General features: G+C 72.1%; 103 protein-coding genes and 9 pseudogenes (2 of these 112 cut by a window edge). 55 read left to right on the forward strand and 57 right to left on the reverse strand.

Going from position 1 to position 111,852, the window contains the following annotated elements; genetic code table 11:
* Both HDC93_RS17585 and HDC93_RS17590 read right to left on the reverse strand, forming a co-directional pair.
* On the reverse strand, positions 1–590 hold the 5' portion of the coding sequence (locus HDC93_RS17585; RefSeq protein WP_185011854.1) for a PmoA family protein. The gene continues 334 nt to the left of window position 1, outside the view; only the first 590 of its 924 coding nucleotides appear in the window; the start codon lies at positions 588–590; the stop codon falls past the left edge of the window.
* Positions 587–1,711 (reverse strand): Gfo/Idh/MocA family protein, encoded by a 1,125-nt coding sequence (locus tag HDC93_RS17590; protein WP_185011855.1) that lies wholly within the window; start codon positions 1,709–1,711, stop codon positions 587–589. Before HDC93_RS17590 ends, HDC93_RS17585 begins: the two co-directional genes overlap by 4 nt.
* 503 nt (positions 1,712–2,214) lie before the next feature.
* On the opposite strand from HDC93_RS17590, the gene HDC93_RS17595 reads away from it, so the two are divergent.
* Complete coding sequence (locus HDC93_RS17595) at positions 2,215–3,102, forward strand: DUF4436 family protein (protein ID WP_185011856.1); 888 nt, start codon at positions 2,215–2,217, stop codon at positions 3,100–3,102.
* Between the two features lie 91 nt (positions 3,103–3,193).
* On the opposite strand, the gene HDC93_RS17600 is transcribed toward HDC93_RS17595, so the two are convergent.
* The 3 genes from HDC93_RS17600 to HDC93_RS17610 form a co-directional block, all read right to left on the reverse strand.
* A complete protein-coding gene (locus HDC93_RS17600) occupies positions 3,194–3,685 on the reverse strand; it encodes a hemerythrin domain-containing protein (RefSeq protein ID WP_185011857.1) in 492 nt (163 codons plus the stop codon).
* 89 nt (positions 3,686–3,774) lie between these two features.
* Positions 3,775–3,945, reverse strand: coding sequence for a DUF5670 family protein (locus HDC93_RS17605; protein WP_031139394.1), 171 nt, complete (start codon positions 3,943–3,945; stop codon positions 3,775–3,777).
* Between the two features lie 241 nt (positions 3,946–4,186).
* The gene (locus tag HDC93_RS17610) at positions 4,187–6,085 is read right to left on the reverse strand and encodes a CASTOR/POLLUX-related putative ion channel (protein WP_311774569.1); all 1,899 of its coding nucleotides are present in this window, start codon (positions 6,083–6,085) and stop codon (positions 4,187–4,189) included.
* A 289-nt stretch (positions 6,086–6,374) separates the two neighbouring features.
* Between HDC93_RS17610 and HDC93_RS17615 the strand changes: the two genes are divergently transcribed.
* The 4 genes from HDC93_RS17615 (at position 6,375) to HDC93_RS17630 (ending at position 11,619) form a co-directional block, all read left to right on the forward strand.
* Complete coding sequence (locus HDC93_RS17615) at positions 6,375–8,387, forward strand: NAD(P)/FAD-dependent oxidoreductase (protein WP_185011859.1); 2,013 nt, start codon at positions 6,375–6,377, stop codon at positions 8,385–8,387.
* Positions 8,388–8,601: 214 nt separating this feature from the next.
* On the forward strand, positions 8,602–9,585 hold the full coding sequence (locus tag HDC93_RS17620; protein ID WP_185011997.1) for a tripartite tricarboxylate transporter substrate binding protein: 984 nt from the start codon (positions 8,602–8,604) through the stop codon (positions 9,583–9,585).
* Entirely contained in the window at positions 9,582–10,121 is a 540-nt protein-coding gene (locus tag HDC93_RS17625) for a tripartite tricarboxylate transporter TctB family protein (RefSeq protein ID WP_185011860.1), read from the forward strand. Before HDC93_RS17620 ends, HDC93_RS17625 begins: the two co-directional genes overlap by 4 nt.
* Position 10,122: 1 nt before the next feature.
* Positions 10,123–11,619 carry a tripartite tricarboxylate transporter permease gene (locus tag HDC93_RS17630; protein ID WP_185011861.1) on the forward strand — a complete coding sequence of 499 codons (1,497 nt, stop codon included), beginning with the start codon at positions 10,123–10,125 and terminating at the stop codon, positions 11,617–11,619.
* 204 nt (positions 11,620–11,823) lie between these two features.
* On the opposite strand, the gene HDC93_RS17635 is transcribed toward HDC93_RS17630, so the two are convergent.
* Positions 11,824–12,975 carry a CaiB/BaiF CoA-transferase family protein gene (locus HDC93_RS17635; RefSeq protein WP_185011998.1) on the reverse strand — a complete coding sequence of 384 codons (1,152 nt, stop codon included), beginning with the start codon at positions 12,973–12,975 and terminating at the stop codon, positions 11,824–11,826.
* 146 nt (positions 12,976–13,121) lie between these two features.
* Here HDC93_RS17635 and HDC93_RS17640 point away from each other — a divergent pair, with 146 nt between their 5' ends.
* The 4 genes and pseudogenes from HDC93_RS17640 (at position 13,122) to HDC93_RS17655 (ending at position 16,736) form a co-directional block, all read left to right on the forward strand.
* Positions 13,122–14,228, forward strand: a complete 1,107-nt coding sequence (locus HDC93_RS17640) for a GDSL-type esterase/lipase family protein (RefSeq protein WP_185011862.1) — start codon at positions 13,122–13,124, stop codon at positions 14,226–14,228.
* Between the two features lie 128 nt (positions 14,229–14,356).
* The gene (locus HDC93_RS17645) at positions 14,357–15,997 is read left to right on the forward strand and encodes a cellulase family glycosylhydrolase (protein ID WP_185011863.1); all 1,641 of its coding nucleotides are present in this window, start codon (positions 14,357–14,359) and stop codon (positions 15,995–15,997) included.
* Positions 15,949–16,491, forward strand: a pseudogene (locus HDC93_RS17650) (acyltransferase family protein); the annotation flags it as partial. The gene HDC93_RS17645 and the pseudogene HDC93_RS17650, both read left to right, overlap by 49 nt.
* Before the next feature lie 71 nt (positions 16,492–16,562).
* Complete coding sequence (locus tag HDC93_RS17655; protein ID WP_311774570.1) at positions 16,563–16,736, forward strand: hypothetical protein; 174 nt, start codon at positions 16,563–16,565, stop codon at positions 16,734–16,736.
* Between the two features lie 397 nt (positions 16,737–17,133).
* Here the strand turns inward: HDC93_RS17655 and HDC93_RS17660 are convergent, their stop codons facing one another.
* Both HDC93_RS17660 and HDC93_RS17665 read right to left on the reverse strand, forming a co-directional pair.
* A complete protein-coding gene (locus tag HDC93_RS17660; protein ID WP_185011864.1) occupies positions 17,134–18,102 on the reverse strand; it encodes a M56 family metallopeptidase in 969 nt (322 codons plus the stop codon).
* 6 nt (positions 18,103–18,108) lie between these two features.
* Positions 18,109–18,495, reverse strand: coding sequence for a BlaI/MecI/CopY family transcriptional regulator (locus HDC93_RS17665; RefSeq protein ID WP_185011865.1), 387 nt, complete (start codon positions 18,493–18,495; stop codon positions 18,109–18,111).
* A 257-nt stretch (positions 18,496–18,752) separates the two neighbouring features.
* Here HDC93_RS17665 and HDC93_RS17670 point away from each other — a divergent pair, with 257 nt between their 5' ends.
* Positions 18,753–19,004 carry a twin-arginine translocase TatA/TatE family subunit gene (locus HDC93_RS17670; RefSeq protein WP_185011866.1) on the forward strand — a complete coding sequence of 84 codons (252 nt, stop codon included), beginning with the start codon at positions 18,753–18,755 and terminating at the stop codon, positions 19,002–19,004.
* A 12-nt stretch (positions 19,005–19,016) separates the two neighbouring features.
* Here the strand turns inward: HDC93_RS17670 and htpG are convergent, their stop codons facing one another.
* The 4 genes from htpG to HDC93_RS17690 all read right to left on the reverse strand — a co-directional run bounded on the left by htpG (position 19,017) and on the right by HDC93_RS17690 (position 23,485).
* Positions 19,017–20,915 (reverse strand): molecular chaperone HtpG, encoded by a 1,899-nt coding sequence (gene htpG, locus HDC93_RS17675; protein ID WP_185011867.1) that lies wholly within the window; start codon positions 20,913–20,915, stop codon positions 19,017–19,019.
* Positions 20,916–21,001: 86 nt separating this feature from the next.
* Positions 21,002–21,715: a class F sortase gene (locus HDC93_RS17680; protein ID WP_185011868.1), complete on the reverse strand. Its 714-nt coding sequence runs from the start codon at positions 21,713–21,715 to the stop codon at positions 21,002–21,004.
* Positions 21,716–22,174: 459 nt separating this feature from the next.
* On the reverse strand, positions 22,175–23,002 hold the full coding sequence (locus HDC93_RS17685) for a hypothetical protein (RefSeq protein WP_185011869.1): 828 nt from the start codon (positions 23,000–23,002) through the stop codon (positions 22,175–22,177).
* 195 nt (positions 23,003–23,197) lie between these two features.
* Positions 23,198–23,485, reverse strand: coding sequence for a DUF3040 domain-containing protein (locus HDC93_RS17690; RefSeq protein WP_185011870.1), 288 nt, complete (start codon positions 23,483–23,485; stop codon positions 23,198–23,200).
* Between the two features lie 334 nt (positions 23,486–23,819).
* Here HDC93_RS17690 and HDC93_RS17695 point away from each other — a divergent pair.
* Both HDC93_RS17695 and HDC93_RS17700 read left to right on the forward strand, forming a co-directional pair.
* A pseudogene (locus tag HDC93_RS17695) lies at positions 23,820–24,793 on the forward strand (HAMP domain-containing sensor histidine kinase).
* Positions 24,790–25,445, forward strand: a pseudogene (locus HDC93_RS17700) (response regulator). Before HDC93_RS17695 ends, HDC93_RS17700 begins: the two co-directional pseudogenes overlap by 4 nt.
* A gap of 128 nt (positions 25,446–25,573) precedes the next feature.
* On the opposite strand, the gene HDC93_RS17705 reads toward HDC93_RS17700, so the two are convergent.
* Together HDC93_RS17705 and HDC93_RS17710 are read right to left on the reverse strand one after the other, a co-directional pair.
* Positions 25,574–27,037: an L-fucose/L-arabinose isomerase family protein gene (locus HDC93_RS17705; RefSeq protein WP_185011871.1), complete on the reverse strand. Its 1,464-nt coding sequence runs from the start codon at positions 27,035–27,037 to the stop codon at positions 25,574–25,576.
* 2 nt (positions 27,038–27,039) lie between these two features.
* Positions 27,040–28,326, reverse strand: a complete 1,287-nt coding sequence (locus HDC93_RS17710; protein WP_185011872.1) for an MFS transporter — start codon at positions 28,324–28,326, stop codon at positions 27,040–27,042.
* Between the two features lie 206 nt (positions 28,327–28,532).
* On the opposite strand from HDC93_RS17710, the gene HDC93_RS17715 reads away from it, so the two are divergent.
* Positions 28,533–32,492 carry a glycosyl hydrolase gene (locus HDC93_RS17715; protein ID WP_185011873.1) on the forward strand — a complete coding sequence of 1,320 codons (3,960 nt, stop codon included), beginning with the start codon at positions 28,533–28,535 and terminating at the stop codon, positions 32,490–32,492.
* On the opposite strand, the gene HDC93_RS17720 is transcribed toward HDC93_RS17715, so the two are convergent.
* From HDC93_RS17720 to HDC93_RS17730, 4 genes are all read right to left on the reverse strand, one after another.
* Positions 32,480–33,499 carry a LacI family DNA-binding transcriptional regulator gene (locus HDC93_RS17720; protein WP_185011874.1) on the reverse strand — a complete coding sequence of 340 codons (1,020 nt, stop codon included), beginning with the start codon at positions 33,497–33,499 and terminating at the stop codon, positions 32,480–32,482. The genes HDC93_RS17715 and HDC93_RS17720 overlap by 13 nt on opposite strands.
* A gap of 246 nt (positions 33,500–33,745) precedes the next feature.
* The gene (locus HDC93_RS38435) at positions 33,746–33,883 is read right to left on the reverse strand and encodes a hypothetical protein (protein WP_260419621.1); all 138 of its coding nucleotides are present in this window, start codon (positions 33,881–33,883) and stop codon (positions 33,746–33,748) included.
* A gap of 62 nt (positions 33,884–33,945) precedes the next feature.
* A complete protein-coding gene (locus HDC93_RS38440) occupies positions 33,946–34,074 on the reverse strand; it encodes a hypothetical protein (RefSeq protein WP_260419622.1) in 129 nt (42 codons plus the stop codon).
* A gap of 39 nt (positions 34,075–34,113) precedes the next feature.
* Entirely contained in the window at positions 34,114–34,545 is a 432-nt protein-coding gene (locus HDC93_RS17730) for a helix-turn-helix domain-containing protein (protein ID WP_185011875.1), read from the reverse strand.
* A 77-nt stretch (positions 34,546–34,622) separates the two neighbouring features.
* Here HDC93_RS17730 and HDC93_RS17735 point away from each other — a divergent pair, with 77 nt between their 5' ends.
* Genes HDC93_RS17735 through HDC93_RS17745 form a run of 3 tightly spaced genes read left to right on the forward strand, consistent with a single transcriptional unit; the run spans position 34,623 to position 37,315 of the window.
* On the forward strand, positions 34,623–35,474 hold the full coding sequence (locus HDC93_RS17735; protein WP_185011876.1) for a class I SAM-dependent methyltransferase: 852 nt from the start codon (positions 34,623–34,625) through the stop codon (positions 35,472–35,474).
* Between the two features lie 51 nt (positions 35,475–35,525).
* Positions 35,526–36,236 (forward strand): ThuA domain-containing protein, encoded by a 711-nt coding sequence (locus tag HDC93_RS38445; RefSeq protein WP_185011877.1) that lies wholly within the window; start codon positions 35,526–35,528, stop codon positions 36,234–36,236.
* Positions 36,206–37,315 (forward strand): Gfo/Idh/MocA family protein, encoded by a 1,110-nt coding sequence (locus HDC93_RS17745; RefSeq protein WP_185011878.1) that lies wholly within the window; start codon positions 36,206–36,208, stop codon positions 37,313–37,315. Before HDC93_RS38445 ends, HDC93_RS17745 begins: the two co-directional genes overlap by 31 nt.
* A gap of 2 nt (positions 37,316–37,317) precedes the next feature.
* Here the strand turns inward: HDC93_RS17745 and HDC93_RS17750 are convergent, their stop codons facing one another.
* On the reverse strand, positions 37,318–38,796 hold the full coding sequence (locus tag HDC93_RS17750; protein WP_185011879.1) for a glutamate-cysteine ligase family protein: 1,479 nt from the start codon (positions 38,794–38,796) through the stop codon (positions 37,318–37,320).
* Between the two features lie 140 nt (positions 38,797–38,936).
* Here HDC93_RS17750 and HDC93_RS17755 point away from each other — a divergent pair, with 140 nt between their 5' ends.
* From HDC93_RS17755 to HDC93_RS17765, 3 genes are all read left to right on the forward strand, one after another.
* Positions 38,937–40,118: an MFS transporter gene (locus HDC93_RS17755; RefSeq protein ID WP_185011880.1), complete on the forward strand. Its 1,182-nt coding sequence runs from the start codon at positions 38,937–38,939 to the stop codon at positions 40,116–40,118.
* Between the two features lie 99 nt (positions 40,119–40,217).
* Positions 40,218–41,096 (forward strand): SDR family oxidoreductase, encoded by an 879-nt coding sequence (locus HDC93_RS17760; RefSeq protein WP_185011881.1) that lies wholly within the window; start codon positions 40,218–40,220, stop codon positions 41,094–41,096.
* Positions 41,097–41,161: 65 nt separating this feature from the next.
* Positions 41,162–41,890, forward strand: a complete 729-nt coding sequence (locus tag HDC93_RS17765) for a maleylpyruvate isomerase family mycothiol-dependent enzyme (RefSeq protein WP_185011882.1) — start codon at positions 41,162–41,164, stop codon at positions 41,888–41,890.
* Between the two features lie 18 nt (positions 41,891–41,908).
* Here HDC93_RS17765 and HDC93_RS17770 read toward each other — a convergent pair whose 3' ends face one another.
* Positions 41,909–42,301, reverse strand: coding sequence for a MarR family winged helix-turn-helix transcriptional regulator (locus tag HDC93_RS17770; protein WP_185011883.1), 393 nt, complete (start codon positions 42,299–42,301; stop codon positions 41,909–41,911).
* A gap of 86 nt (positions 42,302–42,387) precedes the next feature.
* Between HDC93_RS17770 and HDC93_RS17775 the strand changes: the two genes are divergently transcribed.
* Positions 42,388–43,878 carry an MFS transporter gene (locus tag HDC93_RS17775; RefSeq protein ID WP_185011884.1) on the forward strand — a complete coding sequence of 497 codons (1,491 nt, stop codon included), beginning with the start codon at positions 42,388–42,390 and terminating at the stop codon, positions 43,876–43,878.
* Between the two features lie 79 nt (positions 43,879–43,957).
* A pseudogene (locus HDC93_RS37845) lies at positions 43,958–44,092 on the forward strand (DUF6332 family protein); the annotation flags it as partial.
* Here the strand turns inward: HDC93_RS37845 and HDC93_RS38450 are convergent.
* From HDC93_RS38450 to HDC93_RS17785, 3 genes and pseudogenes are all read right to left on the reverse strand, one after another.
* A pseudogene (locus HDC93_RS38450) lies at positions 44,093–44,448 on the reverse strand (sensor histidine kinase); the annotation flags it as partial.
* 99 nt (positions 44,449–44,547) lie between these two features.
* Positions 44,548–44,931, reverse strand: a pseudogene (locus tag HDC93_RS17780) (TetR-like C-terminal domain-containing protein); the annotation flags it as partial.
* Complete coding sequence (locus tag HDC93_RS17785) at positions 44,907–46,124, reverse strand: geranylgeranyl reductase family protein (RefSeq protein WP_185011886.1); 1,218 nt, start codon at positions 46,122–46,124, stop codon at positions 44,907–44,909. The gene HDC93_RS17785 and the pseudogene HDC93_RS17780, both read right to left, overlap by 25 nt.
* A gap of 190 nt (positions 46,125–46,314) precedes the next feature.
* Between HDC93_RS17785 and HDC93_RS17790 the strand changes: the two genes are divergently transcribed.
* The gene (locus tag HDC93_RS17790; protein ID WP_185011887.1) at positions 46,315–47,670 is read left to right on the forward strand and encodes a dipeptidase; all 1,356 of its coding nucleotides are present in this window, start codon (positions 46,315–46,317) and stop codon (positions 47,668–47,670) included.
* 54 nt (positions 47,671–47,724) lie between these two features.
* A complete protein-coding gene (locus HDC93_RS17795; protein WP_185011999.1) occupies positions 47,725–48,417 on the forward strand; it encodes an MBL fold metallo-hydrolase in 693 nt (230 codons plus the stop codon).
* A 24-nt stretch (positions 48,418–48,441) separates the two neighbouring features.
* On the opposite strand, the gene HDC93_RS17800 is transcribed toward HDC93_RS17795, so the two are convergent.
* The 13 genes from HDC93_RS17800 to HDC93_RS17860 all read right to left on the reverse strand — a co-directional run bounded on the left by HDC93_RS17800 (position 48,442) and on the right by HDC93_RS17860 (position 61,504).
* On the reverse strand, positions 48,442–49,530 hold the full coding sequence (locus tag HDC93_RS17800; protein ID WP_185011888.1) for an ABC transporter ATP-binding protein: 1,089 nt from the start codon (positions 49,528–49,530) through the stop codon (positions 48,442–48,444).
* 26 nt (positions 49,531–49,556) lie between these two features.
* Complete coding sequence (locus HDC93_RS17805; RefSeq protein ID WP_185011889.1) at positions 49,557–50,657, reverse strand: ABC transporter ATP-binding protein; 1,101 nt, start codon at positions 50,655–50,657, stop codon at positions 49,557–49,559.
* 26 nt (positions 50,658–50,683) lie between these two features.
* Entirely contained in the window at positions 50,684–51,676 is a 993-nt protein-coding gene (locus HDC93_RS17810) for an ABC transporter permease (RefSeq protein WP_185011890.1), read from the reverse strand.
* A 78-nt stretch (positions 51,677–51,754) separates the two neighbouring features.
* Positions 51,755–53,431, reverse strand: a complete 1,677-nt coding sequence (locus HDC93_RS17815) for an ABC transporter substrate-binding protein (RefSeq protein WP_185011891.1) — start codon at positions 53,429–53,431, stop codon at positions 51,755–51,757.
* A 77-nt stretch (positions 53,432–53,508) separates the two neighbouring features.
* Positions 53,509–54,540 (reverse strand): ABC transporter permease, encoded by a 1,032-nt coding sequence (locus tag HDC93_RS17820; RefSeq protein WP_185011892.1) that lies wholly within the window; start codon positions 54,538–54,540, stop codon positions 53,509–53,511.
* A gap of 306 nt (positions 54,541–54,846) precedes the next feature.
* Positions 54,847–55,890, reverse strand: coding sequence for an NUDIX hydrolase (locus HDC93_RS17825; RefSeq protein WP_185011893.1), 1,044 nt, complete (start codon positions 55,888–55,890; stop codon positions 54,847–54,849).
* A 145-nt stretch (positions 55,891–56,035) separates the two neighbouring features.
* On the reverse strand, positions 56,036–56,236 hold the full coding sequence (locus HDC93_RS17830; protein WP_185011894.1) for a hypothetical protein: 201 nt from the start codon (positions 56,234–56,236) through the stop codon (positions 56,036–56,038).
* A gap of 64 nt (positions 56,237–56,300) precedes the next feature.
* Positions 56,301–56,537, reverse strand: coding sequence for a hypothetical protein (locus HDC93_RS17835; RefSeq protein ID WP_185011895.1), 237 nt, complete (start codon positions 56,535–56,537; stop codon positions 56,301–56,303).
* A 50-nt stretch (positions 56,538–56,587) separates the two neighbouring features.
* Positions 56,588–56,863: a hypothetical protein gene (locus tag HDC93_RS17840; protein ID WP_185011896.1), complete on the reverse strand. Its 276-nt coding sequence runs from the start codon at positions 56,861–56,863 to the stop codon at positions 56,588–56,590.
* Between the two features lie 162 nt (positions 56,864–57,025).
* Positions 57,026–59,419 (reverse strand): excinuclease ABC subunit UvrA, encoded by a 2,394-nt coding sequence (locus tag HDC93_RS17845; protein WP_185011897.1) that lies wholly within the window; start codon positions 59,417–59,419, stop codon positions 57,026–57,028.
* A 102-nt stretch (positions 59,420–59,521) separates the two neighbouring features.
* Positions 59,522–59,938: a VOC family protein gene (locus tag HDC93_RS17850; RefSeq protein ID WP_185011898.1), complete on the reverse strand. Its 417-nt coding sequence runs from the start codon at positions 59,936–59,938 to the stop codon at positions 59,522–59,524.
* Between the two features lie 10 nt (positions 59,939–59,948).
* Positions 59,949–60,422, reverse strand: a complete 474-nt coding sequence (locus HDC93_RS17855; protein ID WP_185011899.1) for a helix-turn-helix transcriptional regulator — start codon at positions 60,420–60,422, stop codon at positions 59,949–59,951.
* A gap of 128 nt (positions 60,423–60,550) precedes the next feature.
* Positions 60,551–61,504 (reverse strand): ROK family protein, encoded by a 954-nt coding sequence (locus HDC93_RS17860; protein ID WP_185011900.1) that lies wholly within the window; start codon positions 61,502–61,504, stop codon positions 60,551–60,553.
* Positions 61,505–61,702: 198 nt separating this feature from the next.
* On the opposite strand from HDC93_RS17860, the gene HDC93_RS17865 reads away from it, so the two are divergent.
* Positions 61,703–62,767: a LacI family DNA-binding transcriptional regulator gene (locus HDC93_RS17865; RefSeq protein WP_185011901.1), complete on the forward strand. Its 1,065-nt coding sequence runs from the start codon at positions 61,703–61,705 to the stop codon at positions 62,765–62,767.
* Between the two features lie 7 nt (positions 62,768–62,774).
* Positions 62,775–63,590 carry a hypothetical protein gene (locus HDC93_RS17870; RefSeq protein WP_185011902.1) on the forward strand — a complete coding sequence of 272 codons (816 nt, stop codon included), beginning with the start codon at positions 62,775–62,777 and terminating at the stop codon, positions 63,588–63,590.
* 911 nt (positions 63,591–64,501) lie between these two features.
* On the opposite strand, the gene HDC93_RS17875 is transcribed toward HDC93_RS17870, so the two are convergent.
* Entirely contained in the window at positions 64,502–65,803 is a 1,302-nt protein-coding gene (locus HDC93_RS17875) for a DUF6986 family protein (protein ID WP_185011903.1), read from the reverse strand.
* A gap of 193 nt (positions 65,804–65,996) precedes the next feature.
* On the opposite strand from HDC93_RS17875, the gene HDC93_RS17880 reads away from it, so the two are divergent.
* Positions 65,997–66,902: an endonuclease/exonuclease/phosphatase family protein gene (locus tag HDC93_RS17880; RefSeq protein ID WP_185011904.1), complete on the forward strand. Its 906-nt coding sequence runs from the start codon at positions 65,997–65,999 to the stop codon at positions 66,900–66,902.
* Positions 66,903–66,959: 57 nt separating this feature from the next.
* On the opposite strand, the gene HDC93_RS17885 is transcribed toward HDC93_RS17880, so the two are convergent.
* From HDC93_RS17885 to HDC93_RS17900, 4 genes are all read right to left on the reverse strand, one after another.
* A complete protein-coding gene (locus HDC93_RS17885) occupies positions 66,960–67,922 on the reverse strand; it encodes an electron transfer flavoprotein subunit alpha/FixB family protein (RefSeq protein ID WP_185011905.1) in 963 nt (320 codons plus the stop codon).
* A gap of 52 nt (positions 67,923–67,974) precedes the next feature.
* Positions 67,975–68,763, reverse strand: a complete 789-nt coding sequence (locus HDC93_RS17890) for an electron transfer flavoprotein subunit beta/FixA family protein (protein ID WP_185011906.1) — start codon at positions 68,761–68,763, stop codon at positions 67,975–67,977.
* Between the two features lie 220 nt (positions 68,764–68,983).
* Complete coding sequence (locus HDC93_RS17895) at positions 68,984–69,475, reverse strand: flavin reductase family protein (RefSeq protein ID WP_185011907.1); 492 nt, start codon at positions 69,473–69,475, stop codon at positions 68,984–68,986.
* Positions 69,476–69,558: 83 nt separating this feature from the next.
* Entirely contained in the window at positions 69,559–69,972 is a 414-nt protein-coding gene (locus HDC93_RS17900; RefSeq protein WP_185012000.1) for a thioredoxin family protein, read from the reverse strand.
* 78 nt (positions 69,973–70,050) lie between these two features.
* Between HDC93_RS17900 and HDC93_RS17905 the strand changes: the two genes are divergently transcribed.
* Together HDC93_RS17905 and HDC93_RS17910 are read left to right on the forward strand one after the other, a co-directional pair.
* Positions 70,051–70,467 carry a DUF4395 domain-containing protein gene (locus HDC93_RS17905; protein WP_185011908.1) on the forward strand — a complete coding sequence of 139 codons (417 nt, stop codon included), beginning with the start codon at positions 70,051–70,053 and terminating at the stop codon, positions 70,465–70,467.
* Between the two features lie 188 nt (positions 70,468–70,655).
* Positions 70,656–71,384 (forward strand): 1-acyl-sn-glycerol-3-phosphate acyltransferase, encoded by a 729-nt coding sequence (locus HDC93_RS17910; RefSeq protein WP_185011909.1) that lies wholly within the window; start codon positions 70,656–70,658, stop codon positions 71,382–71,384.
* A gap of 55 nt (positions 71,385–71,439) precedes the next feature.
* Here the strand turns inward: HDC93_RS17910 and HDC93_RS17915 are convergent, their stop codons facing one another.
* Positions 71,440–72,141 carry a B3/4 domain-containing protein gene (locus HDC93_RS17915; protein ID WP_185011910.1) on the reverse strand — a complete coding sequence of 234 codons (702 nt, stop codon included), beginning with the start codon at positions 72,139–72,141 and terminating at the stop codon, positions 71,440–71,442.
* 10 nt (positions 72,142–72,151) lie between these two features.
* Entirely contained in the window at positions 72,152–72,724 is a 573-nt protein-coding gene (locus tag HDC93_RS17920; protein WP_185011911.1) for a transglutaminase family protein, read from the reverse strand.
* A gap of 172 nt (positions 72,725–72,896) precedes the next feature.
* Here HDC93_RS17920 and HDC93_RS17925 point away from each other — a divergent pair, with 172 nt between their 5' ends.
* A complete protein-coding gene (locus HDC93_RS17925) occupies positions 72,897–74,270 on the forward strand; it encodes a hypothetical protein (RefSeq protein ID WP_185011912.1) in 1,374 nt (457 codons plus the stop codon).
* Positions 74,271–74,279: 9 nt separating this feature from the next.
* On the opposite strand, the gene HDC93_RS17930 is transcribed toward HDC93_RS17925, so the two are convergent.
* From HDC93_RS17930 to HDC93_RS17940, 3 genes are read right to left on the reverse strand one after another with little or no spacing between them, the layout of a single operon-like run.
* A complete protein-coding gene (locus HDC93_RS17930; RefSeq protein ID WP_185011913.1) occupies positions 74,280–75,350 on the reverse strand; it encodes a low specificity L-threonine aldolase in 1,071 nt (356 codons plus the stop codon).
* Complete coding sequence (locus HDC93_RS17935; RefSeq protein WP_185012001.1) at positions 75,347–76,093, reverse strand: SDR family NAD(P)-dependent oxidoreductase; 747 nt, start codon at positions 76,091–76,093, stop codon at positions 75,347–75,349. Before HDC93_RS17935 ends, HDC93_RS17930 begins: the two co-directional genes overlap by 4 nt.
* Before the next feature lie 41 nt (positions 76,094–76,134).
* Positions 76,135–77,532 carry a DUF6421 family protein gene (locus HDC93_RS17940; RefSeq protein WP_185011914.1) on the reverse strand — a complete coding sequence of 466 codons (1,398 nt, stop codon included), beginning with the start codon at positions 77,530–77,532 and terminating at the stop codon, positions 76,135–76,137.
* A gap of 249 nt (positions 77,533–77,781) precedes the next feature.
* Between HDC93_RS17940 and HDC93_RS17945 the strand changes: the two genes are divergently transcribed.
* A complete protein-coding gene (locus HDC93_RS17945) occupies positions 77,782–78,465 on the forward strand; it encodes a glycerophosphodiester phosphodiesterase family protein (RefSeq protein ID WP_185011915.1) in 684 nt (227 codons plus the stop codon).
* 3 nt (positions 78,466–78,468) lie between these two features.
* Here HDC93_RS17945 and HDC93_RS17950 read toward each other — a convergent pair whose 3' ends face one another.
* A complete protein-coding gene (locus HDC93_RS17950; protein ID WP_185011916.1) occupies positions 78,469–79,008 on the reverse strand; it encodes a GNAT family N-acetyltransferase in 540 nt (179 codons plus the stop codon).
* Positions 79,009–79,079: 71 nt separating this feature from the next.
* Between HDC93_RS17950 and HDC93_RS17955 the strand changes: the two genes are divergently transcribed.
* Together HDC93_RS17955 and HDC93_RS17960 are read left to right on the forward strand one after the other, a co-directional pair.
* Complete coding sequence (locus tag HDC93_RS17955) at positions 79,080–79,472, forward strand: VOC family protein (protein ID WP_185011917.1); 393 nt, start codon at positions 79,080–79,082, stop codon at positions 79,470–79,472.
* 237 nt (positions 79,473–79,709) lie between these two features.
* A pseudogene (locus HDC93_RS17960) lies at positions 79,710–80,162 on the forward strand (aldo/keto reductase); the annotation flags it as partial.
* A 12-nt stretch (positions 80,163–80,174) separates the two neighbouring features.
* On the opposite strand, the gene HDC93_RS39335 reads toward HDC93_RS17960, so the two are convergent.
* Entirely contained in the window at positions 80,175–80,666 is a 492-nt protein-coding gene (locus HDC93_RS39335; RefSeq protein ID WP_185012002.1) for a MarR family winged helix-turn-helix transcriptional regulator, read from the reverse strand.
* A 287-nt stretch (positions 80,667–80,953) separates the two neighbouring features.
* On the reverse strand, positions 80,954–82,618 hold the full coding sequence (locus tag HDC93_RS17970; RefSeq protein ID WP_185011918.1) for an FUSC family protein: 1,665 nt from the start codon (positions 82,616–82,618) through the stop codon (positions 80,954–80,956).
* 149 nt (positions 82,619–82,767) lie between these two features.
* Between HDC93_RS17970 and HDC93_RS17975 the strand changes: the two genes are divergently transcribed.
* From HDC93_RS17975 to HDC93_RS17995, 5 genes are all read left to right on the forward strand, one after another.
* Positions 82,768–83,316, forward strand: a complete 549-nt coding sequence (locus tag HDC93_RS17975) for a DUF5134 domain-containing protein (RefSeq protein WP_185011919.1) — start codon at positions 82,768–82,770, stop codon at positions 83,314–83,316.
* A 95-nt stretch (positions 83,317–83,411) separates the two neighbouring features.
* Entirely contained in the window at positions 83,412–84,347 is a 936-nt protein-coding gene (locus HDC93_RS17980; protein WP_185011920.1) for a M56 family metallopeptidase, read from the forward strand.
* Positions 84,348–84,494: 147 nt separating this feature from the next.
* Positions 84,495–85,163 carry a phosphatase PAP2 family protein gene (locus HDC93_RS17985; protein WP_185011921.1) on the forward strand — a complete coding sequence of 223 codons (669 nt, stop codon included), beginning with the start codon at positions 84,495–84,497 and terminating at the stop codon, positions 85,161–85,163.
* A 60-nt stretch (positions 85,164–85,223) separates the two neighbouring features.
* Positions 85,224–85,913 carry an HAD family hydrolase gene (locus HDC93_RS17990; protein WP_185011922.1) on the forward strand — a complete coding sequence of 230 codons (690 nt, stop codon included), beginning with the start codon at positions 85,224–85,226 and terminating at the stop codon, positions 85,911–85,913.
* 200 nt (positions 85,914–86,113) lie between these two features.
* Positions 86,114–86,800 (forward strand): TetR/AcrR family transcriptional regulator, encoded by a 687-nt coding sequence (locus HDC93_RS17995; RefSeq protein ID WP_185011923.1) that lies wholly within the window; start codon positions 86,114–86,116, stop codon positions 86,798–86,800.
* On the opposite strand, the gene HDC93_RS18000 is transcribed toward HDC93_RS17995, so the two are convergent.
* Positions 86,788–88,290: an LVIVD repeat-containing protein gene (locus HDC93_RS18000; RefSeq protein WP_185011924.1), complete on the reverse strand. Its 1,503-nt coding sequence runs from the start codon at positions 88,288–88,290 to the stop codon at positions 86,788–86,790. The genes HDC93_RS17995 and HDC93_RS18000 overlap by 13 nt on opposite strands.
* A gap of 190 nt (positions 88,291–88,480) precedes the next feature.
* Here HDC93_RS18000 and HDC93_RS18005 point away from each other — a divergent pair, with 190 nt between their 5' ends.
* Positions 88,481–89,134, forward strand: coding sequence for a DUF305 domain-containing protein (locus tag HDC93_RS18005; protein ID WP_185011925.1), 654 nt, complete (start codon positions 88,481–88,483; stop codon positions 89,132–89,134).
* 30 nt (positions 89,135–89,164) lie between these two features.
* Here the strand turns inward: HDC93_RS18005 and HDC93_RS18010 are convergent, their stop codons facing one another.
* Positions 89,165–89,623 (reverse strand): DUF6214 family protein, encoded by a 459-nt coding sequence (locus HDC93_RS18010; protein ID WP_185011926.1) that lies wholly within the window; start codon positions 89,621–89,623, stop codon positions 89,165–89,167.
* Between the two features lie 208 nt (positions 89,624–89,831).
* Between HDC93_RS18010 and HDC93_RS18015 the strand changes: the two genes are divergently transcribed.
* Positions 89,832–91,175, forward strand: a complete 1,344-nt coding sequence (locus tag HDC93_RS18015) for an FAD-dependent oxidoreductase (protein WP_185011927.1) — start codon at positions 89,832–89,834, stop codon at positions 91,173–91,175.
* A gap of 6 nt (positions 91,176–91,181) precedes the next feature.
* Here the strand turns inward: HDC93_RS18015 and HDC93_RS18020 are convergent, their stop codons facing one another.
* On the reverse strand, positions 91,182–91,532 hold the full coding sequence (locus HDC93_RS18020) for a helix-turn-helix transcriptional regulator (RefSeq protein WP_189590190.1): 351 nt from the start codon (positions 91,530–91,532) through the stop codon (positions 91,182–91,184).
* A gap of 119 nt (positions 91,533–91,651) precedes the next feature.
* Here HDC93_RS18020 and HDC93_RS18025 point away from each other — a divergent pair, with 119 nt between their 5' ends.
* Positions 91,652–92,731: an NADH:flavin oxidoreductase/NADH oxidase gene (locus HDC93_RS18025; protein ID WP_185011929.1), complete on the forward strand. Its 1,080-nt coding sequence runs from the start codon at positions 91,652–91,654 to the stop codon at positions 92,729–92,731.
* 34 nt (positions 92,732–92,765) lie between these two features.
* Here HDC93_RS18025 and HDC93_RS18030 read toward each other — a convergent pair whose 3' ends face one another.
* Positions 92,766–94,061 carry a PHB depolymerase family esterase gene (locus HDC93_RS18030; protein WP_185012003.1) on the reverse strand — a complete coding sequence of 432 codons (1,296 nt, stop codon included), beginning with the start codon at positions 94,059–94,061 and terminating at the stop codon, positions 92,766–92,768.
* A 391-nt stretch (positions 94,062–94,452) separates the two neighbouring features.
* On the opposite strand from HDC93_RS18030, the gene HDC93_RS18035 reads away from it, so the two are divergent.
* The 3 genes and pseudogenes from HDC93_RS18035 to HDC93_RS18040 all read left to right on the forward strand — a co-directional run bounded on the left by HDC93_RS18035 (position 94,453) and on the right by HDC93_RS18040 (position 97,780).
* Positions 94,453–95,241 (forward strand): pectate lyase, encoded by a 789-nt coding sequence (locus tag HDC93_RS18035; RefSeq protein ID WP_185011930.1) that lies wholly within the window; start codon positions 94,453–94,455, stop codon positions 95,239–95,241.
* Positions 95,242–95,360: 119 nt separating this feature from the next.
* Positions 95,361–95,555, forward strand: a pseudogene (locus HDC93_RS38465) (DNA alkylation response protein); the annotation flags it as partial.
* Between the two features lie 209 nt (positions 95,556–95,764).
* On the forward strand, positions 95,765–97,780 hold the full coding sequence (locus HDC93_RS18040) for a HEAT repeat domain-containing protein (RefSeq protein WP_185011931.1): 2,016 nt from the start codon (positions 95,765–95,767) through the stop codon (positions 97,778–97,780).
* 3 nt (positions 97,781–97,783) lie between these two features.
* Here the strand turns inward: HDC93_RS18040 and HDC93_RS18045 are convergent, their stop codons facing one another.
* Complete coding sequence (locus HDC93_RS18045; protein ID WP_185011932.1) at positions 97,784–98,368, reverse strand: hypothetical protein; 585 nt, start codon at positions 98,366–98,368, stop codon at positions 97,784–97,786.
* A gap of 201 nt (positions 98,369–98,569) precedes the next feature.
* On the opposite strand from HDC93_RS18045, the gene HDC93_RS18050 reads away from it, so the two are divergent.
* From HDC93_RS18050 to HDC93_RS18065, 4 genes are all read left to right on the forward strand, one after another.
* Positions 98,570–99,727 carry a sialidase family protein gene (locus tag HDC93_RS18050; RefSeq protein WP_185011933.1) on the forward strand — a complete coding sequence of 386 codons (1,158 nt, stop codon included), beginning with the start codon at positions 98,570–98,572 and terminating at the stop codon, positions 99,725–99,727.
* 87 nt (positions 99,728–99,814) lie between these two features.
* A complete protein-coding gene (locus HDC93_RS18055; protein WP_185011934.1) occupies positions 99,815–100,492 on the forward strand; it encodes a uracil-DNA glycosylase in 678 nt (225 codons plus the stop codon).
* Complete coding sequence (locus HDC93_RS18060; protein ID WP_185011935.1) at positions 100,489–101,475, forward strand: BadF/BadG/BcrA/BcrD ATPase family protein; 987 nt, start codon at positions 100,489–100,491, stop codon at positions 101,473–101,475. Before HDC93_RS18055 ends, HDC93_RS18060 begins: the two co-directional genes overlap by 4 nt.
* Positions 101,476–101,585: 110 nt before the next feature.
* Positions 101,586–102,509: a sirohydrochlorin chelatase gene (locus HDC93_RS18065; protein WP_185011936.1), complete on the forward strand. Its 924-nt coding sequence runs from the start codon at positions 101,586–101,588 to the stop codon at positions 102,507–102,509.
* Positions 102,510–102,662: 153 nt separating this feature from the next.
* Here the strand turns inward: HDC93_RS18065 and HDC93_RS18070 are convergent, their stop codons facing one another.
* Entirely contained in the window at positions 102,663–103,697 is a 1,035-nt protein-coding gene (locus HDC93_RS18070) for a lactonase family protein (RefSeq protein ID WP_185011937.1), read from the reverse strand.
* Positions 103,698–104,363: 666 nt separating this feature from the next.
* Entirely contained in the window at positions 104,364–105,854 is a 1,491-nt protein-coding gene (locus HDC93_RS18075) for an FUSC family protein (RefSeq protein WP_185011938.1), read from the reverse strand.
* 198 nt (positions 105,855–106,052) lie between these two features.
* Between HDC93_RS18075 and HDC93_RS18080 the strand changes: the two genes are divergently transcribed.
* From HDC93_RS18080 to HDC93_RS18100, 5 genes and pseudogenes are all read left to right on the forward strand, one after another.
* Positions 106,053–106,529, forward strand: coding sequence for an Lrp/AsnC family transcriptional regulator (locus HDC93_RS18080; RefSeq protein WP_185011939.1), 477 nt, complete (start codon positions 106,053–106,055; stop codon positions 106,527–106,529).
* A gap of 19 nt (positions 106,530–106,548) precedes the next feature.
* Positions 106,549–107,244 (forward strand): HAD family phosphatase, encoded by a 696-nt coding sequence (locus tag HDC93_RS18085; RefSeq protein ID WP_185011940.1) that lies wholly within the window; start codon positions 106,549–106,551, stop codon positions 107,242–107,244.
* A gap of 235 nt (positions 107,245–107,479) precedes the next feature.
* On the forward strand, positions 107,480–107,656 hold the full coding sequence (locus tag HDC93_RS18090) for a hypothetical protein (protein WP_185011941.1): 177 nt from the start codon (positions 107,480–107,482) through the stop codon (positions 107,654–107,656).
* Between the two features lie 35 nt (positions 107,657–107,691).
* Positions 107,692–107,997, forward strand: a pseudogene (locus HDC93_RS18095) (glycosylase); the annotation flags it as partial.
* 141 nt (positions 107,998–108,138) lie between these two features.
* Entirely contained in the window at positions 108,139–108,903 is a 765-nt protein-coding gene (locus tag HDC93_RS18100) for a DUF4142 domain-containing protein (RefSeq protein ID WP_185011942.1), read from the forward strand.
* Positions 108,904–108,951: 48 nt separating this feature from the next.
* On the opposite strand, the gene HDC93_RS18105 is transcribed toward HDC93_RS18100, so the two are convergent.
* Positions 108,952–109,749 carry a LysR family transcriptional regulator substrate-binding protein gene (locus HDC93_RS18105; protein ID WP_185011943.1) on the reverse strand — a complete coding sequence of 266 codons (798 nt, stop codon included), beginning with the start codon at positions 109,747–109,749 and terminating at the stop codon, positions 108,952–108,954.
* A 58-nt stretch (positions 109,750–109,807) separates the two neighbouring features.
* On the opposite strand from HDC93_RS18105, the gene HDC93_RS18110 reads away from it, so the two are divergent.
* The 3 genes from HDC93_RS18110 to HDC93_RS18120 all read left to right on the forward strand — a co-directional run.
* Positions 109,808–110,191, forward strand: coding sequence for a DUF5997 family protein (locus HDC93_RS18110; protein WP_185011944.1), 384 nt, complete (start codon positions 109,808–109,810; stop codon positions 110,189–110,191).
* Between the two features lie 201 nt (positions 110,192–110,392).
* The gene (locus HDC93_RS18115) at positions 110,393–110,917 is read left to right on the forward strand and encodes a hypothetical protein (protein WP_260419624.1); all 525 of its coding nucleotides are present in this window, start codon (positions 110,393–110,395) and stop codon (positions 110,915–110,917) included.
* Positions 110,918–111,725: 808 nt separating this feature from the next.
* A protein-coding gene (locus HDC93_RS18120) for a hypothetical protein (protein ID WP_185012004.1) crosses the window boundary here: on the forward strand, positions 111,726–111,852 show its start. 362 nt of this gene lie beyond the right edge of the window; only the first 127 of its 489 coding nucleotides appear in the window; its start codon is at positions 111,726–111,728; the stop codon falls past the right edge of the window.

Below are 111,852 nucleotides of genomic sequence, written 5' to 3' on the forward strand. Positions count from 1 at the left end.
ACCGTGCCGCCGGTGAAGTCGCGGGGGCCGCGCCACTGGAGTCCGGTGTAGCCGGCCATGTCACGGCCCGCGGTGGTGGGGGAGCCGAAGGCCAGGGGTGCGGGACGGGTGTTGGTGAGGCGGATCGACCAGTCCAGGGCCCAGGAACCTGCCTCCTCGTCCACCGAGTGGACCGTCAGGCCACGCTCCTCGCGCGCCCACTCCTCGCCACCGTTCTCGATCCAGGTGAGGTTCTCGGTGAGGGCGAGGCGGTCGTCCTCGACTATGAAGTCCGCGAAGCCGTCGTGCCGCATCGAGCCGACGCGCTCGGGCAGGGGGAGGTAGCCCCGGCCGTGGACGTAGCAGTTGCCGCCCCAGAAGTTCTGGCCGGACAGATGGCTCGCGGTCATCTGCAGGCCCTTGTGCCAGCGGTGGTCGTTCGGGCGGTAGCCGGTGACCGTGCGGCCCGAGAGGGTGCGCACGGGGTGGGCGTAGGGCTTGCGGGACTCGAAGGGGTCCGGGTCGGGGCGGTAGACGTAGCGGAGGATCTCCGTGCCGCCTGCGGTGACGGCGATGTCCTCGCCGTGCGTGTGGGTGACGCGGATGGTCATGCGCGCTCCTTGGGGGCCCAGTCGGGGTACTCGCCGTGCATGGCCTCGTAGAAGGGGTCGCCGGGGCGGATCTCCCCCGCGCGCACCGAGTGGCCGGTGAACGCCGCCTTGTACAGGGCGGCGGCGAACTCCAGGGTGGCGCGGGCGTCGTGGCCGCTGCCCGGGGGCCGGGTGCCGGTGTCGTGGGCGTCGAGGAGCGCGCCCAGCTGCGCGGTGTGCGAGCTGGGCACGTCGGCCGCGGGGGTGCGCCAGGCGGTGGCGCGCTCGGAGGCGACGTGCGGGGCCGGGGTGTAGGCCCAGCTGTCGTTGCCGTGGCCGTACAGGTGGGTGAGCTCGACGGTGGCGTCCGCGCAGTCGATGCGGATGCGGCTCACCTCGTCCGGGGAGAGCACGCTGTTGACGACCGTGGCGAGGGCGCCGCTCCTGAACCGCACCAGGGCGGTGGAGACGTCCTCGCTCTCGGTGTCATGGACCAGGCGCGCGGCCATCGCCTGGATCTCCTCCCACTCACCGAGCAGGTGCAGCATCAAGTCGTACTGGTGGATGCCGTGGCCCATGGTGGGGCCGCCGCCTTCGCTGGCCCACTTCCCGCGCCAGGGCACCGCGTAGTATGCGGCGTCCCGGTGCCAGGTGGTCTGGCAGTGCGCGACCAGCGGGGCGCCCAGCTCGCCGCTCGTGATCAGTTCGCGGGCGTGCACGGCGCCGGATCCGTAGCGGTGCTGGAAGACGACGGCCGCGTACGCGCCGGAGGCCTCCTCGGCGGCGGCGATCTCGTCGTACTCGGCGAGCGACAGGGTCAGCGGCTTCTCGCACAGCGCCCAGGCGCCCGCCTTCAGCGCGGCCACCGTCTGGTCCCGGTGCAGCCAGGGCGGCGTCCCGATGAGGACGAGGTCGGGGCGTACGGCGTCCAGCATCGCGTCCATCGAGGTGAACCCGGCGACCTGCGCACCGGCCAGCTCACGGAAGGCGTCGAGGCGCTCCCGGTCCACGTCGACGGCGGCCACCAGTTCCACCCGGTCGGAGTGGGCCCGCAGCGCGGGCAGATGGCTGCCGCTGACGATGGCGCCGGTGCCGACGACGGCCACGCGGCGGCGGGCGGGAGACCCTGGGGTCACGGACATGCGGCGCTCCTCGGACAACCGGCGGACCTGCGCTTGGAAAGCGCTTGCACTCGGAAGGACCCTAGGCGCGCGAGAATGTCTGGACAACCCCCCTGCAGCGACCTGCACAAGGTCTGCCCGAGCATCGCCCCAGCTTGGGGCGGAGATTCGGGTCGTTGCTCCCGCCACGGAAACGCACTCCCGGTTTACACAACACACCGAGGCTGTCCGCGCGAGGTGTCCCCCTCCCGCCCGGTCACGCGAGGGGGCCGATCAGCACACGGCGTACGGCGTCCACGGTTCGGCACGCGCCGACGACACGGTCGAGCGGTCCTCGCGAGGGGGCGCGGCGCCGGCCGGCACGGGACATCGTCCGCGCGGCGCGCGGGGAGCGGCTCAGCCCGTGAGCCGCCGCCTCCGTGAAGTCGCCGCACGCAGCACTTACAGTGGCTGCCTGTGATCGGAGGGTGACTTCCCGCCGGGCGGGACGAGCCCGCCGCCCAGCCCACCTCATCGGAGTCACCATGGCCCCGTCCACGCATTCTCCCCGCCCACGCCGCTCCGGGCCGTCGACCCTGCTGATTCTGATCCCCCTCGCGGTTTTGATCCTGGCGGCGGTGTCCGTGGGGTCGTGGCTGCAGTACACCGAGCGGCAGACGAAGGACACGGTGCACACGGTCGGGTCCCGGGCCGTCGACCGGGTGGACGTGGAGGCCACCGTCCAGAGCGTCGACGCCGCGGCCGGTGAGCTCGTCCTGCGCGTCAGAGTCAGCCCGCGCGGGGCCCTGGGCGAGGAGGAGGGGACCGCCCCGGTGGCCGGCCTCAGCCTCCAGACGTCCGGGGCGACCCTCAGCGACCTGGCGTTCGAAGCGCACGAGCGACTCGCGCCGAAGGACGTGCGAGTCGCGATCACGGGTGGATCGATCAGCGACTACCCGTTCGACACCTACGACACCGACGTCGAGTTCTGGGCCGTGCAGGGCGGCGAAACGGTGCCGGTGCGGATGCTCTTCTCCAACGCCGAAACCCTCTTCTCCGTTGCGGTGACACCCCCGCCGTCCGGGCAGGAGGCCGCCGTGGCGCTGAAGCTGTCCCGGTCGGGCAGCCTGCTCACCTTCGCGGTCTTCATGATGGTCGCGATGTGGGCGCTGGCGTCGTCCGTGCTCCTCGGGGCCTGGTACCTGACGACCCGCCGACAGGGCCTGGTCTGGCCCGCCCTCGCCTGGATGGCCGCCACGCTGTTCGCCCTCGCGGCGTTCCGCAACACCGCCCCCGGCACTCCGCCGATCGGCTGCGTGATGGACTGGTTCGCCTTCTTCTGGGCCGAGGCCGTCGTCGCCCTGTGCCTGATCGTCGTGGTCGCCTTCGGCATCCAAACCGCCCTGCGCGCGGCCGACACGCAAGGCGCCTGAGACCCGGCGTCCGGATGGCCGCTCGCAACAGCGAACGGCCCTGGTGGTCACCACGCGTGAGCGGGTGACCACCAGGGCCGGTCCGGTCGGGTCAGGACTTGACGATCTTGCGTACGTTCTCCACGGAGCCGCACCCGGCCTTCAACTGACGCTCACGCTCCCGCACGAACGCCAGGCCGAGCTCCTCGCGTCGCTCCATCGCCACGTTCTCCCGGGCGCCGTTGAGGATGGTGCGCTCCTCCTCGTCGGCGTGGTGGTTGACGGCCTCCACCAGCTCCTCGAGCTTCGAGTCCCACTCGTCGGAGCCGACCTCCTCGATCCCGAGGAGCTCCAGGAGGGCCTCGTTGCCCTCGTCGTGCTCGTGCTCGCCGTGCTCGACCTCTTCGTCATCGATGTTCTTGTACCGCTTGAGCGCCGGATAGACCTCGGCCTCCTCGGCCTGCGCGTGCGCGATCAGCAGGTCGGCGAACTCCCGCAACGCACCCGCCCGGTCGTCCTCGACGCTCCGCATGCGACGGAACAGGTCCTCCATGCGCCGGTGGTCCTGAAGAATGAGTTCTACGACGTCTTTTGTGTCGGCCATGGAAATGGAACGCCTTTCCCAGAAGTGAATCGGGTCACTTTCGTCTACCCCATTCCTGATGTTTTGCTCGCCGCAGGGCGTCCGCCTGTCTACCAGCGATACCAGCGGCCCCTACGGCCACCACTGTCGGCGCTGCGCAACACGAAGCCCAGCAGCCACAGCACCAGCACGATCACCGCGATCCACCACAGGGCCTTCAGCGCGAAACCCGCACCGAACAGGACCAGGGCCAGCAGCAGGACGAGAAGCAGGGGAACCATAGTTATCAACCTCCGATCATCCTGTTTCCCTGCACATCGACGAACACACAGTCGAATTTCCGTGTTTCTTCACATGACTCACGGGAACTTGGATCGTTTTCGGCCGGGCGGGGAGAGCAAGGGCCGAACGGGGTCCCGCTGTCCGTAGGGAGTTTGTGCACCTGATGGAGAACGGGCTCGCGGAGGAGGACTGGCGCGGCTGGGGGTCGACTCCGGCATCGTCGGACCGCCAGGCTCCTTCTCAGTCCGTCCCCACGACGATCACCTCGTCGGCGGACGTCCAGAGGCGGCGCTCGGACTTGGGCGGGTTGACCCGCACGCCGTACCCCGGGCCCGTCGAGGCGTCGTCGTGGCCGCGGTAGCCGATGGCACACTCGCCGCGCTCGCGTGCCGCGGCCACGACGGTGGCGAAGGCCGTCTCGCACCCGGGCAGCACGTAGTCGCCGGCCGGCCGCAGGCGGATGCCGGTGCCGTCGGCGGAGAACAGCTCCCCGAAGACCGCCGCGAGGTGCCGGTTCTGGGAGATCTGTGCCATGAGCAGGCCGATCAGCTTGCCGCTGATGATCACGTCGGCTCCAGGCCCGAGGGGTGCCAGGGCCCGGTTGCGGTCGTCCACCAGCTCGGTGACGACGGGGAGTTCACGCCCGGAGGCTTCCTCGAGCTGTCGTAGCAACAGCAGGGTGACGAGCGTACGGTTGTCGGGGTCGTCCGGGGCCTGCCCGGGCGCGGGGTCCTCCCCCACGACGATCACGCTGTCGTAGGAGTGCACGTCCAGACGCCTCAGGGTCTCGGGGCGGGTGACGTCCCCCCGGTGGAGGGTGAGGGTCAGGCCGGTGCCGTGGGGCGCGCCCGACTCGCGCACCTGGCGGACCGTCGCCTCGCCGCCGTCCGCCACCACGTCGACGACCGACCCGGGCCGGGCACGGCGGCGCAGCTGGTCGACCATGAGCGGCGCCCGGCGGTTCCAGCCGAGCAGCAGGACCCGCTCCGGCCGAGCGGGCGTCGCGGCACCGGAGGCCATCGCCGTCTTCTCGACCCACTGCCCGCACTCCCCCGCCCAGGCCGTGTCGTCGTCACGGGAGATGACGATGAGCAGATCGTCGCCGCCGAGGGTCGTCTGCGGCGGCGGGTTGAGCAGCGGGGTGTCGCCGCGCACCAGCCCGACGACGCTGGATGTCGGATAGGACAGCAGCGCGTCGCCGAACGGGCGGCCCCTCAGGGACTCTTCACCGACCAGGTAGAACTCGTCGCCGGCGAAGTCGAGGAGCTCCTGGTGGACGAGGGAGAGCCCGGGGCGGCGGGCGGCCTGGACGATCAGCCGGGCCGTGACGGTGTCGCTCTCCAGGACGACACCAGCCGGGCCCGCGGCGAGGCCGGCGGCCAGCCGGTAGCGGTCGTCCCGTACGGCGGCGACGACGGGCGGACGGTTCTCCACTTTGGCCAGTGCAGCCCGCAGCGCCAGCAGCGTCTTGACGACCTCGGCATCGGCATCGGGCTCGTCGCGAGGCAGGACCAGTACGACACCGGCCGTCTCCGGACTGGTCAGGGTGAGCACGGCCGGGTCGGTGGTGGGGCCGCTGCGGCAGATCAGCCGCGTCCGGCCGACCTGTCCCAGCTTCGTGCCGAGTGCCTCCTCCATCGCGGTCTTGTCGCGGTCGGCCAGCACCACCACCGCTGCGCGCCGCTGGTTGGCGTTGGCGGCCACCAGCTCGCCGACGACCGTGAACACCTGCTCCGACCAGCCCAGGACCACGGCGTGCCCTTGTTCGAGCACGGTCGACCGGCCGCGCCGCAACGCGGTGAGCCGCTCCGTGAGCGCCGTCGTGATCAGACCGACCAGCGTCGAGACGTACAGCAGCGCGACCAGGGCGAGCAGCACCGACATCGTCACGCGCAGCGGCGTGCCGGTCGCCCCGCCCAGCCGCAGGGTCTCCCCCGTGAGGCGCCACACCTGCGCCAGCCGGTCCGGCAGGGACTCCGGCGCGTGCGGGTCGGTCCACACCACCAGCGCACTGGCCGGGACGACGACGGCCAGACACAGCAGCGCCATCCAGCCGACCAGGGCGGAGGCACCGCGGGCCAGCGTGCTGTCGAACCAGTAACGGACCCGGTCACCCCACGCGGTGTGCCGCTGCGCCACCTTTCCCCCCTCGGTCGCCCCGGGCTCTCGTGCGGCCGGCCGCGACGCGCGGCGCGGCATGCCGGGCGAAACGGCCTCAGAGCGCGGTTGTGGATACGCAGTCGCAGTGTGGAGGCTCGTTCGCGGCGGCGGAGGCGGTTCGCCGCGCGTTCATTCCTTCGGGTCGGGCGGGCACACCGAGGGTGGCGGATCCACCGTGACGTGAGGGTTTTGCCCCTGATTCGCTCCTTAGAGGCAACGTCCTGGCGAACGGCGGCACCCCGTCACGACCACCGTTACAAAGGTCGCCATGACTGATGATCACGCAGCGGTGCGCTCCGACTCTGGTTTCTCCCGGCGGGAGTTCGCCGCCGTGGCCGGCACGGCGACGGTGGCCACGGCCCTGGCCGGCGGTACCGCCACGGCTCTGCCCGCGTCGGCCGCGCCGCTCGCCCCGGTCGCTCCCGGCGGCGGTCGCGGCGCCGATCCCGACCGGTGCCTGGCCGTCGCCCGTGCCCTGCTGGTCCTGGACTCCGACGACCGCCCCCTCGTCCCGCGCTACCTGCGCGTCCTGAAGGACGGACTGCCGACGCGACGAACCAGCCCGAAGGACGTCCTGGTCATCGGCGCCGGCCCGTCCGGGCTGGTGGCCGCCTGGCTGCTGAAGGAGGCGGGGCACCGGGTGACGGTCCTGGAGGCCAACGGCAACCGGGCGGGCGGCCGCATCAAGACCTTCCGCAAGGGCGGCCACGAGGGCGCCGGGCAGCCCTTCGCCGATCCCGGCCAGTACGCCGAGGCGGGCGCGATGCGCATCCCCGGCAGTCACCCGCTGGTGATGGAGCTCATCGACCGGTTCGACCTGAAGAAGCGGCGCTTCCACTACGTCGACGTCGACGAGGAGGGACGTCCCGCGGCCCGCACCTGGATCCACGTCAACGGAATCCGCGAGCGGCGCTCCGACTACGCCCGCTCCCCCCGGCGCGTGAACCGGTCCTTCGGCGTCCCGAAGGCCCACTGGGACACGCCCGCCGCAGCGATCCTGCGTGCCGCGCTGGACCCCGTGCGCGACGAGTTCAGCCACGTCGGCCGGGACGGCAAGCGGGTCGACAAACCGTTGCCGGAGCGGCTGCGGGGCTGGGCGCGGGTGGTGAAGCGGTTCGGCGACTGGTCGATGTTCCGCTTCCTCACCGAGCACGCCGGTCTCGACGAGCGGACCGTCGACCTGATCGGCACGCTGGAGAACCTCACCTCACGCCTCCCGCTGTCCTTCATCCACAGCTTCATCGGCTCCTCCCTCATCAGCCCCGACACTCCCTTCTACGAGCTGGAGGGCGGTACGGCCGTGCTGCCGGACGCCCTGCTCGAACGCGTGCGCAAGGAGGTGCGGTTCGACCGCCGGGTGACGCGCATCCAGTACCACCACCCCGACCGGCCGTCCCCGGACGGATCCCACGTGCGGGGCAAGGGCCCGCACGTGTGGGTGGACACCGTCTCCGAGGGCCGCGACGGCCCGGTCGTCCGCGAGCAGTTCACCGCCGACGTCGCCGTGGTCACGGTACCGTTCTCCGGGCTGCGCCATGTGCAGATCGACCCGCCGCTGTCCTACCGCAAACGCCGGGCGGTCTGCGAGCTGCACTACGACAGCGCGACCAAGGTGCTGCTCGAGTTCAGCCGCCGCTGGTGGGAGTTCGACGAGGACGACTGGAAGCGCGAGCTGAACGCCGTCGACCCTGGCCTGTACGACGCCTACCGCACCGGCAAGACCCCCGCGGACGGCAGCCTCCTCGGCGCGCACCCCTCGGTGCCCGGCGGGCACATCACACAGGCTCAACGCACCCACTACGCCGCGAACCGCGCGATCGGCCGCGACCAGCCGGAGGCGGCCGGTGTCGTGGGCGGCGGCTCGGTGTCGGACAACGCCAACCGCTTCATGTTCAACCCGTCCCACCCGGTCCCGGGCAGCGCGGGGGGCGTGGTCCTGGCGTCCTACAGCTGGGCCGACGACGCGCTGCGCTGGGACTCCCTGGACGACGAGGCGAGGTATCCGCACGCGCTGTGCGGTCTCCAGCAGGTCTACGGCCGGCGCATCGAGGTGTTCTACACCGGCGCGGGTCGTACCCAGAGCTGGCTGCGCGACCCCTACGCCTACGGGGAGGCGTCCGTGCTGCTGCCCGGCCAGCACACCGAGCTGTTGCCCGTCATCCCCGAGCGCGAGGGGCCGTTGCACTTCGCCGGGGACCACACGTCCGTCAAACCGGCATGGATCGAGGGGGCCCTTGAGTCGGCCGTGCGGGCCGCCCTGGAGGTCCACGCGGATCGGTGACCGTTGTTCACGGGGGCCCCGGCGCGCTTGCGCCGGGGCCCCCGTGCGTTCAGCTCACGCCCGTCGTCGCTTCCGGTGACCGCAAAGACCAAAACCTCCATTGGTTCCGCAAGGCAGACAGTGCGGCGATGCCCGGGCACGATGTGGCCCGCGTCACCCTCCCCCACAGGGCCCTTCCCTACCCGCATCGACGTACCGACAGGTGGTGGCACTCGTGCGCCTGCGCACCCCCCTCGCCCTGTTCGGGGCCGCCGTGCTCGTGCTCGTCGGACCACCGCTGCTGACCGCCGGCAGCGGCTCCGAGACCGGCACACAGATCCCGGGCCTGCGCTTCATGGTTCCCAACACCCCCGGCGGCGGCTACGACATCACGGCCCGCACGGCCGCGAAGAACGCCGAGGACGCCGGACTCACCCACAACATCGAGGTGTTCAACCTGCCCGGCGCCGGCGGCACGGTGGGACTGAGCCGGCTGGTGAGCGAGCACGGCAACGGCAAGCTCGCCATGTCCATGGGCCTCGGGGTCGTGGGTGCCGTCCGCTCCAACGACGCGCCGAAGACGCTCGGGGACACCACGCCGATCGCCCGGCTCACCGAGGAGCAGGACGTGGTGGTCGTGGCGAAGGACTCGCCGTACAAGACGATCGACGACCTGATCGGCGCCTGGAAGGAGAACCCGGGCAAGCTTCCCGTGGGCGGCGGCTCGTCGCCCGGCGGGCCCGACCACCTCGCGCCGATGCTGATGGCCAGGGCCGCCGGGATCCCCCCGAAGCAGGTCAACTACATCCCCTTCGACGGCGGCGGCGAACTGCTCGCCTCGATCCTCGGCAACAAGGTCGCCTTCGGTGTCTCCGGGGTCGGCGAGTACCAGGACCAGATCAAGGCGGGCGAGCTGCGCCTCCTCGCGGTCACCGGCCCCGAGCGCGTCGACGGCCTGGACGCGCCCACGCTGAAGGAGGCGGGCTTCGACGTGAACTTCACCAACTGGCGCGGCATCGTCGCCCCGCCCGGTCTGAACGACGGGGAGCGCGACAAGCTCGTGAAGCTGGTCGAGGAGCTCCACGACTCGGACGAATGGCGCACGTCCCTGATGCAGAACGGCTGGGACGACGCCTTCCTCACCGGCGAGAAGTTCGGCGCGTTCCTCGACGCCGAGGACAACCGCGTGGTTTCGGTGCTGAAGGAGCTGGGACTGTGACGACACAGACCGACATACCCCCCGCCGAAACCGGCGGCGAGCGGCGCTCCTGGCTGCGGGAGCACTCGGAACTCGGCGTGTGCGCACTGCTGCTGGCACTCGGCGCCCTCGTCCTGACCGACGCGCTCACCATGGACGTCGACATCGCCCAGCGCGGCCCGGTCGGCCCGAAGACCGTGCCGATCGTGGTCGGCGCCGGGCTGCTGGTCATCGCCGCCCTGCTCGCCCTGGACGTGCTGCGGGGCGGCCGGGGCCAGGCCGAAAGCGGTGAGGACGTCGACCTGTCCGAGCCCGCCGACTGGCGCAGCGTACTGCTGCTCGCCGGGGTGTTCCTCGGCACTGCCGTCCTCATCGAGCCGCTCGGCTTCCCCGTCGCGGGCGGGCTGCTGTTCTGGGGCGCGGCGTTCGCGCTGGGCAGCCGCAGGATCGACCGCGATCCGCTCATCGCGGCAGGGCTGTCCCTGGTCACCTACACCGTCTTCAACAACCTGCTCGGAGTGCCCCTGCCCGGTGGTCCGCTGATGGGAGTGCTGTGACATGGACGCCTTCAACTCCCTGCTGGACGGCTTCGGTACGGCCCTCACGCCGATCAATCTCCTGTGGGCCGTGATCGGTGTGCTGCTCGGCACGGCGATCGGCGTACTGCCGGGCATCGGCCCGGCGATGGCGGTCGCCCTGCTTCTGCCGGTGACGTACGGGCTCGACCCGATCGGCGCGTTCATCATGTTCGCCGGCATCTACTACGGCGCGATGTTCGGCGGCTCGACCACCTCCATCCTGCTCAACACCCCGGGTGAGAGCGCGGCGGTGGTGGCGGCCATGGAGGGCAACCCCATGGCCAAGTCCGGGCGCGGCGCCCAGGCCCTGGCGGCGGCCGCCGTCGGGCACTTCACGGGCGGCCTGATCGGCACGCTGCTGCTGGTGGCGCTCGCGCCGACGGTCGCGAAACTGGCCGTGGACATCGGCGCGCCGGACTACTTCGCCATCATGCTGCTGGCGTTCATCGCGGTGACCTCGGTGCTGGGTTCGTCCCGCATCCGGGGCCTCGCCTCCCTGCTGATCGGCCTCACCCTGGGGCTGGTGGGCCTGGACCAGATGACCGGCCAGCAGCGCCTGACGTTCGGCTCGCTCCAACTCGCCGACGGCATCGACGTGGTGATCGTGGCGGTCGGGCTCTTCGCGATCGGTGAGGCCCTGTGGGTGGCGGCCCATCTGCGGCGCAGGCCGCCGGAGCCGATCCCGGTGGGCCGTCCGTGGCTGGGGCGCGACGACGTGAACCGGACCTGGAAGTCGTGGCTGCGCGGCCCGTTCATCGGTTTCCCGTTCGGCGCGATCCCGGCCGGCGGCGCGGAGATACCCACCTTCCTGACGTACGTGACGGAGAAGCGGCTGTCGAAGCACAAGGACGAGTGGGGCAAGGGCGCCATCGAGGGCGTGGCGGGCCCGGAGTCGGCGGCGTCGGCCTCGGCGGCGGGCACGCTGGTGTCGATGCTGACCCTGGGCCTGCCGACCACGGCGGTCGCGGCCGTGATGCTGGCCGCCTTCCAGCAGTACGGCATCCAGCCCGGCCCGCTGCTCTTCGAGCGTGAGCCGGACCTGGTGTGGGGCCTGATCGCCTCGCTCTTCGTGGGCATGGTGCTGCTGCTCGCGCTGAACCTGCCGCTGGCTCCGGTGTGGGCGAAGCTGCTGCGCATCCCGCGGCCGTACCTCTACGCCGGGATCATGTTCTTCGCGGCGGTCGGCGCGTACGCGGTCGGCGGCGAGGTGATCGACCTGGTGATCCTGCTGATCATCGGTCTGATCGGCCTCGGCATGCGCCGCTACGGGCTGCCCGTGCTGCCCGCCGTCATCGGGGTGATCCTCGGGCCGAACGCCGAGCAGCAGTTGCGGCGCGCCCTGCAGATCAGCGACGGCGGCGTGACGGGGCTGGTCAACACGCCGTTCTCGGTGACCGTGTACGCGGTGATCGTGGCGCTGCTGGTGTGGCCGCTGCTGAGGAAGGCGGTGACGCGGAGCCGCGCCGAGGCGGCCTGACCCGGTCATCGCGGCACCCGTTCCCGGGTGCCGTCCGGGAAGCGGATCTCCACCTCCCCGGACACGGCGACCCGTACGCGCGTTCCTGAACCTCGCGCGTGCGGGTCGCCGTTCGCCGTCGGGTCGCCGGTCACGTCCGGGTCGGCGCTCAGCCCGACGAGGGTCGCCAGGGGGTGGGTGCCGCGCGGGTGCCGTCCCCCGGAGTCAGCCCGCGGAGTCGCCGAAGACCTCCGCGGTGTGCTCGCCGAGCGCCGGTGGCGGCAGCCGGTGGTGCGCCGGCGACGCGCTCAGCGTGATGGGGCACGCCACCTGCCGGGCCTCCGTCCCGCCGTCCGTTCCGGGCACCGTGACGATGCCGGGCAGTCCGAGCCGCTCGGCGAAGGCGAACGCCTCGTCGAGGGTGTTCACGGGGCCGGCGGGGACCCCGGCCGCCGACAGCACGCCGGTCCAGTGGTCGGCACCCGCCGTGCGCAGCCGTTCGGCCAGCGCCCGGCGCAACTCGGCGCGGTGGGCCACCCGTTCGGGGTTCGTGCGGAACCGCGGGTCACCGGCGAGGTCCGGGCCGCCGAGCGCCCCGGCCAGAGCCGCGAACTGTCCGTCGTTGCCCACCGCGAGAGCCAGCGGCCGGTCGGCGGTGGGGAAGGTCTCGTAGGGGGCGATGCTCGGGTGCGCGTTGCCCATCCGCCCGGGCACAACGCCCGCGACGGCGTACGCGGAGGCCTGGTTGACCATCGCCGACAGCAGCGAACTCAGCAGGTTCACCTCCACGCGCTGCCCCTCGCCCGTTGCGTCCCGGTGCCGCAGGGCCGCCATGATCCCGAGCGTCGCGTGCAGTCCGGTGATCACGTCGACCAGGGCCACTCCGGCCTTGGCCGGTTCGCCCTCGGGCTCCCCGGTGACGCTCATCAGTCCGCCGACCGCCTGGACGAGGAGGTCGTAGCCGGGGATCGCGGCCCCCGCGCCCGTCCCGAAGCCGCTGATCGAGCAGTAGATCAGGCCGGGGTGGCGGGCCTTCAGGTCGTCGTGGCCGAGGCCGAACCGCTCCATCGTGCCGGGCCGGAAGTTCTCCACCAGCACGTCCGACTCGGCGACGAGGGCCCGGGCCCGCTCCCGGTCGGCCTCGTCCGACAGGTCCAGGGCGACCGAGCGCTTGTTGCGGTTGACGCCGAGGAAGTAGGTGGAGGTGCCGTGCCCGTCGGCCGGCGGGCGCCACTGCCGGGTCTCGTCCCCCGCTCCCGGGCGCTCGACCTTCACCACGTCGGCGCCGAGATCGGCGAGGAGCATGGTCGCGTACGGCCCGGCCAGGACCCGCGAGAAGTCCGCGATCCGCAGCCCGTTCAGGGCGCCCCGCTCCAGGTCCACGTCTGCCTCCGGGTGATCGTCGCTGATCGTTCTCGGCCGCCTGACCTCACCCTCTCATCACCACACCCCTTGACGCGTCAATGACAACGATGGCTTGATGTGATGGGAGCGCTCCCACCTCACCCAGGGAAGGGACCACCATGCGCAGAACCCCCCACTCGTCCCCGCACTTACGGGTCATGTCCGTTCTCGGCCTCCTGGCCGCCCTGCTCCTCCCCCTCGGCATGACGTTCGCACCCCGCGCGACGGCCGCCCCCGCCGCCGACCCCGTCCGGGTCATGCCGCTCGGCGACTCGATCACCGGCTCGCCGGGCTGCTGGCGGGCGGTGCTGTGGAACCGGCTGGTCGACAGCGGATACACGGACATCGACTTCGTCGGCACCCTTCCCCCGCAGGGCTGCGGACAGGCGCACGACGGGGACAACGAGGGTCACGGCGGCGAGCTGGTCACCACCGTGGCGGACCAGAACCTGCTGCCCGGCAGGCTGGCCTCCACCCGTCCGGACATCGTTGTCATGCACTTCGGCACGAACGACCTCTGGAGCAGCATCTCCCCCGACCGCATCCTCGCCGCCTACACCACACTCGTGGCGCAGATGAGGGCCTCGAATCCGGACATGCGCATCCTCGTGGCACAGCTGATCCCCATGAACCCGAGCAGTTGCGCGGCCTGTGCGCAGCGGGTCGTCGACTTCAACGCGCGGATCCCCGGCTGGGCCCGGGCGACCGGTACCGACCGCTCCCCCGTCACCGTGGTCGACCAGTGGACCGGTTTCAGCACGGCCACCGACACCTACGACGGCGTGCACCCCGACGCCTCCGGCGACGACAAGATCGCCGCCCGCTGGTTCCCGCCCCTGGCGGCGGCCCTCGACGCCGTCCCGCCGGACCCCGGCGGTCCGGGTGACCCGGGCGGGGACCCCGTCGCGTGCACCGCGCGCTTCCGGACCGTCTCCACCTGGCAGGGCGGCTACCAGGGCGAGGTGACGGTGACGAACACGTCGGCCTCCGCGGTCCCGGGCTGGACGGCGACCGTCGTACCGGCGAACGGCGCACGTCTCACCCAGGTCTGGAACGGCGCCCTCACCACGGCCGCCGACGGTACGGCCACCGTCACGAACGCGGCGTGGAACGGCACGCTCGCCGCCGGCGCGAGCGCCACGTTCGGCTTCGTCGCCTCCGCCCCGGCAACGGCCGGCACCCCGGCGGCGACCGTCACCTGCGCGGGCAGCGCACCGGCCGGATGACGAGGGTGCCGGGGCGGCGACGTCCCGGCACCGGGCCCGTCCGCACCGGGCCCCGACCGCAGGACCCCGTTCAGCACGACAGCGCGACCGGCAACGTGCCCCACCCGACCCCCACTTCTGGAGCCGTCATGAGACTCCGCGCCACACCCACCGCCGCGCGCCCGGCCACCGCGGCCGCCGCCCTGCTCGCTCTCCTGCTGTCCTTCCTCGTCCTCACCCCGCCGGCCGAGGCCGCACCCACCGGCTTCCGGGTGCAGAACGGCCGGCTGCTGGAGGCCGACGGGAACGACTTCGTGATGCGGGGCGTCAACCACGCCCACACCTGGTATCCGGACCGGATCAGCTCCTTCGCCCACATCAAGGCCAAGGGCGCCAACACCGTCCGCGTGGTCCTCGCCAACGGTGACCGCTGGACCCGCAACGACACCGCCGACGTGGCGAACGTCGTCGCGCAGTGCAAACAGAACCGGCTCATCTGCGTCCTCGAAGTCCACGACACCACCGGGTACGGCGAGCAGAGCGGGGCGACCACTCTCTCCCGCGCGGCCGACTACTGGATCAGCGTGAAGAGCGCCCTGGCCGGCCAGGAGGACTACGTCATCGTCAACATCGGCAACGAGCCGTACGGCAACACCAACTACACGGCGTGGACGGCCGACACCAAGGCGGCCGTCCAGAAGCTGCGGAACGCCGGGTTCGATCACACGCTCATGGTCGACGCCCCCAACTGGGGTCAGGACTGGGCGTTCACCATGCGCGACAACGCCGCCTCGGTCTTCGCCGCCGACGCGGACGCCAACACCGTCTTCTCGATCCACATGTACGGCGTCTTCGACACCGCGGCCGAGATCACCGGCTACCTGAACCGGTTCGTCACCGCCAAGCTGCCCATCGTCGTCGGAGAGTTCGGCCACGACCACTCGGACGGCAACCCCGACGAGGACACCATCCTGGCCGTGTCCCAGCAGCTCCGCCTCGGCTACCTCGGCTGGTCGTGGAGCGGCAACGGCGGCGGGGTCGAGTATCTGGACATGGTCACGAACTTCGACCCGAACCAGCTCACGTCCTGGGGGCAGCGCCTCTTCCACGGCGCGAACGGCATCGCCGCCACCGCCGAGGAGGCCGCGGTCTACTCCGGCACCGGGGGCGGCGACACGACTCCCCCGACCGCCCCCGGCACGCCGACCGCCTCCGGGGTGACCTCGTCGTCCGCCACCCTGACCTGGGCCGCCGCCTCCGACGCGACCGGCGTCACCGGCTACGACATCGTGCGGGTCAGCGGCGGCACCGAGTCGGTCGTCACCAGCAGCACGCGGACCACCGCCACCCTCACCGGCCTGTCCCCCGCGACCTCCCACACCTTCGCCGTCTACGCCCGTGACGCCGCCGGCAACCGCTCGCCCCGCTCGGGCACGGTGACCGTCACGACCTCGTCCGGCGGCTCGTCGGCGGCCTGCGGCGTCGGCTACCGGGTGACGGGCAGCTGGTCCGGCGGCTTCCAGGGCGAGATCGTGCTGCGCAACACCGGCACGTCGGCGATCAACGGCTGGACGCTGCGCTGGACCTTCCCGGACAGCCAGCGCATCACCAACCTGTGGGGCGGTACGGCGACGCAGAGCGGCTCTCAGGTGAGCGTCGCGGCGGCGTCGTACACGGCGACGATCCCGGCGTCGGGCTCGGTCACCCTCGGCTTCACGGCCTCCCGGTCGACCGCGAACCCCAGCCCGACCGCCTTCACCCTGAACGGCGCGGACTGTTCCGTGAGCTGACCGGGCCCCGTGCGCGGACTGGCGCGGTGTTCGCCGGCGCGCCGGCCGTGGCCGACTGGGCGGTGCCGTGGATGAGCGGCGCCTGGTTCTACCACCGGGACAGCGCCGCGGAGCTCGAGGCGCCCTCCTGGTACGGGCCCGTCATGACGCTGGTGACCTTCGGCTGCTCGATGGTCCTGGTCGCCTGCTTCTCGCCTGGGTGCCCGATCGCCGCACCTGGTTCACCGTGCTGGGCGCGGGCACGCTCTACGGCTACCTGCTGCACGGGCTTCGTCGCGCAGGGCTCCAAGTTCTGGGGCTGGTACGAACCGGCGTGGGTGCACCGGCCCCTGGGCGAGATCGTCGTGACGGTCGCCGCCGCGGTGCTCGTGACTGTCCTGTGCACCCCGCCCGTGCGGCGGGTGTTCCGCTGGGTGATGGAGCCCGACATGGCCTGGGCGTTCCGCCGGGACGTGCGCGATCAGGCACGGGAGCGCAACGCCGTACGCGCGTGAGCGGACCGTCTCACGGCTCCTGACCGAGCCGGATCAGCGGCGACTCCCCCACCTCGTTCGGCTCAGGACACGTGTCCGAGGCCGGACACCACGAAGGCCGCCGCTCGGGCCCAGGCATGGGCACGGCCGTCGCCGCGGGGACGGCGGGACTCGCGGTCGGGGTCGTCGGCGGCATGGTCGCGGGCGAAGTCGTCGACGAGGTCGGGGACTTCTTCGAGGGCGACGAGGAGGAAGAGGAGAGCTGAGGCCGGGCCCCGGCGGCTTCCGGAGTGGGACTTCCCGTCGTCTGCCGGGTGCCGCGTCGCTATGGCTTGTCGCGCAGTTCCCCGCGCCCCTGAAGGCGCGCCCCGCAGGGAAGAGGAGGGCTGAGGCAGGGCTCCGGCGGCTCCCGGGTGGGGGCTCCCGTTGCCTGCCGGGTGCCGCGTCGCTATGGCTTGTCGCGCAGTTCCCCGCGCCCCTGAAGGCGCGCCCCGCAGGGAAGAGGAGGGCTGAGGCAGGGCTCCGGCGGCTCCCGGGTGGGGGCTCCCGTTGCCTGCCGGGTGCCGCGTCGCTATGGCTTGTCGCGCAGTTCCCCGCGCCCCTGAAGGCGCGCCCCGCCTGCAGCACCGCGGGCAGGCCGAGCCCACCGCTCGCACACGCCGGTCAGAGGGGTGTCGCCGCGTGGAGGATGAGGACCATCGTCACGGCCGCGTTCGCGGAGGACATCGCCGAGACGGCGGTTCCCGCCGCCGCGCCCCACGCGGCCAGGCCGACCGCCGTGAACACCGGCGGCCAGTCGTGCACGGCGGGGGCCGGGCCCAGCAGCGCCGCAACCCGGCGTGGCACCGGGCCGGGAGCGGCGAGTCCCGCGAGCGTGGGCAGCGGGGTGCCCCGCGAGACGAGCGCGGCCGTGCCGATCGCCCTCGCCACCGTGCGGCGACTGCCGATCGTCCGGGCCGCCTCCTCGTCCGCCCACCGCTCCGCCGTGTACGCCACGGCGGTGCGCAGCGGCCTGAGGAACGGGTTGGCCCGGGCCGCCAGTTGCACAGCCAGCAGGAACCGGTCGTGGCGTGCGTCGAGGTGCGCCCGCTCGTGGGCGAACAGGGCCCGCCGCTCGGCCGGCCCGAGCCGGTCCAGCAGGGCCGTGGTCACCACGACCCGGCCGCGCCCAGCACCGCGACCGGCCAGGCCCCTGCCCCGGCGCCCCCCGGGCGGCAGCGCGTACGCGTAGGGCACGGCGTCGGGCAGCACCGCCACCTCCGTCCCCCGCAGCCCGGCCAGCGCCAGGTGCGCCCGGCGGCGTACCCGCCGATGCCGGCGCATCGTCCGGGCGCAGGCGGCCACGACCGCGCACAACGCGGGAATCGCGGCCTTTCCCACGATCTCGTCGTAGGGCACCGCCGCCCGCACCTCGGGGTCGGACCAGCCGTCCGGCAGCGGGTTGCCGGGGAGTTGGGCGGTGCCGACCACCATCACCAGCGCCAGGCAGACCGTGCTGCACAGCGCCAGCACGACGGCCAGCACCGTCAGCAGCCGGGTCGCGGTCCGCGGATGCAGATGTTGTTCGGCGAGGCGTGCGACCGGCCAGGCCGTGAGCGGAAGGATCAGTGGCAGAAAGACGAAGACCCCCATGAGGCGTCAGTCTTCCCCTTCGCCCTGGGCCTGATCCAGCAGGTCGCGCAGCAACCGCTCCTCGTCGGGGCCGAGGCCCGTGACGAAGCTGGCCAGCACGGCACCGCGGTCGCTCTCGGCGTCCAGCACCTTGCGCATCTTCCGGGCGGCCAGGCCCGCCTGGTCCGAGTCCGGTGTCCAGGCGAAGGACCGGCCGACCCGCTCCCGGGAGACCGCACCCTTGCCCAGCAGCCGGGTCAGGATCGTGATCACCGTCGTGTACGCGAGGCCACCGCCGAGGCGCTCCTGCACCCAGCCGGCCGTGGCCGGGCCGTCCGCCTCCCGCAGCGCCGACAGCACCAGCGCCTCCAGCTCACCCTGCCCCCGCCGGGGACGCTGCCCGGGATCCGTCACCGCCCTGCCTCGCTTTCGCCGCCCTGCGTTGCCCTTGCGGACATCGTATAGATCCGTCGGCCCGATCCCGCCTACTTCTACATTGCTGTAAATTCAGAGAGGCATCCACACTGTCATCCACATCGCGTGCGCCAAGCGCTCACGAGGAGTACCTGGTGGGAGTTTCTGGGGCCGCATCCCGGGACGGCGATCACACCGTGCTCCCCGCCCGATACGCTCACGCCGTGCCCGGCCCGGGCGAGAGAGGACAGGACACCATGTTCGGACTGAGCGAGCTCGCGATCATTCTCATCGTCGTCATAGCCGTCATCGGGATGAAGAAGCTCCCCGAGCTGACCCGCTCGGCCGGCAAGGCGACCCGCATCCTCAAGGCCGAGGCCCGCGCGGCGAAGGACGAGGAGGCCGGGACGGCCCCCGCGCCGCGGGTGGTCCAGGGCGAGGTCGTCCCGCCGGGTACCGGCACCACCCCGCCCGGCGCCCGGCCGGCGGGCGCCCCGGACCACCCCTGACCGTCCCCGTGACTACAGCGTGCGCTCCAGGCGGTCCGCCACGAGCCTGACGAAGCGTGCCGGGTCCTTGGGCTGGCCGCCCTCGGCGAGCACCGCCAGGGTGTGCAGCAGTTCGGCGGACTCGGCGAGCTCCGTACGGTCCTCGCTCGCCTGGTACGCCTGGTGCAGGCCCTTCACCAGCGCGTGGCCGGGGTTGAGCTCCAGGATCCGCTTGGTGCGCGGCACTTCCTGGCCCATCGCCCGGTACATGTTCTCCAGGGCCGGGGTCAGGTCGTGCGCGTCCGAGACGACGCAGGCCGGGGAGACCGTGAGCCGCGTGGAGAGGCGGACCTCCTTGATGTCCTCCTCGAGCCGCTCCCGCATCCAGCCGAGCAGCCCGGCGTACTCCTCGGCCTGCTTCTCCCGCTCCTCGCCGGCCTTCTCCTCGTCCTCGGTGCCGAGATCGATCTCGCCCTTGGCGACGGACCGCAGCTTCTTGCCCTCGTACGTGCCGACGGCGTCGACCCAGACCTCGTCGACGGCGTCGGTGAGCAGCAGGACCTCGATGCCCTTGGCCCGGAACGCCTCCATGTGCGGGGAGTTCTCGATGCTCTGCCGGGACTCGCCGGTGATGAACCAGATGTCGTCCTGGCCGTCCTTCATCCGCTCCACGTACTGCGCGAGCGTGGTCGGCTCGTCGGCGGAGTGCGTGGTCGCGAACGAGGAGACGGCGAGGATGGCGTCGCGGTTCTCGGAGTCGGTGACCAGGCCCTCCTTCAGGGCCGTGCCGAACTCGCGCCAGAACGTGGAGTAGCGGTCGGCGTCCTTGGTCTTGATCTCCTTGACCGTGGAGAGCACCTTCTTGGTCAGCCGGCGCTGCATCATCCGGATGTGCCGGTCCTGCTGGAGGATCTCGCGGGAGACGTTGAGCGAGAGGTCCTGGGCGTCGACGACGCCCTTGACGAAGCGGAGGTAGGGCGGCAGCAGCGCCTCGCAGTCGTCCATGATGAACACGCGCTTCACGTACAGCTGGACGCCGCGCCTGAAGTCCCGCGTGAACAGGTCGTGCGGGGCGTGCGAGGGGACGAAGAGCAGGGCCTGGTACTCGAAGGTGCCCTCGGCCTGGAGCCGGATCGTCTCCAGGGGCTCGCGCCAGTCGTGGCTGATGTGCTTGTACAGCTCGTGGTACTCGTCGTCGGACACCTCGTCGCGTGAGCGCGCCCACAGGGCCTTCATGGAGTTCAGCGTCTCGGGCCCGGGCGCGTCCTGCCCGTCGCGGGCCTCCGGGACCATCCGGATCGGCCAGGTGATGAAGTCCGAGTAGCGCTTGACGATCTCCCGGAGCGTCCACTCGGAGGTGTAGTCGTGCAGCTGGTTCTCAGGGTCGGCGGGCTTGAGGTGGAGCGTCACGGACGTGCCCTGCGGCGCGTCGTCGACTCTCTCCAGCGTGTACGTCGCCTCGCCGCGCGACGTCCAGCGGGTCCCCTGGCCCTCGCCGGCGCGCCGGGTCACCAGCGTCACCTCGTCCGCCGCCATGAAGCCGGAGTAGAAGCCGACCCCGAACCGGCCGATGAGCCCCTCGGCCCCGGCCGCGTCCTTGGCCTCCTTCAGCTCCTCCAGGAACGCGGCCGTCCCCGAGTTGGCGATGGTGCCGATGAGCTTGCCGACCTCGTCGTACGACATGCCGATGCCGTTGTCCCGCACGGTCAGGGTGCGGGCCTCCTTGTCGACGTCGAGCTCGATGTGCAGGTCCGACACGTCGGCGTCGAGGGAGTCGTCCCGCAGCTTCTCCAGACGCAGCTTGTCGAGCGCGTCGGAGGCGTTGGAGACGAGCTCCCTCAGGAAGACATCCTTGTTCGAGTAGACCGAGTGGATCATCAGCTGGAGCAGCTGACGTGCCTCTACCTGGAACTCAAACGTTTCGGTCGTCATGGTTCGCGAATCCCTCACAGGTCCCACAGTCGCCTGAACTGGTGGCTGTCACTGTAAAACACCAAGTCAGGCCGGGGCCCCGGAAGTCAGACGAGATGGGCGAAGACGACCAGGTTCTCGGTGTAGTCCCGGGCCTGACGGTCGTAGGAGCCGGAGCAGGTGATGAGCCGGACCTGGGCCGTGGGCGTGTCGCCGTACACGCGGTCGTTGGGGAAGGCGTCCTTCTTGAACGACTCCGTCGCGTCGACGGCGAACGTCGCCTTTCTGCCGTCGGCCCGCGCCACCTGGAACCGGTCGCCCTTCTTCAGCGCGTTGAGTCCGGCGAACACGGCCGGGGCGGTCGCGGTGTCCACGTGCCCGGCGATGATCGCGGTGCCGGCCTCCCCGGGCGTGTGGCCCTTGGCGTACCAGCCGACCAGATTGGTGTCGTCCGCCGGCGGCGGCTCCAGCTGCCCGGAATCGTTGATGGCGAGGGCGGTGAAGGGCGCGTCGACCGAGATCTTGGGGATGAGCAGACGCACCGGCCGGGACCGCGGCAGATGGGGGCCGGACGCGACGGGCCGGCGGGGCGCCGCGGAAGAGGGCGGCGTGTCGGGGAGGTCGGGGACGGTCGAGGCGGCGGCCACGGCGGGTGGCGCGTGCGGCGGGCCGGCGGCGTCCGGCGACTCACCGCGGCCGCCGACCAGGCTCACGGTCAGGACGAGGGCGGCCACCACCCAGAGCACCGTCACGACGCGGCGGAACCGTCGCTTCGCCGGGGTGAGGCCGGGGTCGGGAAGTGGGGAGGGACTGGCTGCCATCAGGGACCACCTCATTCAGGCACGGCAACGGGCACGGCACACGGGAGGACCAGGGGGCTGGTGGCGGGCCTCCGCGGTGTCGCGGAGGTCCGCCACCAGCCCCCTAAGGGGTCCTTTCACTATGAGCGTCCGATCAGGGCGCGTGGTCTGGTGCCGTGCGTCGCAAGGCGCCGGGAAGCCCTCGTAGCGGAGCTACCAGGGCTTTTCGGCAACGCGGCGAGGTGCGGTGCCAGGCCGCGCGACCCGGACGGGCATAGTGAAAGGACCCCTAAGTCGCGTCCGCGAAGCCCCGTCGTTCGCCCGAGCGAGTGGGGCTACCCCCTGCTCGAGCGCAGTCGAGAGCTTGGGGCGCGCGCCAGGCGTCGCGGGGCAGGCGGGACGTTGCGGACACGGCCCAGGCCGGGCCGCCGCGACGCGAGGAGCACGTGCGGCGGCCACGGCTGCTATGTCAGGCACCGCTCACGCGGCGCCCTGCGAGGCCCGCTGGCGACGCAGCACGAACAGGCCGGTGCCGGCCACCGCCAGCACCGCCAGACCGCCGGCGGTCACGCCCGGAGAGGAGGCCAGGCCGCCGCCACCGGTGTGCATGCCGCCGCGCGGCTTCTCGTGCTTGCCCTCCCAGGAGCCCTTGTCGTGCTTGCCGCCGGAGCCGCGCTCTTCCTTGCCGCCCCTGTCTTCCTCGCCGTCCTTGTACGTGTCGGGGTCGTACTTGGAGCCCTCCCAGTCGTCCGAGTTCACGGAAGCCAGCGCCCCACCGCCGGTGTGCATCCCGCCGTGCGGCTTGTCGTGCTTGTCGTGCTTGTCGTGCTTGCCCTCCCAGTCGTCCGAGTTCACGAAGGCCAGCGCCCCACCGCCGGTGTGCATCCCGCCGTGCGGCTTGTCGTGCTTGTCGTGCTTGTCGTGCTTGCCCTCCCAGTCGTCCGAGTTCACGAAGGCCAGCGCCCCACCGCCGGTGTGCATCCCGCCGTGCGGCTTGTCGTGCTTGTCGTGCTTGCCCTCCCAGCTCTTTTCCTGCCCGTCGTCCTTGCCGTGCTCCTTGCCCTCTTCGTCGCCCTTGTCCTTCTCGGAGGAGTCCCAGTCGTCGGCGGTCACCGCGGACAGCGCTCCGCCGCCCGTGTGCATGCCGCCGTGGGGCTTGTGGTGCGTGCCGTCCTTGTGGTGCTCCTTGCTGTAGGAAGTGGTGTCGTGGTCCGCGTCACCCATCGCGTCGGCGTAGGCGGCGGGTGCGGCGATCGCGAGGGCGGCCGTGGCCGTCGCCGTCGCGAGCATCATGCGGGCAGAGCGCATCGGTGAGTCCTTTCGTCGCGAGCCGGGCAGCTGACGCCTCGCCAGCTCACGAGACCCGGCCTCGACGTGAACCACCGTCAGTCGAGCCGGGCCGTCCCACCATCCGGGGCGTGCACACGGGTTAAGACGACACCCTGACGGCGGCACACCACCGCTGTCCGACCGTCTCCCGAGGGTCCCGAAAAGCCGCCCGCGTCAGCGCCGTCCGAACCCCCGGTGCGTCATGCGGGCCGGGTCCGGATCGGCCAGCTGCGCCGCCATGCCGACGAGGACGAGCCCGCCCGCGATGAGCAGCCCCTGTGCCATGACGATGCCGGTGCCGAGCACGACGCCGCCGAGTGCCAACCCCCACCATGCGCCGGTCCGCCGGTACTCGCGGGGCCGGGCCGGACGGCCGGTTCTCATGGCCTGGGTGAAACGGGGATCCTCCCGCTCGAGTCGTGCTTCGAGATCGGCCAGACGCCGGTCTTCGGACTGGGGCACGGCTTCTCCTTCCCGGAACCCGAGCGCTTCGAGGCAGGGCACGGCCGGGGCCCTGACACGTCCTGGGGTGTCGGGCCCTGTGCGGTGCGGAGGGAGACAGACCTCCGATGCGGCGGTACGCCCGGCCGCGGCTGTCTCACCAGGGCTTCAGCTTCTCCCCCCTCCAGCGGCTTCCACCATCGGGCCCCACCCTCATCCTTCCCGGTGGCCGCCCCCCATGAACGCCGGTCCGAAAGGCGTGTGTCCGGCCCGAGGATGGGTGCTGTCACGGATGGCGGCCCGGGCCCGGCGACGTCCCCGCCGGGTGGGGACGGTCTCGAGGAGGCGGTACGCGGTGCCCTTGTTCTGGCGGATCTTCCTGCTGAACACCCTCGTGCTCAACGCGGCCACGGCGCTGCTGCTGAGCCCGGTGACCGTGTCCACGCCGGTTCCGCTCACCGAGGCCGCGCGGTGCTGACGGTGGGCCTCGCCGCGATGCTCGTCGCGAACGCGCTGCTGCTGCGGGTCGGTCTCGCCCCGCTCCATCGCCTGACGCGGGCCATGACGACGATCGACCTGCTGCGTCCGGGGCAGCGTCCGGCCGTCGGCGGGCAGGGGGAGGTCGCCGAGCTGATCACGACCTTCAGCACCATGGTCGACCGACTGGAGGAGGAGCGGTCCGCCAGCGGCGCCCGGGTGCTGTCCGCCCAGGAGACCGAGCGGCGCCGTGTTGCGCAGGAGTTGCATGACGAGGTCGGCCAGACCCTCACCGCCGTCCTGCTCGAACTCGAGCGCGTGGCCGGGCAGGCGCCGCCCGGGCTGCGGGAGGAGGTGCGCCATGTGCAGCAGACGACCCGGGCCGGTCTGGACGAGGTCCGGCGGATCGCCCGCCGGCTGCGCCCCGGGGTGCTGGACGGACTCGGCCTGGCCAGTGCGCTCAAGTCGCTCGCCACCGACTTCGGCGGGCCGTGTCTGTCCGTACGCCACCGGCTCGACGCGGATCTGCCGCCGCTCGGCCGGGAGGCCGCACTCGTCCTCTACGGGGTCGCGCAGGAGGGGCTGACCAACGTGGCCCGGCACGCGCGGGCGCGGCACGCCGAGATCGTGCTGCGGCGTACCGGCACGGGGGTGGAGCCGTGTGTCCGCGGCGACGGGCACGGGACCGGCGGCGCGGCGGAGGGGGCCGGCATCCGGGGTGTGTGTGAGCGTGCGCTGCTCGTCGGTGCCGGTCTCTCCCCGGTCCCCGGCCCGGGCGGAGGCACCGAGGCCCGTCTCAGCGTCCCCGTCCCCACGCCCGTACACGATCCCGGCCGGAGCGGCCGATCATGACCGACTCCCCCACCCGCATCCTGCTCGCCGACGACCACGCCCTGGTGCGGCGCGGCGTCCGGCTCGTCCTGGACGCCGAGCCCGGCCTCACCGTGGTCGCCGAGGCGGACGACGGCGCCGAGGCCGTCGCACGGGCCCGGGAGCACCGGCCCGACCTGGCCGTCCTCGGCATCGCCCTGCCGCGTCTGACGGGGCTCCAGGCCGCCCGTGAGACGTCCCGGACCTGCCCGGAGACCCGGATCCTCATCCTGACCATGTACGACACCGAGCAGTACTTCTTCCAGGCGCTCGGCGCCGGGGCCTCGGGCTACGTCCTCAAGTCGGTCGCGGACCGCGACCTGGTCGAGGCGTGCCGGGCCACGATGCGGGGCAAGCCGTTCCTGCATCCCGGTGCCGTCGACGCGCTGATCCGCGACCACCTCGACCGGGTCCGGGAGGGCGGCACGGGGTCCTCCCGGCCCCTCACCGACCGCGAGGAGGAGATTCTCAAGCTGGTCCCCGAGGGCCGCGCCTCGCAGCAGATCGCGGACCTGCTGGTCACCAGCCCCAAGACGGTGGAGCGGCACCGCGCGAACGGGCTCGAGAAGCTCGCCTGAAGGACCGTCTGGAACTGACCCGCTACGCCATCCGCGTCGGGCTGATCGAACCCTGAGCGCGCCGGGGGACGGCCGCCGCCCGCTACCGTTCGGCCGGTGGCGCCACCATCGGTGACGGCACCCACATCCGGGTGGGGACGACACCCCTCCTCGACGACACCCGTCCTCGGCGAGGTGCGGCCCGTCACACCTGCCGGTGGTCGATGCCCAGCAGGCTCGCGGCCGCGGCGAAGTCGGCCGTGTGACGGCCCACCGCGAGGGACCAGTGGTGGCCGACGCCCGTGGCGCTCCAGGCGTCGACCCATTCGCCGGGGTCGCGGCCGAAGTCGACCCGGCTGGTGGTGTTGCCGATCTCCAGTAGCGGTCCCGGTACGACGGTGCCCTCGGAGGTGACGAAGGACAGGCTGCCGTCGGCGTCCTGGCCGAGGCCGAGCAGGGTGACGGGGCCGTGCCGGACGTCGAGCTCGACGCTCACGCCCCAGCCGCGTTTGCCGTGGTAGACGCCGAGGCCGCGCAGCAGCGGGTCGCGGGCGCCGAGCGCGAGGTGGGCGGGGCCGTCGTGACCCATCTCCACCACGCCGTCCTCGAAGTTCAAGGCCTGGATCTCGGTGAAGGAGCCTCCGGCGCCGACGCTCTGGGAGGCCAACTGGGCGACGGAGGTGCGCAGTTCGTACTCGCCGGCCGCGGGCACGCCCCGGGCGGTCAGCAGGGAGGCGCCGAGGATCATGCCGGCGGCGAGCCGCTCGTGCAGTTCGCCGTCGAGCCCGCGGTGGTAGTAGGCGAGGCTGTCGAGACCGAAGTCCGCGACCAGCCGGTCCAGGGCGACGGACACGGTCGCGCCCCAGGCGAAGTCCTCCTCCACCACGCTCTCGTCGAGGGTGAACACCTGCCGGGCGAGCGCCATCCGTTCCCGGGTCTTTGCCTGCGTCACCTGTTCCACGCGGTGCCGCAGGTCGTCGAACTCCAGGACCTCCACGTGCGAGCCGAACGTCGTGGCGAGCAGCGTCGGGTCGGTCTGCACGTCGAGCATGCCCGGGTAGACGTGCCCCATGAGGCCGTGCCGGGCGTGCCGGAGCGCGGCCCGGATGTGCGCGGCCCGGATCCACTGCTCGATGCGCCGCCAGGCGGACTCCTGGTGCAGCCAGCCCGACACCGACCGGAAGGGGATGCCTGCGCGGCGGAAGACGTTGCCCACCTCGGGGACGGAGCACTGGGCGCAGTAGGCCAGCCAGTCCCCCGTGCCGAAGGTCGCGTGGTCCATCCTCTCCGACGGCTGGAGGTCGATGACCAAAACCGGGGTGTGCGAGCGCTGTGCGACCGGCAGCACCATCGAGGAGGTGAGGTACGTGGTGAGGAACAGCACGATCAGGTCGCAGTCGGCCCTGCGCAACTCCTCGGCGGCGCGGGCGCCTTCCCGGGCGTCGGAGACGAACCCGGCGTCGGTCACCTCCGCGTCCATCTCCCGGAACCGGTCGGCGACATGGGCGGCCGACTCCTGCAACCGAGGGAGGAGACCGGGGAACTGGGGCCAGTACGTGCCCAGTCCCCCGGCGACCAGTCCGATGCGGGTGCGGCGCCGGGTGACCGGGGGAAGCAGGTCGTGCAGGGCGGCGGTCCGTACGGCCGTGCGGTCCGCGGTCGTTGCCATGGTCAGTGCTCCTTGTCGGAGAGGCCGGCGGGCCAGGTGCTGGGGACGCGCAGGTCCGCCGCGTCCCGGGAGGGGCTCACGGGCCGCGGGACCAGGACGCGGATGATGAACAGGCCCGCGAGCGCCGCCGCGGTCATGCAGGCGGTGATCGTCCAGAGCAGGACGGACGGGCTGTGGTCGGCCAGGGCCGGGGTGAAGAACGCCGCGACGGCGAAGACACCGCGGGACAGGGCGTAGGTCAGGCCCTGGGTGGTGGCGCGGGTGTCCGCGGGCAGCGTGAGCTGCGACCACACCTTGTAGTTGGTCTCTCCGGCGAAGGGGTGGGAGAGCTGGTAGAGCACGAAGAAGACGAGCATGCCGACGAGTGCGCCGGCGGTCAGGGACGCGATGACGAAGGCGAGGATCTGCACCACCGCGGCCACGTGGAACAGCCGGTCGCGCCAGGCGCTGTCGGCGACGCGTACGAAGGCGAAGGTGAGCAGCACGCCGACGGGGATGAAGGCCAGGTTGATCCCGGTGGCGAGGCTCTGCGAGGCGTCGCTGACGGTGACGAGCAGATAGGTGCCGAACTGGCCGAAGGTGTTGGCCCCGAGGCCCCAGGTCACGTAGAAGACGAAGGTCGCGGCCATCGGCAGCAGGGCGGCGCGGGTCCACACGCTCTTCAGCAAGGCGCTCTCCGGCGCCGTCGCGGTGTCCGGCTCCGACAGCGCGTCGGGCAGTCTGAGCCGGGATCTCAGGGCCCAGGTGACCAGGGCGGCGACGGCGAGTTGTGCGGTGATGAGCCGGGCTCCGGTCATGCCCGTGGTGGACAGGACGAAGCCGAGGAAGATGGCGACGGCGATGCCCAGCATCCACATGACCTGCGTGAACGCCACGAGTCTCCCCCGGGCCCAGGCGGGCGCGGCGTCCGACACCACGGCCAGTGACGTCGGCAGGTCGGCGCCGGCCGCGAGCCCCGCGACGAGGACGCCGGCGAGCAGGGTGATGTCGTCCGGCGCGAGGGTGATGACGAGGGCGCCGATCGCGAAGCAGAAGATGTCCCAGTTGTAGACGCGGCGGCGGCCGAAGAGGTCGGCGAGCCGTCCGCCGACGAGGGATCCGACGGCGATGCAGCCGGTGACGATCGCGCTGATCGCCCCGGCCATCCACACGCCCATGTCGTAACTGTCACGGTAGATGGCCAGGTTGACGGAGATGCTCACGATCAGCCCGGCGTCGAGGTAGGAGGCCATGCCCGACAGGGCGGCGGCCTTCCAGAGCGGTGGGGGGATGGGGCGGGTACCGGCCATGATGCGACTCCGTCGTCTGTGACATCGCGGTTCCAGGGCCTGGTCGCAGCGAATATAGGGCGAGAAAAACGTTGCAACAAGGTGTCGCGCAGGCAGGGGCGACATGACGCCGAAATCCTCGGCCCTGTACGGGGATATGGCGTGGCCGCCCCAGCTCGCCTACGGTGAAGCCGTCCTGAAAACGTTTCAGGGGAAGGACCGTGTCCGTGATCTCCCCCGAGCTCCGGCGACTGTTCGACGATCCGCCCCGCGACTTCGGCCCCACTCCCCTGTGGTGGTGGTCGGGGTCGAAGGTGACCCGTGAGCGACTCGCCTGGCAGATGCGGGCGTTCGCGCAGGGCGGGGTCCACAACCTGGTCGTCATCAATCTGGCCCCGGCCGGTCCGGCCTTCGGGGCCCGGGCCGACGATCCGGCGTGGTTCGGCGAAGAGTGGTGGGCGCGCTTCACCGACACCTGCGAGATCGCCGCCGAGCTGGGCACGCGGCTGTGGTTCTACGACCAGATCGGGTTCTCCGGGGCCAATGTGCAGGGTGGTGTGACGCGGCGTCATCCCGAGGCCGCCGGACGCGCCCTGCGCTGCCGTGACGTGCGCGCCTTGCGCGGTGCGGTCGCCCTGACCGATGCCGAGACGCCGCTGGCCGCGTACTCCCGGCGGGGCCGACGGCTCGATGTCGACGCGGACGGGCGGACGGCTGCCCCGGACGGAACCGAGGTGCGGCTCGTCACCGCCGTCCCCACCGCGTTCGACTACCTGGACCCGCACGCCGTGGGCCTGTTGATGGACACGGTCCACCACGAGTACGACCGCCGCGTGCCGGAGTACCTCGGCAGCGTCATCGCGGGCAGTTTCCAGGACGAACTGCCCGGCACCAACGCCTGGAGCCACCGTTTCGCAGACGAGTTCCGCGCCCGGCGCGGCTACGACCTGCTCGATCACCTGCCGGCCCTGTTCGGCACGGACGTCAGGGTGCCGGAGGGGAAGATCCGCTCCGACTACTACGCGGTCCGCGCTCAGCTGACCGAGGAGGCCCTGTTCCGGCCGCTCGCCGCCTGGCACCGCGAGCGCGGTCTGCTGCTGGGCAGCGACCAGAGCCATCCCGCCCGCGCGGGCTACCCGGCGCAGTCCACACAGATCTACACCGACTACTTCCGCACCCACCGCTGGTACGGCGCCGCGGGCAGCGACCATCACGGCGACGCCAAGGTGCACTCCTCCATGGCCCATCTCCACGGCCACGAGCGCGTGTGGATCGAGGCGTTCCACTCCTCCGGCTGGGGCGGCACGCTGGAGGACACCTATGACTGGCTGCTGCCGTTCCTGCGCAGCGGCGCCAACCTCTACAACCCGCACGCCAGTTACTTCGGCACCGCGGGCGGCTGGTTCGAGTGGGCGCCGCCGTCCACCGACTGGCGCCAGCCCTACTGGAGGCAGTACCCGGCGTTCTCCCGGGCCGTGGCCCGGATCTGTTCGATCATGTCGTGGGGCGGCTACGCGGCCGATGTGGCGGTGCTGTATCCGACCGCCACCATGCAGGCGCTGATCCCGCTGGACGCACCGGTCCGGCACTTCGGCGACGGGCGGCTGGGCGACGGCCATGCCGAAGCCGACGAGACCCAGCGCCACTACCTGGACCTGTGCGGCTCCAACAACTGGCTGGGGCCGCACGCCGGTGCCCTGGACCGGCACGGGATCTCCTTCGACGTCGTCGACGACGACTCGGTTCAGCGCGCCGAGGCCACCGGCGGTGCCCTGCGGGTCGTGGGCCTCGCCTACAGGGCGGTGCTGCTGCCCTCGGCGAGCGTGCTGGAGGAGGGGACGGCACGGCGACTGTCCGAACTGCTCGACGCGGGAGGGCGGGTGGTCGTCGTGGGCCGTCCGCCGGGGACTGCCGCGGGCCGGGCCGGTGACGACGCGGTCGTGGCGGCCCTTCTGGCGCATCCCCGGCTGGAGCGGGTGCCCGACCCCGAGGCCGCCGCCGTGGCGGTGGCGGACGCGACCGGGCACGCGACGGGCGAGGTGCCGCTGCTCGTCCGGCGCACGGGGCACGAGGCGGTGGCCCTGGTCACAGCGGCCTTCCCGGAGATCGGCGCGCACCCCCTGCGCCCGCCCGAAACCGCGCCCGAGCCCGTGCGCGACGCGTCCGTCACCGTCCGGGCGTGCGTCGCGGAGGCCGAGGTCTGGAACCCGGCGACCGGCTCCCGCGCCCCCGCCCGTGTCACGGTCTCCGACAACGGCGCGGTGTCGACCATCGACGTGCCCCTGGACGGCGCCCCGGCGGCCCTGGTCGTCTGGCGGGAGGGCCGTCCGGCTCCGGCACCGGCCCCCAGCGCGAGAAGGACCGCGGTCCGGACGGTCGACGTCTCGTCGGGCTGGCACGGCCGGCTGGTCCCCACGATGGACAACACCTGGGGCGATCTGGCGCTGCCCCCGGGAGCGTCCGTGGCGGAGCCGCAGATCTGGACCATGGAGTGGACCGAGGGCTCGGCGTGGGAGGAAATCCGGGTCACCTACGGCAACCGGGTCCGGGTCCTGCCCCCGGTGTCTGCCGATCAGGCTCCCGAACCGCTGGACGCCGCGGACGCGGAGCGGGTCCTGTCCGGTGAACTGCCCCTCGTACCACCGGAATCGGACTGGGATACCGGCGTGTACTCGTCGAGCCGCGGCCTCCCGGACCAGGGCGGACTGCTGGGTACCAAGGGGCTGGTGAACGAGGAGTTCGTACAGGTCCCCGTGCCGGTCGACGGCACGGCCGCCCGGGTCCGGGCGATCGTGGAGACCCGCCATCGGGGCCTCGCCGAGTTGCACGTCGGCGCGGAGGCGGTCAAGCGGGTGTGGTGGAACGGGCAGCCTCTGGGCCCGTACGACGGCGGCTACCTCGCCTCCGCCCCTGTCGCCGTGGCCCGCGACCTCAATGTGCTGGAGTACGAGCTGTCGGACGCCCAGGACCGGCCCTCCACCATCTCGGCTGCCGCCGGCACACCGCTCGGCAGCTTCTTCTGTCTCTCCGGACCGGGCGGGCTCGGCCCCCGGCCCCGGTTCATGCGTCCGCCCGATGGGGTACGGCCCGACGGCCGGGTCACCTATCGCGGACGGCTCCGGGTGCCGGCCAGGGAGGCGCGGGCGGTGCTCGTCGTGGGTGCCGCCTCGGCGGTGACCGTGCTGCTCGACGGGGAGGTGGTGGCACGGCAGGAGAAGGTGGAGTACTACGCGGCGGACTGGGGCGCCGTGCCGGTGTTCTTCCGCCATGAGCCGGAGCCCGGGGCGGGCGAGCACACGCTGGAGGTCGTGGCCGACACCGCCGATGTCCGGGACGCCGTGTTCGTCGACCTGGTGGCGACCTCCGGGTCCGAGGTGACGTCCCTGGTCAGTGGCGCCGGCTGGGAGGCCTGGACGGGCGCGTGGCGGGGCCTGACCGTCGAGGACACGCGCAGGCGGGGCGAGTTGCAGCACTGTCACGCCGTCGTACGGCCCCACCCGCTGCCGGACACCGCGTGGCTCAACGGGCGCCCGCTGCTCGGCGGTGCCGTACGGCCGTCGCGGACCACCGACGACGTCCGGCCGTCGCCGCAGCGCTTCCGGTTCACCGTGCCGCCGGGAACGGTGTCGCTGGAGCTGCCGCTGGAGCTGCCCGCGCGGGTCCGGGTCGGAGGAGGAGCTGAACCGGCCCTGTCAGGCGAACGGCTGACGCTTCGTGAGCCGCTTGCGGCACCTGCCCTGGTCGAGGTGGTCACCGAGCCCACGGTGGTGCTGCGGGGTGGTTCCGCCTGGCACGGTCCGGTTCGGGTGCGGGCCGTGGCGGCGCCACTGGAACTGGGTGACTGGCGCGAGCAGGGGCTGGGCGGCTGGAGCGGGGGCGTGACCTACGCGCGTGCGGTGGAGGTGCCGCCCGGGCCCGATCCCGTGCTGGATCTCGGGCGGGTGCGGGGCAGCGTGGAGGTGTCGGTCGACGGGGAGTTCGCCGGTGAGGCGTTCTGCGCGCCGTACCGCTTCCCGTTGCGCGGCACCGCGGGGCGGACCGTCCGGCTGGAGGTGACGGTCCGGGGCACGCTGGCGCCGTACCTCGCGCAGGCCACGCCGACCGACTGGGCTTTCCCGTGCCAGCTGCCGTCGGGGCTGTGGGGGCCGGTGACGCTGCGGATCCCGGCCGGGGGTCAGTCGTCGTAGGGCGGCCGGGTGGAGTCGCGCAGGACGAGGCCGGGGGCGAAGACGCGGGTCTCGTGGAGGTGGTCGGCTCGGGCCTCGATCTCGTCGAGCAGCATCTCCACGGCCGCCCGGCCGAGGTCCTCGACCGGCTGCCGGACCGTGGTCAGGGTCGTCGCCCCGAAGGTCGCGACGTCGAGGTCGCCGTAGCCGACGACCTGAACGTCCTCGGGGATGCGCACACCCCGCTCGGTCAGGCCCCGGCACAGGCCGGCGGCGAGGAAGTCGTTGGTGCAGAACACCCCGTCGGGCAGGTCCTTCAGCCCGCGGGCGATCTCCGTTCCGTACGCGACGGTCATCCGCTCGGCGACGACCTGGCCCAGCCGGGCCCCGCGGCGGCTGCGCACGGCCTGCCGGGCGCCCTGGTAGCGGTCGGCGCACTGGCGTATGCCGCGCTCGCCGTTGACGACGAGGATGTCGCGGGCCCCGCTGTCGAGGAGGTGCTGTACGGCGATGCGGCCGCCGGCGATGTCGTCGACGGAGGCCGAGCAGCCCTCCCGGTCGGGCATCGCGCGGTCGGCCAGGACGAGCGGGATTCCCCGCTCGCGCAGCCGGGCCAGCCGGCCCGGGTCGGCGCCGAGCGGTACGACGACGACGCCGACCGCCCGCTGCCCGACCAGCATGCTGAAGTAGCCCTGCTCCCGTTCGGGATCGTCCCCGCTGTGACACAGGACGAGGGAGTAGCCGTGGTCGTAGGCCGCGTCGGCGGCGCCTCGCGCGATGCGCGCGTAGAAGGAGTTGGTGACGTCGGGCAGAACCAGCCCGATCGCGCAGGAGTGTCCGGTGCGCAGCCCCGCGGCTCCGGGGTGGGGGACGTAGTCGAGCGCGGCGACGGCGACGCGGACGCGCTCGGCGGTCTGGGCGGTGACCCGCTCGGGCCGGTTGAGCACGTTCGACACCGTCGACACCGAGACACCGGCGGCCGCGGCGACGTCCTGGATGCGGGCGGGGCGTGCCGGAACGGCGTCCACCCCCTCGCTGTTGCGGCCGCGCGACCAGGCACGACGATGGCCTTCATGGGAGCCGCAAGTATAACGTGACCGGGCGTGGAACGTTTTTCTCACCGGTGGTCGAGTGATCTCGTCGTACAGGGAGACCCTGCGGGCGACGGCGTCCGCAGCCCGTGCCGGCGCGGCTGCGGGCACGTGGGGTGACGGCCGTGACGACGACACCGGAACCGGTCGGGGACAGGGACCGGTTGGACGAGCACGCGGCGCTCAGGACTGCACCGTGCCGGTCGCCGCACCGCCCGGCGCGGCCGCCGAACCGCTCCCGAAGCGGATCCCCTTGGCCTCCTTGCCGAGCGCGCTCAGCAGGATCACCACGGCCAGGGTGGGCACGATGGTCCACGCCATCGCCGACGGATACCCGTGGCGTTCGGCGAGGGCCTCCTGGATCGGCAGATTGAGCGCGGCGATCAGGCGGCCACGAAGGCGTTGCGCTGGTCCTTGGTCAGACCCGCCGCCTGCCCTTGCACGGTCTTCAGCACTGCGGGCTCCCGGAATTCGCAGCCGAGGCCAGGAACGCGGTGGCGGGAATCGGGCAAAGCGCGGCCCCGTTGTGGACCAACAGCGCCGGTGGCCCGTCAACGGCGTTCGGGGGGCCGCCTTCCCGGCGCCGCGACACCGCCGGAGGCCGCCGCGTCGATCAGGCGGCGGAAGGTGGAGCACTCCAGGTGGCTCGGCGCGGGGCACGCGGCGGCGTGCCGCAGGGAGTCCCGCAGGACACCCAGTTCGCGGATCGTGCGCTCCAGTTCGTCCGCCTTGGCGGACAGCATGTCCCGGTCGATGCGCGGCCGCCCGTCCGGCGCGAACATCTGCGCGATCTCGTCGAGCGAGAACCCCGCCGTCCGCCCCAGCGCGATCAGCGCCAGCCGCTCCAGCACCCCGGGGTCGTACTGGCGGCGCAGGCCGCGCCGGCCGGTCGTGGAGATCAGCCCCTTCTCCTCGTAGAAGCGCAGCGTCGAGGCGGGCACTCCGGCGCGGTGCGCCACTTCTGCTATGTCCAGGTCTGTCATTGTCTTGACCTCAAGTCGACTTGAAGTAGAACGCTGTCATCCCGTCCGGACGAAGGCAAGCAGAGGGAGATACGACGATGGATGCCTCACGCAGGTCCTACGACGAGCAGGCCGCCCGCTGGAACGGGCCCGCCGGCCACGCCTGGGTGGATCTCCAGGGGGTGCTGAACGAGATGTTCGGGCCGATCGAGAAGCTGCTCGTCGACGCCGTGTCAGCCGAACACGCGGCCAGTGTGCTGGACGTCGGCTGCGGCACCGGCAGCATCACCCGGGCCGTCGCGCGCAGGGTCGGGCACTGCGTGGGTGTCGACATCTCCGGCCCGATGATCGAGGAGGCGCGGGCGCGGGCCGAGCAGGAGGGGGTACCGGCGTCCTTCGTCCAGGCCGACGCGCAGGAGTACGCGTTCGAACCCGCCGCCTTCGACGCCGTCGTCTCGCGCTTCGGTGTCATGTTCTTCAGCGACCCCGTGCGGGCCTTCGCCAATCTGCGGAGCACGGTGAAGGACGGGGCCGGGCTGCGGTGCGTCGTGTGGCGGGGGCCCGAGGAGAACCCGTTCATGACGACGGCGGAGCGCGCCGCGGCCCCCTTCCTGCCGGAGCTTCCCGCCCGCCGGCCGGACCAGCCGGGCCAGTTCGCCTTCGCGGACCCGGGGCGGGTTCACCGCATCCTGGCGGAGAGCGGCTGGGCCGGAATCGCCATCGAGCCGGTCGACGTGGTCTGCACCCTGCCCGAGACGGAACTCGTCACCTATTTCAGCCGGCTCGGCCCCCTCGGCACGGTCCTGCCCGACGCCGACGAGCGGACCCGGGCGGAGATCGTCGAGGTGGTCCGGCCCGCCTTCGATCCGTTCGTGCAGGGCGCGGAAGTCCGCTACACCGCGGCCTGCTGGATGGTCTCGGCGCGGGCCGCCATCGCGAAACTTTCGTGAGGTCCGGCCCTCTTTTGCGATCGCGGGCGCCCGGCGCATAGTGAGATCACGATGACGCAGAAGAGAGCCCTGGTGGTCCGCGGCGGCTGGGAAGGACATCAGCCGGTCGAGGCCACGGAACTGTTCCTGCCCTTCCTCCGGGACAACGGATTCACGGTCCGGGTCGAGGAGTCGACCGAGATCTACGCGGATGCCGCCGAGATGGCCGGCACGGACCTGGTCGTGCAGTGCGTGACGATGTCGGAGATCACGCGCGACCAGCTGGCGGGGCTGGGCTCCGCGGTCGTGGCCGGTACCGGCTTCACCGGCTGGCACGGCGGCATCGCCGACTCGTTCCGCGCCTCCTCCGACTATCTCCACCTGGTGGGCGGCCAGTTCGCCACACACCCCGGCAAGGAACCGTGCGAGCGCCGGGGTGCGGCGGACGACAATTTCCTGCCCCACACCATCGTTCTCACCGAGGCCGGCCGGGAGCACCCGATCACGGCCGGCATCGAGGACTTCGCGCTGGAGACCGAGCAGTACTGGGTGCTCCACGACGACCTGATCGACGTCCTGGCCACCACCACGCATCCCGTCCGGCCGTGGCAGCCCTGGCACCGGCCGGTCACCTCACCGGCGGTCTGGACCCGCCGGTGGGGTGCCGGGCGGATCGTGGTGACGACGCCTGGGCACAGCGTCGACGTGCTGGAGAACCCCCAGGTCCGCACCATCATCGAGAGGGGCATGCTGTGGGCGACGCGCACCGCGTCGGAGTCGTAGGGCTCGGCGTCATCTCCCGCGCGTACCTGGACACGCTCGTCGGCCGTCCCGGCGTACGCGTCACCGCGGTCGCCGACCTCGACGCCTCCCGGTCGGCCGCGGCCGCCGCCGAACTGCCCGGCGCCCGGGCCCTGACGGTCGAGGAGCTGCTGAGCAGCCCGGACGTGGACACGGTCCTGAACCTGACCACGCCGGCCGCCCACGCGGGGATAGCCCTCGGGGCGATCCGGCACGGCAAGCACGTCTACGGGGAGAAGCCCCTGGCCGCGGGCCTGGAGGACGCCCGGGCCGTGCTGGAGGCCGCCGCGAAGGCGGGCACCGGTGTCGGCTGCGCCCCGGACACCGTGCTGGGCACGGGAGTTCAGACCGCGCGGGCGGCGGTGGAGGCCGGGAGCATCGGGCGCCCCCAGTTCGCTTCGGCCGTGATGGTCACCCCGGGCCACGAACGCTGGCATCCCCACCCCGACTTCTACTACACGGCCGGCGGCGGTCCGCTGCTGGACATGGGGCCGTACTACCTCTCGTCCCTGGTGCACCTGCTGGGGCCGGTGCGTGCCGTGACCGGGGCGGCCGGGCGGCTGCGCGCCGAGCGCGTGATCGGATCGGGCCCGCGCGCCGGCGAGCGCATACCGGTCGAGGTGGACAGCCATGTCACCGGAGTGCTGGAGCACGTGAACGGGACGCTGACGACGCTCACGACGAGCTTCGACGGCGTGGCCACCACCGCCGCGCCCATCGAGGTGCACGGCGAGAGCGCCACCCTGTCGGTCCCCGACCCCAACCGCTTCGACGGGGAGGTACGCCTCCATGCGCTCGGCGACACCCGCTGGCACTCCGTTGCGACGTCAGCGGGTTACGCGGACGGCGCGCGGGGCGTCGGCCTGCTCGACTTCCTCACCGCCGACGAGCGGCGGGCGCCGCGCGCGAGCGGTGAACTGGCCCTGCACGTGCTGGAGGCGATGACCGCTCTGCTGCGTTCGGCCGCCGAGGGGCGGCGCATCGAGCTGACGACATCGGCACGGGTGCCCGAACCCGTCCCCCTGACGGCTGCCGCGCAGTGGCACGGCCGCACCGACTGAGGTCAGTCCACGGGCCACGTGTGCGCGGGCGCGTTCATGTGCATGTAGTCCATGTACGTCCTGGTCATCTGCCGGAGCGCCTCGCGGCGGTCGGAGATGCCGGCCTTCTCCAGCTGGTGCACCGTCTCCGCCTGCCACAGGGCGCCGTTGCGGCCGGTGACGCAGCGCTGCTCGATGATGCCCAGCAGGGGCTCGCGCCAGGCGGCGTCCATGCCGGTCAGCTCCAGGCCCCTGTGGGCCAGGGGCAGCAGCCGCCGCAACACCAGTTCCGTGACCGGCGCTTCGCCCACGCCGGGCCAGTACAGGCGGGCGTCGATGCCGTCGCGGGCCGCGGTGTGGAGGTTCTCCTCGGCGACCGAGAAGGACATCCGCGTCCACACCGGCCGGTCCTCGTCGACCAGGGCGCGCGTCAGTCCGTAGTAGAAGGCGCCGTTGGCGATGATGTCGGCCACGGTGGGACCGGCGGGCAGCACGCGGTTCTCGATGCGCAGATGCGGGCCGCTGTCGGTGACCGCGTAGATGGGGCGGTTCCAGCGGTAGATCGTGCCGTTGTGCAGGGTCAGCTCGCCCAGCTGGGGAACGCCGCCGCTGTCCAGCTCCTTCTGCGGGTCCTCGTCCTCGCACAGCGGCAGCAGGGCCGGGAAGTAGCGCACGTTCTCCTCGAAGAGGTCGAAGACGCTGGTGATCCAGCGCTCCCCGAACCACACCCGGGGCCGTACGCCCTGGGCCTTGATCTCCTCGGGGCGGGTGTCGGTGGCCTGCTCGAACAGGGGGATGCGGGTCTCGCGCCACAGCTCCTTGCCGAACAGGAAGGGCGAGTTCGCCGCGAGGGCGATCTGCACGCCCGCGATGGCCTGGGCCGCGTTCCAGTAGTGCGGGAACTCCTTCGGGGCGACCTGGAGGTGGAACTGGGTGCTGGTGCAGGCGGCCTCGGGAGTGATCGTGTCGGCGTACGTCGACAGACGCTCCACGCCGGCGACCCTGATCCGCAGGTCCTCGCCCCGGGCGGCGAAGATCTGCTCGTTGAGCAGCCGGTAGCGCGGGTCTCCGGAGAGGGCGGATCCGCTGACGTCCGACTCGCCCAGGGTCGGCAGGATGCCGACCATGATCAGGTGCGCGCCCACCGCGGCCGCGCGGTCCTCGGCGTGGTTGAGGGCGTCGCGGATCTCCTGCTCCCAGGAGCCGGGGCCGCCTGCCGTGAGCTGCCGGGGCGGGATGTTGATCTCCAGGTTGAAGCGGCCGAGCTCGCTGGACCAGGCGGGGTCGGCGATCGCCTGGAGCACGTCGGTGTTGCGCATCACGGGCAGCCCGGCGTCGTCCACCAGGTTGAGCTCGATCTCCAGGCCGACCTGGGGGCGCTCGCTCTCGAAGCCCGACTCGTGGAGCATCCGGGCGAGCACCTCGAGGTCGGTGTGCATCTTCTCCCGGTACCGACGGCGGTCCTCCCGGGTGAACACCAGGGCCGGCACGTCACGTCCCATGTGCCCTCCTGCGCTCCTGCGGCGGATGTGTCCGCTCCTCGGCGATGGGTCTCGTCCCAGAGTCGCACCTTGTCCTCGCCCCCGCACCCACCTAGCCTGACTTTGTGCGGCAAATAAACAAACCCCGAACGCACAGTGCCGTGCCGGGCAACAGCAGCTCCCTGACCCGGCTCCGGATCGCCCTCACCGTCTTCTTCGCCCTCGACGGCTTCGTCTTCGCCGGCTGGGTCGTGCGCATCCCCGCCATCAAGGCCCAGACCGGCGCCTCCGCCAGCGCTCTCGGCCTCGCCCTCCTGGGCGTCTCCGCCGGGGCCGTCATCACCATGACCCTCACCGGGCGTCTGTGCCGCCGCTACGGGAACCACCAGGTCACCGTCGTCTGCGCGGTGCTGCTCTCCCTCTCCGTCGCCCTGCCCCCGCTGACCCACTCGGCGCTCGCCCTGGGCCTCGTCCTGCTGCTCTTCGGGGCCGCGTACGGCGGGATCAACGTCGCCTTCAACAGCGCGGCCGTCGAACTCGTGGCGGCGCTGCGGCGGCCGGTCATGCCGAGCTTCCACGCGGCCTTCAGCCTGGGCGGCATGGTCGGAGCGGGTCTGGGCGGGCTGGTCGCGGGGGTCCTCTCCCCCACCCGGCACCTGCTGCTGCTCACGCTGGTCGGCCTGCTCGTCACCGCGGCGGTGGGCCCCACCCTCCTGCGGCACGAGCCGCCGACGCCCCCGGAGCGGGACGCTCCCACCGGGGGAGCGCCGCGCCGCCTGGACGGCCGCACCCGTGCGCTGGTGATCGCCTTCGGCCTCATCGCGGGGTGCACCGCGTACGGCGAGGGGGCGCTGGCCGACTGGGGCGCCCTGCACCTCGAGCAGGACCTGCACGCCTCGGCGGGTGCCGCGGCAGTGGGCTACTCCTGCTTCGCGCTCGCCATGACGGTGGGGCGGCTGTCCGGCACGACGCTGCTGGAGCGCCTGGGGCGGACCCGGACCGTCGTCGCCGGTGGCACCACCGCGGCGGCCGGCATGCTGCTCGGCGCCCTCGCCCCCTCCTTCTGGGCGGCCCTCCTCGGCTACGCGATCACGGGCATCGGACTGGCGAACCTCTTCCCCGTGGCCGTGGAACGGGCCGGGGCCCTCGCCGGCCCCGACGGCGTCGCCATGGCCTCCACCCTGGGTTACGGGGGCATGCTCCTCGGCCCGCCCGCGATCGGCTTCATGGCGGACTGGTTCTCCCTGCCGTCCGCACTGACCAGCGTGGCGGTGCTGGCGGCGGTGGCGGCGGCCGTCGCAGCCCTGGTGGGGGCGTCCGCGCGGCGGACGGCCGGGGGCTGAGAGGAGGGACAGCCAGGGGGGATGCCGGTGATCCTGGGTACCCGTTGCCACGCCCGGTGTGATCACCGGGCCGTACGCCGCAGACGAGGAGGCAGACCCGTGACCGAACAGCAGCATCCCGGGGAGCAGCACCCGACCCCGGAGTTTCCCTCCCAGGACCAGCCGCACCCGGGATGGACGGGCCCGATGGACCCGCCCCCGGACCACGGCGAGGACTCCTACCGGGGCAGTGGCCGGCTGGCCGGCCGCAAGGCCGTGATCACCGGTGGGGACTCCGGGATCGGCCGCGCGGTCGCCCTGGCGTTCGCCCGTGAGGGAGCCGACGTGCTGTTCACCCATCTGGATGACGAGAAGGACGACGCCGCCGAGACGGCCCGGCTCGTCGAGGAGGCCGGCCGGCGTGCCGTGCCCGTCTCGTGCGACGTACGGGAGGAGGAGAACTGCCGGGCGCTGGTCGACCGCGCCGTGGAGGAGTTCGGCCGCATCGACGTCCTCGTGAACAACGCGGCGTACCAGATGTCGCAGCCCGACGGCATCGAGGCGATCACCACCGAGCAGTTCGACCGGGTGCTGCGCACGAACCTGTACGGCATGTTCTGGCTGTGCAAGCTGGCCCTGCCGCACATCCCGGAGGGCGGCAGCATCATCAACTCCACGTCGGTGCAGGCGTACAAGCCCAGTCCGCATCTGCTCGACTACGCGACGACGAAGGGCGCGATCGTCACGTTCACGCAGGGGCTGGCGCAGATGCTGATCGAGAAGGGCATCCGCGTCAACGCGGTGGCGCCGGGCCCGGTGTGGACGCCGCTGATCCCGGCGACCCTGCCGGACACGCGGACGTTCGGCAAGCAGGCCCCCATCGGACGGCCCGCACAGCCCGCCGAGATGGCTCCGGCGTACGTCTTCCTCGCCTCGCAGGAGGCGTCGTACATCACCGCCGAGATCGTCAACGCGACGGGCGGGACGCCGCTGCCGTAGCCCCCGGGGGCGGCCGCCGGAAATCCCCGGGCTTCGAGAGCGCTTCATGCGGCAGACTCGGCGCCATGGAGACCGCCGAGTTCCTTCAAGCGCTGGAGACGGAAGGCAGGCTGCTGGCAGCGGCCGCCGAGGAGTCCGGGACGGAGGCGAAGGTGCCGGCCTGCCCCGGGTGGCAGGTGCGCGATCTGCTGCGGCACACGGGCGCCGTGCACCGCTGGGCCGCCGCCTACGTCGCCGAGCAGGTCACCGAGCGCCGCCCGCTGGCCGAACCCACGGACCTCGACGGCGCGGAGCTCATCGCCTGGTACCGCGACAGCCACCGCCGGCTCGTGGGCACGCTGGCCGGCGCCTCGCCCGACGTGGAGTGCTTCGCCTTCCTGCCCGCGCCGTCCCCGCTGGCCTTCTGGGCCCGGCGGCAGGCGCACGAGACGGCCGTGCACCGGGTCGACGCGGAGTCCGCTCGCGGCGGCGCCCCGACGGAGGTCACCCCCGAGTTCGCGACCGACGGCGTCGACGAACTGCTGCGCGGCTTCCACGCCCGTTCGAGGAGCCGCGTACGGACCCCCGAGCCACGCGTCCTGCGGATCCGCGCCGAGGACACCGGCGCGGTGTGGACGCTGCGGCTGTCGCCGGAGCCGCCCGTGACCACGCGGGACGAGGCCGGGGAGGCGGAGTGCGAACTGTCCGCCCCGGCCGGACAGTTGTACCTGGCGCTGTGGAACCGGGCGCCCCTGCCGAGCGCCACGGGCGACCAGGCACTCGCCACGCTGTGGCGGGAGGCGTCGGCGATCTGAGCGGCCACCGACCAACGGTCAGCCGTCGGTGAGCATCCTCGCCAGCACCGCGCGCTGCACGGGAAGCACCTCGCCGTGCAGCGCGCGCCCCTTCGCCGTGAGGCAGACCTTCACGCCGCGCCGGTCCTCGGAGCACATGCCGCGCTCGACGAGGCCCTCCTTCTCCAGCCGGGCGATCAGCCGCGACAGCGCGCTCTGGCTCAGATGGACCCGCTCGGAGATCTCCTGGACGCGGTAGGACGGCATGCCCTTCGGCGTCCGGCACCCGGCGAGGACGTCGAGCACCTCGAAGTCGCTGGCGCACAGCCCGTGCCCGTGCAGCGCACGGTCGAGCTCGCACTGGGTCCGCGCGTGCAGCGCCAGAATGTCCCGCCACCGTTCCACGAGCGCCTGCTCGGCCTGCTGAGCCATGCGCGGCACCGTAACAGAGAACCGAGATTGTTGCACCTGAATTAAATGCATTTGCATCTCATGCATACGCATGTAGTGTCCGGGGTATGACCTCTCCGCTCATCTCCCCCACGTCCGAGGGGCGTTGGACGCCACGGCTCTGGGGCACCCTGCTCGTGCTCTGCGCCGCGATGTTCCTGGACGCCCTGGACGTGTCCATGGTCGGCGTCGCCCTGCCGTCCATCGGCGCCGACCTCGGCCTGTCGACCTCGGCGCTGCAATGGATCGTCAGCGGCTACATCCTGGGCTACGGCGGTCTGCTGCTGCTCGGCGGACGCGCCGCCGACCTGCTGGGCCGGCGTCAGGTCTTCCTGGTGGCCCTGGGCGTCTTCGCGCTCGCCTCGCTGCTCGGCGGGCTCGTCGACTCGGGGCCGCTGCTCATCGCCAGCCGCTTCATCAAGGGCCTGAGCGCGGCCTTCACGGCCCCCGCCGGCCTGTCGATCATCACCACGACGTTCCCCGAGGGCCCGCTGCGCAACCGCGCGCTCTCCATCTACACCACCTGCGCGGCCACCGGCTTCTCCATGGGCCTGGTGCTCTCGGGCCTGCTCACCGAGGCCAGTTGGCGCCTGACCATGCTGCTGCCCGCCCCCATCGCCCTGATCGCGCTCGTCGCCGGCCTGAAGCTGCTGCCGCGCAGCGAACCGGAGAAGGACCACAACGGCTACGACGTCCCCGGCGCCGTCCTCGGCACCGCCTCGATGCTGCTGCTGGTCTTCACTGTCGTCCAGGCACCGGAGGCCGGCTGGGCGTCGGCCCGCACCCTCCTGTCCTTCCTCGCGGTGGCCGCGCTGCTGACCGTGTTCGTCCTGGTGGAGCGGCGCTCGGCGGGACCGTTGATCCGGCTCGGCGTGCTGCGCTCCGGCAGCCAGATCCGCGCCCAGCTCGGCGCGATGGCCTTCTTCGGCTCGTATGTCGGCTTCCAGTTCCTGGCGACGCTCTACATGCAGTCGCTGCTGGGCTGGTCGGCGCTGCACACGGCGCTCGCCTTCCTGCCCGCGGGCGTGCTGGTGGCGGTGTCTTCGACGAAGGTGGGAGCGATCGTCGACCGGTTCGGCACCCAGCGGCTGATCGCGGGGGGCTTCGCGCTCATGGTCCTCGGATACGCGCTGTTCCTGCGCGTCGACCTGGACCCGGTGTACGCCGCGGTGATCCTGCCGAGCATGCTGCTGATCGGCGCCGCCTGCGCCTTGGTCTTCCCGTCGCTCAACATCCAGGCCACCAACGGCGTCGACGACCACGAGCAGGGCATGGTCTCCGGTCTGCTCAACACCTCCGTCCAGGTCGGCGGCGCGATCTTCCTCGCCGTGGTGACGGCGGTGGTGACCGCGAACTCCCCCGAGGGCCCCACCCCCTCGCCGCAGGCCGTGCTCGACAGCTACCGGCCCGGCCTGGTGGTCGTGACGCTCGTCGCCCTCGTCGGCCTGCTGATCACCCTCACGGGCCTGCGCCCCCGCCGGGACCGGCCGTCCGGGCCGCCCGTCGTGGTCGCCAAGTCCACCCCCAAGGAGGCGGAGCGCGTCGCCGTGCGCGACTAGCGCGACCCGGGGGACGCCTCCGACCGTGCGCCCGGCGGGCTGCCTTGCCCGCCGGGCGCACCCCTGTGTGACGCGCCGTATGACCAGTCACGGGGGACAGCGCAGTCAGCGTGAACGCGACGCGATCACCGTCGAGTTCGGGTACGCGCTGTGCAGTGCGGCCTTCGCCGCGGCGGTGGTGTTCGGGGCCGTGGCCGGGCCCGCGTTGCTCCTCGACCGCGCTGAAGCAGGCGAGCGCGACGGTGAAGAGCACCGGCCCGTAGGGATACCCGGCCCCCAGGTAGACCATGACGGCGGCCGCCGTGCCGAACCCCCACGGCCACCGCATACCGCTTCCGCCACAGCAGCAGCCCGCCGGCCACCAGCAGCAGCGCCCGCGCGAAGAGATCCAGCTCCGCCCGCTCGCCCTGCTGCCCGTGGGCGGCGAAGTTCGACCCGGCCAGGACGAACGCGGTCACGAGGACCGTGGACCGCCACGGCCATCGCGGCTCACGCCCCTCCCACCGGTCCCACCACGCGGGCCCGTGGCCACCACTGCGGCGAACCGCCCCGCGCACGCTGCTCGTCCATACCGGCCACGCTGGACGCCACGCTCCCGCGGCCGCGTCACCCCGGCGTGGTGATCACGCGTGCTCCCCGGGAAGTACGCCCGTTCACCGGGCCGGTGGCCTACCGGCGGGTGGGAACCAGCCCGACTTCTTTGGCGAGTTGCCCCGCCGCGTGCCGGAAGAACGTCTCCCGGTCCTCCACCACCCGGTTGAACGGGCCGAACAGCTCGAAGCCGACCAGCCCGTAGAGCTGGGCCCAGGCCGTGACGAGTGCCGTCGCGACCGCCGGGGGGAGGCCGGGGGCGAGGCCGGCGGCCATGCGTTCGGCCTCGGGGCGGAGCTCGTCCGCCGGCGGGGGCCGGGCGAGCTCCGGGTCCTGGTGGGCGTCGCGGGCGATGCCGATGAGCAGGAGCCCATCGCGGGCGGCGGCCGGGACGGTGGCGTCGGGGGCCGTGTACCCGGGGACGGGCGAGCCGTAGATCAGCGCGTACTCGTGCGGTCCAGCGCGGCCAGGGCACGCTGGGCGATCGGATACGTGCGGACGATCTCGCCCAGCGACGTCGAGCCCTGCGTGATCTCCTTGAACGCCCTCCATGCGGGGCGCAGGCCCGTCAGCGCCGCGTGGAACAGCCCGGGTCGGCGCTCGAACGCCGTGAGCAGCCGCTTGCCGACGCTCATCTCCACCCCGAGCCCGGCCTTGACCGCGAACGCGTAGTTGAGAGCCTGCCGGCGCGTGTCCACGGCGTCGTGCGCCTCGGCGATCCGCACCGCCCACTCCCCCGCCAGCCGGCCGGACCGCAACGCGAAGGAGATGCCCTCGCGGGTCCACGGCTCCAGGAGCCCCGCGGCGTCACCGCACACCAGCACCCGTCCGCGGGAGAGCGGCGAGTCGTCGGCGCGGCAGCGGGTCAAGTGCCCCGAGGAGATGCTCGGTTCGAAGCCGGCGAGGCCGAGCCGGCCGATGAACTCCTCCAAGTACCGCTTCGTGGCGGCGCCTTCGCCACGGGCCGAGATCACCCCGACCGTCAGGGTGTCGCCCTTGGGGAAGACCCAGCCGTAACTGCCGGGCATGGGGCCCCAGTCGATGAGCACCCGGCCCTTCCAGTCCTCCGCGACGGTCTCCGGCACCGGGATCTCCGCCTCCAGGCCGAGATCCACCTGGGCGAGCTTGACCCCGACGTGCGCTCCTATGCGGCTGGCGCTGCCGTCCGCCCCGACGACGGCCCGGGCGAGCACGACCTCGCCGCCCTGGAGGACCACGGCGACCGTGCGCCGGTCCGGCACCGTCGAGCCGTGCTGCTCGACCCGCTGGACCGTGACGCCCGTACGCAGCTCGGCGCCCGCCTTCTGCGCGTGCTCGACGAGTTGCTGGTCGAACTCGGGCCGGTTGATCAGCCCGAAGAGCATCTGCCTGGAACGGCGCGTGCGGGTGAAGCGCCCGTCGTTCGAGAAGGTCACCGCGTGCACCCGGTCCCTGAGCGGCAACTCGAACCCGGGCGGCAGGGCGTCGCGCGAGGGGCCGATGATGCCGCCGCCGCACGTCTTGTACCGCGGCAGCTCGGCCTTCTCCAGCAACAGCACGCGTCTGCCGGCCACTGCCGCCGCGTACGCGGCCGAAGCGCCCGCGGGTCCCGCGCCCACCACGACGACGTCCCACACCTGCCGCGCGTCGTCCGCCGAAGAGTTCTCGCTGCTCACGATGGTCTACTGCTCCCGATCAAGCCGCCTGCCGCTGTCTCCCGCATCCTACGGCGGCGGTCACCGCAGGCCCCTGTGGGAGGATCGGCGGCGTGGGTGACCCTTACACGGGGCCGCGCCCACACCACACGATCACCGCGTACCGAGAGGTACGCATCCGTACAACGTCGCACCCACGAGGAGCGTGCCCATGTCGTCGAATCCGGTCGCCGAGACCGTCGCCTCGCTGATGCCCAGGGCGAAGGAGGAGCTTGCCGAACTGGTGGCCTTCCAGTCGGTGGCGGACTTCGACCAGTTCCCCAGGAGCGAGAGCGAGGGCGCCGCCCGCTGGGTCGCGGACGCGCTCGCCGCCGAGGGTTTCCAGGACGTGGCGCTGCTCGACACCCCCGACGGCACACAGTCGGTCTACGGCTTCCTGCCCGGCCCGGAGGGCGCGAAGACCGTCCTGCTCTACGCCCACTACGACGTGCAGCCGCCGCTGGACGAGGCCGCCTGGACGACCCCGCCGTTCGAGCTGACCGAGCGGGACGGCCGCTGGTACGGGCGCGGGGCCGCCGACTGCAAGGGCGGCCTGATCATGCACCTGCTGGCGCTGCGCGCGCTCAAGGCGAACGGCGGCGTGCCCGTCCACGTGAAGGTGATCGCCGAGGGCTCCGAGGAGATGGGCACGGGCGGCCTGGAGCGGTACGCCGAGGAACACCCGGAGCTGCTGGCGGCGGACACGATCGTGATCGGCGACGCGGGCAACTTCCGGGTCGGCCTGCCGACCGTCACCTCCACCCTGCGCGGCATGACCATGGTGCGCGTCCAGGTCGACACGCTCGCGGGCAACCTCCACTCCGGCCAGTTCGGCGGTGCCGCTCCCGACGCGCTCGCCGCGCTGATCCGCGTGCTGGACTCGCTGCGTGCCGAGGACGGCTCGACGACCGTCGAGGGGCTCTCCGGTGACGCGGGCTGGGAAGGGCTCCAGTACGAGGAGGATCAGTTCCGCCGCGACGCCAAGGTGCTGGACGGCGTCGAGCTGATCGGGTCCGGGACGGTCGCCGACCGCATCTGGGCGCGGCCGGCCGTCACGGTCATCGGCATCGACTGCCCGCCGGTGGTCGGAGCCACCCCGTCCGTGCAGGCGAGCGCCCGTGCGCTGATCAACCTGCGGGTGCCGCCGGGGGTGGACGCGGGCGGGGCGACCAAGCTGCTCCAGGCGCACCTGGAGGCGCACACGCCGTGGGGTGCGCGGGTGAGCACCGAGCAGATCGGCGAGGGCCAGCCGTTTCGCGCCGACACCACCAGCCCGGCGTACCAGGCCATGGCGTCCGCGATGGCGGTCGCCTACCCGGGGCAGGAGATGCAGTACGCGGGGCAGGGCGGTTCGATCCCGCTGTGCAACACGCTGGCCGCGCTCTATCCGCGTGCGGAGATCCTGCTCATCGGGCTGAGCGAGCCGGAGGCCCAGATCCACGCGGTGAACGAGAGCGTGTCGCCCGAGGAGCTGGAGCGGCTGTCGGTGGCGGAGGCGCTGTTCCTGCGCACCTACGCGGCGAGCTGACCCCTCTGCCCGCAGGCCCTCGTCCTCGGACGGGGCCTTCCCCACGGTCGTCCCCTGGACGTCATCGAACCGTCCCCCCGCCCGCACCTGCTGCGCTTCCCGGTCGGCCGGGCCTGCCTCTGGCGCGACGACGGCGAACTCACCCTGATCGACACGGGGCCGGCCGGTTCCGGTGCCCCGATCGCCGAGGCGGTGACCGCCCTCGGCCGGCAGCCCCGGGACGTACGGCGGATCGTGCTCACCCACTTCCACGAGGACCACGCGGGCGAGTTCGCCGCGCTGAGCGGCGCCGAGGTGCTGGTCCACCGGCTCGACGCGCCGTTCGTGCGCGGGGACCTGCCGGGCCCGCCGCCGGTGTTCGAAAACTGGGAGCGGCCGCTGCACGAGCAGGCGGCGAAGCTCCTGTCCGACGGGGACTTCGCCCGGCCGCCGCGGCTCACCGAGGTGTCCGGCGGTGAGGTGCTGGACATCGGCGGCGGGGCGCGGGGCGTGCACGTCCCGGGGCACACGCCCGGCAGCATCGCGCTCCATCTCCCGGAACACGGGGTGCTGTTCACGGGTGACACGGTCGCCGCGTCACCCGTCGACGGCACGGTGATGCCGGGGGTGTTCGACCTCGACCGCCCGCAGGTCCTCACGTCCTGCCGGCGCCTGGCCGAACTGGACGCGGAGGTGGCCTGCTTCGGCCATGGAGATCCGGTGACGAGTCGGGCGGGCCGCGCGCTGCGGAACGCGGCGCACGGGTGATCCACCCGGCGGGCAACCCGCCGCCTAGTCGAGGGCCGGGTCCAGGACGATGTCCTCCTCGCGGGCGGTGACGGACGGATCCTCGGGGAAGTGGCAGGCGGTCAGGTGACCCGAGGGGCTGCCCTCGACGCGCACGAGTCGCGGTTCCTCCAGGGCGCACTTCTCCTGTGCCTTCCAGCAGCGGGTGCGGAAGCGGCAGCCGGAGGGCGGGTCGATCGGGGAGGGCACGTCGCCGGCGAGCCGGATGCGTTCGCGCCGGTCGACGGCGTCCGGGTCGGCCTCGGGCACGGCGGACAGCAGCGCGTGCGTGTAGGGGTGCCGGGGCCCGGTGTACAGCGACTCCCGCTCGGCGACCTCGACGATCTTGCCGAGGTACATCACGGCGACCCGTTCGGAGAAGTGCCGTACGACGGCGAGGTCGTGGGCGATGAAGACGAACGCGATGCCGAACTCCCGCTGGAGGTCCTGGAGCAGGTTGACGACCTGCGCCTGGATGGAGACGTCCAGCGCGGAGACGGGTTCGTCGGCCACGATCAGCTTGGGCCGCAGGGCCAGGGCGCGGGCGATGCCGATGCGCTGGCGCTGCCCGCCGGAGAACTCGTTCGGATAGCGGTTGTAGTGCTCGGGGTTGAGCCCGACCGTCTCCAGGAGTTCCTGGGCGCGCCTCTTGTGGCCCTGGGGCGGGTTGATGCCGTTGAGCCGCATCGGCGTCTCGATGATGGTGCCGACGGTGTGCCGGGGGTTCAGCGAGGAGTACGGGTCCTGGAAGATCATCTGGAGGCTGCGACGGGCCTGGCGCATCCGCCCGGGCGGCTGGTGCGTGATGTCCTCGCCGTCGAAGACGACGCGGCCGCCGGTGGGTTCGAGCAGCCGGGTGATCAGGCGGCCCGTGGTCGACTTGCCGCAGCCGGACTCGCCGACCAGGCCCAGCGACTCGCCGGGCCCGACCGAGAAGTCGATGCCGTCGACGGCCCGGACGGCTCCGATCTGGCGCTGGAAGATGATGCCCTGCCGGAGGGGGAAGTGCTTCTGCAGACCGCGCACCTCCAGGAGGTTCTCGCCGGCTGCGCGGTCGCTGCTCTGCCCGGTGAGGGGCTCGGTGGTGGTGCTCACGGCATGGTTCCTTTCGTCCGCCGCCGTCACTGCGCGGCCCGTGCGACAGCGGTGCCCCGGTCGTTGGGACCGGCCCCGACGCGGATCTCCTGTTTGGCGTCGTCGCTGAGATGGCACGCGGCGAGGTGCCGTTCGCTGCCGGAGACGAGGCGCAGCTCGGGCCGCTCCGCCGTGCAACGGCCCTCCGGCACCCAGCCCTTGTAGGCGCAGCGGGGGTGGAAGGAGCAGCCGTCCGGCAGGTTGATCAGGCTCGGCGGGGTGCCGGGGATCGGGTTGAGCCGCTCGCCGACGTCGCCGCTGAGGTGCGGCATCGACTGCAACAGGCCCCAGGTGTAGGGGTGCTGGGGCTGCTTGAGCACGTCGCGGGTGGCGCCGTACTCGATGCGGCGGCCGCCGTACATCACCAGGATGTCGTCGGCGACGTCGGAGACCACGCCGAGGTCGTGCGTGATGATGACGACGGCCGAGCCGAACTCCTCCTGGAGGTCGCGGATCAGGTCCAGGATCTGCGCCTGGACGGTGACGTCCAGGGCGGTGGTGGGCTCGTCGGCGATCAGCAGCTCCGGGTCGCACACCAGGGACATGGCGATCATGGCGCGCTGGCGCATGCCGCCGGAGAACTGGTGCGGGTAGTCCCTGACCCTGCGCTCGGGCTGCGGGATGCCGACCCTCTTCAGCATCTCCACCGCGCGGTCCCTGGCCTCCTTCTTGGAGACCTTGTGGTGCACCCGGTAGGCCTCGGCGATCTGGGAGCCGACGGTGAAGAAGGGGTGCAGCGCGGAGAGCGGGTCCTGGAAGATCATGGAGACCGTGCGGCCGCGCAGGGCGCGCATCCCGGCTTCGGGCAGGGCGACGAGTTCCCGGCCGTCCAGCCAGATCTCGCCGGACACCTGGGCGCGGGTGCCCTTGTGCAGTCCGAGCAGGGCCAGTGAGGTCACCGACTTGCCGGAGCCGGACTCGCCGACGATGCCGAGGGTCCTGCCCTTCTCCAGGGTGAAGGAGACGCCGTCGACGGACTTGACGAGGCCGTCCTCGGTCGGGAAGTGCACCTTCAGGTCGCGTACGTCGAGGAAGGGTGCGGGCGCGGGTGCGACGTCCGCGCGCTGCGGTGAGGTCGATACGGACACGGGTGTTCCTAAGGACGAAGAAGGGCTCAGGCGAGGCGCACGCGCGGGTCGACGAGGCCGTACACCAGGTCGACGACGACGTTGGCGATGACGACGAACGTCGCGGCGAAGAGCGTGGTGCCGAGGATGACCGGCAGGTCGGAGTTCTGGACGGAGTCGACCGCGAGTTTGCCGATGCCGTTGATGCCGAACACCGACTCGGTGATGACCGCGGAGCCGCCGATCAGAGAGCCGACGTCCATGCCGAAGATGGTGATGATCGGGGTGATGGCGGCCCGCAGTCCGTGCTTGAGGACGACGGTGGCGGCCGGCAGGCCCTTGGCGCGGGCGGTGCGCATGTAGTCCTCGGCGAGGACCTCCAGCATGGAGGAGCGGGTGAGCCGGGTGTACATCGCGAGGTAGACGATGACCAGGGTGGTCCACGGCAGGATCAGCCCCTGGAACCAGCCGGCCGGGTCCTCGGTGATCGGCGTGTAGCCGGAGGTCGGCAGGATCTGGAACGTGTCGACGAAGAGGTAGAGCAGGAGCAGACCGATGAAGTAGATCTGCACCGACACGCCGAACAGGGCGACTCCGACCGCCGCCTTGTCGGCGGCCCTGCCCCGGCGTACCGCGGCGACGGTGCCGAGGCCGACGCCCAGGACCAGGAAGGCCACCGCGGCACCGAGGCCGAGGGAGAGATCGGCCGGGAAGTCCGACAGGAGGGTGGTCAGGACGGGGGTGTCGGTCTGGAAGGAGACGCCGAGGCAGGGCGCGCCGCAGTGGATGCGGACGCTCTGGTCACCGAAGACACGGCCGGCGAACAGCCCCTTGAGGAACTCCCAGTACTGCGTGAGGTAGCTCCGGTCCAGGCCCAGCGAGTGCTTGATCTCCGCGAGGCGCGAGGGCGAGCAGGTCTTTCCGCAGGCCAGGAGTGCGGGGTCGGAAGGCAGCGCGAAGAAGATGAAGAAGGTGATCGTGGTGATCACCAGCATGATCACGGCCGCTGCCAGCAGGCGTCTGATGAGGTAACGAAACATGGGGTGCCGGGACCTGACGTGAGTGGGATGCCCGCCGGCGGCCGGGGCCGCCGGCGGGGTGCGGTGGAGACGGTTCCGTCAGTGCTTGATGTAGACGTGGACCAGGCTCGGCTCGGCCAGGATCGTGTCGGAGATGACCCCGCCGACCTTGGAGCCGGACATGTCGCTGAAGTTCATGTACATCAGCGGAACCACGGCGGCGTCGTTGAGGATCTGCTCGTCCATCTGCCCGTAGGCGGCGTTGCGCCGGGCGACGTCGGTCATCTTGGCGGCCTTGTCGATCAGGGCATTGACCTTCGAGTCGTTCAGGTAGGAGAGGTCCTGGTTCGACTGCGGGTTCTTCCTGATCAGCCGGCCGTCGAAGAGGGTGGGCAGCACCGTGGAGGCGTTGGGCCAGTCGGCGATCCAGTCGCCCCAGGTCAGGTCGTACTGGTTCTTCGTGTTGTTGATGGTGCTGAAGTAGTTCGACGCGTCGATCGGGGAGATGTTGACGTGGATGCCGATGTGCTCCAGCGAGGTCTTCACGGCGTCGGCGAAGTGCTCCTCGGTGGGGGTGTTCTCCACGGCGATCGACATCGTGGGCTTCGGGTTGCCCGCCTGCTTCATCAGCTCCTTGGCCTTGGCGAGGTTCCCCGCGGGGCTGGCGCTGTACAGGTTGAACTTCCGGTAGCCGCCGATGCCGGGGCTCAGCATGGTGGTGGCGTAGTTGCCGTAGGCGGAGCCGCCGAAGGCACCGCGCACGGTGGTCTTGTCGATGGCGTACTCGATCGCCTCGCGGACGCGGATGTCCTTGACGCGGGATGTGTTGATGGCGAGGTAGTTGATGCCCGGCGCGGGGATCTTGTAGTAACGGCTCTTCAGGGACGGGTCGCCCGCGAGCTGCGCCAGGTCGGATCCGGCGATGGGCCACTGCTGGATCGAGGTCTGGGCGGTGCCGGCGTCGGCCTTGATCTGCTGGTCGATGGCGGACTCGTCCTGGCCGAACTTCACGTCGATGCCGTCGACGTTCTGCTGCCGGATCGGGTCGGTGGCCTGGGACCAGTGCGTGTTCCGGGCGAGGACGAGTTCCTTGTTCTTGGTATACGACTTGATCATGTACGGGCCGTCGGAGAAGACCTTGGTGTCGTAGGTCGAGCCGGTGTCATGGGCCTTGGGCACGGCGGACCAGCCGGACATCGTGGTGGTCTCGTTGAAGTCGGCCACCGGCTGCGTCAGATGGAAGACGATCGTGTACTTGTCCGGCGTCCTGATGGAGTCGAGTTGCTTGCCCTGGTAGGGACCCTTGTAGTCGGAGCCGCCGACGAGCCACTGGGCCGCGTAGGGCGGACCGCCGTTGATGTCGGAGGAGAAGCCCCGCTCCACGCCGTACTTGACGTCCTGCGCGGTGACCTCGGTGCCGTCCTGGTACTCGACGCCGTGCCTGAGGTGGAAGGTCCAGACGGTGGCGCCCTTGCTCGGCGTCCCGGTGTCGGTGGCCAGGTCACCGACCAGCTTCGGCTTCGAGCCGCTCTCGTCCCAGCCGGTCAGGGTTCGGATGATCTCCTGGTCCATGCTCTGGCCCTCGGTCGTGTAGACGCGCTGGGGGTCCAGGTGGTCGAAGTCGGCCTTGTTCAGGACGGTGAGGGTGCCGCCCTTGCCGGGGGTGCCGCTGCCGCTGTCGCTGGAGGACCCTCCGCATGCGGTGGCTCCGAGGGCGATCACCACGGCGGTTGCCGCGAGAGCGACCGTACGGGATCTGCGCGTTCTGCGCGTCATGGGGGAAACTCCGTTCTTGCTACGGGCTCGGCGGCCGTTCGTGGGACCGCCGGGCCGAAATCTCGGGGGGTGGCTCGTCAGCCGCGCCGGGCTCGGGGGTCCAGGGCGTCCCGGACGCCGTCCCCGAGCAGGTTGAGCGCCAGGACCAGGAGGAGGAGCAGGACGCCCGGCACGAAGAGGTACATCGGGTCCTGGAGGAAGAACTGGGAGGCGTCCGACAGCACGGCTCCCCAGTCGGGGTTGGGCGGGATGACACCGACGCCCAGGTACGACAGCGCCGCCTCGGTGGTGATGTTCTGCGGGACGGCGAGCGCGAAGGAGATCAGGATCGGCGCCCACAGGTTGGGCAGCAGCTGGCGGAAGAGGATGTGCCGGCGGCCGGCGCTCATCAGCCGCGCGGCGTCGACGAACTCCCGTTCGCGCAGGGACAGTACCTGCCCGCGCACCAGCCGGGCGGTGTACGCCCAGGCGAAGACCGCGATGTTGAGGACCAGGACGAGCAGCCGGAGGTTCTCGTCGGTGCCGCCGTGGGTGTTGGTCTGGAGCGCGTTCTGGATCACCGGGGTGAGCGCGATGATGAACAGCAGCTGGGGGAACGCCAGCATCACGTCCATGATCCGGGACAGCAGGGAATCGACCCAGCCGCCGAAATAGCCGGCGGCGAGCCCGGCCACGACTCCGACCGCGGTGGACAGTACGGCCGAGGCGAATCCGACGTAGAGGGAGGTGCGCAGGCCGTAGACGATGCGGGCGAACAGGTCGTAGCCGGTGCCCGGTTCGACGCCGAGCAGGTGCTCGGCGCTGATACCGCCCAGCGACCCGTAGGGGAAATTGCCCGTGTCCGGATTGATCGCCTTGTTGTCGGGGGTGATCGGTCCCCAGCCGGTCACCGCGGTGAGGACCGGCGCGAGGAGCGCGATCGTGATGAACAGGAGGGTGGCCGCCAGAGCGGCCGTGGTGACCTTGTCCCGCCTGATCCGCCGCCAGGCCATCCGGGCCGGTGAGCGGCCGGCGACAACCGTGCCGCCGGGTCTGGAGTCCTGCGTCGACGGCTCGGTCAGCAGCGCGGTGCCGCCGCCGGTGTCGACCGGCTGGTGTTGCGTGGTCATCGTACGGACATCCCGGATCTGCCCCTGGGGCAAGGAAATTGGGTGGCGGTCGTTGCTTCCGCCATGAGACTCTGCGGACTTTCGCAACGGCGTGCGAGTCCGGTCAAGCCGCGCAGGGGCGAGAAAAGAGATTGTTTGCCGACATGGAAAACTGTTGACGAGAGCGGGGAATGCGATTACCCGCCGCGTGAAGGTTCGCGGGAGATTCCTTGGGCAGCGATTGGCCGTGACCCGGGCGCCGTTTTCTTTTGCCCTTCCCTCGGAATATCCCGCGCCGGGTAAAGGGCGCGTGCGGCGGGCCCGGTGTCAGCCGACCGGCACCCCGGCCTCCAGATAGAGCGCCGCTCCGCGTTCGCGGGCCCGCAGGGCCCAGCGCAGCCGCTCGTAGCGCACCGGGGGCAGCAGGTCGGCGGCCTCCTGCTCGGTGACGAACCGCCAGGCGCGCAGCTCCGGGCCGGGCAGCAGCAGCCTGCCCGCCTCGGCGGAGTGCAGGAGGCCGCCGTCGAAGAGGAGCCGCAGTCCGCCGAACCCGGGGGGTGCGGGGCGCTCCCAGTCGACCACGAGCAGGCTCGGCACCTCGTCGAGGCTGATGCCGGTCTCCTCGGCGACCTCACGGATCCCGGCGCGCGCGGGGGCCTCACCGGGTTCGACGACGCCACCGGGAAACTCCCAGCCGGCCTTGTACGTCGGGTCGACGAGCAGCACCCGGTCCTGCTCGTCGAAGAGGAGCACTCCGGCGGCGACGGTCTCTGCGGTGGGCTCGGGCGTCTGCACGATGTCGCAGACGGGCACGGCACCGCCGGTGACGGCCTCGGCGATCTTGACGGCCGTCTCGTACGGCGTGAGGTCGCTGGTGTCGACGGGGTGGGCGTCGGCGGTGAGCCAGGAGGCGAGAGCGGCCCGGTACGGCTCGATGTGGTCGAAGGACCACTGGCGTATTCGCATGTCGCCGTCGGGAAGGTCGCGCGGTACCTCACGGCCCGCTATGCGCTCCCGCAGTATCGTTTCGGCCGGAGCGAGCAGGATGTGGCTGACCGGGATCCTGCGCGCGGCCAGGCCGCCGAAGATCTCGTCGCGGTACTCCTGGCGCAGCAGGGTCATGGGGACGACGAGGGTCCCGTCGAGCTCGGCGACCATCGCGGCCGCCGTGTCGATCACGAGCCGTCGCCAGATCGGCAGGTCCTGGAAGTCGCCGACCTCGGCGAGGCGTTTCGGCGGCAGCAGGTGGGCGAGCGCGCCGCCGATGACCTCCGGGTCGAAGAGCGTGCTGTTCGGGATCAGTTCGATCAGTTCCCGTGCGGTGGTGGTCTTCCCCGCACCGAACGCGCCGTTGATCCAGACGACGGTCACAGGTCCCCCTCTTCTGTTGGCCCCCTGAGGCTTGCCCGCTCCACCCTGCCACGGAAACCAGCCGCAGTTGAGGGCGCATGACGACGGCGCCGGCGCCCCCTCACGCGGGAGCGCCGGCGCCGTGGCTGCGGGGCCGTGCGGCTCGTCAGCCCTTCTTCTTCGCCTGGGCGCCGTCCTCCCGGTCCAGGGACAGGCTGTCCTCGGCGACGGTCTCGTCGAGGGTCTTGAGGGTTTCGTCGACGCTGAGGGTGCCGAGGCCGTCCCCGAGGGCATGGGACGGAGTGACCGCCGCGACGACGAAGCCGGTGGCGAGGGAGGCGATGGCGAGCATGCTGCGCTTCTTCATGCCCGACTCAACTGCCGGACCCGCCCCGGGGTCACGCGGCCGCGTGCGACCGGGCGATGCGGCGCTACGCGGAGTCGCCGTCCCGACCGGCCGTCCACGCTCCGGGGCCGCCGCCGCGCCACTCGATCAGGCCCGTGGCCGCCACGTACGCCGCGTCCGCGTCCTCGATCCCGGCTCGCCGCAGGAACTCGGCGATGTCGAGCGGCCCGTAGGCGATGCCGAGGAACTGGTCGTCCACACGGACCCGTCGTCCGCCGTCCGCGGCGGGCGGGTAGACCACGACGGGTTTCACGGACGCCATGGCACCAGGGTGCGCGGGGACGGCGCCGGGCGCGCGCCGGGGTGGTCCGTTCAGCCCGCCTTGCGCGTCGGCCGGAACTCGTGGACGTCGGCGGTGAGGGTGCCGTCCTGCTGCTCGTAGTGCGACAGGGCGAGGCCGAGACCGAAGAAGGTGGGTGCCCACTCACCGACGAAGATGCCCCAGCGGTCGGCACGGGCGACGCCGGTGCCCGCTTCCATCTTCCTGGAGCCCATCCAGGCGACGACGCTGAGGCCGATGGAGGCCAGACCGGCCATGTAGGCGTGCTCGCTGCGTACACCCATCTCGTGCATCTTCTTGATGATCATCAGCGGCTCCGTTCCGTGGGGGGGGTTCAGGAGACGGAGTGCCCTCACCGGATGCCGATATTCGTCAGATTTGCCCTCAATATCCGACATGGCGACTTTCAGGCCGTGCGGCGGGCCCCGGAGCACGCCGGGCGGCTCGCCTCACGGCCGTACGGACATCCCTCAGGCGCCCACGTAGGCCGCCAGGTGCTCGCCGGTCAGCGTGGAGCGGGCCTCGACGAGGTCGGCCGGGGTGCCCTCGAAGACGATCCGGCCGCCGTCGTGACCCGCACCGGGGCCGAGGTCGACGAGCCAGTCGGCGTGTGCCATGACCGCTTGGTGGTGCTCGATCACGATGACCGACTTGCCGGAGTCGACGAGCCGGTCGAGCAGGCCGAGCAGCTGCTCCACGTCCGCCAGGTGCAGACCGGTGGTCGGCTCGTCGAGGACGTAGACGCCGCCCTTGTCGCCCATGTGCGTGGCCAGCTTGAGGCGCTGCCGCTCGCCGCCGGACAACGTCGTGAGCGGCTGGCCGAGGGTGAGGTAGCCGAGCCCGACGTCCGCGAGCCGCTCAAGGATCTTGTGGGCGGCCGGGGTGCGGGCCTCGCCACTGCCGAAGAACTCCTCGGCCTCGGCCACCGGCATCGCCAGCACCTCGCTGATGTCGCGGCCGCCGAGTCGGTACTCCAGCACCGACGCCTCGAACCGCCTGCCCTCGCACTCCTCGCAGGGGGTGGCGACGCTCTGCATGATCGCCAGGTCGGTGTAGATGACACCGGCGCCGTTGCAGGTGGGGCAGGCGCCCTCGGAGTTGGCGCTGAACAGCGCCGGCTTGACCCCGCTGGCCTTGGCGAAGGCCTTGCGGATCGGGTCGGCCAGACCGGTGTAGGTCGCCGGGTTGCTGCGCCGGGAGCCGCGGATCGGGGTCTGGTCGATCGCGACGACGCCCTCTTCGGTGGGGATCGAGCCGTGCACCAGCGAGCTCTTGCCGGAGCCCGCGACACCGGTGACGACGGTGAGGACGCCGAGCGGAATGTCGACGTCGACGCCCTGGAGGTTGTTCGCCGAGGCGCCCCGGATCTCCAGCGCGCCGGTGGGCTTGCGGACCGTCGCCTTGATCTTGGCGCGGTCGTCGAGGTGACGGCCGGTGACGGTGCCGCTGCCCCGCAGCCCTTCCAGGGTGCCTTCGAAGCAGACGGTGCCGCCCGCCGTGCCGGCGCCGGGGCCGAGGTCCACGACGTGGTCCGCGATGGCGATCGTCTCGGGCTTGTGCTCCACGACCAGCACGGTGTTGCCCTTGTCGCGCAGGCGCAGCAGCAGGTTGTTCATCCGCTGGATGTCATGGGGGTGCAGGCCGATGGACGGCTCGTCGAAGACGTACGTGACGTCCGTGAGCGAGGAGCCGAGGTGGCGGATCATCTTGGTGCGCTGCGCCTCGCCGCCGGAGAGCGTGCCCGAGGCCCGGTCGAGGGAGAGGTAGCCGAGGCCGATCTCCACGAACGATTCCAGGGTGTGCCGGAGCTTGGTGAGCAGCGGCGTCACCGACGGCTCGTCGAGTCCCCGGACCCACTCCGCGAGGTCCCGGATCTCCATCGCGCAGGCGTCGGCGATGTTCACCTGGCCGATCCTCGAGGAGCGGGCGAGCTCGCTGAGCCGGGTGCCGTGGCAGTCGGGGCACCGGGTGAAGGTGACCGCCCGGTCCACGAAGGCCCGGATGTGCGGCTGCATCGACTCGCGGTCCTTGGAGAGGAAGCTCTTCTGGAGCTTGGGGATCAGCCCCTCGTAGGTGAGGTTGACCCCGTTGATCTTCACCTTGACCGGCTCGCGGTACAGGAAGTCGTGCCGCTCCTTCTTGGTGTACTCGCGGATCGGCTTCTCCTTGTCGAAGAAGCCCGACTCGGCGATGACCCGTACCACCCAGCCGTCACCGGTGTAGGTGGGGATGGTGAACGGGTCCTCGGACAGCGACTTGGAGTCGTCGTAGAGCTGGGTGAGGTCGATGTCGGAGACCGTGCCCCGGCCCTCGCAGTGCGTGCACATGCCGCCGGTGCGGCTGAAGGACACCTTCTCGGTCCTGGTCTTGTCGGCACCGCGGTCCACGGTGAATCCGCCGCTCGCCGAGACCGAGGCGGTGTTGAAGGAGAAGGCGCCGGGCGGGCCGATGTGGGGTGTGCCGAGCCGGCTGAAGAGGATCCGCAGCATCGCGTTGGCGTCGGTGGCGGTGCCGACGGTGGAGCGGGGGTCGGAACCCATGCGCTGCTGGTCGACGGCGATCGCGGTCGTCAGCCCGTCCAGCACGTCGACCTCGGGACGGGCCAGGTTCGGCATGAACCCCTGCAGGAAGGCGCTGTAGGTCTCGTTGATCAGCCGCTGCGACTCCGCCGCGATCGTGTCGAACACCAGCGAGCTCTTGCCCGAACCGGAGACGCCGGTGAACACCGTGAGCCGGCGCTTGGGGATCTCGATGCTGACGTCCCTGAGGTTGTTCTCGCGCGCGCCGTGCACGCGGATCACGTCATGGCTGTCGGCAACGTGCGGCCCGGGCGACTGTCCGTCCGTCGTCGTGGCCTTGCTCATGGTGTCTCCATCTGTCGGGCGGGGCTGCCGCGCTCGGACGATCTCGTTCCCCCGCGCCGCTCCCGAGGGGCGGCGCGGAGGGAGGTGCGGTGCGGGGGGCTGTTACGACGCCTTGAGCTGCTGGATGCGGACCATGTTGCCCGCGGGGTCGCGGAAGGCGCAGTCGCGGACGCCGTAGGGCTGGTCCACCGGCTCCTGGACCACCTCGGCGTCGCCCGCCTGCACCCGCTCGAAGGTGCCGTCGACGTCGCTGGTGGCCAGGACGATGCTGGCGTAGGTGCCCTTGGCCATCATCTCGGCGATGGTGCGGCGCTCGTCCTCGGTGACGCCGGGGTCGGCGGCCGGCGGGTGCAGCACGATGTTCGTGCCGGGCTGGCCGACGGGGCCGACGGTGATCCAGCGCATGCCTTCGTATCCGACGTCGTTTCTGACCTCGAAGCCGAGGGTGTCGCGGTAGAACGCCAGGGCGGCGTCCGGGTCGTCGTGCGGAAGGAAGCTGGCGTGAATGTGAAGGTCCATGGCCCTCACGCTAGGTTCGGCTCGCGGCGGGCGCTTCTCGATTCCTGACCGGTCTGGTCACCTGCTTCGCCACGCACGACGGAATGCCCGCCGTCGCGCGCGCCGCCTCACGCCGGTAGGCACCGGGCGGCATGCCGACCAGCTCGGTGAAACGGGTGCTGAACGTGCCCAGGGACGCGCAGCCGACCTCGAAGCAGACCTCGGTGACACTGAGGTCGCCCCGGCGCAGCAGCGCCATCGCGCGCTCGATACGCCGCGTCATCAGGTAGCTGTACGGAGACTCGCCGTACGCCTGCCGGAACCCGCGACTGAGGTGCCCGGCCGACATGTGCACGCCCCGGGCGAGGGCCTCTACGTCGAGGGGCTTCGCGTACTCCCGGTCGATCCGGTCCTTGACGCGGCGCAGTCGGGCGAGGTCATGCAGGTGCTGCGCCGAGGCGGGTCTGCTGCTCACAAGCGCGATCGTGCCACATCGCACGCACATGCGGTCGATGTCCGGTGATACGGACCCAACCGGTCCGTATCACCCCGGGGCCACCGCCACTTCAGCCCCCGCACGGCTCGGTGCCCCACCGCTGGCTGAACGTTCCTGCCGGATCGGCCGACTCCGGCTCACACCCCGGCCGCCGCCGCGTCCGTCCGCTTCGCCAGTGCGGCCGCCGCCGCGCCCACCAGCCCGGCGTCGGTGCCCATCTGGGCCGGCGCGACGGTCAGGTGCCGGACGAAGGACAGCGTCGCGTAGGTGCTCAGGGCCTTGCGCAGGGGGTCGAACAGGACGTCGCCAGCCTTGCCCACTCCCCCGCCGATCACCGCGATGTCGATCTCCACGAGGGTCGCGGTGGCGGCGATCCCGGCGGCCAGGGCCTGGGCGGCCCGCTCGAAGGAGGCGACGGCCACCGGGTCGCCGGACCGGGCGGCGGCGGCCACCGCGGCGGCGGAGGAGTCCCCGTCGGGCGCGGGCAGCCAGCCGTTCTCCAGTGCGCGGCGGGCGATGTTGGGGCCGCTCGCGATGCGCTCCACGCAGCCGTGCGAGCCGCAGGGGCACAGGTCGCCGTCGAGGTCCACGCTGATGTGGCCGATGTGGCCCGCGTTGCCGGTGGGCCCGGGGTGCAGCCGGCCGCCGAGCACCAGACCGCCGCCGACGCCCGTGGAGACGACCATGCACAACGCGTTGTCATGGCCGCGGGCAGCGCCCTGCCAGTGCTCGGCCGCCGTGATCGCCACGCCGTCGCCGATCAGTTCGACGGGCAGGTTCCCGGCGGCGTCCCGGACCCGGGCGACGAGCGGGTAGTCGCGCCAGCCGGGCACGTTGACCGGGCTCACCGTGCCCGCGGAGGCGTCCACGGGCCCGGCGCTGCCGATCCCCACGGCCGTGGCACGCCCCCACAGCGGCGACGCGGTGAGCTCGCCGAGCACCTCCTCCACGGCCCGCATCACGGTGTCTCCGTCCTCCCGGGCGGGCGTCGGCCGCTGGGCGCGGACCAGGATCCGGCCGCGGCCGTCCACCAGAGCGCCGGCGATCTTGGTGCCGCCGATGTCGAGCGCGGCCACGAGGTCGGTGTGCATCAGAGTCGGATCTCCCCGTCGGGCATGCATGAGAAAAGCGCCGAGAAAGCCATCAAGCAGGGCAAGCAGCGGACCGGCTCCGTGGCGGTGCACGGGTCCGGAGAGTGCGGTGGACAGTCTCCCCCGAGCCTGACAACGTTGTCCAGGCTCTATGCTCGACGCCACATCCTCATACAAACCCAGGATCGACGCACCCCCGTGGACGACAGGACAGGACACCGCACCGTGCCCCAGACCCCCCTCCGATCCGCAGCGCGCTACGGCACCCGGCCGACCATGAAGGACGTAGCGGCACGCGCCGGAGTCGGCCTCAAGACGGTCTCCCGTGTCGTGAACGGGGAGCCGGGGGTCACCCCGGAGACGGAGCGGCGGGTCCAGGAGGCGATCGACGCGCTGGGCTTTCGCCGCAACGACAGCGCACGGGTGCTGCGCAAGGGCCGCACGGCGAGCATCGGCCTGGTCCTGGAGGACCTCGCGGACCCGTTCTACGGCCCTCTGAGCCGGTCGGTCGAGGAGGTCGCCCGCGCGCACGGGGCCCTGCTGATCAACGGCTCCAGCGCGGAGGACCCCGAGCGCGAGCAGGAACTGGTGCTGGCGCTGTGCGCGCGGCGGGTGGACGGGCTGGTGGTGATCCCGGCCGGGGACGACCACCGGTACCTGGAGCCCGAGCTCAAGGCGGGTGTCGCCACGGTGTTCGTGGACCGGCCGGCCGGGCACATCGACGCCGACGTGGTCCTGTCGGACAACTTCGGCGGCGCCCGCGACGGCGTCGCCCACCTCATCGCCCACGGGCACCGCCGGATCGGCTTCATCGGCGACATGCCCCGCATCCACACCGCCGCCGAGCGGCTGCGCGGATACCGGGCGGCGATGGAGGACGCGGGCATACCGGTGGCGGGCTCCTGGATGTCCCTCGGCGTCACCGACCCCGAGCGGGTGCGCAGGGCCGCCGAGGAGATGCTGACCGGCCCGGACCCGGTCACGGCGATCTTCGCGGGCAACAACCGCGTGACGGTCACCGCCATCCGGGTGCTCGCCGAGCAGGCCCGCCGCGTCGCCCTGGTCGGCTTCGACGACATCGAGCTCGCCGACCTGCTCCAGCCGGGCGTCACGGTCGTCGCCCAGGACGCCTCGGACATCGGCCGCACCGCGGCGGAACGTCTCTTCCGGCAGCTGGACGGCACCCTCGCCACCCCCGAGCGCATCGAGCTGCCGACCCGGCTGATCACCCGCGGCTCGGGCGAGATCCCGCCGGCGGACTGAGCGGCCCATGGACGACGCCACCGATCGCACGCTGCGGGCACTCGGCCTGGCCGAGGCGCCGCGCGAGCACCCCCTGCTGTATCCGGGTGCGTGGCCCGCGGATTCCGGACTCCTCGACGGGGACCGCTTCCTGCCGCCGGAGCGGCTGGTGTACGAGGACCGCACACCGGTCATCGCCATCGGCTCCAACGGCTGCCCGGGGCAGTTGCGGCACAAGATGACGGAGTTCGGGATCAGGTCACCGCTGCCGATGGTGAAGGCACGGGTGACGGGCCTCGACGCGGGTGTCTCCGCGCACGTGAGCCGCATGGGATACGTGTCGGCGTCGCCGGTCGGCGCCCCGGGCACCGTGCGGGAGTGGTTCGTCCTGTGGCTCGACGCCGAGCAGCTCGCGGTGATCGACGCGAGCGAGGGCGTGCCGGTGCCGGGCGGCAACTTCGACCGGGCCTGGCTGCCGTCGCCCTGCGTCCGGATCGACCTTGCGGACGGCACCCGCCTGCCCGGGGCCTACGCCTACGTCAACCGGCACGGTGTCCTCCACGACGGCACGGGCACTGCGCGCACACACCCGGGAGAGCGGGAGCTGCTGACCGAGCTGCTCGTCGGGCTGCCGCGTCTGCGGGAGCTGTTCGGCGTCGTGCCCGAGGAGTTCTGCGCGCGGGCACGCGGAGACCGGCGGCTGTGCGAGCGGGGCACCCGGCTGTTCATCGAGGAGAAGCTGGTGACGGCCTCCGGTCTGGAGCGGTACGTGGCCGCCTCGGCGCGCGCTCAGCAGAGCGGGAGTCCGGGCACCGCCCCGTCGTTGTCACCGCCCTTGATGTAGACGTCGCTGACCCAGACGTCCGTGTTGCCGCTGCCGTCGTCGGTCTTGGCCCACCAGATGTCGGTCCACTGGCCAGAGGTCTCGCGGCGGCCCGGATTCTGCCGGCAGTAGAGGTTGTTGGTGCCCGCCTTGAGGATGCCGGCCTCGGTGCCGGAGACGGTGCAGGAGTCGGCGGTCTTCCAGACCTGGCAGTTGTACTTGCCGCCGCCGACGGGGTGGCAGACCGGGGCCGGGGTGGTCGAGCCGCCGCCCGTCGTGGCGCCCCCACCGGAACCGCTGCCAAAGGTGCCGTCCGGCGTCCCCGCGCCCGCGCCGCCGGTCGGCTTCCCGGGGGCCGGGGTGATCGTCCGGCCGGTGGGCTCGGGGTCCTTCTTGTCGTCCGGCTTCCCGGTGGGAGCTGCGCCCTTGTCGTCGCCCTGTCGCGTGGCCCTCGGGGCGTTCGAGCCGTCGTCCGCTCCGCAGGGCTCACAGGACCCGGCCTCCCCGCGGGATGCGTCGGTCCGCGCGCCGCTCTCCCTGCCTCCGGAGTCGTCGAGGTGCGCGACCGTGCTCCCCCGTCGACACCACTGCCCCGTTCCTGTGACCCCACCGGATGCGCCGCGGGACGACTCCGTCGGTGCGTGGCGTACGGACTAAGGGGTCCTTTCACTATGAGCGTCCGATCAGGGCGCGTGGTCTGGTGCCGTGCGTCGCAAGGCGCCGGGAAGCCCTCGTAGCGGAGCTACTAGGGCTTTTCGGCAACGCGGCGAGGTGCGGTGCCAGACCGCGCGACCCGGACGGGCATAGTGAAAGGACCCCTAAGGGGCGGCGGTGAAGGCTTGAGCCGCCGACGACGGCTGCGACAGGGCCGGTACGTGCCGGCGGATCCGGCGGGCGGAAGCCGTCAGGCGGAAGCCGTCAGGCGGAAGCCGTCAGGCGGAGGCCGTCAGGTCCCCGCGCCGGGGCGCCGCGAAGCTCTCCAGGTCCGCCCGGGTCAGGCCGGCCAGGCGGGCCACCTCCCCGATGTCCAGGGCGCCGCAGTCCAGGCCCCGCAGCAGGTACCCGCTGAGGGCCTTGGCGGTGGCGGGTTCGTCCATGACGTCGCCGCCGGTGCGGTTGGCGTAGCGGGACAGTCGGGCGGCGGCCTGCTCGAAGCCCTCGCGGTAGAAGGCGAAGACGGCCGCGTAGCGGGTGGGGATGTGGCCGGGGTGCATGTCCCAGCCCTGGTAGTAGGCGCGGGCCAGTGCGCGGCGGGTGAGGCCGTAGTGCAGGCGCCAGGCGTCGTGGACCTTCGCGGTCGGGCCGACCGGGAGGACATTGGTCGAGCCGTCCGAGACGCGTACGCCGGTACCGGCCGCCGCGACCTGCATGACGGCCTTGGCGTGGTCCGCCGCGGGGTGGTCGCTGGCCTGGTGGGCGGCGGAGACGCCGAGGCAGGCGCTGTAGTCGAAGGTGCCGTAGTGCAGTCCGGTCGCGCGGCCGTCGGCGGCCTGGATCATGCGGGCGACGGTGGCGGTGCCGTCGGCGGCGAGGATGGACTGGCTGGTCTCGATCTGGATCTCGAAGCCGATCCGGCCGGGCTCGAGCCCGTGCGCCTTCTCGAAGGCGTCCAGGAGTCGTGCCATGGCGGTGACCTGCTCGGCGTAGGTCACCTTCGGCAAGGTGAGGACGAGCCCGTCGGGCAGGCCGCCGGCCTCCATCAGGCCGGTGAGGAAGATGTCGAGGGTGCGGATGCCCCGGGCGCGTACGGGCGCTTCCATGCACTTCATGCGGATGCCCATGCAGGGGGCGGCGGTGCCGTCCAGGTAGGCCTCGGCGATGATCCGGGCGGCGCGGGCGGCGGCCTCGTCCTCCTCGGCGTCGGGGCGGTTGCCGTAACCGTCCTCGAAGTCGACGCGCAGGTCCTCGATCGGCTCGCGCTCCAGCTTGGCGCGCACGCGCGCGTGGACGGGCTCGGCGAGTTCCTCGGAGAAGCCGAGGACGGCGGCGAAGGCCGCGGCGTCCGGGGCGTGCTCGTCGAGGGCGGCGAGGGCCCTCTCGCCCCAGGAGCGGACGGTGTCGGCGGCGAAGACGTCGCCGGGGACGTAGACGGTGTGGACGGGCTGGCGGGTCCCGGGGTCCCCGGGGTAGCGGCGCTCCAGCTCCGCGTCGACGGGCGCGAGGGAGGCGCTGATCTCCTCGCTGACCGCGCCCGCGAGGCTCGTCGCCACCTTCTCCTGCTGGCCCTGACCCATTCCGAGACCCTCCTCTTTTCCGCTTTACGGAATCAACAATCCGTAGAGCGAAGTTATCGGCCGACCTTCGGCCTGGTCAACACCGTCGTGAAGTGGGGTTCCCCATCCTTCACCCTTGGTCACTGCCGACCCGCCCTCATCTTCCGTATTCAGTAGGCAAGCTTCATCCTGACGCGCAAGGGGAGGAGACCACGTGCCGAACGAGGTCGGAGTGACGCGCCGCCATGGGCTCAGGGCGGCGGCCGCCGCCGTCGCCGCAGGACCGCTGCTCACCACCGCGGGCCCCACACAGCCCGCTTCCGCCGGCGAGCACCCGGGCGCCCTGGACGTCATGACGTTCAACGTCCGCTTCGGGACCGTCGTCGACACGACACCGCGCTGGGAGGTGCGCCGGCCGGTGATGCGAGAACTGCTGCGCCGCGAGCGCCCGCACGTCATCGGCACCCAGGAAGGGCTCTACCGGCAGGTGCGCGCGATCGAGAAGGATCTCGGCGAGCACTACGACTGGATCGGCACCGGACGCGGGGGCGGCAGCAAGGACGAGTTCATGGCGGTCTTCTACGACACGCGCAGACTCCAGCCGATCGAGTTCGATCACTTCTGGCTGTCCGACACCCCGTACACGATCGCCTCGAACACCTGGGGCGCGGACTGGCTGCGCATGGTGACCTGGGTCCGTTTCGCCGATCTCGGCGACGGGGGACGGGAGTTCTACGTCCTCAACACCCACCTGGACAGCGTCAGCCAGTACGCCCGGGAACGCTCGGCGGGGCTGATCGGCGAGACGATCGCCGGGTGGGGCCGGTCGTCACCGGTCATCGTCACCGGCGACTTCAACGCGGCCGCCCACGACAACCGGGTGCACGACCTCATGCTGGACATCGGGCTGGTGGACGCCTGGGACGCGGCGGCCTCGCGGGGCCCGGCGTACGGGACGCACCACGGCTACCGGACGCCCAGGCCCGGCGGGCGGCGCATCGACTGGATCCTCACCACCCCGGGGGTGACCACGCACCGGGCCGGGATGAACACCTTCAGCAGGGACGGGACGTATCCGAGCGACCATCTGCCGGTGCAGGCCTCGATGACCCTGGGATGAGAAAAGCCCCCGTGACCGCTCGCGCGGTCACAGGGGCCTTCCACGGCCGGGGGCCGATCAGCCCTTGCGGGTCTTGATCTCCTCGGTGAGGGCCGGGACGACGTCGAAGAGGTCGCCGACGACGCCGTAGTCGACGAGGTCGAAGATCGGGGCCTCGGCGTCCTTGTTGACCGCCACGATCGTCTTCGAGGTCTGCATACCGGCGCGGTGCTGGATCGCGCCGGAGATGCCGTTGGCGATGTACAGCTGCGGCGAGACGGACTTGCCGGTCTGGCCTACCTGGTTGGTGTGCGGGTACCAGCCGGCGTCCACCGCGGCACGCGAGGCACCGACGGCCGCACCGAGCGAGTCGGCGAGGGCCTCGATGATCGCGAAGTTCTCCGCGCCGTTGACGCCACGGCCACCCGAGACCACGATCGCGGCCTCGGTCAGCTCGGGACGGCCTGTCGACTCACGCGGCGTACGGCCGGTGACCTTGGTGCCGGTGGCCTGCGCGGAGAAGGTCACGGACAGGGCCTCGACCGCACCGGCGGCCGGGGCGGCCTCGACGGCGGCGCTGTTGGGCTTGACCGTGATGACCGGAGTGCCCTTGGAGACACGGGTCTTGGTGGTGAAGGACGCGGCGAACACCGACTGCGTGGCCACCGGGCCCTCGTCGCCGGCCTCGAGGTCGACGGCGTCGGTGATGATGCCGGAGCCCAGACGCAGCGCCAGACGGGCGGCGATCTCCTTGCCCTCGGCGGAGGACGGCACCAGCACGGCGGCCGGGGAGACGGCCTCGGCGGCGGCCTGGAGGGCGTCGACCTTCGGTACGACCAGGTAGTCGGCGTACTCGGCGGCCTCGTGGGTGAGCACCTTGACCGCGCCGTGCTCGGCGAGGGCGGCGGCGGTGTCACCGGCGCCGTTGCCCAGCGCGACGGCGACCGGCTCGCCGATGCGGCGGGCCAGGGTCAGCAGCTCCAGGGTGGGCTTGCGGACGGCGCCGTCCACGTGGTCGACGTAGACGAGAACTTCAGCCATGGGACTTCTTCTCTCCTGCTTGCGAAAGATGAGGGGCGGTCGGCGAAGGGGCTCAGATGAACTTCTGGCCCGCGAGGAACTCAGCGAGCTGCTTGCCGCCCTCGCCCTCGTCCTTGACGATCGTGCCCGCGGTGCGGGCCGGGCGCTCGGCCGCGCCGTCGACCTTGGTCCAGGCGCCCTCCAGGCCGACCTCCTCGGCGTCGATGTCGAGGTCGGACAGGTCCCAGGACTCCACCGGCTTCTTCTTGGCCGCCATGATGCCCTTGAAGGACGGGTAACGGGCCTCGCCCGACTGGTCGGTCACCGACACGACCGCCGGCAGGGAGGCCTCCAGGTTCTCGGAGGCGGCGTCGCCGTCGCGGCGGCCCTTGACGGTGCCGCCCTCGACCGAGACCTCGGAGAGCAGGGTGACCTGCGGGACGCCCAGGCGCTCGGCGAGCAGGGCCGGGACGACGCCCATGGTGCCGTCGGTGGAGGCCATGCCGGAGATGACCAGGTCGTAACCGGCCTTCTCGACGGCCTTGGCCAGGACGAGGGAGGTGCCGATGGCGTCGGTGCCGTGGATGTCGTCGTCCTCGACGTGGATCGCCTTGTCGGCACCCATGGACAGCGCCTTGCGCAGGGCGTCCTTGGCGTCCTCGGGGCCCACCGTCAAAACGGTGATCTCCACGTCGTCGTCGGAGTTCTCGGAGATCTGCAGCGCCTGCTCGACCGCGTACTCGTCGAGCTCGGAGAGCAGACCGTCCACGTCGTCCCGGTCGACGGTCAGGTCATCGGCGAAGTGCCGGTCGCCAGTGGCGTCGGGCACGTACTTCACAGTGACAACGATCCTCAAGCTCACGCCGGCTCTCCTACTGCATCGTCATTTCCATGCTGCCTACTTGCAGGCAGCATAGGCGCCTCTAGCGTCCGATCCCGGTCGGGGCGAACCCACGCCCCGAGCGAAATATTACTCGTCAGTACACCCAGTTCGTTCCCGCTAAGCAAGCGCTTTGAACTGTGACCTTCGCAACGCAGCGTAACCGGAACTCGACGGTCACGCAGCCCGGGGGACGCCCGGTTCAGTCGCGCAGGCGCTGGAATCGTCCCTGGTGGTAGAGGAGGGGACGGCCGGTGCCCGAGGGGTCGCCGTGCACCACCTCGGCGAGCACGATCCGGTGGTCCCCGGCGGGCACGCGCGCCACGACCCGGCCCACCAGCCAGGCCACCACGCCGTCCAGGACCGGGACGCCCTCGGGCCCCTCCCGCCAGACCGTGGGCGGACCGAAGCGGTCGGCGCCGCTGCGGGCGAAGGTGGCGGCGAGCTCCTGCTGGTGCTCGCCGAGGACGTGGACGCCGACGTGGTCCGCCGCCGCGATCGCGGGCCAGCTGGAGGAGCCCGTACCGACGCCGAAGGACAGCAGGGGCGGTTCGGCGGAGACGGACGTCAGGGAGGTGGCGGTGAAGCCCACCGGTCCGGCCTCGCCACGAGCGGTGATGACGGCGACTCCCGCCGCGTGCCGCCGGAAGACCGAGCGCAGGAGGTCGGGCGTGGCGAGGAGGTCCGCAGGCATGGGGTCAGGCTGACGATAAATGGTACGCGCAGTCAAGTTCGTTCCGTGATGTGGGAGATGACTCACTGGAGGCGTCACACCCGTCACACCGCCTCCCCGAGCGCGGCGATCACGTCGGCCTTGCGCGGCTGCCCCGTGGCCCGCCGCACCACGCGGCCGTCGGCGTCGAGGACCAGCACGGTCGGCGTCTTGAGGATGTCCAGCCGTCGCACGAGGTCCAGGTGGGCCTCGGCGTCGATCTCGACGTGAGTGACTCCGGGCACCACCTCGGCGACCTCGCCGAGGACCCGCCGGGTCGCCCGGCAGGGCGCGCAGAACGCACTCGAGAACTGCACGAGCGTGGCCCGCTCGCCGAGTTCCGCGCCCAGTTCCGCCGCATCGAGCCGCTTGCCGTCGTCCCGCCCGCGCACCCGCACTCTCCCGCTCCGCCGCCGTTGCAGCACTCCGTAGGCGCTCGCCGCCGCGAGCACCGCCACGCACACCATCAGTCCGGTCATCACCTGCTGCAAGCGTTCACGAGACCGCAAAGATTCCCGCCCCCTGCGCACGACCCGGCTACGGAATGCTTGGTTCCCATGGACATCGACGTGAGAGGGCCGCGCTTCGGCGCGGCCGTCACGGCCGCCGTGCTGGCGGTCGTTCTGGTCACCGGGAGCGCCTGGCTGCTGGCCTGGCAGACGCTGGCATTCCTGCTCGGCGCGGCGGGCGGGGTCCGGCGCTCCCCCTACGGCCTGCTGTTCGCCAAGGCCGTACGGCCGCGGCTCGGGCCGCCGACGGAGTTCGAGGCGCCCGAACCACCGCGTTTCGCCCAGGCGGTGGGGCTGCTCTTCGCCGGGCTCGGGCTCGTCGGCCTCACCCTGGGACCCGGCTGGCTGGGACTCGCGGCGACCGGCGCCGCGCTCGCCGCCGCCTTCCTCAATGCTGCGTTCGGGTATTGCCTGGGCTGCGAGTTGTACCTGCTCGCGCGGCGGGTGACGGTGCGTGCGGGGTAATGGGGGAGCAAAAGCACGAGGTGGGAACAGTGGGGCGACGTGACGAGAATCTCGCCGCCGACGGGCGCGAGGACTGGCTACCCGGCCGTTCTTCGGGCACGATCTGCGACAAGCCGTAAACCTACGGCTGCGTAACTTTTCCACTGGGAATCCCTTCCCAGGCAGAGCAGGAAGGGTCCGGCCCGCCCATGGCAGAGCTCGTCTACCGTCCCGTCGTCGGTTTCGCCCGCACGCTGTTCAAGGTGTGGGACCTCAAGATCGACCTCCAGGGTTCGGAGAACATCCCGCGCTCGGGCGGCGCCGTGCTGGTGAGCAATCACATCAGCTACCTGGACTTCGTCTTCGACGGCCTGGCGGCGCTGCCGCAGAAGCGTCTCGTGCGTTTCATGGCGAAGGAGTCCGTCTTCCGGCACCGGGTCTCCGGCCCGCTGATGCGCGGCATGAAGCACATCCCGGTGGACCGCAAGCAGGGCGAGGCGGCCTACGCGCACGCCCTTGACTCACTGCGCTCGGGTGAGATCGTCGGGGTCTTCCCGGAGGCGACGATCTCGCCGTCCTTCACGCTGAAGAGCTTCAAGTCGGGCGCGGCGCGCCTGGCCCAGGAGGCCGGCGTCCCGCTGATCCCGATGGCGGTGTGGGGCACGCAGCGGCTGTGGACCAAGGGCCACCCGCGCAACTTCAAGCGCAGCCACATCCCCATCACGATCCGGGTCGGCGAGGCGATCGAGGCCTCCCGCGACAAGTACGCGGGTGCCATCACGCGCCAGCTGCGGGAGCGCGTCCAGGAGCTCCTGGAGGCCGCCCAGCGCGCCTACCCCGTCCGCCCGAAGGGCCCGGAGGACACCTGGTGGATGCCGGCCCACCTCGGCGGCACGGCCCCGACGCCGGAGCAGGTGCGGGCGGCCGAGACGCACTGACGCCCGAGCGGCCGGGATTCAGGTCGAGGCGCACTGACGCCCGTCCGGCCCGGGCTCAGGCCGAGGACTCCGGAGCGCGCACGGCGATGTCCGCCCCCGGGCTGAACTCCGCCAGCAGCCCGCCGAGTTCCTCCGCGGCCGCCGTCACCTCGGCGACCGGCATCGGCGCCAGGCTCTCCAGCAGGAAGACGCCCGACGTCGTCGCCTCGGTGAGCCGGGTGCGCGGGCCCTGGCGCCAGTTCCAGCGGCGGCAGGTCACCCCCGCGCCGTCGCACCACACCACTTCGCCCGCGTCGGGGTGCTCGATGGCCTCCTCGCCCCCGGCAACGGTCACGAAGTCCTCCCGCCCCGTGGCGCGGATCAGCCGCATGCCGCCCTCGATCCGGTCGACGTCCTCGCCGCCGACGGGGATCAGATGAGCGACGGAGACGGCGTTGTAAAGGTCGACGAGTAGGTTGATGCGGGGCAGCCCGGCGTCCGAGAGGGCCCGTTTGGCCAGGGCCTCCGCCGAGTTGCGGGTCCGGGACGGCTTCGAGCCGAACGCCGTGTAGACCTGGCGCCAGGCGGCCATGTGCGGGTCCTCGTGCGGGGCGCGGCCGTCCAGTCGTGCGGCGAGCCGGCGTGCCGCGTCGTCCAGCAGCGCCGAACCGGCCTCGCTGCTCGGCCCGTTGACCAGGCCGCGCGCCTCGATCGCGACGTGGGTGAAGCCGGGCGCGAGGGCGCGTACGTCGTCGGACATGGTCAGCGTGAGCGTCATGGTCGTTGCCTCAGAGTGCGGTGGGGAGCGTCTGCCACAGGTCCGGCCGGTCGCGAGCCGCCGTGAGGGCGTCCAGCACGACCGGATGCGGTGCTGCATACAGTACCGGGTAGTCCAGTTCATTGGACGTCGGGTCGGGTGTGAAGGCGAGCCGCTCACCGTCGAGGGAGAACCGGGCGTCGACACCGGGCTTGTTGCCCCGGGGGTCCTGCCGGTGCCACGCGCCGTTGAACCGCACGGCGACCAGCCCGTGCACCACGTCGAACTTCTGGTAGCACAGCGCGGTGGGGATGTCCTCGGCCCGCAGCAGGGCGGTCAGCGCGTGGGCCTTGGCGTAGCAGATGCCGGTGCGCTGCTCCAGGACGTCGGAGGCGCGCCAGGTGACGCGGAGACCGCCGGAGTCCTGTGAGTGCGGGATGGTGTCACGCACGAACTCGAAGGCCACCCGCGCATACTCATACGAGTCGGCCACCCCGTCGGCGAGCCCCGCCGCCGTCTCGCGCACGAGCGGGTGGTGGTGGTCGATCACCTCGTCGGCGGCCAGGTAGGCGGAGAGGTCGGGCGTCTGCTGGATCATCTGCATGCGCGCAGAGCTTAGGAAGAGATCCACTCCCGAGTCAATCACTTTCCATACTTCCGTATACCTATGCATCACAGGGAAGAACGGCTGAACACCGCCGCAACCAGTCGCGCCGTCACAACCCTTTCGCCGGACCGCGGGTCTCGGAGCCGCGGACCAGTGACGAGGAGAAGACATGAGACATCTACAGCGCCTGCTCGGAGCGGCGGTCGCCTGTGGGGCACTGGCGGCGGCCGCTGCCGGGACCGGCCCCGCCCACGCCCTGGACAACGAGTTGTGGATCAGCGCGCCGTACGAGACGGTGCTGCCCGGTGCGGACGCGGACGGCGGCGCGCCGGAACGCAGCCTGGACGTGGCGGTCAGTCGCGATGTCGCCGACGGCCGAGTGCCCGCCGGGCAGCTGACCGTCGACGTGAGCGAGATCGCCGGCTTCGCGCGGGTGTCGTGGCCCGCGAACTGCGAGCCCGAGTCGGAGACCCGGGCGGTCTGCGCCTTCCCGGAGATGCCGGCCGGGACGGACAGCGTGCGGGCGGCCACGTTCGGGCTGCGCGCGCTGCCGGGGGCGGACGTCGGCTCCTCGGGCCAGGTACGTTATTCGGCCACCGCGGGCGACCTGACATCGCACGCCGGTGAGACCCGGGTCGGCGTGGGCAACGGACCGGACCTCGGGCTGAGCGAGGCACCCCACCAGCGGGACCTCAGGCCGGGCACCGTGACGAGCGTGCGGGCGACGCTGTCCAACAGCGGGAACCGCACCGCGGAGCGCACCCTGCTGTGGATCAACGCCTCCTACGGGCTGCGCTTCACGGAACGGCACGCGAACTGCGCGTACCGGGAGCACGACACCGGCACGGGGGCCCTGTGCGTGCTGGACGAGGCCGTGGCGCCGGGACAGCGGTTCGCGCTGGCCACAGAACTCGGCGTCGGCCGGAAGGCGCTGTACGAGCGGTTCGACCACTCCGTGCAGCCCTACTCGGACGAGGCCCTGGCCGAGGCTCGCGGCGAGTGGACGTGGACCCGGGGCACGGGCGCCGAACTGGACCTGCGCCCCGCGGCCACTGTCAAGGACTCGGCAGCGGACCCCGACATCGACCCGCAGGACAACTACGGGTCCGTCATCCTCGACGCCCGCAACACAGCCGACCTGAAGCTCACCGGCAGCCGGGTGCGCGGGGCCGCCGGTGACACGGTGACCGCGAAGATCACCGTGCACAACCGCGGCCCGGCCTGGGTGGCGTCGCTGGGCGCTGGCGCCGCCGTGGCCACCGTGCGGTTCCACGCCCCGGAGGGCACGACCGTCGGCACCCTGCCGGAGGACAGGTGCTGGACGGCGGAGGACGGCACGCCCCCCGCCACGTACTACTGCCGGACGCCGATCCACCTGCACGACAAGGCCTCGTACACGTTCGAGATCCCGCTGCGGATCGACCGTGTGGTGCGCGGAGCGCACACCACCGTCGCCACCCTCAACGACGATCCCGAGCTGAGCATCAGGAGGTTCGACCCAAGCCTGCGCAACAACAGGACGGAGATCGTCGTCAACCGGTGAGCCCTCGGGTCAGCGGGCCATCTCCTCCTTCAGCGCCGCCACGAACGTGTCCACGTCCTCCTCGGTCGTGTCGAAGGCGCACATCCAGCGGACGTCGCCCGCGGCCTCGTCCCAGAAGTAGAAGCGGAACCGCTTCTGGAGGCGCTCGCTGACGTCGTGGGGCAGCCGGGCGAAGACCGCGTTGGCCTGCACGGGGTAGAGGATCTCCACCCCGTGCACGGCCCGCACGCCCTCGGCGAGGCGCTGGGCCATCTCGTTGGCGTGACCGGCGTTGCGCAGCCACAGGTCCCGGGCGAGCAGGGCCTCCAACTGCACCGACACGAAGCGCATCTTGGAGGCGAGCTGCATGGACAGCTTGCGCAGGTGCTTCATGTGGCTGACGGCGTCCTGGTTGAGCACCACGACGGCCTCACCGAACAGGGCGCCGTTCTTCGTGCCGCCCAGGGAGAGGATGTCGACGCCGGCCGCGTTGGTGAGCGTCCGCATCGGGACGTTCAGGGTGGCGGCGGCGTTGGCCAGCCGCGAGCCGTCCAGGTGCACCTTCATGCCGTGCGCGTGGGCGTGCTCGCAGATGGCGCGTATCTCGTCCGGCGTGTAGACCGTGCCCAGCTCGGTGGCCTGGGCGATGGAGACGACCTGCGGCATCGCACGGTGCTCGTCGTCCCAGCCGTACGCCTGACGGTCGATCAGCTCTGGCGTGAGCTTGCCGTCGGGCGCCGGAACGGTCAGCAGCTTCAGGCCGCCGACCCGCTCCGGTGCGCCGCACTCGTCGACGTTGATGTGCGCGGTCTCCGCACAGATCACCGCGCCCCATCGGTCGGTGACCGCCTGGAGCGCGACGACGTTCGCGCCGGTGCCGTTGAAGACCGGGAACGCCTCGGCCGTGGGCCCGAAGTGGCTGCGGACCACCTGCTGGAGGTTCTCGGTGTAGGCGTCCTCGCCGTAGGCGACCTGGTGCCCGCCGTTGGCCAGGGCCAGGGCGGCGAGGACCTCCGGGTGCGCCCCGGCGTAGTTGTCGCTGGCGAAACCGCGGACCTCGGGGTCGTGATGACGGCGGGCGTCGGTCCTCGGCGGATTCACGGCTTCTCGGTGAGCCACAGACGTTTTCCGTTCACTTCGGCGGCGGGCTTGTCCCAGACCTCGGTGATGGCCTCGGCCAGATCCTTGACGTCGGTGAAGCCCGCGAACTTCGCGTTGGGCCGGTCGGCACGCATCGCGTCGTGGACCAGCGCCTTCACCACCAGGATCGCAGCCGCCGACGTCGGCCCCTCGGCGCCCCCGGCCTTGCGGAAGTAGTCCGCCATGGCCAGCGTCCAGGCCTCGGCCGCCGCCTTGCCGGCCGCGTAGGCGGCGTTGCCCGCGGTGGGCTTGCTGGCGCCCGCGGCGCTGATCAGCACGTACCGGCCGCGGTCGCTGCGCTGGAGCCCCTCGTGGAAGGCGAGGGACGTGTGCTGCACCGTGCGGACCAGCAGCATCTCCAGGAAGTCCCAGTCGTCGAGGCTGGTCCGCGTGAAGGTCTCGCTGCCGCGCCAGCCGCCCACGAGGTGGACCAGGCCGTCGACGCGGCCGAAGTCCTTCTCGATACGGGTGGCCCAGTCGCGGGTGGCCCCCAGGTCCAGCAGATCGACCGTGTCACCGGTGACGGTGGCGCCGCCGGTCGCGTAGCTCGCCGCGTCCACCGCCTCCGCCAGCCGCTCCGGATCGTTGTCCGAGCCGATGACGGTGGCTCCCGCATCGGCCAGCCTGAGCAGCGCGGCCCGGCCGGCGGGTCCGCCCGCTCCAGCCACCGCGATCACCGCACCGCTGAGCGCCCCGTTCCCCATGATCTTCGCCTCCTGAGCAGTGTTCCCGGTACGCCGATCACTCACGCGGCGATCCGCTCGGCGCTGTCCGCCGTGATGCCCTTGGTGGAGGCGATCACGTTCTTCAGCTTCTTGGAAAGTGCCTCATAGAACATGCTCAGCGGAAACTCGTCCGGAAGCACGTCATCGACGAGTTTGCGCGGCGGCTGCGTCGTGTCCAGGGCGTCGGGACCCTTGGCCCACTTGGAGCCCGGGTGCGGGGAGAGGTAGGTCGAGACCAGCTCGTACCCGGCGAACCAGTGGACGAGCTTCGGGCGGTCGATGCCGTCGCGGTACAGGTCCTCGATCTCGGCGCACAGCTGGTTGGTGACCTGCGGGGCGCGCTCCCAGTCGATGGTCAGCCTGTTGTCGGTCCAGCGGACGACGTCGTGCTTGTGCAGGTAGGCGAAGAGAAGCTGGCCGCCGAGGCCGTCGTAGTTGCGGACGCGCTCGCCGGTGACGGGGAAGCGGAACATGCGGTCGAAGAGGACCGCGACCTGCACGTCACGGGCCTGCGGGACGCCGTCGGCCTCCAGCTTCACGGCCTCCTTGAAGGCGGTGAGGTCGCAGCGCAGCTCCTCCAGGCCGTACATCCAGAACGGCTGGCGCTGCTTGATCATGAACGGGTCGAAGGGCAGGTCGCCGTGGCTGTGGGTGCGGTCGTGGACCATGTCCCACAGGACGAACGCCTCCTCGCAGCGCTTCTGGTCGTGGACCATCGCCGCGACGTCCTCGGGCAGCTCCAGGCTCAGGATGTCGACGGCGGCGTCGGTCACCCGGCGGAAGCGGGCGGCCTCGCGGTCGCAGAAGATGCCACCCCAGGTGAATCGTTCCGGCGCCTCGCGCACGGCGATGGTCTCGGGGAACAGCACGGCCGAGTTGGTGTCGTAGCCGGACGTGAAGTCCACGAACTTGATGCCGCAGAACAGCGGGTTGTCGTAGCGGATGCGCTCCAGCTCGGCCAGCCAGTCCGGCCAGACCATGCGCAGCACGACCGCCTCGAGGTTGCGGTCCGGGTTGCCGTTCTGCGTGTACATGGGGAAGACGACGAGGTGCTGGAGGCCGTCCGCACGGTTCGCGGCGGGCTGGAAGGCCAGCAGCGAGTCGAGGAAGTCGGGCACCTGGAAGCCGCTGTCGGCCCACCGGGTCAGGTCCTTGACCAGGGCCTCGTGATAGGCGCCGTCGTGCGGGAGCAGTGGGGAGAGCTCCAGGACGGCGTCGGCGACCTGTCGGACCGCGAGCTCGGCGTCGGCCGGGTCGGGCGCGCCCTCGGCGTCGAAGTCGATCGACCCGTCCTTGGACTGCCATGGCCGGATCCGCTCCACGGCATCCTTGAGCACGGGCCATGCCGGGTGCTCCACCACCCTGGCCACGGGAGGAAGATCTTCCTCCGAACCCACCTGCACAAGAATTTCCGTCATGTCCCACCTTCCACGGGAGAATCTCACGTATGCAGACCGTATACACACGAGGTTCCCCCCAGCAAGGGTGAACCCGGGAAATTATCCTGCCCGACCCGCTCCTTCACCGCACTTTTTCCTGTCGGTCATGCTTCTGCCCGGATGCACGGCGACCATGCCCTCACTCTCTGCACAGGGCGGGTCCAGGCGATACGGTCAGGGGGGCCGTCAGGCCCCCAGTGCCGCCTGTCGACGGAAGAGAGTCGCGTCTTGAACTTCCTCACCATCGGTCACCGCGGAGTCATGGGTGTGGAACCCGAGAACACCCTCCGGTCCTTCGTCGCCGCCCAGGAGGCGGGACTCGACGCCATCGAACTCGATCTGCACCTGAGCAAGGACGGCGCGCTCGTCGTCATGCACGACACGGATGTGGACCGCACGACCGACGGCACCGGGCCGATCGCCGAGAAGACCCTCGCCGAGCTGCGGGCCCTGGACGCGGGCCGGGGTGAGCGGGTCCCGGTGTTCGAGGAGGTCCTGGAGGCCGTGCAGGCGCCGCTCCAGGCGGAGATCAAGGACGCCCAGGCGGCGCGGGCCCTGGCCGAGGTCATGAACGAGCGCGGACTGGCGGGCCGGGTGGAGGTGTCCTCGTTCCACGACGAGGCGATCGCCGAGATCAAGCCACTGGTCCCGGGGGTGCGCACCGCCCTGATCGCCGGCCGCTACGGCACCGACATCGTGGACCGCGCCGTCCAGGCCGGCGCCGAGACCGTCTGCCTGAACATCCGCCGGCTCACCCTGGAGATCGTGGAGCGGGCCCGCAAGGCCGATCTGAGGATCATCGGCTGGGTGGTGAACACCCAGGACCAGCTGCGGCTCGTCCGGGCGTTCGGCCTGGACGGCGCGACCACCGACCACCCGGACATCAAGCGCACGGGCCGATTCACGGCGTAGCGGCTATGCGAGCTCCTTCACCAGCAGCTCGAACTGCAGGTCGTCGCGCTGCGGGAGACCGAAGCGCTCGTCGCCGTACGGGAACGGGGTCATCCGCCCCGTACGGCGGTATCCGCGCCGCTCGTACCAGGCGATGAGGTCGTCGCGCACGGAGATCACGGTCATCTGCATCTCCCGCACGCCCCAGGTCGCGCGGGCCTGCCGCTCCGCCTCCGTGATGATCACCTTGCCGAGGCCCGCGCCCTGGAGCAGGGGGCTGACGGCGAACATTCCGAAGTAGGCATGGTCGCCCTGGTGCTCCAGCTGGCAGCAGGCCACGATCCTGCCCTCCCGCACCACGGCCAGGAGCCGGCTGTCGGGCGACTTGATGACCTCCAGCACCCCCTCCGGGTCGGTCCGCTGCCCTTCGAGGATGTCGGCCTCGGTGGTCCACCCGGCCCGGCTGTCGTCGCCCCGGTACGCCGACTCGATCAGCGCGACCAGTTCGTCGACGTCGGCATCGGTGGCATCGCGGAAGGTCAGTGCGGTGGTGGCGGTCTCCATGGGCGTACGCTCCGTTGTTCCGGCACGGCTCGGGCAGGGATGAGCGTAACGCCGCCACTAAGCTCCGCTGCATGGTGCATGTACTCAGCAGCCGGATCCTGCTCCGCCCCACCGATCCCGAGCGGTCCCGGGCCTTCTACGGCGAGCAACTCGGCCTCGCCGTCTACCGCGAGTTCGGCACGGGAGCGGAGCGCGGCACGGTCTTCTTCATGGGGGGCGGCTTCCTGGAGGTCTCGGGCCGGTCCGAGACGCCCCCGGCGCCCGCGGTCCGGCTGTGGCTGCAGGTGGACGACGTGGGCGCGGCCCAGGAGGAACTGCGGGCGAAGGGCGTGGACATCGTGCGGCCGCCGGTCAAGGAGCCCTGGGGGCTGGTCGAGATGTGGATCGCGGATCCGGACGGGACGCCGATCGTGCTGGTGGAGGTGCCCGCGGACCACCCGATGCGCTACCGGCCGGGTATCTGAGCTCGCTCCGGGCGGTGCTCCCGCCCTCGGTCGGTGCGGGTGAGTTCGCGAAAGCCCGCCCCGGCCAGGAGGGCGAGCGGGGCACTGTCGGCGGCCGTTTCGCTGCGGCCAGCCGGTCGACGCCGCACAGCCGCAGCCAGTCGGCGGCCCGGGCGAGGAGCCAGGGCTGCGGCTTGCGCTGAAGTGCGCTCCAGCTCCTAGCGTCCTGGGCACGACCTGCCTGGAGGGGACGAGAGCGTGCGTTACACACTGTTCGGCAAGACCGGTCTGCGCGTGAGCGAGCTGACCCTCGGCGCCATGACCATCGGGGACGACTGGGGCTGGGGCGCCCCAAAAGAGACCAGCGCCCGGATCGTCGACGCCTACGCGGAGGCCGGCGGCAACTTCGTCGACACCGCCAGCAACTACACCGACGGCAGCTCGGAACGGATCCTCGGAGAGCTGCTCGAAGGGCGGCGCGACAGGTTCGTGCTGGCCAGCAAGTACACCTGCGCCATCCGCGCCGGCGACGTCAACGCCGCGGGCAACCACCGCAAGAACCTGGTCCAGTCGGTGGAGGCGAGCCTGCGACGGCTGCGCACCGACCGGCTGGACGTGCTGTGGGTGCACGCCCGGGACAACTTCACACCTGTCGAGGAGGTCATGCGGGCCCTGGACGACCTCGTCCGCACGGGCAAGGTGCGCGCCCGGCCGGTGGCCGGTTCAGGTCCGCAGCGCGCCGAGCCGCCCTTCGAGCTGGCTGAGCAACTCCCCGAGCAGTGCGGCGAGTTCGCCCTGCTCGGGGCCGTCCAGGCCGGACAGCACGGCGGTCTCGTAGGCGAGCTGGACGGGCAGGATGCCGTCGACCAGGTCGCGTCCGGCGTCGGTGAGGCGGAGGTGGACGACCCGGCGGTCCCGGGTGTCCCCGCGCCGCTCGACCAGACCGCGCTCGGTCAGCTGCTTGAGGCGTTTGGTGACGGCGGCCCCCGAGGAGAAGGTCTCCCGGGCCAGGTCCCCGGGCGTCAGCTCGTGCCCGGTGCGACGCAGCGCGCCCAGCAGATCGAACTCGGGCCGGCTGAGCCCCGCCCGGCGCAGCGGAGCGTCCTCGGCCTGCTGCAGCAGCGCGGCACAGCGGTTGATCCGCCCGATGATCTCCATCGGCCCGGTGTCGAGCCCGGGCTGCACGGCCTGCCACTGCCGGACGACGGCGGCCACGGTGTCGCCCCTGCGGCCATCGCCGGGATCGGCTCCGCCGTGGAGCCCGTCGTGCGGACCGGCTTCGCCGGTCGTGTCGCGAGCCGGATCCCCGGCGGCGGTGGCCCGCTCCTTCGCCGAAGACCCGCCGGGAACATCGCCCGCGGCGGCCCGGGCGCCTCCGACGGGCTCCCCTCCGGCCTCCGCCGCGCCGGTCGCCCGTCCCTCCACCACCGGTTCCGCCTCGTCGCCCGGCTGCGGGGCCCGTCCCCCGGCACTCCCCGTGGGCGATGGTCCTTCGGTCGGCGTCATGGCCGTGCGTCCTCCGTTTCGGTGCCCGGGTCCCGGTCCGGGAGCAGGCCCTGGCGTCGGGCCGTCGCGGCGAGCGTACGGTGTCCGGACTGTTCGGCGAGCACGACCCGCTCCTGGGGCAGGGCCCTCTGCCACCATTCACCAGCGGCGGCGTCGGCCGTGGCGCGCAGGTCGGACAGGGCGACGGCGAGGCCGCGGCGGGCGGATTCCAGGGCCGCGGGGCCGGGGTCCGGCCCGGCCAGGAGGCGGGCGGCGTGCTCGCGGGCCCGGTCGGCGGTGGTCAGCGCGCGTTCGACGCGGTCGCCCGCGCGCCGGTTGGTGACCGCGATGGCGGCGACGAACCCGACCAGCGCGCCGACGACGGTGTCCACGACCCGCTCCGTCATCAGCGTCCCGGCCGCCTGGTATCCGGCGAACTCCGTGATGAGCAGGGCCATGGGCGTCACGCAGACGCTGCCGAGCCAGTAGTTCCGGCTGATCAGCACCTCCGCACCGAAGCTGAACGCCAGGCAGCACAGCACGAGCGCCGGCGGGCCCAGGTGCGCGAGCGGCACGACGGCCAGGAAGACGAGCACGCCGACGACGTTGCCCACGACCCGCTGGACGGCCCGGCTCCAGGTCAGCGCGATGTTCGCCTGGTAGAGCGAGGCGGCGGTGACCAGTGCCCAGTAGGGGCGGCCGATCCCGAGGGCGAGGGAGGCGTAGCCGGCGAGCGCGCAGCCGAGCGCGGTACGTGCCGCGAGCGGGGTCAGCGGGCCCAGCCGCGCCCAGAGGGGCCGGGCCACGTCCACGCCGAGCAGTTCGTCGGCGGCCGCGCGCGGAAGTCCGGCCTCCGGGACGGGGCCGGTGCCACGCAGCGAGCCCGCCCACGTGCGCAGCCGGCCCGCGTCCGCCTCCGTCGGCGCCGCGAGGGCGACCTCGGCGCGGACGACGAGCCGCTCGAGGGCCCGCCGGGTGCGTGAGGGGGCGCTGGTGGACAGCAGTGACTGCCAGGCGGCCTGCACGGCGGCGTAGCCCGCGGCGCGGGCCCGGGCGTGGCCTTCCCCGGTGCCGCCGGTGCCGGCGTACGCGGCGGCGGCCTTCAGGGCCGTGGCGGTGGCGCGGCGCTCCGGTCCGTGCGGCCGGACCAGCGCGGGCGCCATGCAGACCAGCCAGGCCCACGCGCCCGTCGCGGCGGCCAGAGCCAGATGGCCGGGCACCTGGGCGAGGGTCTGCGGTGCGAACAGGGAGGCGGAACTGACGAAGGTGAGGACGACGTTGCCCGGCGGGCCGACCCGGGTGGCGTCGCACAGCACCTTCTGGGCTGCGGCGAGCAGCGCGCCGACGGTGACCAGGACGACGGCGCTGCCGGTGAGCGAGGCCGAGACCAGCGCCACGGCCACCCCGCCGAGCATGCCCAGCACCACCCACACCAGGACCCGGGCCCGGGCGGCGTAGGGCCGGTTGTGGGCGTACAGGGCGCACAGGGAGCCGGCCATCGCGTACATCACGAGGTCGAGCCGGCCGAGCGCCAGGAGGGTGAAGGCGGGCGGGGCGATCGCCGCGACCACGCTCAGCGCGGGCTTGAACCAGATCTCCGAGGGCCTGCCGAGGCGCAGCACACCCGCCAAGGGGAGACGCCGGGCGGGTGGGGTGGAGGGGGTGGGGGGCGGACTGCTCATGACGCCAAGATTAACAGGTGTTTTACCAGTAAAGCATTAGCCCTCGCCTGGCGTGCTCCGTCGAATGCTCCCCGTGTACATCCTTGCGCTCGCGTGCGCGCCGCATGGCCCGGGCATCGAATGACCGACCGCCGAACGGGGAGGTACGCGTGCACGGACCGGCTTCGTCCGGCTGGCTGCTGGTGGCGCTCTGCGCGGTGACCGGCACCTACTGCCTGGCGCGGATGCGCAGCGGCGCCGAGGGGCGGCGCGGTGCCGCGGGCGGCGAGGCGCTGATGGGTTTCGGGATGGCCGCGATGGCCGTCCCCGCGGCGGTGTTCACTCCGCCCGCGTGGGCCTGGCCCGTCTACGCGGCGGTGTTCGGGGCGGCGGGGGTCCACGCGCTGTGGGCGGCTCGGACGGGCCCGCACCATCTCCATCACCTGGTGGGGGCCGCGGCGATGGTCTACATGTCCCTCGTCATGGCCGGCTCCCCCGGGCACGCGCACGGTCGGGGCGGATCGGGAGTCCCGCTCCTGACCGGGGCGCTGCTGCTCTACTTCGCCGCTTACGTGCTGCTGACCGGCGTCCGTCTGGTGCCGGTCGCCGCCGTGGCCGGGGGCGGTGCGAGCGCCGGACGGGGCGACCGGCCGGAACTGGCGCGCGCCTGCCGTCTGTCCATGGGGATCGCAATGGTGGCGATGCTGCTGACGCTGTGAGCGGGACCGTCCCGCGCCCGACGGATCCGTTGCCTGCGTCACTTTGGCGCCACAAGGCGTACCCCTGGGTGGGGCCGCGCTCATAGGCTGCCCCCATGATGCTCACCGCCGCGCTGCTGCTGCTCGGCGCCGTGACCGCCGTGGTCGCGCCCCGGCTGCTCGCCCGGGCGGACTGGCCGGACCGTGAGCCGGTGGTGGCGCTGTGGGTGTGGCAGTGCGTGGTGGCGGCCGTCCTCGTGTGCTGCGCCCTGTCCATGACGCTCAGTGCGGCGGCGGCCTGGCACGCGGTCGGCGGGCACCTCTTCGCGACGGCCCCGCGCGCGGTCATGGAGGCCTACGCCCTCGGTACGGCGGGGCCCTGGGCCGCGACCACGGCGGTCGCGCTGGCCGGCGCCGGGCTGTGGAGCGCGGCGATGCTGGTCCACGAGATCGGCGGGGCCCGCGCCCGGCGCCGCCGCCGGCGTGCCGATCTGCTGGTCCGGGCCCCGCTGCTGCCGGGCGAGGTGGCCGTCTCCGGCCGGCTCGTCGTCCTGGAGAGCGAGCAGCCCGACGCCTGGTGGCAGCCCGGCACTCCCCCTCAACTGGTCGTCACCACCGCCGCGTTGCTCCGGCTGAAGGGCAGGCAGCTGGACGCGGTGCTCGCCCATGAGCAGGGCCACGCCCGGGCCCGGCACGACTGGCTGCTGAACTGCTCCTCGGCTCTCGCCGGCGGCTTTCCGCAGGTACCGGTGTTCGCCGCGTTCCGCGACGAGATGCACCGCCTGGTCGAACTCGCCGCCGACGACACGGCATCGCGCCGCTTCGGCCGCCTCACGACGGCCCTGGCGCTGGTCGAACTGAACGAGCACCGCGGCGTGTTCGGGCCCTGCCCGACTCCGCAGGCCCATGTCCCGGCCCGGGTGCACCGGTTGCTCACTCCCCCGGACCGGCTGACCGCGGCCCGGCGGATGCGGCTGACGGCGGCGGCCGCGCTGGTGCCCGTGGTGCCGGTGCTGGTGGCGTTCGTGCCGGGGCTGCGGGCGCTGGGATAGCCGAGGCGCCCGAGCGTCTCGAGATTCCCGGCGCGGGGCGCTCGGTCACCCTCCGGTGGGTCCGGCACGGCCGAAGCGTGCCGTCCCGGTGGCGGAAGATCTTCCCCGTACTGGATCCGGACCCCCCGGTTCGGCGAGGATCGCTGTATGCACACCTCGTCCGTCGATTCCCCGCCCCGTCCGGAGCACCGCGCCACCGCCGGTCTCGCCGGTGCCCTGGCCCTGTGCTCGGCGCTGTTGCTGACCCTCGTCGTGGCGAGATGGAGCCCGTTGATCAGCGCGGACGGGGAGATCTCCGACACCACCCACCGCTGGGCGGTCGACTCGCCGGCCCTCACCCAGGCGTGCCGCATCCTCACGGACTGGGTGTGGGACCCGTGGACGATGCGTCTGCTGTGCGCGGCCGTCGTCGTGTGGCTGGTGGTGCGGTGGGCGGCGCGCTGGACGGCGCTGTGGCTGGCGCTGGCCGTCGCGCTGGGCACGCTGTTGCAGCAGGGCATCAAGGCCGCGGTGGACCGCCCGCGCCCGGTCTGGCCCGATCCCGTCGACTCGGCCCACTACTCGGCGTTCCCGTCGGGCCACGCCATGACCGCCACGGTGGTGTGCGGCCTGCTGCTGTGGCTCCTGCACCGGCACGGCGTCGGCCGGGCCGTGTGGCGTACGGCCGTGGCCGTGGCCGTCGTCTCCGTGGTCGGGGTCGGGCTGACCCGGATCTGGCTCGGTGTCCACTGGCCGTCGGACGTGGTGGGCGGCTGGCTGCTGGGCACCATGGTCGTGGCCCTGGCGGTGTGGGTGCACCGGCGCCGGCAGCCCTGAACCCGTCACCGCCTCACCGGTCTTCGTTCGCGGCGCACCGCGGCCTCGTAGGATCGCCCCATGACCGCCGTGCTCTTCGACTTCTCCGGGACGCTCTTCCGTGTCGAGTCCACCGACTCCTGGCTGCGGGGCGCCCTGGCCGCGACCGATGTCCGGCTCACCGAGGCCGAGTTGACCGCCGCGGTCCTGGCTCTGGAGGCGGTGGGGGCGCTGCCCGGCGGCGGTGATCCCGCGCGGGTGCCGGAGGAACTCGCGGACGCCTGGCCGATCCGGGACCGCAGCGCCGCCCTGCACCGGGCGGCCTACACCGGTCTCGCCCGGCAGGTGCCGCTGCCCGACCCGGCACTGCACGACGCGCTGTACGACCGCCACATGACCCCGGCCGCGTGGGCCCCGTACCCGGACGCCGTCGAGGTGCTGCGCGCGTTGCGGGAACGGGGCGTTCCCGTCGGGGTGGTCAGCAACATCGGCTGGGACCTGCGGCCGGTCTTCCGCGCGCACGGCCTGGACCCGTACATCGATGCGTACGTCCTGTCGTTCGAGCACGGCGTGCAGAAGCCCGACCCGCGGCTGTTCGGCATCGCCTGCGAGGCGCTCGGCGCCGACCCGCGCACCACCCTCATGGTCGGCGACGACCGCCGGGCGGACGGTGGTGCCACCGCTCTGGGATGCGGGGTGCACTTCGTGGACCATCTGCCGGCGGCCGACCGGCCGGACGGGCTGCGGCCGGTCCTGGATCTGGTGAGCTGAGACGGACGCGCCGTCCACATGGACGGTGAGCCGCTCCGGAAAGTAGCCCAAGGACACTACCGGGGCCGAGTGCTCGCCCGCCTCGGACGATCCCCCGCGTCGCCCGAGGCAGACGGCATCACCGGCCCAGACCTGACAGGTCGTGGCCGGACCCCTCCGAGTATAGTTGGCTGGCAGCCAGTCAACACAGGAGTTGCAGCATGTCTCCGCGTAGCGCCTCGGTGAACCAAGAGTTGCGGCGGCGTTCCCGGGAGCGGCTCCTGCAGGCGGCGGTCGAGCTGGTGAGTGAGCGCGGTTACGACGCGACCACGCTCGGCGACATCGCGGACCGGGCGGGATCGGCCCGGGGCCTGGTGTCCTACTACTTTCCCGGCAAGCGCCAGCTGGTGCAGTCCGCGGTGCACCGGTTGATGCACCGCACGCTGGAAGAGGCGCTGGAGCGCGAGCCGCGCACGGAGGACGGCCGGGAGCGGATGGCCCGGGCCATCGACGCGATCCTGGGTCTGGCCCGGGACCGGCCCGTGCTGATGCGCCAGCACATGGCGGGGATCCTGCAGGCCGAGGGCTTCATGCAGTGCCCGGAGCAACGCCGGCTGGCCGAGCTGCTGCGGGACACCATGGCCCGGCACGGGTCGCCGGACGTCGACAGCGACTACCCGATGATGCGCGCCCTGCTGATGGGCTCGGTGTACGCGGCCGTGGTGCCGGGGGCGCCGATGCCGGTGCCGGTGCTGCGCGCCGAGTTGTTCAAGCGCTACCGGCTCGGCTGGGAACTGGGTCTCCCGCCGGAGACCGGAGCCTGCGGCGGGAGGGGCGACAAGGATCTGTCGCGGTTCTTCGCGACCGGGGCCGCACCGGAGTGCGACCCGCGGGGTCAGTCGAAGTAGTCCGGCTGGGTCTGGACGTTGAGCTCACGCTGGTGGACCCGGCGGGCCGGGTCCGTGCGCCGGTCGTCGATCTTCAGCACGTCGAAGCCCCGGGCGTACTCGTTCGAGTAGATGTAGCCGTTGTAGTAGTACGCGGACCACGAGCCGCCCGACTTGATGGTGTCGGTGGTCAGCGGGCCGCGGTCGAAGTAGGCGATCTCCTTCGGCTTGGCCGAGTCGGTGAAGTCCCAGACGGAGACGCCGCCCTGGTACCAGGCCTGGACCATGATGTCCTTGCCCTTGACCGGGATCAGCGAGCCGTTGTGGGCGACGCAGTTCTCGGTGTCCGCCTGGTGGCGGGGGATCTTGAAGTAGCTGCGGAAGACGAGTTTGCGCTTGTCGCCCTTGCCGACGATGTCGTAGATGCCGTCGGCACCGCGGTCCGGGCCGATCTCCGCGTTGCAGGTGGCAGCGCCGCCGCCGCCCAGCTCGTCGGTGTAGACGACCTTGTTCGCCTTCTGGTTGAAGGTCGCCGAGTGCCAGAACGCGAAGTTCACGTTGTCCTGCACGCGGTCGATGACCTTCGGGCGTTCCGGGTCCTTGATGGAGAACAGGATCCCGTCGCCCATGCAGGCGCCCGCGGCCAGGTCCTTCGACGGCAGCACGGTGATGTCATGGCAGCCGGTGGTCTTGGACACGCCCGGGTTGGTGGGTCCGCCCGGGTTGCCGCCGCCGTCCGGCCCCTCACCGGGGAACAGCACGGGGAAGCCCACGACCGCGGCCTTCTCGGGGGCCTTGCGCGGCACCTTGATCACGGAGATGCCGTCGTGCGGCGGCTGGCAGTCGGGGTAGGCGGCGTTCGGCGAGTACGAGGAGACGTACACGTAGACGTTGCGGCGCTCGGGCACCAGCGTGTGGGTGTGCGAGCCGCAGGCGGTCTCGACGGCGGCGACGTACCTCGGGTTGCGCTTGTCGCTGATGTCGAAGACCTTCATGCCCTCCCACGAGGACTTCTCGGTCGCCGGCTGGGTGGTGCTGGAGCAACTGCTGTCGCTGCGCGAGGAGTCGGTGGACAGGAACAGCAGGTCGCCGGAGACGGAGATGTCGTTCTGCGAGCCGGGGCACAGCACCTGGGCGACGGTCTTCGGCGCCTTGGGGTTGCTGATGTCGAAGATGCGGAAGCCGTCGTAGTTGCCCGCGAACGCGTACCTGCCCTGGAAGGCGAGGTCCGAGTTCGTGCCCTGGAGCACGTCCTTGGGGACGTGGGCCAGGTGCTGGATGTTGTCGGAGTGGACGATCTCGTCCTGGCCGGGTATGTCGCCGTTCCGGATGGCCTCCCGGACCTCTGCCTGGTCGCTCTTGGAGACCTTCGTCGGCGCGGGCGGCGCGTCCCCCGGGTCGGGGGTGGCCCCTGCCGGTGCCGCCGTGAGGAGCGCGGCCAGCAGCCCGGCGGCGGCAGCGGCAACTCCCCAGCGTCTGCGGCGTGTTCTGCGGTCGTTCAACAGGATCACTGTTTTCCTCCCTGGTTCCGTTCGCTGCGGAACGGTTCACGCACCACGCAGTATCGTCTTCGCCATGCACATACCAATAGAGGGCAACAGAATCGCAATGAAGTTTTCCGATCAATGACCCGCGGAAACGTGCGTGTACGTCGTCCGCAACCCCAGGTGCGTCCCACCCCGCTTGCCACAGGAGGTCGTTGTGCTCTTCCGCCGTGCGTCCCGGGCGTCCGCCGTCACGACGGGGCTGGTCGCCCTGGTGGTACTCGCGGCCGGGGGCTGTGACTCCGGGCCGGACCGGGGGCCGGCCGCCGCGGACGGGCCCGCCGTGATCGCGCCGGGAGAACCCGGCGAGGCCAACCGCACCCTGTCCGCGAAGGAGGCAGCCGACCGGCGCTCGGAGAACGACTCCCCCAACTCGGCCGACGTCTCCTACGTCCGGATGATGATCGAGCACCACGCGCAGGCCCTGGTGATGACCGAACTCACCCCGCAGCGCGCCGAGTCGAAGGATGTGAAGCGGATCGCCGAGCGCATCGCGGCCGGCCAGAAGCCGGAGATCGGGGCCATGAAGGGCTGGCTGAAGTCGTACGGCAAGCCGCTGATGACCGGGCGGCACGAGCACGCCGCGATGCCCGGCATGGCGACGCAGGCCCAGCTGAGGAAGCTCCGCGCGGCCGATGGAAAGGCCTTCGACCGCCTCTTCCTGACCCTCATGACGACCCATCACCAGGGTGCGATCACCATGGCCACGGACGTGAAGGGGCAGGGCAACAACATCCGCGTCGAGGAGATGGCCGACGAGGTGATCGCGCAGCAGACGAGCGAGATCACACGGATGCGGAACATGCTCTGATCGCGCTCGGGGGCGGCCTCTCGTCCCGGTTCAGCGCCGGGCGCGGCGCGGCGACAGCAGGCCCGCGTCCCGGGCCTGGCCGATCAGTCTGAGCGACGTACGACGGCTGTGCCCGGTCGCGCCCATCACGGCGAGGACCGGGTCGGCGCCGTCCCGCTGGGCCGCGCGGTACTCCCGCGCCACCAGCAGCCTCCCCTCCGCCCCGCGCGGCCAGGCGGGCCGGGCCCGGCGCCCCTCGCTCCCGCTGCCGTCGGACCCGGGCCCGGTACCGCACGCCTCGGCGACCGACTCCTCGATCCAGTCGGCGAGCACCGCCAGGTCGTCGAGGGACAGCGCGGGCTGAGCGCGCACCTCCTCGACGCAGACGCATCCGCCGCCCACGACGGCCAGCGCGTCGACTCGCGCGCCGTCCGCGAAGGCCAGCCGGAACTCGAACCAGCGCGTGGCGCCCTCGTTCTCCCGCACTTCCCAGGCGGGGCGCACGGCCACCGCACCGTCCGCCGGAGAGCGATCAGAAAGATTCAGAAAGGATGCTTCCAGCACACACCGAACGTAACCGCATGATCACATTCCCTACAGATCGGACACGCGCCGCGGGCGGAGCACTGCACCCTGTCAGCGGAGCCCGTCCGGTGCGATGCTGGAGACGTATCGCTCTCCCGAGATCCGCCGGATCCCCCGGGTAAGGAGTTCCCCCGTGCTGCGAGTCGCCGTCGTAGGTTCCGGGCCGAGCGGGTGCTACACCGCCCAGAGCCTCGTCCGGCTGGACTCCGAGGTGCGCGTCGACGTCCTGGACCGGCTGCCGTGCCCCTACGGCCTCGTCCGCTACGGCGTGGCACCCGACCACGAGAAGATCAAGTCCCTGCAGAACAACCTGCGCGCGGTCCTGGAGCACGAGCGGGTCCGGTTCCTCGGCGGGGTGCAGGTCGGCCCCGGCGGCGTGACCGTCGGCCGGCTGCGGGAGCTGTACCACGCGGTGGTGTACTGCGTGGGCGCCGCCACCGACCGCCATCTGGGCGTCCCTGGGGAGGACCTGCCGGGGAGCTGGTCGGCGACGCAGTTCGTGTCCTGGTACAGCGCCCACCCGGACGCCGTGGACGCCGGTTTCCTGCGGGACGCCCGGTCGGCGGTGGTCATCGGGGTGGGGAACGTCGCCGTGGACGTCACGCGGATGCTGGCCCGGGGGCTGGCCGAGCTGACCCCCACGGACATGCCGCAGGCGGCCCTGACCACCCTGGCGGACAGCCGGGTCACCGAGATCCACATGGTGGGCCGGCGCGGCCCGTCCCAGGCCCGGTTCACCACCAAGGAGCTGCGCGAGCTGGGCACCCTGCCGGAGACGGACGTCGTCGTGGACCCGGCGGAGCTGGCTCTGGACCCGGGATACACGGACCCGTCCGCGCTGCCCGCCCCGCAGCGCCGCAACGTCGAGGTCCTGCGCGGTTGGGCCGGGACTCCCCCGAAGGGCGCACCGCGCCGCATCCGTCTCCGGTTCTTCCTCCGCCCGGCCGAACTGCTCGCCGAGCGGGACCATGTGGGCGCGGTGCGGTTCGAGCGGACGGCCCCGGACGGCCAGGGCGGCGTGACGGGCACCGGCCGCCATGAGGTCGTCGAAGGGCAGCTGGTTCTGCGCTCGGTGGGCTACCGCGGAGTTCCCCTGGAAGGCCTCCCCTTCGACCCGGCCACCGGCACCGTCCCGAACCTGTCCGGGCGAGTCCTGCGCGAGGGTGCCGTCGCCCCGGGCGAGTACGTGGCGGGCTGGATCAAGCGCGGCCCCACGGGCGTCATCGGCACGAACCGCCCCTGCGCGAAGGAGACGGCGACCTCGCTCCTGGAGGACGCGCCGCTCCTCGCTCTGCGGGCCGCGCCCGGCGACCCCCTCCCGGCGCTGCGCGCGGCGGGAGCCGACCCGGTGGAGTGGCCGGGCTGGCAGTCGATCGAGCGGGCGGAGGCGGAACTGGGAGCCTCACTGGGGCGGGGCGTGGTGAAACTCCCGGACTGGCCGTCCCTGTTGAAGGCCGCGGCCGGCAAGGCCCCCTGAGGACGCTCAGCCACCGAGCCGGGCGGCCTGCCGGGCGGCGGCGTCGAGCAGGGCGTCCAGCAACCCCGGGAACAGCTCGTCCAGGTCGTCCCGCCGCAACCCGTTCATCTTGGCCGTTCCCCGGTACACCTGCCGGATCACCCCGCTCTCCCGCAGCACCCGGAAGTGGTGCGTGGTGGTCGACTTGGTGACGGGCAGATCGAAGTGCGAGCAGGACAACTCACCCGGCGCGCCGGCGAGCTCTCGCACGATCCGCAGCCGCATCGGATCCGAGAGCGCATGCAGAACGTCCTCCAGCCTGATCTCGCCGGACGCGGGATGCGGCAGGTCACGACTGCTGACGGCGGGGGACGACACGGCGGGCTCCACTTCCTCGGGGGACTCCATAGTACGAGAACCATCGTAGTTTGACATCCACCGTACTACGATGCCTATCGTACGAGTCGACATCGGCCCCGTGACGAATGGAGTCCGCCGTGACCGCGCTCTTCGAGCCCTACACCCTGCGCGAGCTGACGATCCCCAACCGCGTGTGGATGCCCCCGATGTGCCAGTACTCGGCGGCGCCGGAGGGCCCGGAGACCGGGGTCCCCACCGACTGGCACTTCGCGCACTACGCCGCCCGCGCCACCGGCGGGACGGGCCTGATCATCGTCGAGGCGACCGCGGTGTCGGCGCAGGGCCGCATCTCCCCCTACGACCTGGGCATCTGGAACGACGCGCAGGTCGAGGCGTTCCGCCGCATCACCCGCTTCCTCACCGCGCAGGGCACGGTGCCGGCGATCCAGCTGGCCCACGCCGGACGCAAGGCGTCGACGGACCGCCCCTGGAGGGGCGGCGCCCCGGTCGGCCCGGACGCCCACGGGTGGGACTCGGTCGCCCCGAGCCCGCTCGCCTTCGACGACGGGCACCCCGCCCCGGCCGAGCTGACCGTCGACCAGATCAAGGACATCGTCGGGCAGTTCACGGCCGCGGCCCGTCGCGCGCTCGCCGCCGGTTTCGAGATCGCCGAGATCCACGGCGCCCACGGCTACCTGATCAACGAGTTCCTCTCCCCGCACTCCAACCATCGCACCGACGCCTACGGCGGCTCGTACGAGAACCGCACCCGCTTCGCCCTCGAAGTCGTCGACGCCGTACGGGAGGTGTGGCCGGACGACAAGCCGCTGTTCTTCCGCGTCTCGGCGACCGAATGGCTCGAGGAGGGCGGCTGGACCGCGGACGACACGGTCCGCTTCGCGGCCGATCTGCGGGACCACGGCATCGACCTGCTGGACGTCTCCACCGGCGGCAACGCCTCCGGCGTCCGCATCCCCACCGGCCCCGGATACCAGGTGCCCTTCGCCGCCCGGGTGAAGAACGAGACGCCCCTGCCGGTCGCCGCGGTCGGGCTCATCACGGACGTCGAGCAGGCCGAGAAGATCCTGGCCAACGGCGAGGCGGACGCGGTCCTGCTGGGCCGCGAGCTGCTGCGCAACCCCTCCTGGGCGCGGCACGCGGCGCGGGAGCTCGGCGGCGAGGTGCGGGTGCCGGACCAGTACCACCGGTCGGTCTGAACCGACCGTCCGGCCCGGCGCCCGCCCGGGCACCTCAACCGGCCGCGCACGCCGTTCCGTTGAGCGTGAACGCGGCCGGGGCGGCGCTGTTGCCGCCGTGACTCGCCTGATAGCCGATGCTGACGCTCGCGCCCGGCGCGATGGTGCCGTTGTACGCGACGTTGGTGGCGGTGACCGGCCCGGACGACGGCGCGTACGTGGCACCCCAGCCGCCCGTGACCGTCTGCCCCGCGGGCAGCGTGAAGCCGAGCTTCCAGCCGTCGACGGCCGTCGTGCCGGTGTTGGTGAGGGTCACGGAGGCGGTCAGACCGGTGCTCCAGGCGTTCACCGAGGCCGTCACCCTGCAGGCGCCGGGCTGCGGCTGGGGAGCCGGGCCGGAACTGTCCAGGCCGAAGAAGGTGAGCACGCGGGACGCCATGCCCTGGGCGTACAGGTTGTGGCCGACGCCCTGGAGGCTGACGGCCTCCACGAGAGCCCGGTCACCCGTGCCGCCGTAGCGGGTACGGGTCCAGCCGGACTGGGGCGTGTCGGTGGTGGTGGGGGTCTGGCTCACGCCCTGCACATCGGTCCACTGCTTGATCTGCTCCCCGAAGTTGGGGTAGCGCAGGACATCGTCCTGGGTGCCGTGCCAGATCTGCATCCGGGGCCGGGCGCCGGTGTGGCCGGGGTACGCACCCCGGGCCAGGTCGCCCCACTCCTTCGGGGTGCGGGTCACCGAGCCGCCCGAGCAGGCGCTGTTCCACTCGGAGCCGTCGGTGGTGGCGAAGCAGCCGAACGGGACGCCGGAGAAGGCGGCGCCCGCCGCGAACACGTCCGGGTAGTCCCCGAGCAGGACGTTCGTCATCATCGCGCCGGAGGAGATGCCGGTGGCGAAGATCCGGCCGGTGTCGGCGTTGTAGGTCCGGGTGGTCCAGTCGATCATCGACTTGATGCCGACCGGGTCGCTTCCGCCGCCGCGGCGCAGGGCCTGGGGCGAGGAGACGTCGAAGCACTTGCTGCTGCGGGTGACGGACGGGTAGAGCACGATGAATCCGTAGCGGTCGGCGAGCGTGTCGTACTCCGTGCCGTTGTACATGTCCGGGCCCGAGCCGGTGCACCAGTGCACGGCCACCACGACGGCCGGCTTCGGCGTGACGCTCTCCGGTACGTACAGGTACATACGCAGGTTACTGGGGTTCGTGCCGAAGTTCGTGACCTCGGTGAGGGCGGCGGCGGGAACGGCACCCGCGCGGGCGCCATCGCGTGCGGGTACGCCCGCGGCGGCCGCGGGTGCGCTGAGCGCGGTCGCCGCGAGTAACGGCAGCAGTGCGGCGACGAGCGCGAGGAGCATCGGCCGCAGGCGTCTCGGTGCCGTGAGGAGGGGGGTGGCAGTCACGTCCGGGTTCCTTCCGTCGTGAGGTGCGGTTCAGGAAGCATCCGCTCGGCATGGTGACATGGACATGGCCCCCATGGAAGCGCTCCCACACCGGCACCGCCCTGACCAGGAGCGGCCGAATGTGTTCTGCGCGAGCCGTTGACTAGAAAGCGCTTGCCCCCTACGTTCCGTTCAGCAGAGTGACCCGCCGGTGTGAATCCACCCCTACAGGAGACTCACTTCCGACGGAATACTGAACTGCGTTCAGCCACATGAGCAGCTCAATGAAGGCACTCCCCCGACGGGACGCTCGGGCTCCCCGAGGAGCCCGACGCGCCTCCACCCCCACGACAGAAGGAATCGGGACATGACTTCTGCGGCACGCCCGCGCGCCCGCAGGCGCGCACTGACCGGCGCACTGGCCACTCTCGGCCTCTCGCTTGGCATGATCATGACTACCAATGCGTCCCCCGCGAGCGCCGCGACCTGGCCGACCCCCAACGGCAGCCAGGGCACCTCCTCCACCATCTCCGTGTCCGGCACCAAGGACTACGGGATGAAGCGGTACTACGGCACCGGAGACCTGGCCGGTGACGGCCAGGAGGAGGGCCAGGACCCGATCTTCAAACTCGCGGACGGCGCGGTGCTGAAGAACGTCATCCTCGGCGCCCCCGCGGCCGACGGCATCCACTGCGAGGGCAGCTGCACGCTGCAGAACGTCTGGTGGGAGGACGTCGGCGAGGACGCCGCCACCTTCCGCGGCGGCAACGGCGCGATCTACCAGGTGATCGGCGGCGGAGCGAAGAGGGCCGCGGACAAGGTCTTCCAGCACAACGGCGGCGGCACGCTGACCATCTCCAACTTCGCGGTGCAGGAGTTCAAGACGCTGTACCGCTCGTGCGGCGACTGCTCCACGCAGTACACCCGCAAGGTCAACCTCAACACCGTCGACGTGACCGGCACCGGCTCCACCGCGCGGCTCGTCGGCATCAACGTCAACCGCAACGACGTGGCGACACTGCGGAACATCACGATCCGCAACGACTCCGGCCGCAAGGTCGTGCCCTGCCAGAAGTACAACAACAACACGGCCGTCGGCTCCGGACCCGACAGCAAGAACTGCCTCTACGCCACCTCGGACGTCACCTACCGGTAGTCCCGGGCAGGTCATCATCCTCCCCCCACGGTGAAGGCGGCCGTGCGGAGCGTCTCTGCGGGCGCTGCGCACGGCCGTCCGCGTCAGGTACCGCGCACCCGCGCGCACGGGGCTGTCCGTCTCCCACGACGGCACGGCGCCTCGTGGAGCAGATGGCGCCGGCCCTCCGGGCCTCCCTCCTCGTCCGGCACGCCCCGCCGGCGGTCGCCGAGGCGTTCTGCGCGACGCGACTCGGGGGCGACTGGGGGCACGCGTTCGGGACGCTGCCGGAGTCGGCGGGCCTGGACGCGATCGTGGAGCGGGCGTTGCCGGGCGGTGCGGGCTGGGGCGCGGGGAGGGCTGACGCCGGGCGGCTTCGCGGGCCCCGGGTGGGTCGGCCGGGTCGGCGCGCCGGGGCCGGGCCGACCCGAACTCAAGCCATCGTGCGCACAGTTCGCGCACCGTCATCGCCCGATTCCGCTTCGTTGTCGGTGCCGTGGTGCAGACTCCCCGTCAGTTGGCAGTTCGCCTGGGGGAGGACACCGTGTTCAGGGGGATCGACGAGGTCGACTGGGCCTCGCTGCGCCATGCGTACGGCAGCGCGGAGGACGTGCCGGGACTACTGCGGGGACTGGCCTCCGCCGACCCGGTCGAGCGACAGACCGCGCTCGACGGGATGTACGGCGCGGTGCACCACCAGGGCGGGGTCTACGACTCGACACTCGCCTGTGTTCCGTTTCTCCTCGCGCTCGTCGGCCGTGAGGAGGTGCGGGACCGGGCGGAGGTGGTGGACCTTCTCGTCAGCATCGGTGACTTCGACGGCGCCCCCGATGGTCCCGCGGCGAGCGCCCGGGACGCCCTGCGGGCGCGTGGGGACGTCTTCGAACGGCTCGCGGGGGACGCGGACCCCGGCGTGCGCCGGGCAGCCGCAGGGGCGCTGGTGCGGTTCCTCGACCGGCCGGCGCGCGTGCTCGACCTGGTGCGGGAGCGGATCACCGTGGAGCGGGACGAGCGGGTGCTGCTCGCCCTGGCGGAGAGCCTCGGCCTGTTCGCGCGGCGGTACCGCCCGGCCGATGCCGCCCACACCGCCGAGGCGGTGCGCCTGCTGACCGAGCTGAGCGGGTCCCCTCACGGCCCCGGCCTGAGGCTCGCCGCGCTCGGTCAGCTCGCGGGGTGTGCCGAGGACCGGCTCCCCGCCGATCTCGTACCGACCGTCGTCCGCCTGCTCAGGGACAGATCCGAGCAGCGGGGCCGAGCGGGGCACCCGTACGACGGTTCCGGCCCGGACACACTCGCCGGCCGGCTGCGGCGGCTGCGCCCCTCGGACGAGGAGGGGGCCCGGCTGCTGCGGACCCTGCACGCGGCGCTCGGCAGCCGGGTGCCCGACCGGGTCGCCCTGCTGTGCGGGCAGTTGACCAGCCCGGATCCCCTCGACCGGTGCAACGGCGTGTGGATGTCGGCCGGGCTGATCCGTGAGTGGCGTACCGGCCATGCGGAGCCGGTCGTCCTCATCGGCAATCAACTGGACTCGAAGGAGGGCAGGTTGCACGACGCGGCGGTCGCCGTCCTGGTGGAGCTCCTCGCACTGGCCGCGCCCGCCGCCGGCCCTCTCCACGTGCTGGTGACATACCGTCCCGAGCTCCGGATACGGCACGCAGAGCGGGGGGCGCCGGCCCTGGGGGGCCCGCTCAGGGCACTGGCTGGTGCCGGGGACGCGCGGGCCGTGCCGCTGCTGGCGGAGGTGCTGGCGGGCCCGGTCGTCCCGAACGATCTGGGGCTGGTGATACCCCACTTGGGCGGCGCGGCCGTTCCGCTCGCCCCGGCGCTGCGGCGACGGCTCGCCCGGGTGCCGCTCGACGCGTCCGACGTGCGCGAGCGGGCCGTTCCCCTGCTGTCGGCCCTCGCCGCTCTGGGCGACGTCGAGTCCGTGCCCGCGGTGCTGCGTCTGCTGCGGGGCATGCCGGACGGTGTGCGGCAGCGCGATGCCGTCACCGCGGCGGCGGTCCGTGCCCTCGGCGTGCTCGGCGGAGCGGCGCGCGAAGCGATACCGGAGCTGCGCGGGCTGCTGGGGACCGACAGCGCGGTCACGGCGGCCGACGCGCTGTGGTCGGTCACGGGCGACGCCACCGCCGTGCTGCCCGTACTGCTGCGGGAGCTGTCGGACCCCGGGAGCGGTCAGCGACCCCATGCCGCGGCCGTTCTGGGGCGGTTGGGCGCGGCGGCGCGTCCGGCCCTGCCCGGGCTGCGCGAGATGGCCGCTTCCGGCGACGCGTGGACGCGGGCCACGGCCGCGTGCGCGGTGTGGCGCACGGCCGGGGAACCGGAGGGGTTCCTCCCTGTCCTGCGCTCCGCATGGGTGGAACACCCCCGCACGCGCACAACCATCGCGCAGTGCGTCTCGGCGCTGGGGCCCGCTGGAGCACCCCTGCATGACGTGATCCGGGCGGAGCTCGCCGCCCCCCGGCGGCATCGCAGCGACTCCGGCGGCCATCGCATAGGCGAGGACCTGGCGTTGCTGCGGACGTGCCGGGAGGCGCTGGCCGGGCAGGGGCACCCGTAGGCCTCACCCGGCCGTACGCCCCCACATCGGGCCGAAGCGGGACCACTCCACGTCCCACTGGTCGAGGCGGCGGCGCTCCAGGCGGCGGCGGAGGCCTCGGCCGGCACCCAGCGGGACGACAGCGGCGCACAGGCCCGACACGCCGCCGATCAGGGAGGCCCGTACGCGGGCCTGGGGCTCGGTGACGGGCCGGGTGACCTGGCGGCCCTCGGGGTCCGTCCACACGGTGACCGGGGCGCCGGCGGCGCTGCCCGCCGGAACCCGCAGCTGGCCGGAGTGCTCGGCGCCGTCCGCGGCGGTCCACCGCGCCGTGGCCCACACCTGCTCGGCCCGGGACACGTGGCCGTTCTCGGAGGCCGTCCCGGGAGCGCGCTCGGCGAGCCGTGCCACGAGCGGGCGCCGTTCGGCCCGTTCCCGGGCCAGCCCGTCCTCCACGGAGCGGCTCACCGCCGTCCCGGCCAGCACCCCGACGAAGAGGGTGAGCAGCCACACGCCCAGGACGACCCAGGCCTCCACCCTGTCGGCGCGGCGCCTGAGCGGATTGCGCCGCCAGCGCCACAGCCACACCCTCGGACCACGTAACGCCATCGAAGGCCTCCTCCTCACGAGCCCACGACCATCCCGCCGCCCTCCCCATACGGACGGCGGCGCCTGGATGCTCAGTGCACCTACCCGACGTGACGCTCCCCACGGGCCGGTGCCCTGCGGGTGCGGCCCGCGGGAGACCGCGCCCACAGCGTCGACACCCCCGCTGACCTGCGCCGGACCCCTTTCCGGAGGTGACTGTCAGTGGTCGGGTGCAGACTGGCCGGTGTTCGGGACGAAGGCGTCAAGGACGACGCCGCGGAGGTGATCGGCATGACCGAGGTACTGCTCGCCGTGGGCACGCGCAAAGGCCTGTTCATCGGGCGCCGTCGAGGTGGTGGCGCCTGGGAGTTCGACGAGAGCCCCTACTTCAACGCGCAGGCCGTGTACTCGGTCGCCATCGACACCCGGACCGGCACCCCGCGGCTGCTGGTGGGCGGCGACAGCGCGCACTGGGGCCCGTCGGTGTTCCACTCCGACGATCTCGGCCGGACCTGGACCGAACCGGCCCGCCCGGCGGTCAAGTTCCCCAAGGACACCGGGGCGTCCCTGGAGCGGGTGTGGCAGCTGCACCCGGCCGCCGCCGAGCCGGACGTGGTGTACGCGGGCACCGAACCGGCGGCGCTGTACCGCTCGGAGGACCGCGGGGAGACGTTCGAGCTGGTCCGGCCGCTGTGGGAGCACCCCACGCGGTCGAAGTGGGTGCCGGGCGGTGGCGGTGAGGGCCTGCACACCGTGCTCACCGACGCGCGCGACCCGAAGGCGGTGACGGTCGCCGTCTCGACCGCCGGCGTGTTCCGCACGCTGGACGGCGGCGCGAGCTGGGCGCCTTCCAACTCGGGTGTCTCGGCGGTGTTCCTGCCCGACCCGAACCCCGAGTTCGGCCAGTGCGTGCACAAGGTCACGCGGGACGGTGCCACCCCGGACCGGCTGTATCTGCAGAACCACTGGGGGGTGTACCGCAGTGACGACGCGGGCGCGCACTGGACGGACATCGGCGAGGGCCTGCCGTCCACGTTCGGGTTCGCGGTGGCGGCGCATCCGCACAGAGGCGACACGGCGTACGTGTTCCCGATCAACGCCGACGCCGACCGGGTCCCGGCCGACCACCGGTGCCGCGTCTACCGGACGGCGGACGCAGGCAAGAGCTGGGAGCCGCTCTCCGCGGGGCTGCCCCAGAAGGACCACTACGGCACGGTGCTGCGCGACGCGATGTGCACCGACGACGCCGACCCGGCGGGCGTCTACTTCGGCAACCGCAACGGCGAGGTGTTCGCGTCGGCGGACGACGGCGACAGCTGGCAGCAGCTCGCCTCGCATCTGCCGGACGTGCTGTGCGTGCGTGCCGCGCTCGTCGGCTGAGGCGCGGACGGGGCGGGGGGCGAGCGTGCGCACAGGCGTTGGCCACCGGTTGATCGCCGCTGCCCGTACGGCAGTAGGGTGACGCCCGTGGCACCACGACCCTTGCATGAAATCGTCGAAGCGGGCTGGGCGAAGGCCCTGGAACCGGTGGCCGAACGCGTCGCCGCGATGGGGGACTTCCTCCGCGCGGAGATCGCCGCCGGACGCACCTACCTCCCGGCCGGGGCGAACGTCCTGCGGGCCTTCCAGCAGCCCTTCGACGACGTACGCGTCCTGATCGTCGGTCAGGACCCGTACCCGACTCCGGGGCACGCGGTGGGGCTGTCGTTCTCGGTCGCGCCCGAGGTGCGGCCGCTGCCCGGCAGCCTCATCAACATCTACCGCGAGCTGAACGCCGACCTGGGGCTCCCCCAGCCGTCCAACGGTGACCTGACGCCGTGGACGCAGCAGGGCGTACTGCTGCTCAACAGAGCCCTGACCACCGCCCCGCGCAAGCCCGCCGCACACCGCGGCAAGGGCTGGGAGGAGGTCACGGAGCAGGCGATCCGGGCCCTGGCGGGGCGCGGCAAGCCGCTGGTGTCCATCCTGTGGGGCCGTGACGCCCGCGATCTGCGCCCGCTCCTCGGCGATCTGCCCTGCGTCGAATCCGCCCACCCCTCCCCCATGTCGGCCGACCGGGGCTTCTTCGGCTCCCGTCCGTTCAGCCGGGCCAACGACCTGCTGATCCGCCAGGGCGGCCAACCGGTGGACTGGCGCCTGCCGTGACCGGGGTGTCGGAGGGTTCCGGGTTCCTCGCCGTGGACTCCGGCGGTTCCGGGCTCCGGGCCGTGGTGGGGACCGCCGAGCGCGGTCCGCTCGCCCGGCGGGAATCCCGTGAGCCGGTCCGCACCGGCGAGCGGGGCATCGACCCCGAACACTTCATGGCGCGACTCGTGCCGTTGGTGCGCGCGTTGACCGCCGAGGCGGGGGCGGTGCCGCTGACCACCGTCGTCGTCGGCGCGACCGGGCTGGCCTCGCTGGGGGACGGGCTGCGCGCCGAACTGCCGGGCGCCCTGGCCCGGGAGTGGGGCGTGCACAGGGTCGCACTGGCCGCCGACGCCGTGACCGCGTATGTGGGTGCCCTCGGGCCACGCCCCGGTGCCGTGATCGCCGGCGGGACCGGACTGATCGCGATCGGCACCGATCTCACCGGCTGGCGGCGGGCTGACGGCTGGGGGCATCTGCTCGGCGACTGCGGAGGCGGTGCGTGGATCGGGCGGGCCGGTCTCGAGGCCGCGCTGCGCGCCCACGACGGGCGTGAGGGCGGCTCTGCGGGGCTGCTGGCCTGCGCCGAGGAGGTGTTCGGGCCCGTGGCAGGGCTGCCCGGAGCGCTGTATCCCCGACCCGACCGGCCGGCCGTGCTCGCCTCGTTCGCGCCCCGCGTGGCCGCCTGCGCGGACGAGGACCCCGTCGCGGCGGGCATCCTGCGTGCGGCCGCCCGGCACATGGCCGACTCCGCGGCGGCCGTGTGCCCCTCCGGCGGCGCGTCGTGCATCGCCGTCACCGGCGGCCTGTTCAAGCTGGGCGAGCCGTTGCTCGGCCCTCTGGACGAGGAATTGAAGCGGCGGCTTCCGCAGGTGCAACGGGTTCCGGCCGAAGGTGATCCCCTGCACGGCTCGGTGCGCATGGCTGCCGGACTGAGCAGCGGTTCGCTCATGCTGCCGAGTGACGGGACGATGCTGTCCGTGACCACCCGTTCGGGTGGTTGATCCGTGCGCTTCCCGTCCGTACGTAACTCATCAGACAAAACAGGACGGATACCGCTCACCTGCACCCTCCCCGAACAGGGGAACCCGAGAAGCCAGTAACATGCGGCGCCATGAGTTCCCCCACTGGGCCCGCGGATGGCCTGCCTGTACGAATGCCGCGCCCCCGCCAGCCCGGACGGCATCGCCGTCCCGAGCCGCTGGTTGCTCCCGAGGGCGCGCCCGCGCTCGTCCTCGCCGTGCCGGGGACGCCCAGTAGCGCCACGCGCAGCCTCGCCGAGGAGGTCGTGAGCATCGCCCGCTCCGAGCTGCCCGGCCTCGACGCCCGCATCGGTTACCTCGACGGGGACAACGCCGAATTCCCCTCGCTGCAGGCCGTGCTCGTGCACACCGCCGAAAAGCGCACGGCCCGTTTCGAGCAGGCCCGCGCCGCCGGCATGGACGTCAAGATGCCCGACGGTCCCGTCGCCGTCGTCGTGCCGCTGCTCGCCGGGCCGGACAGCGCGCTGCTGCGCCAGGTCCGCCAGGCCCTCATGGAGAGCCGTGTCGCCGCCGAGTTGACCGATGTCCTCGGCCCGCACCCGCTGCTCGCCGAGGCGCTGCACGTGCGGCTGTCCGAGGCCGGTCTGGCCCGTGCCGACCGCGCCCGGCTGTTCACCGTGGCGACCGCCGCGGACGGCATCGTCCTGGCGTCGGTGGGCGGTGACGAGGCCGTGCAGGCGGCGGGGATCACCGGCATGCTGCTCGCCGCGCGCCTCGCCGTGCCGGTGATGGCCGCGGCCCTGGACCAGGAGGGCTCCATCGCCTCCGTCGCCGAGCAGCTGCGCTCCTCGGGCTCGCAGCAGCTGGCGCTGGCGCCGTATCTGATCGGTCCGGAGATCGAGCCGGGTCTGATCGAGGAGGCCGCGAAGGAGGCGGGCTGCTCCGCCGCCGAGTCGCTCGGCCCCTACCCGGCGATCGGCAAACTCGCCCTGGCCAAGTACACGACGGCGCTGGGCATCGCGCCGCAGCAGGCGCAGAGCACGCCGGCCCGCTGACGCGAGGCCCCACCCCCGACGGCGAAGGCCCGCTCCGGTTCGGAGCGGGCCTTCGCCGTCGGGGGTGGGGCTCATGGGCGGAGTCCCGGGCCGGCCGGATGCGGGCGCGTTCGGTCCCGTGGCCCTCGGTCCTCAGCCCTCACCACTCAGCCCTCAGTTGAGGACCACGCACGAGGCCGCCGTCACCCGGATCGAGCCGCCTCGTCGCGGGACGCCCGTGACCGGATCGACTGCGAACCACGTCACGTCGCCGGAGCGCTCGTTGGCGACATACAGGGAGCCGCCGGAGGCGGTGAGGGCGCGCGGCCAGTGGCCGCCGCAGTGGACCGTGGTGACGAGCCGCAGCTCCTCGCCCTCGGTGCCTTCGACGGCGAGCACGGACAGGACGTCCTCGCCGCGGGTGGCGGTCCAGACGAAGCGGCCGTCGGGCGAGGCGACGATGCCCGAGGGGTAGGCGTCGCGCGCCGGTGCGCCCGGCAGCACCGGGGTCTCGGACAGCGGCGTCAGCACGCCCGACGCGGCGTCCCAGCGGCAGACGGTGACGGACGGGCTCAGTTCGTTGACGACGTACGCCCGCGAGCCGTCCGGGTGAAAGGCGAGGTGGCGCGGTCCCGAGCCGGGGCGCAGGGCGGTCTCCCGGTGCAGGGCCAGGGCGCCGTCCGTCAGGGTGCACACCCGTACCGAGTCCGTGCCGAGGTCGACACTGACGGCCCAGCGGCCGCTCGGGTCGGGCTGCACGTGATGGGCGTGCGGCGCCTGTTGGCGGGGAGTGTGCGGCCCCGCGCCGCTGTGTCGGAGCACGCTGGAAGCGGAACGCGCGAGGGCGCCGTCGGGGCGGACGGGGACCGCGGTGACGCTGCCGGAGCCGTAGTTGGCGGTCAGGACGTGGTCGTCGAACAGGCCGAGGTGGGTCGGGCCGCTGCCGCTGACCGGCACGGGCCGCCCGGCCGGCACGGGTTTGTCCCCGTCGACCCGGTACGCGGCCACCGCGCCGTCGGCCGTCTCACTGACCGCGTAGAGCGTCCGCCCGTCGGGCGCGAGGGTCAGGCAGGAGGGGTCCTGCACGGCGTTCACGCTGCTCAGCACGGTCAGCGCGCCGCTGCCGGGGTCGACCTCCGCGGTCACGATACCGGGGCCGCCGGCCGCCGTGAACGACCCGATGTACGCCCGCCGCCCGCCGTCCGCCACCGCTGTCCCCTCTCACCCGCGCCGCCCGGAATGACCGCGCAGCCGATCATGCAAGGTCTAGACCAGGCGGTCAAGGGTGCTTCGCCCGCCTGGACCCGTGCCGGACGCGGTGGGTACCGGCAGAACGGGTTGGCCCGGCCCGCCGGGGCAGGCTCGGGCCACGCCCGGAGCGGGCCGCCGGAACAGGCTCGGGCCACGCCCGGAGCGGGCCATAAGAGTGCACCAGCCGGCGGCATACACGCCGGAGGGGCTGGCCGGCCACCGGGCGCTCGGATGCCCCGCGGCCGACGCGTCGGCGTGCACAGCCCAGCGGTCAAGTCACCCGAAACCCGCCACGGGCCGCGCGGACGTGCCTCGCCTGGCGCCCCCAAGCACGTGCACAGCCGAGCAGCCGAGTCACCCGAAAACCCGCAGCGGCCACGCGGGAGTACCCCGCCAGGCGCCCAGCCCGTGCACAATCCAGCGGCCGACTCACCCCAGGCCCGCTGTGGGCCAGGCGGGAGTGCGCCGCAAGGAGCGCCGCCAACCCGCGCAGAGTGCCGGTCAGCTCGGGGCAGAGGTGCTCCCCGTCCCGCCCCCTCCGGCCGTCACACTGCGGGAGGACGGGCCCCGTCGGACAAACCGCCTCCGCCGCCGTCTGCGCCCGGGCCTCGCGGGGCGCTTCCGTCAGGCGCCCACCAGAGGCGAGCCCGACGGTGTGCGCAGGGGGCGGGCCAGTTCGGACAGGGCGCGTTCCAGGCCGTGCAGGTGGGCCAGGGCCGGTTCCGCGTGGGGTGGTCCGTCCGCGTGGACCGCGATGTCCCTGCCCTCGGTGAGGGCCTCGACGGCGGCCTCCACCCGTCCGCAGGCCACGGCCAGACGCGCGTCGTGGGAGGCCTCCGGGTCGGCGGCGACCGCGACCAGGCCGCGGACCTCCCGGGCGCAGTCGTCGAGGAGGGCGAGCACGTGCCGGGCCCGGCGCTTGCGGCCGAGCATCGGGTTCAGCGGGTGCACGAGCGGGGCGACCGAAAGCCGTACCCGGGCGAGGAGCTGCTCCAGCTCCGCCACCCGCGGGGCCGGATCGGCGTCCGCCGCACCCGCCAGCCGCCGGGCGGTCTCGACGGCGCAGGCGTGCACACAGCCCAGGGCCCGCCGGATCCAGGCGTCGGTGACGCTGTGGGTGGTGACGGGCAGGACGAGGATCACGGCCAGGGCGGCGCCGAGCGCCCCGACGCCGGTCTCGGCGAGCCGCAGGGCGAGCAGCCCGGGGCCGAGCACGCCGAGGAGGCCGTAGAGCAGGCCGGCGAGGAGGGTGACCCAGAGCATCATCCAGGTGTAGGACACGGCGGCCGTGTAGAAGATGCCGAAGACGCAGACGGCGGCGAGGGCGGCCGTGACCGCCGGGTCGCCGTGCACGGGCACCGCCACGAGCAGGCCGAGGGCGATGCCGATGACCGTGCCGAGCAGCCGCCGGAAGCCGCGGACCAGGGTCTCGCCGCGCGAGGTGGTGTTGACGAAGATCCACCAGGTGGCGCCGACGGCCCAGTACCAGCGCTGCCCGGACACCAGCTGACCCACGACGAGCGCGAAGCCGGCCCCGGCGGTGGCCTGGATCGCCTGCCGGGTGGTGACCCGGGCCAGGCCGGTGCCGCCCGGCGGTGCGGGCACGGCGGGCGGCGGCAGGCGGCGCTCGTAGCACCACAGGCCGAAGCGCACCGCGGCGGCGGCGAGGACGGACAGCAGGACCGCGGCGTACAGCTGGGGAAGCTGGTCGGTGGTGGCGTGCAGGAACTGCGCGACGAAGAAGGTCATGAACGCGAACACGCCGAGGCTGTGCCCGCGCGGTCCCCAGCGGCGCGCGTACACGCCCGCGCCGACCACGGCGAGGAAGGTGAGGTCGCGGGCCAGCGGGTGGTCGTGCAGCTCGGCCGCGGCGGTGAGTACCGGCAGGCCGACGGCGGGCAGCAACGCGGTCGTGACCGCCTGGCCGCGGACCGTGGTGTCGGTGACGGTGAACAGGGCGAGCAGGGCGGCGAGACCACCTGTGACGGCACCCGCGAGGGAGTGCCCGGCGAGGCCGCACAGGGCGACCGCGAGCGCGATGCCGAGCACGGCCCGCGCGCCGAACCGCAACCTCGTCCGCCCCGGATCCGGAGCCATGAACACCCTCTTCAGCACCGCTTACCGCCCCTTTCGCAACACCGGCCATGAGTACGCATGAAAAAGGCGCCGCGGAGTCCGCAGCGCCATCGACGCGTCCATATCAGCATCCTGGGGGCCACTGGCTCAACCGGCTTCTTCTAGACTGTGCCATTGGCGCAGCCGGAGGGGCTCGGGGACGGCCGCGGCAGAGCCAACGGACGAGGAGGACGCGTCATGCCCGTGGACGAGCTCGACACCCGCATCCTGCGGTTGCTGCTGGAGCAGCCGCGCACGAGCGTGCGCGAGTACGCCCGGATCCTCGGCGTCGCCCGGGGCACACTCCAGGCCCGGCTCGACCGGCTGGAGCGCGACGGCGTGATCACCGGCACGGCCCCGGCCCTCTCCCCCGCCGCGCTCGGGCATCCGGTCCTGGCGTTCGTGCACATCGAGGTCACCCAGGGGCATCTAGACGAGGTGGGTGACGCGCTGGCGGCGGTGCCGGAGATCGTGGAGGCGTTCTCGATCACGGGCGGCGGGGATCTGCTGGCCCGGGTCGTGGCGCGGGACAACGCACATCTGGAGGACGTCGTCCAGAAGCTGATCAGCATGCCCGGGGTGGTGCGCACCCGTACCGAGGTCGCCCTGCGCGAGCGCGTCTCGCAGCGGATGCTGCCGCTGGTGGAGTCGATCGGGCGGTCGGCCCGGGGATGATCTTTGAGAGCATGGCCCCATGAGCATGCTCCATGGAATATCGGTCATCTTCGATCTCGACGGAACCCTCGTGGACAGCGAGCCGAACTACTACGAGGCGGGCCGCCAGACGCTGGCCGACCACGGCGTCCCGGACTTCACCTGGGCGGACCACGAGCGGTACGTCGGCATCAGCACACAGGAGACCGTCGCGGACTGGAAGGACCGCTACGGCCTGCCCGCCTCGGTGGACGAACTGGTCGCCGCCAAGAACCGCCGCTATCTGGAACTGGCCCGCGGCGCCACGCGCGCCTACCCGCAGATGCGCACGTTCGTCGAACTGCTGGCGGCCGAGGGCGTGCCCATGGCCGTGGCCTCCGGCTCCTCCCCCAAGGCCATCGCCGCGGTGCTGACCGGAACCGGACTGGACGCGCACCTGCACACCGTGGTCTCCGCCGACGAGGTCGCACACGGCAAGCCGGCGCCGGACGTCTTCCTGGAGGCGGCGCGCAGGCTCGGCGCGGACCCGTCCGACTGCGTCGTACTGGAGGACGCCGCCCCGGGCGCCGCCGCCGCGCACGCGGCCGGCATGCGGTGCATCGCGATCCCGTACGTCCCGGCACAGGCGGACGCACCGGAGTTCGCCACGGCGGCACTGCTTCTGCCGGGTGGCCAGGGGGAGTTCACGGCACGATCCGCGTACGACTGGCTGGTGAACTCGGCCGGCCTTTCCTGAACTGGCCGCTCCCGACCCGTTGACGCTCCCGCGTCCCCTCCCTAGGGTCTGGTCGATCATCCGCACGGCGTTAGATATATCGAACACTCCATGACCCGTGAGCACCGTGGACCCGTGGACCCGTGGACCCGTGGACCCGTGGAGGAGCACACATGGCACGGCCCCTCTCCAGACGATCCCTTCTTCAGGCCGCGACCGCCGTCGCGGGCGGCTTGCCCGGCACCGGTGAGAGGCAGTGCGACAGATCGCCGGACAGTCCGGCGTCGCGGTACAGCCCCACCTTCAGGTACGGGCCGCTGCGGCTCCGGCCGCGGTCTGCGACGCCCCGTCCGCCTGGACCGTCCGGCCCTTCGGGCTGGAGGACGTGGGCCTCGGGCAGGGCGCCCAGAAGTTCTTCGCCGAGGTGCGGTAAGGCTGCTCGCCGGGGTCCGGCTCAGCTTCAGCATGACGCTGGACGGGACCGAGTGGGCGCCCTTCGCCGAGGGGACGGAGGGTCCGACGCACGCCTACTTCCACCGCGCCGAACCGAAGGTCGGGTTCGGCCGCCGGGACTCGGGCGTCGCCAGCCCGGCGAGGTCCGGCGGCGCCACGCTGCTGGACGAGATCTGGGCCGGGGCGCCGTTCCGGGACAAGGGGGCGCTGGTGACGCGGGTGCGGTCCACGGTGGACACATGGGTGACCGCTGAACTGCTGAGCAGGGCGGACGGGGACAAGGTGGTGGCGACGGCGGGAGCGGCTTCGTACGAGCCCTGAGCGCCCACCTGCCCGGCCGGGCGTGTGCGGCGTCCGCGGCGGGCGCCCACCCGCCCGAACTTTTTTGCGGCGGGAGTGATTGTTTCGCCTCTGGCGTCCGTACCTCTTGGTGTTGGGCCGGTTGACATTCCAGGAGGCACGATGCGCATCTCGCGCAGCACGGCAGGAACCGCGTTCGTGGGCGGTGCGTTGATCCTTACACTGACCGCGCTCGCCTACCCGGGCATGCTGGGCATGCAGAACGCGGCTTCCGGCCAGGACCGGATCATCGCCAACACCCAGTGGGGTCCGCTGACCGAGGCGGACCGCGACTTCGTGGTGCGCGTGCGCGCGGCCGGACTGTGGGAGTATCCGCTGGGGCAGCTGATCAAGGAGCGGAGCACGTCGCCCGAGATGCAGGAGGTCTCCAAGCACCTGCTCGTGGGGCACGGCCGGCTCGACGCGGGCTGCCGCAAGATCTCGACGGACCTGGGCATCACTCTGCCGAACGAGGCGTCGCCGCAGCAGCAGCAGTTCGTGGCGACGGCCGAGGGCAGCACCGGCAGGGAGTTCGAGTCGACGGCCGTCACCATCATGCGCGTCGCGCACGGGGGCATCTTCCCGACGATCGCCAAGATCCGGGCGACCACCCGGAACAGCCTCGTGCGGGAGCTCGCCGACACGACCAACGACACCGTTCTCGACCACATCACGGTCCTGGAGAAGACCGGCCTGATCAACCAGGAGCAGGTCAGCTTCCAGATCACCGCCCCGCCCAAGCTGCCCCAGGAGCAGACGACACCGCCGCCGCCGCAGCAGGGTGCGCCGGTACGCGTGCTGCCGGTCCCCGAGGAGCTGAAGGATTTCCAGACGGTTGCTCCCAACCCGTCCTACGGCGCACCGGCACCGTCTCCGTCGGCGGGCTGAGCCGGGTACGACATCCCCGGGGGCGCGGTCCGCTCGCGTCCCCCGGTCCTACGAACGGCGGCGGGGCTTGCCGCGCCGGTCGTTCTTGGCGGCTCCGCGCCCGCTCTTCCCGGTGCGCTTCGCCCCGGCGGACCTCCCGGCCGCCGCCTTATTGGGCGCCGCCTTTCCGGGCGCCGGCTTCCGCCGGGCGCCGCCCCGGTCCGCGTCCGCGGACTCGCCCCGGGCGGGGGCCTGCTGACGGCCCCGGGTGCTGTTGACCGTGCGGCCGCGGACGATGCCGATGAAGTCCTCGATCAGGTCCGTCTTCGCGTCCTCGGGCCAGGCCAGGGCCACGCTCGACTCAGGGGCGTCCTTGAGGGGCCGGTGGGTGAGGTCCTTGCGGTGGTGGAGGCGGGCGAGCGACAGCGGGACGACGAGGACGCCGATGCCCGCCGCGACCAGCTCGACGGCGTCGGCGGTGGTGGCCGGCCGTTCGAACGCCGGCCGCCCGGGGAGGCTCTCCCAGTCGAGGACGTCGTCGAGGGGGTGCAGCACGATGTCGTCGGCCAGATCTTCCGGCGCGACCTCGTCGACGGCGGTGACCAAATGGTCCTTGGGCACGACGACGACCGTCTGCTCGGTGTAGAGGGGGATCGCGCTGAAGACCTCGCGATCCACGGGCGTACGGACGAGGCCCGCGTCGGCGTCCCCGCCCAGCAGCCGCTCGGCCGCCGCTCCGGGGGGTACCTGCGTGAGGGTCAGGGGGACGTCGGGCTGCCGTTCGTTCCAGATGCGCACCCATTTGTCGGGCATCACCCCGGGGACGTAGGCGAGCCGGAACGAGGGAGTTGCATCCGAGCCTGTCACCCGGCCAGGTTACCGGCCGTGGTCGGAGGTCGTGCACACGCTCGATACGCTGGTCCGCATGACGTCGCACCAGAGCACCCAGACGATGAAGCCCGCGACCGCGGCGAAGAAGCTGGGTGTGTACCTCGAGGCCACACCCGCCGAGTTCCGGGAGGGTGCCGTCTCGCGAGCCGAGCTGAACAAGCTCCAGGCGAACCCGCCGCAGTGGCTGCAGGACCTGCGGCTCAACGGCCCGCACCCCCGGCCCGTGGTCGCCGCGAAGCTCGGCGTCTCCATCGCGGGCCTCGCCCGCGCGGGTGTCACCGAGCCCCTCACCACCGAGCAGATCGAGACACTGAAGCAGGAAGAGCCCGAGTGGCTGGTGCGGGAGCGCGCCACCCAGGCGGAGGTCCGCAAGGAATCGGCCCGGATCAAGAAGAAGAACGCCGAGCGTCAGGCCTGACCCCGGGCACCCCGCACTCTTCGGACGGCCCCCACCGGATGATCCAGTGGGGGCCGTCCTTGTTTTCTGGGTGCCTCTGGCCGCCGTGTGGCCTCGGTGAAATCCCTCGGCCATGTCTTGACATGGCGAGGGGCGATCCGTAGCTTGGCCGGCTATTTGGATTCGTGAAGGGCATTCACGAATATGAACTGAGGACCACCGATGCCGGATAGCCGAGGCCGCATCGACATGCGGCTCCGCCGCGTGCGCCGCCTGACCGCCACCCTCGCCGTCTCAAAGCTCCTGGCGAACACCACCAACTTCCAGGACGGCAACGCCGGGATGTACCTCACCGGCCCGTACAACATCTCCACCTTCGACACCGCGCTCGGCAAGGACAAATACGAAGTGCTGCCGGCCCCCTCGGGTCCGGCCGGCAACAACGACGTGCTGGCCGACGGCGGGAACATCTCCTTCGGCGCCCGGACCGGCAAGACGAAGCAGGAGCAGACGCTCGCGGCGTTCCTCGTCTCCCCCGAGGGCCAGGAGCTCGCCATGACCGGCGACCACCAGCCCGTCGTGCGCATCCCGGTCAACTCCGCGCTCGACGCGGCGAAGGTGCGCCACGGCCCCGCTGGAGCGTGGTGCAGAAGGCGTACGAGACCGCCTCCGCGCAGTTCCCGCCGACGTATCCCGGTGTCTACGTCGAAGAGCTTCCCAGCAGCACCCGCACCATCTCGACCCTGACCACGTCGGTGACCGCCTTCGTGGGCCACACCCGCCGCGGCCCGCTGAACGAGCCGGTGCGCGTCACCAGCTGGTGAACGGCGCAGCCGACGGCGCTCCGGGCGCCCAGTCCCCGCCCGGCGTGTGGGGCAACGGGCTGCGGGTCGCCGTCGACCACGACTGTCCTCGGTGGACTCCAGCGTGACGCAGGCGGCCCGGCCGCTGCCGGCCTTGACGACCCGGACGATCACGGCAAGTTCCCCCGTCGTACCCGTGCGGTTCGGTTCGCACAGGTCAAGCAGCGCGCTTGTGACTCCTGATGGTCAAGCGCCCAACCCACCTTCTTCGGTGCTGAGTTGACCGAACAAGACGGGTTCTGGCCGGCACGGAGAGAGGTTTCGTGAAGGCAACGTTCCCGGGTCCGCACATCGCGCCCGCGCGCCGCCGTGAACCGGTCCACCGGTTAACACCTCCCGCGCGCCGAGGGGCCGGTGGCACGGACGGCAGGCCTGCGAGACCCGCATGTACGGCCGCACGCCCCGGCACTCCTCGAGTTCTCCCCGAGTCGCACACACCCTTCGGTGGCCGATTCCCTCGGGGCGGCATGGATGCGCACGAAGTTGATCGCGGCCTTACGGGACGCACCTTCGAGTGCCCTCTTTCGATCGGGACATGCCCGACCCAAACGCCAGACCGCGCCACCCCTTCCGGCCCGTAGAAACATCTACGAGCATGGCTACGGCCGTGCGGCACGCGGAACCCCGCGGGTCACCGGCCCGTGTCCAGCACGCGCCCGACCGCGGCGCCGTCGACTGTGCCTGGGGTGGCCATGCAGAGCGTCATGTGGAAGCAAGCCGTCGAGTGGCTCGCCGCGGCCGCCACGGACCCCCAGCAGTGCAAGCGGGAGTGGGACTACGGCGCGGGCACGGTGCTCGTGGAGTCCGGGCGGTACTGGG

The sequence above is a fragment of the Streptomyces sp. AK010 genome (assembly GCF_014207295.1).
GTDB classification, from domain to species: Bacteria; Actinomycetota; Actinomycetes; order Streptomycetales; family Streptomycetaceae; genus Streptomyces; species Streptomyces massasporeus.

Coding starts and splice junctions, on each gene's coding strand:
- HDC93_RS17670 (WP_185011866.1), top strand. CDS start 18,753: ATGTTCGGACTGAGCGAGCTCGCGATCATTCTCATCGTCGTCATAGCC.
- HDC93_RS17820 (WP_185011892.1), bottom strand. CDS start 54,540: ATGACCACGCAACACCAGCCGGTCGACACCGGCGGCGGCACCGCGCTG.
- HDC93_RS17985 (WP_185011921.1), top strand. CDS start 84,495: ATGCACACCTCGTCCGTCGATTCCCCGCCCCGTCCGGAGCACCGCGCC.
- HDC93_RS17910 (WP_185011909.1), top strand. CDS start 70,656: ATGGCAGAGCTCGTCTACCGTCCCGTCGTCGGTTTCGCCCGCACGCTG.
- HDC93_RS18110 (WP_185011944.1), top strand. CDS start 109,808: ATGACGTCGCACCAGAGCACCCAGACGATGAAGCCCGCGACCGCGGCG.
- HDC93_RS17595 (WP_185011856.1), top strand. CDS start 2,215: ATGGCCCCGTCCACGCATTCTCCCCGCCCACGCCGCTCCGGGCCGTCG.
- HDC93_RS17905 (WP_185011908.1), top strand. CDS start 70,051: ATGGACATCGACGTGAGAGGGCCGCGCTTCGGCGCGGCCGTCACGGCC.
- htpG (WP_185011867.1), bottom strand. CDS start 20,915: ATGACGACCGAAACGTTTGAGTTCCAGGTAGAGGCACGTCAGCTGCTC.
- HDC93_RS17830 (WP_185011894.1), bottom strand. CDS start 56,236: ATGAAGAAGCGCAGCATGCTCGCCATCGCCTCCCTCGCCACCGGCTTC.
- HDC93_RS17750 (WP_185011879.1), bottom strand. CDS start 38,796: ATGGGACGTGACGTGCCGGCCCTGGTGTTCACCCGGGAGGACCGCCGT.
- HDC93_RS17730 (WP_185011875.1), bottom strand. CDS start 34,545: ATGACAGACCTGGACATAGCAGAAGTGGCGCACCGCGCCGGAGTGCCC.
- HDC93_RS17895 (WP_185011907.1), bottom strand. CDS start 69,475: ATGCCTGCGGACCTCCTCGCCACGCCCGACCTCCTGCGCTCGGTCTTC.
- HDC93_RS17995 (WP_185011923.1), top strand. CDS start 86,114: ATGTCTCCGCGTAGCGCCTCGGTGAACCAAGAGTTGCGGCGGCGTTCC.
- HDC93_RS17940 (WP_185011914.1), bottom strand. CDS start 77,532: ATGACGGAAATTCTTGTGCAGGTGGGTTCGGAGGAAGATCTTCCTCCC.
- HDC93_RS17925 (WP_185011912.1), top strand. CDS start 72,897: ATGAGACATCTACAGCGCCTGCTCGGAGCGGCGGTCGCCTGTGGGGCA.
- HDC93_RS17920 (WP_185011911.1), bottom strand. CDS start 72,724: ATGCAGATGATCCAGCAGACGCCCGACCTCTCCGCCTACCTGGCCGCC.
- HDC93_RS18115 (WP_260419624.1), top strand. CDS start 110,393: ATGCCGGATAGCCGAGGCCGCATCGACATGCGGCTCCGCCGCGTGCGC.
- HDC93_RS17915 (WP_185011910.1), bottom strand. CDS start 72,141: ATGACGCTCACGCTGACCATGTCCGACGACGTACGCGCCCTCGCGCCC.
- HDC93_RS17815 (WP_185011891.1), bottom strand. CDS start 53,431: ATGACGCGCAGAACGCGCAGATCCCGTACGGTCGCTCTCGCGGCAACC.
- HDC93_RS17970 (WP_185011918.1), bottom strand. CDS start 82,618: ATGAGCAGTCCGCCCCCCACCCCCTCCACCCCACCCGCCCGGCGTCTC.
- HDC93_RS17590 (WP_185011855.1), bottom strand. CDS start 1,711: ATGTCCGTGACCCCAGGGTCTCCCGCCCGCCGCCGCGTGGCCGTCGTC.
- HDC93_RS17950 (WP_185011916.1), bottom strand. CDS start 79,008: ATGGAGACCGCCACCACCGCACTGACCTTCCGCGATGCCACCGATGCC.
- HDC93_RS17790 (WP_185011887.1), top strand. CDS start 46,315: ATGTCGTCGAATCCGGTCGCCGAGACCGTCGCCTCGCTGATGCCCAGG.
- HDC93_RS17685 (WP_185011869.1), bottom strand. CDS start 23,002: ATGCGCTCTGCCCGCATGATGCTCGCGACGGCGACGGCCACGGCCGCC.
- HDC93_RS17605 (WP_031139394.1), bottom strand. CDS start 3,945: ATGGTTCCCCTGCTTCTCGTCCTGCTGCTGGCCCTGGTCCTGTTCGGT.
- HDC93_RS38435 (WP_260419621.1), bottom strand. CDS start 33,883: ATGGCGTGGACCATCGTGCCCACCCTGGCCGTGGTGATCCTGCTGAGC.
- HDC93_RS17705 (WP_185011871.1), bottom strand. CDS start 27,037: ATGGCAACGACCGCGGACCGCACGGCCGTACGGACCGCCGCCCTGCAC.
- HDC93_RS17735 (WP_185011876.1), top strand. CDS start 34,623: ATGGATGCCTCACGCAGGTCCTACGACGAGCAGGCCGCCCGCTGGAAC.
- HDC93_RS17845 (WP_185011897.1), bottom strand. CDS start 59,419: ATGAGCAAGGCCACGACGACGGACGGACAGTCGCCCGGGCCGCACGTT.
- HDC93_RS18085 (WP_185011940.1), top strand. CDS start 106,549: ATGAGCATGCTCCATGGAATATCGGTCATCTTCGATCTCGACGGAACC.
- HDC93_RS17765 (WP_185011882.1), top strand. CDS start 41,162: ATGGAGACCGCCGAGTTCCTTCAAGCGCTGGAGACGGAAGGCAGGCTG.
- HDC93_RS17630 (WP_185011861.1), top strand. CDS start 10,123: ATGGACGCCTTCAACTCCCTGCTGGACGGCTTCGGTACGGCCCTCACG.
- HDC93_RS17640 (WP_185011862.1), top strand. CDS start 13,122: ATGCGCAGAACCCCCCACTCGTCCCCGCACTTACGGGTCATGTCCGTT.
- HDC93_RS17855 (WP_185011899.1), bottom strand. CDS start 60,422: ATGTGCGTGCGATGTGGCACGATCGCGCTTGTGAGCAGCAGACCCGCC.
- HDC93_RS17990 (WP_185011922.1), top strand. CDS start 85,224: ATGACCGCCGTGCTCTTCGACTTCTCCGGGACGCTCTTCCGTGTCGAG.
- HDC93_RS17680 (WP_185011868.1), bottom strand. CDS start 21,715: ATGGCAGCCAGTCCCTCCCCACTTCCCGACCCCGGCCTCACCCCGGCG.
- HDC93_RS18100 (WP_185011942.1), top strand. CDS start 108,139: ATGCGCATCTCGCGCAGCACGGCAGGAACCGCGTTCGTGGGCGGTGCG.
- HDC93_RS17775 (WP_185011884.1), top strand. CDS start 42,388: ATGACCTCTCCGCTCATCTCCCCCACGTCCGAGGGGCGTTGGACGCCA.
- HDC93_RS17840 (WP_185011896.1), bottom strand. CDS start 56,863: ATGATCATCAAGAAGATGCACGAGATGGGTGTACGCAGCGAGCACGCC.
- HDC93_RS18045 (WP_185011932.1), bottom strand. CDS start 98,368: ATGGCGTTACGTGGTCCGAGGGTGTGGCTGTGGCGCTGGCGGCGCAAT.
- HDC93_RS17810 (WP_185011890.1), bottom strand. CDS start 51,676: ATGTTTCGTTACCTCATCAGACGCCTGCTGGCAGCGGCCGTGATCATG.
- HDC93_RS17980 (WP_185011920.1), top strand. CDS start 83,412: ATGATGCTCACCGCCGCGCTGCTGCTGCTCGGCGCCGTGACCGCCGTG.
- HDC93_RS18080 (WP_185011939.1), top strand. CDS start 106,053: ATGCCCGTGGACGAGCTCGACACCCGCATCCTGCGGTTGCTGCTGGAG.
- HDC93_RS17900 (WP_185012000.1), bottom strand. CDS start 69,972: ATGACCGGACTGATGGTGTGCGTGGCGGTGCTCGCGGCGGCGAGCGCC.
- HDC93_RS17955 (WP_185011917.1), top strand. CDS start 79,080: ATGGTGCATGTACTCAGCAGCCGGATCCTGCTCCGCCCCACCGATCCC.
- HDC93_RS17645 (WP_185011863.1), top strand. CDS start 14,357: ATGAGACTCCGCGCCACACCCACCGCCGCGCGCCCGGCCACCGCGGCC.
- HDC93_RS17935 (WP_185012001.1), bottom strand. CDS start 76,093: ATGGGGAACGGGGCGCTCAGCGGTGCGGTGATCGCGGTGGCTGGAGCG.
- HDC93_RS17875 (WP_185011903.1), bottom strand. CDS start 65,803: ATGGGTCAGGGCCAGCAGGAGAAGGTGGCGACGAGCCTCGCGGGCGCG.
- HDC93_RS17850 (WP_185011898.1), bottom strand. CDS start 59,938: ATGGACCTTCACATTCACGCCAGCTTCCTTCCGCACGACGACCCGGAC.
- HDC93_RS17870 (WP_185011902.1), top strand. CDS start 62,775: ATGGACGACGCCACCGATCGCACGCTGCGGGCACTCGGCCTGGCCGAG.
- HDC93_RS17860 (WP_185011900.1), bottom strand. CDS start 61,504: ATGCACACCGACCTCGTGGCCGCGCTCGACATCGGCGGCACCAAGATC.
- HDC93_RS18030 (WP_185012003.1), bottom strand. CDS start 94,061: ATGCTCCTCGCGCTCGTCGCCGCACTGCTGCCGTTACTCGCGGCGACC.
- HDC93_RS17710 (WP_185011872.1), bottom strand. CDS start 28,326: ATGGCCGGTACCCGCCCCATCCCCCCACCGCTCTGGAAGGCCGCCGCC.
- HDC93_RS17660 (WP_185011864.1), bottom strand. CDS start 18,102: ATGGGGGTCTTCGTCTTTCTGCCACTGATCCTTCCGCTCACGGCCTGG.
- HDC93_RS18065 (WP_185011936.1), top strand. CDS start 101,586: ATGAGTTCCCCCACTGGGCCCGCGGATGGCCTGCCTGTACGAATGCCG.
- HDC93_RS17835 (WP_185011895.1), bottom strand. CDS start 56,537: ATGGCGTCCGTGAAACCCGTCGTGGTCTACCCGCCCGCCGCGGACGGC.
- HDC93_RS17600 (WP_185011857.1), bottom strand. CDS start 3,685: ATGGCCGACACAAAAGACGTCGTAGAACTCATTCTTCAGGACCACCGG.
- HDC93_RS17885 (WP_185011905.1), bottom strand. CDS start 67,922: ATGGCTGAAGTTCTCGTCTACGTCGACCACGTGGACGGCGCCGTCCGC.
- HDC93_RS17770 (WP_185011883.1), bottom strand. CDS start 42,301: ATGGCTCAGCAGGCCGAGCAGGCGCTCGTGGAACGGTGGCGGGACATT.
- HDC93_RS18035 (WP_185011930.1), top strand. CDS start 94,453: ATGACTTCTGCGGCACGCCCGCGCGCCCGCAGGCGCGCACTGACCGGC.
- HDC93_RS38445 (WP_185011877.1), top strand. CDS start 35,526: ATGACGCAGAAGAGAGCCCTGGTGGTCCGCGGCGGCTGGGAAGGACAT.
- HDC93_RS17615 (WP_185011859.1), top strand. CDS start 6,375: ATGACTGATGATCACGCAGCGGTGCGCTCCGACTCTGGTTTCTCCCGG.